Below are 113,358 nucleotides of genomic sequence, written 5' to 3' on the forward strand. Positions count from 1 at the left end.
GCAGCTCGGCGGTTTCGCGGTTGGCCAGCAAGAAGCGGCTCCAGTGGCCGAAGGCCTCGGCGTCCTCGGCCTGACAAGCGTGATACAGGCGCGCCAGCACCGGCCAGTCCAGGCAAGCCAAGGTGTCTTCGACCTGCTCGCGCTGCCAGGCAGCGAAGCCATCCACGCCCTTCACCCAGCCCGCCTCGACCGCCCACTCCAGGCCTTGCGAATACGTGAAGCCGCCCACCGGCAAGCCGGGGCTGGCCAGCTGCAACAGGCGCAGCAACGCCAGGTCGCTGTCCATCAACCGGCCAGCACCAGCGCGGCACCGGCCAGCAGGCCACCACCGAAGGCTTTCTGCAGGCCACTGTGCCGGCGCAACAGGCACCCGACGGCGAAGCCCGCCGCCAACAGCAAGCCGCTGACCGTGACAAAGCCGGCGCTGAACTGCCAGAACGCGCTTGGTGTGGCTTCCACGCCATGGGCCCAGCCGTGGAACAGGGCGAACACCGGCATGGCCATGGCCAGCAGCAACTGCCGGCTCGGCAGCAGCACCGCCCCGGCGGCCACCAGCAGCGACACGGCAATCAGGGTTTCCATGCCCAGCACGTCACCGAACAAGTGGCCACATACTGCCCCGCCAAACATCGCCGCCAGGGTTGCCAAGGGCAGCGTCAGGCTGCGCCGGGTCAGTGCAGCGAGTACGCCAGTGCCCAACAGCATCAGCAGGTGGTCAAGGCCCGTCAGCGGGTGCAGCAGGCCATCGTGCAACGGATTGCTGTCATGCCCAGGGTGAGCGAAAGCCGGCAGCGCCAGCATCAGTAGAAACAGGGCGAACGTCTTTTTCATGGGTTGCTCCAGGCAGTTCAGGAATGGGCAGGCAGGCGAACGAACGGGTGGTCGTTGCCGTGGGCATGGCTGTGGCCATGCGGCGCGCTCTGGTAGGCGCCCGCTTCAGGCTCGAACGGAGCCTGTTCGGCCTCCACCGTCAGGCCCAGACCACGCAGCATGTCGTCCAGCACATGGTCGTGCTGGAAACGCAGCAGACCAGGCTCGATCTGCAGGGGCACGTGGCGGTTCCCCAGGTGATAGGCCGCACGGGCCAGCAGGTGCGGGTCGGCACAACGCACCGTTGACACCGTTTCGGGTGCCGCCAGCACGCGAATCAGCTGGCTGCCATCGGCATCGGCAAGCAACTCTCCCCCGCGTAGCAGGTGGCCGCGTTCGAGCATCAGGCCGGCCTCGCGGCCATCGTCCAGGGTCACGCGCAGGCGGCTCTTGATACGGCTGTCCACATCCAGGGTGACAGTGCCGGTTTCGGTGAGCGTGCCGGGCTCGGTGACGCGGCGGGTCAAGACAATCATCGGTGCTCCTTCAAAACAGGAAATAACGCTGGGCCAGCGGCAACTCGCTGGCCGGCTCGCAGACCAGCAGCTCGCCATCGGCACGCACCTGGTAGGTTTGCGCATCGACCTCGATCAGCGGCTGCAAGGTGTTGTGGACCATGTCCGGCTTGCGCACCCGGCGGCAGCCGTTGACCACGCCTATCAGGCTGCGCAGGTTCAGCTCTTCTGCCAGGCCCCGGTCCATGGCCGCCTGCGGCAGGAAGGTCATGCGCGTGGCATGCCGCGCCGCGCCCAGGGCGCCGAACATGGGCCGGTAGTGCACCGGCTGCGGCGTGGGGATGGAGCCGTTGATATCGCCCATGGGTGCGGTGACGATCATTCCGCCCTTGATCACCAGCGCCGGCTTGACCGCGAAGAACGCCGGCGACCACAGCACCAGGTCGGCCAGCTTGCCCGCCTCCACCGACCCCACTTCGTGGCCGATGCCATGGGTGAGTGCCGGGTTGATGGTGTACTTGGCGATGTAGCGCTTGACCCGGAAGTTGTCGCTGTAGGCGGTGTCGGGTGCCAGAGGCCCACGGCGCAGCTTCATCTGGTGCGCGACCTGCCAGGTACGCAGTACCACTTCCCCGACCCGGCCCATGGCCTGGGAGTCGGACGACGTCATGGCAAAGGCGCCCATGTCGTGGAGAATGTCCTCGGCCGCGATGGTTTCGCGGCGGATGCGCGATTCGGCAAAGGCCACGTCCTCGGCAATGCTTGGGTCCAGGTGGTGGCAGACCATCAGCATGTCCAGGTGCTCGTCCACGGTGTTGACCGTGTACGGCAGGGTCGGGTTGGTCGAGGAAGGCAACACGTTGGCCTGCCCCGCCGCGCGGATGATGTCCGGCGCATGGCCACCGCCGGCGCCTTCGGTGTGGAAGGTATGGATGGTGCGGTCGCCGATGGCCGCCAAGGTGTCTTCGATGCAACCGGATTCGTTGAGTGTGTCGGTGTGGATCGCCACCTGGATGTCCATTTCCTCGGCCACGCCCAGGCAACAGTCGATGGCGGCCGGCGTCGAGCCCCAGTCCTCATGCAGCTTGAGGCCCACCGCACCAGCCGCGATCTGCTCACGCAGCGCCTCAGGCCGCGAGGCATTGCCCTTGCCCAGCAAACCGATGTTGATCGGCAGGCTGTCGGCGGCCTGCAGCATGCGCGCCAGGTACCAGGGGCCGGGCGTGCAGGTGGTGGCATTGGTGCCGGTGGCCGGCCCGGTGCCGCCGCCGATGAAGGTGGTGACGCCACTGTTCAGCGCCTCGTCCACCTGCTGCGGGCAGATGAAATGGATATGCGAGTCCACACCGCCGGCGGTGACGATCTTGCCCTCGGCCGCGATCACTTCGGTACCTGGCCCGACCGGTACGTTCACGCCCGGCTGTACATCGGGGTTGCCGGCCTTGCCGATCACCGCAATACGCCCGTGCTTGATGCCGATGTCGGCCTTGACGATGCCCCAGTGGTCGATGATCAGCGCATTGGTCAGCACCAGGTCCATGGCTTCGGCGGCCAGCATCTGGCCCTGCCCCATGCCATCGCGGATCACCTTGCCGCCGCCGAACTTCACTTCTTCGCCATAGATCGTGAAGTCTTTCTCTACCTCAACCCACAGCGCCGTGTCGGCCAGCCGCACGCGGTCGCCCACCGTGGGGCCGAACATGTCGGCATAGGCCTGGCGGGAAATACGGCTCATACCCTGCCCTCCAGTGCGCCCATCACCTTGCCCTGGAAGCCGTAGACCTCACGCTTGCCGGCGTAGGCCACCAATTGCACGGTGCGCGCCTGGCCTGGCTCGAAACGCACGGCAGTGCCGGCCGGAATATCCAGGCGAAAGCCCAGGGTGGGCGCTCTGTCGAACACCAACGCGTCGTTGACTTCGTAGAAATGGTAATGCGAGCCGACCTGCACCGGCCGGTCACCGTGATTGGCCACGCTGACGCTGACGGTTTCCCGGCCACTGTTCAGTTCGATGTCGCCAGCAGCGACCTGGATTTCACCTGGGATCATGCGGGGCTCCTTGGCAGGTTCAGACGATGGGGTCATGCACGGTCACCAGCTTGGTGCCATCCGGAAAGGTCGCTTCGACCTGCACGTCGTGGAGCATTTCGGCAATGCCGGGCATCACCTGCTCACGGGTCAGCACTTCGCGCCCGAGGCTCATCAACTCGGCCACAGTGCGGCCATCGCGTGCGCCTTCGAGCACGGCGGCGCTGATCAGCGCCACTGCTTCCGGGTAGTTCAGCTTCAGGCCACGGGCCAGGCGCCGTTCCGCCAGCAAGGCAGCGGTGAACAGCAGCAGTTTGTCTTTCTCTCTCGGGGTCAGCTCCATGGCGCTCTCTCAGGTGGCCCAAATACGTGGTGGGCAAGCTGGCAGGCCAAGGACGGCCGGACGCAGCACATGCCACAGGCGTTGCAGGGTGCGTTGCAGGTGTTGGTTGTCGTGGTCGAGCACACGGATGACCAGCAACGAACCCAGCAGGGTCGCGCCGGCCGGGGTGGCCAGTTCATCCAGCAGCGGGCGAACTTGCTCCAGCACCGCCTGGTCGGCCGGTGCCGCACAGAACGTGGCGAGCAGCGGGTGGCCGCCGAGCTTGTCCAGGCGCCCGCCTTCGATGCGCAGGCGTTCGTGCAGGCCGACTTCGTCGGGCAGTTCAATGTGCAAACGGCTGTCCAGCCTGCCCTGCTCGAAACGCTCGTTCATGACCGGGCGCCCGAGGCACAAGGTTTCCCAGGCCAGCAGCCGCGCCCCGGGTTCCAGGGTGAAACGGCTGTCGAGGCTGGCGCGGGCGCCGGAGAAGAAAATGCTGTCTTGCGGCAGCCATTCCAGGGTGCTGCCAGCCGCCAGCCGAAAACGCTGGGTCAGCCGTGCGGTGGGGCCGATGCTGCGGTAGAACTTGCTGGCGCCGGGCATGGTCAGCAGCGCGTGGCTGCCAGGTTCCAGGTGGATATCCAGTTCCAGGCGGTCGCCGGCGACGATGCCACCCGGCGGGTGCAACACATAGACATGGCACGGCGCACCTTCAGGATAGAAAGGCCGCTGCACCAAAAGAGGTCCGAAATGCCGCCACGCACCAAGGCGGGTCACATCGTCGCGCCTGACAAAGCGCAACTGCAGGTGGGCGCTCCAGCCTGCATCGTCTTGTTGTTGTTCGATTTGCTCCGCGAGCGACATCCTGCGGCCCCTGAAATCCGTGGCCTGCTGGCCGTTTAGAGGGTCCGGCGCGTGTGGCTGCTAGCGCGCACGGCCTGACCACTCGATCAAATTCGCAGGCTGGATATAGCAGTTTGCGGGCCAACTCCGCAGGTGAAGGCAGATGAAACTTTTCTCAAAGCCGCTCTGGCACAGGGCATACGGGGGAATGGCGCACAAAGCGGGGGCGCGCACTGGCCCTGTTTCGGTGCCAACAGAAGTGCAACCGGGGCTGCAAAGCGGCCCCAAACACATCAAGACTCAGTAGTCGAAGCGGTCCACCGCACGGCGGCGCTCGTTGTCATCGCGCCGGTCATAGATGGCCGTGGTCTGGATATTGGCATGGTGTGCCAGCTTCTGCGCAATCGACAGGTCGTGCTCTTCGATCACCCGGGTAATGAATGCCCGGCGGAAGTCGTGCGGCATGATCTTCACCCCCACCTGCGCGCCGCGCTGGCGGGCGATGTAGTAGATCGCATGTTTGGTAATGCGCGCCCGGGTAATGTGGCTGCCACGGCGGATGCGGTTGAACAGGAACGGGTCGTCCTCCGCACCGGCAGGCAGGTCCTGGCGGCGCAGGTCGAGCCAGGCCTGCAACTTCTCGAATGCCCATGGCGGGGCGTACTTGACCAATTGGTGGTTGCCCTTGCCCACCACCTGCAGGCTGCGCGCCTCGAAATCGACCTGGTTCAGGTCGATGTCGACCGACTCCGACTTGCGCATGCCGGTACCGTACAGCAAGGCAATGATCGCGGCATCGCGGACGCCCTGCGGCCGAGGGTCGGCCGCGCACACGTCCATCAGCTCGCGAATCAGGCTGCGCCGCAAGTTGCGCCCGGGTGGCAGGCGGGTGCCAGTGGCCGGCTTGACCTCGCGAATGCGCAACAGCTGCTCATGATCGATCAGGCCCTGGCGCCAGGCCTCGTTCATCACCCCGCGAATCGCGTTGACGTACAGCGACGAGCTGTTGGGGGCGTATCCGTCGGCACGCAGGGCAGCCACCAGCGCGATCACATGGCCGGGCTCGAGCCGATGCCAAGGCACATCGACGATGTTGCAGTCGACAAAGCTCAGCCGATCGGCGGCGTCCTGAAGGATGTAGCGCATGGTTTGCTGGCTGGATGGGGCCAGGCGGGCCATGTACTGCAGCAGCGGATTGTTGGAGAGATCGGACAAAACGTGAATCCTGTAGCGAAGCGGCGGCCGGTATTGAGTCGGCCAGCATCTGAAGCAAGTCGAAACGATTGATGAACAAGGGCCAATGACGTTTCAAGCGCACGCCATTCGAACCCGAAGAAGTGCCATCATCTTGATATTCAGGGATTTTATAACTGACACGGGCCAGATCTTAACCCATTTACAGCGTCGAGGGCCGCCCGTACGGCGCCAAGCCTGTCAGCCAACTAAATGGCCGTCGGCCACCACCCTGGGAACATCTGCTGCACCCGGGGCTCGGCGAAGCGCTCATCAATCAGCACCAGCACGCCACGGTCCTGGTCACCTCGGATAACCCGGCCCGCCGCCTGGATCACCTTGCGCACCCCTGGGTAGAGATAGGCGTAATCGAACCCCGCACCAAACTGCCGCCCAAGGCGCTGTTTGAACTGCTCGTTGACCGGGTTGACCTGCGGCAGGCCGAGGGTGGCGACAAACGCGCCGATCAACCGCGTGCCCGGTAAATCCACCCCCTCACCGAAAGCACCGCCCAGTACGGCGAAGCCGATGCCCTGCCCGTCGCTGACAAAACGATCGAGAAATGCCTGACGGGCCGCCTCGTCCATGCCCGGTTCCTGAGCCCATTGCGGAATCTGCGCATGCTGCTCTGCCAACAGCCCTGCCACCTGCTGCAGGTATTCGAAACTGCTGAAGAACGCCAGGTAGTTGCCCGGCATCCGCTCATACTGCCGGGCAATCAGCTCGACGATTGGCGCCAGAGAGGCGTGACGCTGCTGGTAACGGGTGGACACCTGGCTGGCAATCCGCACCTCAAGTTGCTCTGCGCGAAACGGCGCGGCCACTTCCAGCCAGGCGGTGTCGGCTGGCATGCCCAGCAGGTCGCTGTAGAAATGCCGCGGGCTCAATGTGGCGGAAAACAGCGTCACGCTACGCGCCGCCTGCATGCGCGGGGCCAGCAGGCGCGCCGGGGTGACATTGCGTAGGCACAGCGTGGCCAGCCGGCGCTTGCGTGGGCCCTGGCGCTGGCTGATGTCGAACAGGAAGTGCTCGTCGAACAGCTCGGCCACCCGGGTGAATTGCAAGGCATGGTAGAAGAACTGCAGCACCTGCGGGTCCATGTGCGCGGGCGCCTGGTTCATCTGATCCTGAATCAACCCGATGCACTGCTGCAAGGCGCGCAACAAGCCTTCGGGCAACGACTCGCTGGCGTGATACGGCGCACGCTGCTCTTTATACAGTGCGTTCCATTGCCGGTTCAGCCGGTCCAGCGCACTGCCAAGCCCGGGTGGTTTGCTCTGGCGCAACGCCAGCAACTGGCCTTGGTCGAGGCTGGCGCTGTACATGCCGCGCCCACGCTCGACCAGGTTGTGCGCCTCGTCCACCAGCACGGCAACGCGCCACTGGTTGAGCTGGGCAAGGCTGTACAGCAGCGCATGCGCATCGAAGTAGTAGTTGTAGTCGGCGACCAGCACGTCGACCCAGCGGGCCATCTCCTGGCCCAGGTAGTACGGGCATACCTGATGTGCCAAGGCCACTTCGCGCAGGTTGGCGCGGTCGAGCAGCGGCCGTGCTGCCGCCGCTTCGCGCGCCGCCGGCAAGCGGTCGTAGAAGCCCGCCGCCAATGGGCAGGACTCACCATGACAGGCCTTGTCCGGGTGCTCGCAGGCTTTGTCGCGAGCGATCAGCTCCAGTGTGCGCAACGCGGGCTGCGGCGTTGCATCGGTAATCTGGCGCATGGCATCCAGCGCCAGCGCCCGGCCCGGCGTCTTGGCCGTAAGAAAGAACAGTTTGTCCAGCTGCTGCGGGACCATGGCCTTGAGCAGCGGGAACAAGGTGCCGAGGGTCTTGCCAATGCCGGTGCTGGCCTGGGCCATCAGGCAACGGCCGGTACTCACCGCCTTGTACAAGGTTTCGGCCAGTTGCCGTTGGCCCTGGCGGAACTGTGGGTAGGGAAAGCTCAGTGCCTGAAGGCCCTGATCGCGTTCGGCTAAACGCCGTTGCTGGCATTGAGCCCAGCCCAGAAAGCGCTGACACTGGGTTTCGAAGAAGGCCCGCAGTTCAGTCGCCGTGTAATGCTCACTGAACAGCGTCTGACCATCGCTGTCGACGTCCAGGTACACCAACGCCACCTCGATGGCAGGCAGTTGACGTGCCTGACACATCAGCCAGCCATAGACCTTGGCCTGCGCCCAGTGCAACTGCCGGTGGTTGGCCGGCTGGCGCGCCAGGTCGCCACGGTGTGTCTTGATCTCTTCCAGGCGATTGCTGGCCGGGTCATAACCGTCGGCACGGCCGCGCACCTTGAGGGTTTCGAACTGGCCTTCGAGGGTAATTTCCGACTCGTAGCCGGCAGCACGCCTTGCCACTACCCGCTGGTGCCCTTCAATGCCCTCTTGAGCGGTGGGCGACGGGGTGAAGCGCAGGTCCAGGTCACCCACCTTGGCACTGAACTCGCACAAGGCGCGCACCGCCACGCTGTAGCTCAAGGTGTTTCGCTCCAGCGCACATGGCACACCGCGACCGGCAGTCCGTGCTGCCGGCAGAATTCCAGCCAGCGCAGTTGGTTATCCTGCAGGCGGTCACCGGGGCCCTTGACCTCGACCATGCGATAACGGCCCTGCTCGGGCCAGAACTGGATCAGGTCGGGCATGCCGGCACGGTTGCTGCGAATGTCCTGCAACAGGCGCAGGAAGCACTGCCTCAACTGGGCCGCCGGCAGGCAAGCCAAGGCCTGTTCCAGCAGTTCCTCGCTGAGCATGGACCAGAACACGAATGGTGATTGCAAGCCCTGCTTGGCCTTGTAGCAGTCGAGAATCGCCTGGTGATGGCTGCCATCGTCGAGCCGACCGAGGCAGTGATCGAACAGCGCACTGCGCCGTTGCTGGAAGTCGCTGTCGTGCAGGTCTTGCGGCCCGGCCTGGAACGGGTTGAAGAACGCACCGGGCACCGGCGCGAAGATGGCCTCCCAGCACAACAGGCCAAAAAGGCTGTTGAACAGCGTGTTCTCCACGTAATGTGCCTGGCCACCCTCTTGTGCCAAATGCTGGCGCACCGCCTCCTCCACGCCCAGTGCTGCGTGCTCGCGGGGCAGTTCGAGTTCGATCAGCTCCAGTGGCGCAACCCGCTGGCGCCGCTGTGGCGGGCCGCCGAGTTTTCGCGCCAGCCGCGGCAGCATGCGCTCCAGCGCCTGCACTTCCAGCGCATTGGCTGGTGCCGCAGCCAGCTGCAACGCCAATGCGTGGGCCTGGTGCCACTGTTCGCTGCGCTCCAGCACCCGCACCTGGCGGATACGCGCCTGGGCATGGTTGCACTGCGCATACACGGCCATGGCCAGGTCCCATTCAGCCAGGCGCTCGCAGTGTTGGCCCAGGGCGAACTGCAGCCGCGCATGGCGCCGGGCCAGCCAGGGGTTGTCGCTGTGCAGGCCCTGCAAGGCCGCGAGGATGGGCAGCGGGTCGCCGCCCTGCTCCAGGCGCTCGGCGCACTGGTGCAGCGCCATGGCCAGGTCGACTTCGGCACGTTGTTGCAAGGCACGTGAATCGGTGCTGAACGGCACCTGCTCGTAGCGCAGCAAGCCAAGGTCGGCAAGGACGAACTCTGACCAGTCCTGGTAGAGATTACCGAAGAACAGCAAGCGCATGCGGTCGCACAGGGGCTGCAGGCACCACTGGACAAGGCGTACCTCGCTGTCGGGGAACCATTCGCTCAGTGGCCGGGCAGCCAGTTCCAAGGGTTGCAGCTGTGCCAGCAGATCCTGCTTGGCGGCGCGGGGGCGGCTCAATTGCGGGGCGAAGCAACGGACCAGCTCGTCTTTGCGCAGCAAGGCGAACAGTTGCTCCAGTGCCAGTTGCTCGGGTTCCCGTACCCAGCCGAGCGCCTGCAACGGCTGCAGCGCCAGCGCGGTATCGCCGATTTCGACGTAGTCCAGCCGGTCGCTGCGAAACAACTCGCCCTTGCGCATGACCATGCGCACCATCAAGGCCTGAGCTGGCGCCTCCAGATGGTTGAAGGCCTGGATGAACGCCAGCTCCTGGTCATCGAGCAGGTCCTGGTAGCGCTGTTCTACCCACAGCAGCACCTGGCGGAAATTGTGCAGGTAGTAGAACGGGTCGTCGACGGAATGAGCGATCACAAGTACAGAGTCAGGCGGCTGGAACAACTACTGGTTATACATACAGACCAGCACGCCTGGCAAGTACCGTGGGTCACTCCGTCGCGGTGACCATGTCCCCCGCCTCGGCCTTCACGCTGCCAAGCGGCGCCTGCAGCAGCAGGAAGTAAGCCACCGCCGAGCACAGCGCCACCACCGCACTGATCATGAACGCCGTGGTGAACGAGCCTGAATACTGAATGCTGAAGCCGGTCACGATCGGCGCGACAGAGCCGGCGATGTAACCGCCGAAGTTCTGGATCGAACCGAACGAGGCCACGCGCTGGCTGTCGACGATGGTGTTGACGATCATCCAGGCGGTTGCGCTGGCCATGTTGATGCTGAACAGCGCCAGGCACAGCAGGATGATACAACCGGTCAGGCCGGTGACGAACGACAGCGGCAAGGTGAACAGTGCTGCCAGCACCAGGCCGGTGATGACACTGAACTTGCGGCTGCCCAGCACACTCATGCCACGCTTTACCAGCCAGTCGCAGAAGCGGCCGGCAACGATGGTACCTGCCGCGCCAAAACCGTAGGCCAGCGACACCACCCAAGCGGTCTTGTACAGGTCCAGGCCGTGCTCACGCTCGAAGTAACCCGGCAACCAGGTCAGGTGCAGCCACAGCATGTAGATCACCCCCATGAAGCCCAGTACCGCTCCCCAGGTGCTGCGGTGCTTGAACAGGTCGAGCCAGCCGGCGAAGTAAGAAGGCTTCGGCGCGTGAACCGAGGGCGCGGGTGCCTGGTGCTCACCCGGCAGCGGCTTGCCTTCGGCGGCCAGTTCGGCCAGGTATCGTGCCTTGCTTTTGTAGAAGCTCAGCCAGCACACCGCCAGTACCACGCCGATCACGCCGGTAATGATGAACATGCCGCGCCAGCCGAAGTTGACCATGAACAGCGTCAGCAACGGCGGTGCCAGACAGGGGCCAAGACAGGTCGACGACCACACCACGCCGGTTGGCGTGCCGCGTTCGTTGGCATCGAACCACTCCGACAAGGCCTTGGCTGCCGACGGGAACATCGGCGCCTCGCCAATCCCCAGCAATACCCGCAGGCCCATGAAGCCGGCAAAACTGTTGACCATGCCGAACGCAGCCTGGGCAACCGACCAGCCCAGCAACGAGGCACCGAGGGCGATCTTGCTGCCCAGGCGGTCGATGATCATGCCCATCGGCAGTTGGGCAAAGGCATAGGCGATGGAAAACGCCGACAACAGGATGCCCATCTGCGAAGGGCTGATCATCATGTCTTTCTGGATGGAGGTGTTGGCGATCGACAGCGCACTACGGTCCAGGTAGTTGACGATGCCGATCAGCAGCAGGAACACGACGGTGATGCGCTGGTACTTCTTCATAGGGTTCATGTGTCGACCTTTATTATTATTGTTGCCGCGCTGTCAGCGCCTTGGCGATCCCTCGTTGATGCTGCGCCCCTCCTTGGCGCAGCGTGTCGTTCAGGGCCTGCGTGCAGTGGCTGCAACCTCCAGCAAGCCACGCCGGCCGAGGTTGTCGATCAGCGCGCGCAGGCCGAACGCCCATTGCGGTGCCTGGTCGCTGGTGGTCACGCGGTTGCACAGGGTACCCAGTTGCGGGTTGCTGATGCTCACCACATCGCCCGGCTTGTGGGTAAAGCCGTTGCCCGGCTGGTCGCGGTCCTGCTTGGGCGCGAACAGGGTGCCAAGGAACAGCACCAGGCCGTCGGGGTATTGATGGTTTTCGTTAAGCGTCTGCTGCACCAGGTCTTGCGGGTCGCGGCTGATCTGGCGCATGGAGCTGCGACCCGACAGGACGAAACCGTCTTCACCTTCGACCCGCAGGTCCACGTCGGCAGTGCGAACGTCGTCCAGCCCGAAGCTTTCGTCAAACAGGCGCAGCAGCGGCCCCAATGCGGTGGAGGCGTTGTTGTCCTTGGCCTTGGACAGCAGCAAGGCACTACGCCCTTCAAAGTCGCGCAGGTTGACGTCGTTGCCGAGCATGGCGCCCTTGATACTGCCATCGCTCGACACCGCCAGCACCACTTCCGGCTCCGGGTTGTTCCAGCTGGACTTGGGGTGGATGCCGATGTCCGCGCCATGGCCAACCGCCGACAGCGGCTGGGCCTTGGTGAACACTTCGGCATCCGGGCCAATGCCCACTTCCAGGTATTGCGACCACAGGCCCTGCTCCACCAGCACCTTGCGCAGCGCTTCGGCCTGAGCCGAACCCGGCACGATCTGCGAAAGGTCGGCGCCAATGCGGCTGGCCAAGGTGTCACGGATCGCATCGGCCTTGGCCGGGTCGCCCTTGGCCTGCTCTTCAACCACACGTTCCAGCAGGCTGGTGGCGAAGGTCACACCAGCGGCCTTCACCGCCTGAAGGTCGATAGGTGCCAACAGCCATGGCTGGCGCGGGTCGCGCCGGGCGGGGTCGCTGTTGGCCAGCAACGCCGGTAGCGCAATGAGCGGCTCGGCCAGCGGCAAGGCACGCAGGTAAGCGGCCGGGTCATCCACTTCAAGCAGCGCCGAGACCGTCGCCACATGGGTGCTGATATCGTAGACGGCGCCAGCCTTCACCCGCACCACCGCCGGCCCCTGTTCCGGCAACCAGACGCGCCCTACCCAGCTGCCACTGTCGAACACGCTGGCATCAAAACTTAGCGGTAGCGGTTGATGGGTGTTCGATCGTTCATCAGTCATCTGTGTACCCTTACTGTGCATCATTGGGAAAATGTCGGCAGTTCCAGCAGCCCGGCCAGGCGGTCGAGGTCGGCCAGCAACTGAGGCGACAGGCTTACGCCCTGCGCCAGTGCCTGGCGACGCAGGGCAAGGCCGGCTTGCCCGGGCAGGCGTACCGGGCGTTCGGGATCGAGCGGGCGGCTTGCCAGGATCAGGCGGCCAAGGAAGCTGGTTTCGTGGGTGAACGCCTCCAGGCCGCCGAAGAAGCGCGGGTCAATGACCACGGCAGTGGCCGAGGCGCCCCACTGGGTGGGTTCGTCCTTGCGTCCATGACCGGCCAGGCCCGAGGTCAGGGCTTCGACCAGCAGCGCCAAGGCGAAGCCTTTGTGACCAAAGGCCTGCCCCCCCAAAGGCAGGATGCTGCCTGGCGGGGTCGTGAAAAAATCGCGCGGGTCGTCACTCAGTTGCCCGTCGTTGCTCACCAGCACCGGGTGCGGCAGGCGGCTGCCGGCATCGCGGCATTGGCCCACCAACCCAAGGGTGACCGTGGACATGCTGACGTCCAGCAGTATCGGCTCGCCCTGGGTCGGAATACCGGCAGCAATCGGGTTGGGGGTGTATACGGGATCGATGCCGCCATGGGCGCAGACCAGCGCCACAGACGGGTCCGACGAGTAGACCATGGCCACCAGGCCTTGGTCGGTATAGGGCTTCAGGTAGGCGGCCAGGCAACCTATGTGCGAAGCCCGGCGCACCACGGCGATACCGATGCCCTGCGCCGTCGCACCTTGGGCTGCGCAGTCCAGTGCACGGCTGACGCAGTAAGGCCCCAGTACATAGTGGCCATCGAACACGCTGGAAATACCACTGTCCGACACCTGCTCCAGCGCCTGTGCGCGGGCCTTGACCTGCCCGCTGAGCATGCCATCGATGTAACGGCTGACCAGGTTCAGGCCATGGGTACGGTGCCCGAGCAATTCGCCTTCCAGCAGCACCCGGGTGACCACTTGGGCGACTTCGCTATCGGCACCGGCTTTTACGAACAGTTGCTCGACAAAGGTGGTCAGCGCTTGCACGTTGTAACGTGTGGGTTGAGTCATTACGGTTGCCTCGAACATGGGACGGGAGCGGTCGATCAGGTCACAGCGCCGATCTGCCAGGGCACGAATTCGTTCTGCCCATAGCCGTGTTGTTCGCTTTTGCTGCGCGCCCCAGAGGCAATGCGCAGCATCTGCTCGAAGATGTACGCACCCCGCTCCTCGATGCTGGTGGAGCCATCGGCAATGCCACCGCAATTGACGTCCATGTCTTCTTGCTGGTGCTCGAACACCCGGTTGTTGGTGGCCAACTTGATCGACGGCGCCGGGGCACAGCCGTAAGCCGAGCCTCGACCGGTGGTGAACGCGATCAGGTTGGCCCCGCCGGCCACCTGGCCGGTGGCCGAGACCGGGTCGTAGCCGGGGGTGTCCATGAACACCAGGCCTTGTGCGCGCACGGCTTCGGCATACTGATACACGTCGACCAGGTTGCTGGAACCCGCCTTGGCCACCGCGCCGAGGGATTTCTCGAGGATGGTGGTCAGCCCGCCTGCCTTGTTACCGGCCGAAGGGTTGTTGTTCAGTTCGGCGTTCATGCGCTGGCAGTAGTCTTCCCACCAGCGAATGCGCGCCACCAGCTTCTCACCCACCTCACGGCTGACCGCGCGGCGCGTCAGCAAGTGCTCGGCGCCGTAGATTTCCGGGGTTTCGGAAAGGATCGCGGTACCACCGGCGGCCACCAAGCGGTCAACCGCATTCCCCAGTGCGGGGTTGGCGGTAATCCCCGAGTAGCCATCGGAGCCGCCGCATTGCAGGCCGACTACCAGATGTTGTGCGCTGACCGGTTGGCGCCTCACCTGGTTGGCCTCGGCCAGCAGGCTGCGAACCTGCTCGATGCCTGCCGCGATGGTTTTCGAGGTGCCACCGATGCCCTGGATCGTGAAGGCGCGCAACTGTGCGCTGGCTTGCAGGCCCTGGGTTTCCAGCAGGCTTTCGATCTGGTTGGTTTCGCAGCCCAGGCCGATGATCAGCACGGCAGCGAAGTTGGGATGCACGGCGTACCCGGCCAGGGTTCGGCGCAGCAGGCCAAGGGCTTCGCCGCTGGGGTCCACGGCGCAGCCGGCACCGTGGGTCAGGGCCACCACACCGTCGATGTTCGGGTAGTCGGCAAGCGCTTCGGGGTGGATGTCGCGGCGGAAATGGTCGGCCACCGCCCGGGCTACCGTTGCCGAGCAGTTCACCGACGTCAGAATGCCGATGTAGTTGCGGGTGGCGACCCGGCCATCGGCGCGCACGATGCCTTGGAAGTGCGCTGGGCTGCCCGGCTGGCTGCGGGTATCGACACCGAAGGCATAGTCGCGGGCAAAATCACCCATCTGGACGTTGTGCACATGCACATGGTCGCCAGCGTCGATGGCCTGCGATGCAAAACCGATGATCTGGCCGTACCGGCGCAGCGGCTGGCCCTGCTCCACACGCACCGTGGCGAGCTTGTGGCCCGAGGGGATAGGCTGGCGCACGGTGATCGCCTCGGCCTCCAGGCGCAGGCCTTGCGGCAGCGGCTGACGGGCGATCAGTACATTGTCCAGCGGGTTTAAGCGGATGACGGCAGGGTCACCGGATTTGGCAATCAGTTGCATGGGACCTCTCAGGGCGGTGCGGCTGACTTCTTGTTATGGCTGTGGCCACTTTAAGAAGCCTTGCGTGGCATTCCCAATGAGATGATCCGATCAAGCGATAACCTTAAGTTATCGCAAGGGGATTTCAGCACCTGATTATCAATCACCTGTAAGGCCATGAGGGCGGCGCTACACGGCCCCCGGGGCTATCTCTGCACGGCCCTGCGATGCTGCGCGCCCTCCAGCAGGATCTCGACAAACGCCCGAGCCGAAGCGCTCAGCGGTTCATCCTTGCGGGTGACCACACCATACTCCAGCGCAGGTACATGCAAGGGGCTGCGCAGCTCCTTGAATTGCCCGCTGGCCAGCTGTGCAGCAACCATCGAGCGCGGCAACATGGCAATCATCGGAGCCGATTGCAGCAGCTGCAGGAACATTGGCATGGAGATGGTCTCGACGCTGTCGGCAGGCGTGGCGATACCGGCCACCCGGAACGCTTGCTCCAGGCGGTTGCGGATCGGCGTGCCCACCGGGTACAGCACCCACGGCCAGTCGCCCAGCGCTTCAAGGGGTGTGCTGTCGAGCTGGTTGAGCGGGTGCTCGCTGTTCACTACCAGGCTGAAAGGTTCGGGCTCCAGGGGCTGGAAGTCGAACAGCTGGCTGAAGCGTTCCTCAGTAAAACGGCCGATCATGATGTCCAGCTTGTTCTGCTCGAGCATGGCCAGCAGGTGATCGCTGGAGTGCTCCACCACTTCAATCGACAGTAACGGGCTGCGCGCCTTGATGGCAGCGATGGCCTGCGGCAGAACCAATGCAGTCGCGGCAAAGATACCGCCAACACGAATGAAGCCGTGCCCGCCGTTGCGCAGGCGGTTGACCTGGTCGACGAACTGCTGCGACTCGGCCAGCGCACCCTGAGCGTAACGCACTACGTACTCGCCCAGTTCGGTGGGTGGCATGCTGCGCGGCAGGCGCTCGAACAGGGCAAAGCCGAACTGCTCCTCAAGGTCGCGCAGCATCTTGCTGAGTGCCGGCTGGCTAAGGTTCATGCGGGTGGCGGTTGCATGCATGTTGCGCGTGCGCGCCAGGGTGTCGATCAGCACCAGGTGCTTGTAGCGGATCCAGTTGCAAAAGCTAGAATGGGTCATGTCCGGCGGCATAGACGCAGGGCCTCATGCTGAGTGAAGGTCATTGCGCCCGCAAGTAGCGCAGCAGGGTATCGAGGGCAACCGAGTGGGGCCGTGAACGCAAGGTCAGTACACCGAGGTTGGCCATGGCCAGCGGCAGCTCCACCGGCAGGATGGCGACCATGCCATAGCGGGCATAATGCTCGGCCACGTCGTTGGGCACCACCGCAATCATTTCAGAGGCTTCGAGCATGGCCGTGGTTGCCAGGATCGAGGCGGTTTCGACGATGTCCAGCGACTGCACCATGCCACCGGCCTGCAGCGCGCTTTCGACGCGGCGGCGCATCGGGCTGCCGATGGGGTGCAGGATCCAGGTCAGGCTCACCAGGTCGGCCAGCTGCAGCCCGGTGGCGCGGGCCAAGGGGTGGCCTGCGCGGGCAATCACGCGCATCTGCTCACCGCCTTCGAACAGCTCGATGTTCAGTGCCTGGCTGTCGCTCTGGTCCGGCAGGCGCCCCACCACCATGTCGAAGTCACCGCGCAGCAAGGCGGGCAGCAAGGTATCGCTGGTACCCACCTCCAGGGCGATGCGTACCTTGGGGTGGTCGTGTTTGTAAGCCAGTATCGCCTTGGTCAGCACGCCGGGCACCGGCCCCATGACGCTACCCACCCGCACCAGGCCCAAGGCCCCGCGCGACAGCTCGGCGATTTGCGCCTGGGCATGCTCGAACTCATGCAACGCGTTCTGTGCGTAGCGGATCATCACCTCGCCGTACAGCGTTGCTTGCATGCCCCTTGGCAAACGCTCGAACAAACGTACGCCAAGACGCTCTTCCAGTTGCTGCAGCAACAGGCTGGCCGCCGGTTGCGTGGTGTGCATCGCTGCCGCAGCGCGGCGCAGGTTGCCAAATTCGCCCAAGGCATTGAGCAGCGTGATCTGCCGGCTGGAGATTTTCAGTGCGCCAAGGCTGGCAGGCGCCTGGGCGTTATCGGGCGGCAAGCGAGACATATCGAATCCGGTATCGCTGGTTAAGATTTGGCGATTATGCCTGTATCGCTCGACAACCTACAGTCAGCGCTCCCAGTGCTTGAACAGAACAAGAGCCGACCATGAGCATTCGTATTACCCACCTCAGCGTACGTGACATCCGTTTCCCCACTTCACTGTCGCTGGATGGCTCAGACGCCATGAACAGCGCCCCCGACTATTCTGCCGCCTATGTGGTGCTGCACACCGACGCCGAGGCCCTCGAAGGCCACGGCCTGACGTTCACCATCGGCCGCGGCAACGAGATATGCGCGGCCGCGGTGCAGTCACTGGCGCCGTTGATCGTCGGCCTCACCCTTGATGAAATCACCGCCGACATGGGCGGCTTCTGGCACCGCTTTACCGTCAGCGACAGCCAGCTGCGCTGGCTGGGCCCGGAAAAGGGCGTGATCCACCTGGCCACGGCCGCCATCATCAACGCCGTGTGGGACCTGTGGGCCAAGCACGAAGGCAAGCCCGTATGGAAACTGCTGGCCGACATGACGCCGGAGCAACTGGTGCGCTGCCTGGACTTCAGCTATGTCACCGACGTGCTCACCCCCGAAGAAGCCATTGCCCTGCTGCGACGCCAGGCGCCAGGCAAAGCCCAGCGCGAGGCACAGATGCTGCGTGAAGGCTACCCCGGCTACACCACCGCGCCAGGCTGGTTAGGCTACAGCGAAGAGAAAATGCGCAAACTGGCCCGCGAGGCCGTGGAAGATGGCTGGACCCACATCAAGCAGAAGATCGGCGCCGACCTGGAAGAAGACATTCGCCGCGCCAGTATCCTGCGCGACGAAATCGGCTGGGAGCGCACCCTGATGATGGATGCCAACCAAGTGTGGGGGGTCGAGGAGTCGATCACCAACATGCGCCGCCTGGCCGCCTTCGAACCGCTGTGGATCGAAGAGCCGACCAGCCCGGACGACATTCTCGGCCACGCCACCATTCGCCAACGCATCGCGCCAATTGGCGTGGCCACCGGTGAACATTGCCACAACCGTGTCATGTTCAAGCAAATGTTCCAGGCCGGTGCGCTGGACTTCTGCCAGTTGGACGCTGCCCGCCTGGGCGGCCTGAACGAGGTGCTGATCGTGCTGCTGATGGCGGCCAAGTACGACGTACCGGTGTGCCCGCACGGTGGTGGTGTCGGGCTGTGCGAATATGTGCAGAACATCGCCCTGTTCGACTACATCGCAGTGTCTGCCTCGCTGCACAACCGGGTGCTGGAGTACGTCGACCACCTGCACGAGCACTTCATCGACCCGGTGGTGATCCGCCGCGGGCGCTACATGCCGCCACAACGCCCGGGCTACAGCATCGAAATGCACGCTGAAACCCTGGAGCGCTACCAGTACCCCAACGGCGCCGTGTGGCTCGACATCAACCGCTCCTGACCCACAGACCTTGGCGTGTCGCGGTTACGCGGCACGTCACCAGCACATTTCACGGGGAAAAAAACAATGACAACCCTCACCCGTGCAGCGGCTTCGGCCCCTGCCGCCACCACTGAGCAGCGCCTGAACGGCCTGCTGTTGCGCAAATTGATGCCACTGCTCATCGTCGTCTATGTGATGAGCTTTCTTGACCGCACCAACATCGCCTTGGCGAAAGCCAGCATGGGCATCGACCTGGGCCTTTCGGCAGCGGCGTACGGCCTGGGTGCCGGCCTGTTCTTTCTCACCTATGCGCTGGCCGAAGTGCCCAGCAACCTGATCATGCATCGGGTGGGCGCGCGCTTCTGGATCACACGTATCATGATTACGTGGGGTTTGCTTTCGGCGGGCATGGCCTTCGTCCAGGGTGAAACTTCGTTCTACATCATGCGCCTGTTGCTGGGCGTAGCCGAAGCGGGCCTGTTCCCGGGTGTCATGTTGTACCTGACCTACTGGTTCGACCGCGAACAACGTGCCCGTGCCACGGGGTATTTCCTGCTGGGCGTGTGCCTGGCCAATATCCTCAGCGGGCCGCTGGGCGGTGCCCTGCTGGAAATGGACGGCGTACTCGGCTGGCACGGCTGGCAATGGCTGTTCGTGCTCGAGGGCCTGCCCGCCGTGGCCTTGGCCTTCGTGGTGTGGAAGAAGCTGCCGGACGGCCCCGCGTCGGCGCCCTGGCTGTCGGCCGCCGATGCCAAGGATATCGAACGCCGCCTGGCGGCGGAGCGGGCTGCCGCGCCGCAGCAAAGCAAGTTGGGGCAGATGTTCCGCGACCGGCAGATCTGGCTGGCGATCGTGGTGTACTTCGTGCACCAGATCACCATCTACACGGTGATTTTCTTCTTGCCGGGCATCATCGGCACATACGCTGCGCTATCGCCTTTCCAGGTCGGCCTGCTGACCGCCGTGCCATGGGTTGCCGCCGCCATCGGTGCCGCCACCTTCCCACGGCTGGCCACCTCACCACGCCGCTGCCGCACCTTGCTGTTCTTCGGCCTGCTGACCATGGCGACCGGGCTGCTGCTGGCCTCGCTGGCCAACTCGTTCGTTGGCCTGATCGGGTTCTCCCTGACGGCGCTGATGCTGTTCGTGGTGCAGTCGATCATCTTCGTCTTCCCCTCCAGCCGCCTGAGCGGCAATGCGCTGGCGGCCGGCCTGGCCTTCGTTACCACCTGTGGCCTGTTTGGCGGCTTCGTCGGGCCTTCGGTAATGGGGCTCATCGAGCAGGCCACCGGCAGCACCCGCAACGGTTTGTGGATCATTGCTGCGTTGCTGGTAGTGGCGGCACTGGTCAGCTCCCGCCTGCGCCAGGGGCAGGAACAACACTGAGCAATACGCACGCCTGCACCGCCTGCAAGCGCAGCCCTGTGCTGCACTTGCAGGCACTTCAATTTCAATGTGAAAGGCGAGCACGGCGCCGGCAGCCTTGCTCCAGCGCCAATGCCAAACGCTCCACCGCTTGGTGCAGGTCGTCCGGCAGCCCGCCCGGCCACACCAACGCCAGGTATTGCGGGTAACGCCCCTGCAGGCAGAACTGCTCGCCAGGCAGCGCATGCAACGCTGAACCTGCCAAGGCTGCGGCGACACGCTCCCATACCAGCGGCTGGCGAAAGCAAACCCACAGCATGTGCCCACCTTGCGGCATCTCAAACCTCACCTGTTGGCCAAATTGCAGCTCAAGCACATGCGCCAGGCCGTGAGTGCGCCTTTGCAGGTCTGTGCGCAGGTGTACCAGTTGTACGTCCATTTCCCCCTTGCCGAGCATGTGCGCAAGCGCCTGCAGACGCAGTGGCGCAAGCCGAAACGCGCGTTCGGCAAACGCCTTGGCCAGCACGGTGTCTTTGCTCAACAAATAGGCATACGGTGCTTCGGCCCCGACCGTGGACTCGAACGTGCCCATCACCAGCAGCCAGCGCGGGTCGACCCAATCGCGCAGGCGCTTTTTGGGCGGCCCGTTGTAACAGAGCTCACTGTCCAGATCGTTTTCCAACAGCCAAACAGGGTGTTGGCCCAGCAACAGACCAAGCTGTTGCTGATAGTAAGGCGAAACCAGCCGCCCTTGCGGCATGCCCAGGCACGATGGCATGACCAGCATCTTTACAGGCTCGCTCCCCAGCAGCGTGGCCAAGGTGTGCAGGTCCGGATTACCACGGGCATCCGGTGGCACCTCCAGCACACGCATGCCTGCACGCGTCAGGGCGCGCAGCACTTGCCCGCAACAGGGTGAATGCACCAGCACGGTACCGCCCTGCAAGGCCAACGCCACCAGCAGCGTCTCCAGCAACGCCGGTACATCAGGTGCCAGTTGCACGTCATCGCGACACCAGTACTGGCTGGAAGAACGGGTATAGCGTTCTGCCAACGCACTGCGCAGGCGGGTGCTGCCAAGTGCCCCCCAGGGCTCCACGCTGCGGTCACGCTGGCGGGCGAAACGCCGTTCGTGGCCAAACAGGGCACGCTCCAGCAGCGGTTGCACGGGGGGTGGCAGGCAGGGCGTGGTCAGCGCTTGCACTTTGCCGGCGTGTTGTACGTAATAACCCGATCTCGGCAAGCAGCGTACGCGGCCCTCCTCTTCCAGCAGGCTGTAGGCGCTCTGCACGGTTGCCAACGACACCCGCAGCCGTCGGGACAGTGTGCGCAGTGACGGCAAGCGGCACGGGCCACCGCTTGCCGCCTGATCGATCATGGCTTCCAGGTAGCGATATACCTGGCGATACGCGAACTCGCCGGGGGCCACTCGCCCCATCAGGACAACCCCGCAAAACCACACCTCAGCCCCAGCGCCTGCCGAGGCATCAACCTCAAGTGCACGTCGCGACGGGCCAGATTGTTCAGCAGGCGCCACGCGGTCAACGGCAATTGCCCGCTATAAATCGCCCGCAACTGCACCAGCGGCAGGCCACTGGTGTTCACCAGCCAGGCTTTCACCGCATCTGGGCAGGGTTTGCCCTGCAACGCCCTGTGTAGGTACGGCAACGCCACCAACATATCGGCATGCCGGCATTGCAGGAAACGTTCGAGGTTCTTCCCTTGCCGGGCAAAAGGGCTGAATAGCAAGCACACCAGCTGCGTCTGATTGAGGCCGTAGGTTTTGCCGAGTTGCGACTGATGTATTTCGTGTTGCTTGCTACCGCCAGACTGCCCGGCCAGGCGCAACGCGGGGCGGCTGGACTGAGGATCCAGGCTGCGTGCACGCAGTTCATGCAACTGTGCCGTGGCTTGCGGATCGACGAATGCCGACAGTGGCCAGGCACCTGGGGCGTTCTCGATACTACAATCCAGCATGCTATCAAGCGACTGTGCTTCGACCACGTACGGTAGCAGGTCATCGAGGGCAATCAGCCGCACCATCTCCCTTTCCGCTGCGTCGCCCAATGCCGGCTGGCTATTGGGGGCGCCCCCGACAACCCCATGCAACCGGCCCAGACCTTGGGCCAGCACCGCCAGGCACTGGTGCATCGCATACGGGCCGCGCTCGCCGGACAGGCGCAGGTTACGCCGGGCCCATGCCAGGTATCGGCGCCGCTGGGCACCGGGTATGGCGGTGACCAATGCATCGGCAGGTGCCTGTGCCTGCAGCGCAAAACCTATGGCCCCCGCCAGCTCCAGGTGCAGACGGCTACCCAGCAAGGCTTCAGGCCTGGCGTCGACCAGGTGGCCGAACATCAACAAAGCGTCTTTCGCCAGTGCCCACCGCTCGGGCCTGGCCGAGGGCTGGCGGCGAAACGGCACCACTGCGCCACCCTCGATCATCTGCAACTGCACCCGGGGGTCATCCTGCATGAACAGTGCGCTGAAGCTACGCTCGTGCGCGTCCAGCCTGGCGCTGTCCGCAACCGGCAAGCTGACCACCAGCACCCGCAGCTGGAAGGTTACCGGCGCACGCAGGGCAATACTCAATTGTGCGGCACGCAGCATCGCCAACAGCCTGGCACTGTGGCGATCGCTGCCCTGCAACACCTGCAAGCGGAAGGTACCGATATACTCGAGCCCTCCCGCCGCCACCAGCAGCCGTTGTATCAGCAACTGCAGAGAAGCACGCTGCGCCTGTGACATGTGGCCCAGCAAGCGTTCAAGCACTTGTTCGTAGACGTAATGCATTGCCTGGTCGTGAATAGCTGTCACGAAATCACCTCACCCACTTCATTCAGCCGACACATGCCGAGCCCACTGCATTGAGCTTGAACCTGCGCCAAACTTACCCAGAAGAAATTTCTTACAATCAAATGGAAGTAATGACGTAACCCTTCACTGTCGCCAAGCCATCGAAACAAGCCCTCCGCCACGATGACCTATCGCTAACACACATTGCCCTGGCCTAGGCATAGCCATGCTCATTTCACGCTCCTTGCGCAAACTACTACCGGGCCATTATCGAGGGATGCAGAGCGAATTGAAGATACAGATCGCGGTAAAAAAACCATTCACCAGAAGTACTAGCGCACATTGAAGCGCAAGGCGAATGCGTTCAAGCCAGATTATTTGGCGGAATATTTCCGACAACTAAAAACCACCCCACTTAGATGTAGTAGTTGTCACATTAAATTGTAGGAACGTTCCTATTTTTAATGTTTCAACCCCACCCCGCAGGCACAAAAAAACCCGGGGCTCGCCCGGGTTTTCCAGTAACGCATGCAACCGTCAGTGTTGTGCCATGTCCAGCACCACCCGCCCGCCGCACGGGCATTGGTCCATGTAGCGATGTGCCTCTACCACCTGCTCGAACGGGTACACCTTGATGATCTGCGGTGTCAGCAACTGGTCGGCGGTGAACTGGTTGATGTCGCGCAAGGCGCGCTGCAATGCCACCTGGTCCTGGCTGATGCCAAGCTCTGGCTTGCCGGTGAAGTTGCCGATGCAATGCACATAGAACTGGATGTTCTTCTGGAAAGCCGCACACGCCGGGAACGGCGTCTGATTGCCGCCTTGCAGGCCATACAGCACCAGGCTGCCACGCGGTGCCAGCACATCGCCCAGCAGCGACATCTGCGGGCCGCCCATGCCATCGAGAACCATGTCCACGCCGCGGCCATCGGTGTACTTGCCGACCTGCAGCAGCAAGTCCTGCTCTTCGGTGACAATCACTTTGTCGGCGCCCAGGCCCAGCAGGTACTCACGTTGCTCCGCTTCCTTGGTGGCCGCAAACACTTTCAGCCCCAACGCCTTGCCCAGCTGCACGAAGGCAGGGCCGGCGCAATGGCTGGCATCGGTGACCAGCGCAGTCTGCCCGGCCTTGGCCCGCGCCAGGTCGACGTAGGCAAAATAGGCGATCAGCAGCGGCGTATAATGCACGCTGGCCTCGATCGGGGTAAGTACATCCGGGTAGCGGGTAATGGCTGAACGCGGCAGCACAATGACATCACCATACACCGGGTGGTCGTTGGCACTGGTAGCCGGGAAGCTGGCAACCCGATCACCGACGGCAATGTCTTCTACCCCTTCACCGACCGCCGTCACCACCCCGGCCATTTCGTGGCCGATCCCCGCAGGCAGCCGTGCCTGGGACGGCGCCAGGTTCTGGCGCCAAAGCACGTCATACCAGCTGACGCCAACCGCCTGGACGCGGATCTGAACCTCGTCGGCAGCGGGTGACGGTTCGGCCTGCTCCTCGCAACGGAGCACATCGGCAGCGCCGAACTTGTGGAAACGGATCATGCGGGACATCGCATACCTCGCCTTTGTGAACCTCTAATTACCACTGACTCTATCCGGGCTTTACCGGTTAGACCATCAGCGGTCATTAATAGTCGACATGCTTGTCATCGATTGGGCACCTCACTTTCCCTGCAATTGGTCCCCCTAAACCCGTGCAGGGTAACAGCCTTTGGCCTTAAGATTCACCCCTGCCCCACTTTAGGCGAAGCGCACCGATGAATCGAAACGACCTGCGTCGCGTAGACCTCAACCTGCTGATCGTGTTCGAAACGCTGATGCACGAGCGCAGCGTGACCCGTGCCGCGGAAAAACTGTTCCTCGGCCAACCGGCTATCAGCGCGGCCTTGTCGCGCCTGCGCAACCTGTTCGACGACCCGCTGTTCGTGCGCACCGGGCGCAGCATGGAGCCCTCGGCGCGGGCCCACGAGATCTTCGCCCTGCTGTCGCCGGCGCTGGACTCCATTTCCACGGCGGTCAGCCGCGCGGCCGAATTCGACCCCGCCACCAGCAATGCGGTCTTCCGCATCGGCCTGTCGGACGACGCCGAGTTCGCCCTGCTGCCACAGTTGCTCAAGCGCATTCGCGCGGAAGCGCCGGGTATCGTGCTGGTGGTGCGACGGGTCAATTACCTGCTGATGCCTACGTTGCTGGCTTCGGGCGAGATTTCGGTGGGCGTCAGCTACACCAGCGAACTGCCGGCCAACGCCAAGCGCAAAGTACTGCGCCGTAGCATGCCGAAACTGCTGCGGGCCGACAGCGTGCCCGGCAGCATCACCCTGGACGACTTCTGTGCCCGACCGCATGCACTGGTGTCGTTTGCCGGGGACCTTTCCGGGTTTATCGACGAAGCGTTGGAAGAAATCGGTCGCAAGCGCCATGTGGTGCTGGCGGTGCCGCAGTTCAACGGGCTGGGGAGCTTGCTGGCGGGCACGGATATCGTGGCCACGGTGCCGGACTACACGGCCGATGCGCTGACTGCGGCGGGTGGTTTGCGTGCCGAGGACTTGCCGATACCCGTGCGCAGCTTCGAACTGCACATGGCTTGGCGTGGAGCGCAGGATAACGACCCGGCGGAGCGGTGGTTGCGGTCGAGGATCCAAATGTTCTTTGGGGATCCGGATAGTCTGTAACTATCCTGAAACTCTCTACAGCCTGCTTCTGGCACGGTTGCAAGATCACCCTGCATGCCTGTGACACCTTCATGCTGGACCATTGCCAACGAACATCTGGAAATTGCGACAGTCTTTGACTACTGCAAAACACACCCGAGGATCGCCGCTCATGTGTGAGGTATGCGGGAAATCGCCAAGCCTCCATGAACTGCTGCCATCCAACACGCTGAGTTTTCAGACAGCGATACTGGAAAATACGCGCAAGGAACAATACCCTGCCAAGAATACAACCTATACGAGTTGATCATGTCAGGGATTACAACGTATCAACCGCCCCGCTGGATGCGTGATCTCGTACGCTTCCTGCCACTGAAAAGCCAATTCGTGCTGTCTGGCAATATCCGCGACCTCCAGGCCTGCGAGGTCGCCCCAGGCACAATCACGGCCCAGAGTTTCAACAAGGCCCTGTGCGACGTGCTGCTCGACACCGGCTATAGCCACGTGCTGGCTTGGGACCCAGTGGCGGGCTTTCGCGTGCTTGGCAGGCCCGGCAGCGACCCGGCACCCGGCCTGACTCTACTTCAGGAACTCGGCCTGACCCCAGTGAACGGTGCTGCGCCTGCCGGCATCGATCTGCTCGCGGCAACCGTGCAGCGGCTGTTGGCCCGCACCGATGCGCCGGTTGCCCTAATAATCGACTTCGCCTCGCGTCTGGCGGTTCGTAACGATGCTCTGAGCGCGGCCGAACACCAACTGTTCACCCAGGCACTGGTGCATGCCCACCAGGCGCGCAGCCGGCCACAGCCACAAACGCGTAAACCCTTCTTCAATACGCTGCTGTGGCTAGTGGAAAGAGAAGGCGACTTGCCTGACTGGCTGCTGGTCGACAATCCACGTATCCGCCACATACCGGTCTCCAAGCCCGACCAGCTGGCCCGCCGCGCTCTGGCCCCCGCCTTGCTCAAGGGGCTCGCCGGTAGCCAAGAGGCGAGCCAGGACGCCATCGCCCAGGCTGCAGACGCCTTTGTGCAGAACACCGAGGGCCTGCTGCTGCTCGACCTCAGCGCCATCGCGCAACTCGCACGGGTGGAAGGTGTGGCCATGGTGCAGATCGCCGATGCCGTACGCCGATATAAAGTGGGAGTCACCGAGGACCCCTGGCTGCGCATTGACCGCCAGCGCATCCGCCAGGGCGACGAGCTGGTTCACCAGCGGGTGAAAGGCCAAGATCACGCAGTGACCCACATGCTCGACATCGTAAAGCGGGCGATGACCGGCGTCGGCGCCAGCCGCAAAGGCAACCGCCCGCGTGGCGTGGCCTTCCTCGCCGGCCCCACCGGGGTGGGCAAGACCGAACTGGCCAAAACCATCACCAGCCTGCTGTTCGGCGACGAAAGCGCGTATATCCGCTTCGACATGTCGGAGTTCAGCGCCGAGCATGCCGACCAGCGTCTGATTGGTGCACCTCCTGGTTATGTCGGCTACGACGTCGGTGGCGAATTGACCAACGCGATTCGCGAGAAACCCTTTAGCGTGGTGCTGTTCGACGAAATCGAAAAAGCCCACCCGCGTATCCTCGACAAGTTTCTGCAGATTCTCGACGATGGCGTGCTGACCTCCGGGCGCGGTGAGCGGGTGTACTTCTCCGAGGCGCTGATCGTGTTCACCTCCAACCTGGGCATCTACCGCCTGGGAGATAACGGAGAGCGCGTTGCCAACGTGCTGCCGGGTGAGCCCTATGAGCAGGTCCGGGAGAAAGTCCACAGCGAGGTCGACCGGCACTTCAAGCTGGTGCTCAATCGTCCGGAAATTCTCAACCGTATCGGCGAGAATGTCATCGTTTTCGACTTCATTCGTGAAGAGGTTGGCCAGCAGATCTTCGAACATATGGTCGAGGCCACCTTCAAGGACCTGCAACAGCAGGAACTGCACGTGGCCATCACGCCTGAGGCGCGCCAAGCGTTGCACGCCCTGTGCCTGCGTGACCTGTCCAATGGCGGCCGTGGTATTCGCAACCAACTCGAAGCGCATCTGCTCAACCCGCTGGCGCGGGCCCTGTTCGACCAGGACGCGGAACCTGGCGAGCATTTCACCATCAGCCGACTGGGAGTCGGCGGATTGACCCTGGAACGTCGCTGACCATGGAGCTGAGCCTGTCCCGTGTGCACTTCCCCGTCACCACCCTCGGCCCAGGTCGTCGCCTGGGCATCTGGTTTCAGGGCTGCAGCATCCGCTGCCCGGGGTGTATATCCGCTGACACCTGGGGGCCAAGCAAGCGCCGCGTGGGCATCGCACAACTGCTGGAGCAACTGACCCCCTGGTTGGCAGAGGCCGAAGGCATCACACTCTCGGGCGGCGAACCCTTCGACCAGTTCCCGGCCCTGCTCGTTCTGCTACAAGGGCTGCGCCAGTCAACCCCGCTGGACATTCTGGTGTACAGCGGCTACTCGCTGGAACACCTGCAACCACTGCTGCAACAAGCCGAAGGTCTGATCGATGCGTTGATCAGCGACCCCTTCGACGAGCGCAGCGAACAATCCCTGGCGCTGCGCGGCAGCGACAATCAGCGCCTGAATTTGCTGACCCCGCTCGGCCATGAGCGCCTGACCAGCTACCAGCGCCCCCTGCAACCCGCCGACCAGGCCCTCGACCTCATGTTCGACGAGAACGGCAGCGTGTGGATGGCAGGGATCCCTCGGCGTGACGACGTACTGCGTCTGCGCGACCTTTTGAACGCGCAAGGCCATCAGGTTCGCACCAGCGCGCACCGCCACTGACCGGAATTCGCCCGATGATTCGCTATTGCCCCAATTGCAACACTGCACGCCCGGTACAGGAGATGTTCTGCGAGGGCAGCGTCGACCAGCACCCGTGCAACTGGGACCTCGCTGGTGAGCCGATCCACGCTGACGGCTGGCGCCCGCAGGTCATCCATACTCTGGACAAGCTTCCGCCGACGGATACGCCCCCGGCCCATGGCATCGCCTGTGAAAACGGCCATGCCATGAACCCCGGCGACCTGATGTGCCTGCAGTGCGATGCCCTGCCCGCCCAGCCCTCAATCAACGATGTGCCCGTTGCCCCGGTCGACGAGGAGCCCGCAACCAGCGAAACATTGATCGAAGGCTGGTCGCTGATCAGCCAGATCAGCAATACCGACGGCGTCCGAGAGCGTTACCTGGCAGAACACCAGGAAACCGCTCGCCAAGCGGTGCTGACCCTTTATCGACCAGGCGCGGAACCCGACCCAGCGGTCTACGACGTGGTCCGCCGCCTGCCACGCGAGCACGTGCCCGACATCATCGCCACCGGCCGCTGGGATGGCCGTGCATTCGAAGTGGTCGAGAAGCTGACCGGCGGCAGCCTCGCAGACCTCGGCGGCGTGATCCGTGAAGCTCACAGCGTGCGCCATGTGCTGCGCGAACTGGGCCAGGCACTGCATGCGTTCAACGAGGCCGGGCTGCGCCACCGTGACCTGCGCCCGGCCAGCCTGCTGATTCGTGCCCATGAGCCACTGGACCTGGTGATCAGCGGCTTTGGCTCGGCGCGCCTGTCAGAATTCGACCTGGATATCGTCTCGCCCCTGGAGACCAGCCGCTACATGGCGCCTGAAGCCATCGCTGGCGGTGTGGCTGCCGCCTCGGATTGGTGGAGCCTGGGCATGATCCTGCTGGAGCAACTGACCGCGGGTGCCTGCTTCGAAGGCATCCATGCCAATGCTTTCCTCATCCATGTACTGGCCAACGGCGTGCCGATTCCCGACGACCTCGACCCGCAGTTGCACCTGTTGTTGCGTGGCCTTCTGGCACGCGACCGGCATCAGCGCTGGCAATGGTCCGAGGTCGAGGCTTGGCTCGACGGTCGCTCGGTACAGGCGCCGGCTTCAGCCTTCGCCGAACGCGACTACGGCGAAGGTGCCACCGTGCAGCTGGGCGAAGCCTGCTATCACAAACCGGCGGTTTTCGCGCTCGCCGCTGCGCACGCCGAGCACTGGCAGCAGGCTCTCGACCACCTGATGCGCGGCGTCATCGTCACTTGGGCCGAGCAGCTCGGCCTCCCCCCCTCATTGCTCGCCGGCCTGCGCCAGGTGGCGCAGCATGACGGGCTCGAGGACGATTTCCGTTTGATGCTCGCGCTTAAACTGCTCAACCCGGAGATCCCGCTGATACACCGCGGCGATATCGTCACCCCGGGCTGGTTGCTGGCGCATCCGCTGGAAGGCTACCGGCTGATCAGTGGCTCAGTGCCCGATCTGCTGGAGCAGCTGCAGACCGATAACTGGCTTTCTCGCCTCAAACTGCGCGCCGAACAGGTTCGCCAGCGCGCCCTGCATCAGCAGATCGAACTGGTCGAAGAGACCTTGCGGGTATACCTACTATCGACCTCGCGGGCAAAGCTCACCAGCGAATGGCAAGCGCGCCAGCGCCTGCTGCCGGATACCGAGCACCCTGGCCTGCAGGCACTTGCGGAACGACGGGTCATCGCCGAAGAAGACCTGATTGTGCTGCTCAGTGCTTCGATCGGGCAATTCCGTTCAGTGGATGCGATCATCCAGGAAGCAGCTGAGCTGGCCAGCAGCGTCGAGGTCGGCTGGTTCGACAGCGAAGCTGCCACTGCGCTACTGCAGCACCCGCGCCAGGACCTTTATCACAGCGTCGATGAGCGCATACGCGGGTTCGCCCGCAGCGGTGTCGCCGCAGTGGATGCCTGGGCCGAACAATTCCGGCTGGAACGGCGTATGCCGCTGGCCCAGGCCCTGGTGCTGCTAGCCATTCCGGCAAGCCAGTGGTTTGAGCCGCAAAAGCAGCAGTATGTGTCACAGATCCTCGAGTTCTTCGAGAAGAAGGTGGTAACGGCAGTGATGCGCGGGCCGCTGGTGCGCATGAGCATCGGCAAGACCACCGCCCGGGTCGATCTCAACGAACTGCACAGCGAGCGCCATCCGGCCGCCGCCCTGCTCGACCACCTGCTGCTGCGCAACGAACGGGCCGTGAATTTGGACCCGGAATGCCTCCAGGCCATGCCGCAGATTGCTTCACGCCTGCACGCGCTACACCGGCAGAGCGCCTTGTACAAACGTGACACCGGCATTGACGGGCTGTACCTGGGTTTCCCGTTCCTGCTCAGTCGCGACCCACGCGGTACCACGCGCACACGCATCATTCCACTGCTGTTGTGGCCGGTAAAACTGCTGCTGGAAGTGGGCAGCCGCGGCCTTGCGGCCCTGGCCTTCGACAGCGAACGCGAAGAGGTACGCCTGAACCCCGCGTTGGAAAGCGTACTCGGGGCCGAAGCCTGCAAGCGCTGGCGCAAGACGGCCGACGAGTTGCTTGGCCGCTCCTCGATCCGCGCCAGCGATGTGATGGATGCGTTCGGCATGCTTGCCACCGCACGCTCGCGGAGCATCGTCGGCCTGCCGGCCAGCAGCATGGAAGTCGTGCCTTACCAGGACGAACTGGCCTGTGCCGGCGTGTTGTTCCACGTCACCTTCATGGGCCAGGCCATCGGCGAGGACCTGCGCCAGTTGAAGTCGCTCTCGCCTGCTGGCAGCGGGCTCGAGACAGCGTTGCGGCTCAGGGCCGACGAGCAAGCCGAGGCCGTGCCCCCACCGGCTGAACTGCACCGCTATTTCACCGTCGCCAGCGACCCTTCTCAGGAAGCAGCCGTACTGCAAGCACGCCAAGGCCCGGGCCTGCTGGTCGAGGGGCCACCAGGCACCGGCAAGAGCCAGACCATCGTCAACATGGTCGGCGACGCCATCGGCCGCCAGCGCAGCCTGCTCATCGTGTGCCAGAAGCACGCGGCGCTGGAGGTCGTGTACAAGCGCCTGGTGGCCGAAGGACTGGGCCAGCGCATCGTCATGCTCAACGACGTCAACCGCGACCGTGAGCCGATCATCCGCAGCATTCGCGAACAGCTGGAAACCCTGTTCATCGGTGGCGATGAAGGCCAGGGCCTGCTCCGCCAGCGCGAACAGGCGGCGGCGCGGATCGAGGCGCTCGAAGGCGAGCTGGATCGCTTCCACCAGAGCCTGCATCGCCCGGACCCGGCCACAGGCTTGAGCTACCGACGCCTGCTGGGTGAGCTGATCGCCCTCGAAGATGGGCCGCCTCCCCTCGAGTTCCCGGCATTGCGCCAGCGCCTGGCCGTGCTCGATGTTGCCAGCCTGACCCGCCTGGAAGAAAACTGCGCCCCCCTGATACGCCTGTGGCTGCCCGCCCGCTACGAAGGCAGTGCCCTGGCGCAGTTGCAGCCGTTCGCCACGGACCGCTCAACCCTGCAGGCCTTTACCGACAACCTGCAGGCCTTCAGCCAGGCTGAGCTGCAACGCCAGGCAACCCTGCAAGCACACCCGGCCAGCTTCGAGATTGAAGACCCTGCGCCGTACCGGACATGGATAGCAGCCCATGTGTCGGCCTTGCTCGGCCTGAGCCAGGAACAGCGGCTGCGCCTGGCCCGCTGGCTGCCGCTGTTCCGCAGCAAGGACGGCGAGCAGTTGCCACGCGGCGAGTCGATGCTGAACGAGTTGCGGCAGCTGCAACAGCAGCTCGACCAACTGCCCGAAGGCGATTACCTGCCTGCACTGTCGCCCGCGCTGAGCCTGCTCGATAGCAAGCCGCTGCGCAGCCTGGAAAGCGATTGCGCCCGGGTCATGGCCGCTCGCTCCTGGCTGGCGCGCATCAATCCGCTGCACCTGCTCAGGCGCAAGCGCCTGCGCGGTTTCCTCGAAGCGCAGGGTGACAGCCGTATGGATGAAGCCCTGCCAGGGTTGCGCGCGGCCATCGATCTGGAACAGCAATGGCGCCCCCTGCGCACCGAACTTGCTGCACTTCACCAAGCATTGACCCTGGACAGTGTCGCCGACCAGGCGGGCCTGGAACTGGCCGCCTTGGTCAAGGCTGATATCCGTCAGCTCGTCGAGATCCAGGCGTTGGCGCAGGCACTGGCACAGTCGCCTCGCGCACGTCAGGCAGATGACGCCGTGCTTACCGGCGACAAACAACACCTGGAGGCGTTGCTCGGCGATCTTGACGCCTCCCTGTTGCGCCAGGGCGTGCGCCAGTCCAGCCTCGACCAGCTCAAGCTGCTCGACGACTGGCTTGGCAACGAACTGGCTCAAAAGTTGCGGCATGCCGTGGAACACAACTTGAGCAACGAACTGGCACTCAGCAGCCTGCACGACGCCTTACCCCACCTGGAGGCCTACCAGGGTTTCCGGGCCCGCGCCGGGCAACTCGCCGAGGCTGACCTGGACCTGCTGGCCCTGCTGCGCCAGCGCCAGGCGCAACTCGACGCTTTGCCCGCCGCACAACTCGACGCCGCCGTCCGCCGTCTGCTCAACCGAGAAGCGCGGCTGGGCTGGAAGCACCGCATCGAACAGGCCAACCCGCAATTGCTGTTCAGCCAGGAAGAGGCGCAAGCCAAGGTCGCCAGCCTGGCTCAGGCCGATACCCGGATGCGTGAGCTCAACCGCCAGCTATTGGCCACCGGCATCGACCCGGCGCGCCTGGGCAGCCGCAAGCAGTGGGAGGACGTGACCCGGCTGACTGGCAAGCGCTCACGCCGGCTGCGAGAGTTTCTCGAACTGGGTGCACCGCTGGGGCTGATGACATTGCGCCCGGTATGGCTGATGAACCCGGACGTGGCCAGTCGGGTGCTGCCACTGAAGAACGGCCTGTTCGACACGGTAATCTACGACGAGGCATCTCAGATGCCGGTGGAATTTGCCCTGCCAACCCTGTTCCGCGGCCGAGTCACCGTGGTCAGCGGCGACGAGAAGCAAATGCCGCCGACGGCGTTCTTCTCCAGCCGGATCGAAAGTGACGAGGCCGAACTGTTCGATGGCGACGAGCCGGACGAGGACGCCGACGAAGAACAACGCGAGGCCTTCGAAGACACCTGGAACCGCCGCGAGATCAAGGACTGCCCAGACCTGCTGCAACTGGCGCGCAACGCCCTGCCCAGCACCACCCTGCAAATCCACTACCGCTCGGCCTACCGCGAGCTGATCGGTTTTTCCAACGCCTCGTTCTACGGTAATCGCCTGAACGTGCCGGTGCGCCACCCGCAGGCGAGCATCCGACAGCTCAAGCCGCTGGAACTGATCCAGGTCGAGGGCCTGTACCAGAACCAGAGCAACGCTGCCGAAGCCGAACGTGTCGTGCAGTACCTCGAGGCGCTCTGGCAGCTCCCTTACGCGCAGCGCCCTTCAGTGGGTGTGGTGACCTTCAACCGCAAGCAGGCCGAACTGATCGAGGAACACATGGAAGCCCATGCCACCGAGAACGAAGCCTTCCGCGCCGCCTACGCCCAGGAGCGCGAACGCAGCGAGGACGGTGAAGACATGTCGGTGTTCGTCAAGAACGTCGAGAACGTTCAGGGCGACGAGCGCGACGTGATCGTGTTTTCTTCCACCTTCGGCCGCAACAGCCAGGGCACCTTCCGCCGCCACTTCGGGGTGCTCGGCCAGACCGGTGGCGAACGCCGTCTGAACGTGGCGGTGACCCGTGCACGACGCAAGGTGGTGATGATCACCTCGATGCCCATCGCCGACATTTCAGACATGCTCAACACCCAGCGCGCCCCTGCCAGCCCACGCGACTACCTGCAAGGCTACCTGGAATACGCGCGAGCCCTGTGTGCCGGGGAATTCGACTACAGCGGCAAGCTGCTGAGCCGCCTGCAAACCGACCGCAGCAAGCCGACGCATGGGCACGACCAGGGCCGCGACGGTTTCGCCAGGATCGTTGGTGCATTCATCGCGTCCCTGGGCTGGAGCGCCGCCCCGGCCAGCGAAGGCGACGCGTTTGGCCTGGACTTTGCCATCGCAAGCCCGCAGACCGGTACCTATGCCATCGGCATCGAATGCGACGCACCCAGCCACGCCCTGCTCGAACGCGCCCGGGCCCGGGAGATCTGGCGGCCATCGGTACTGCGCCGGGCGATCCCGCAGATCCACCGCGTCTCGTCCCAGGCCTGGTACCACGACGGCGACAACGAGCGTGCCCGCTTGCGTGCGGCCATCGAGGGCGCCATGCAGGCTGAGCAGCAGACGGCCCCATCCAACAACAAGGAGACCTGCCAATGAGTGGCCCGAAGGTGGTGCGCATCGTCACCCGTGAAGAAATCATCGCCATTTGCGAAGGCCAACTGCGCCTTCTTGATCAGGCCGTGGCCCGCTGGGAGGCTCAAGCCGAAGGGCTTGGCCAATTGAACGAGCAGGAGCGCGCGGCCACGCGAGCACGGCAAGCACGATTGCGCGCCTTGCTCACTGACGACCAGTTCCGAGAGCTGCAGAAAGCCGTCCCGATTGAGATCGAGCACCTGCGACGCGACCAACTGGCCCGCGAGGAGCGCGCTGTTCGGCAAGCGACCGAGCAGCGTCAGCACCAACGCCGCCTGCGGGAAAACGCGGCGCTTCTGCTCAAGGCCCTGAGCGGCCGCACCGGCACCGCCGCGCACCTGGCGCAAGCACTGAGACAGCTGGCCGATGGCGCCCAGCTGGCCAATGCCGAGCAGCTGCTGGCCGAAGGCTTCGCCCAATTGAGCAGCAGCAATGAAGTGCAAACCCTTAGCGAACAGCAGCGGTCGCTGGCTCAGCGGCTCAAGGACGACGCCCCCACGCTCGACGTCAACACATGGTTGGCCGAGCGGGCTCAAACGATCCGCGACCCCCGCCTGCAGCAGATCGACCGACATATCGCCGAACTGCACCTGTTGCAAGGCGCTGCCTGTGCGGCGCCCTTCGTGCAAGCCTTGGCCCGGGCCGAAGCGCAGGTCCAGGCACAGCAGCGCAACTTGCTGCTCGACAGCCTGGTGATCGAGCTGGCAAACAATAGTCGTGACTTCCAGCTCAGTCGCGATTCGTTGGCCAAGCTCCACGACCTGGCAAACGAAGTGCGAACCCACCTGAATGCAGGGAACGAGACATTGCTCGAGCTGGTCAGCCAGTGCACGGCCGCCACCTCGCAGGCCATGGTGGAAGAGCTGACGAGCCGCTGCGAAGCGATTCTTGCCGCCCATGTGCAAGCGCACGCCGCGCTCGCCCGTCGCGCAGCCATGCTTCAGGGCCTGGCCGAACTCGGCTACGAAGTGCGCGAAGGAATGAGCACCGCGTGGGCCGAGTCGGGCAAGGTCGTGCTGCGCAAGCCAGCCACACCAGGCTACGGCGTAGAACTGGGCGGCAAGGCAGAGAACGGCCGCTTGCAAGTGCGAGCGGTGGCATTGAGTAGTGATCGCGACACCCAACGCGACAAGGATATCGAGACGATCTGGTGCAACGAGTTCGGCCGGCTGCAAGCGATACTTGAGGGCCACAGAAGCGAACTACTGATCGAGCGAGCGATGGGGGTAGGAGAGACGCCACTTAAAGAAGTACTTACCGCTGAAGACAGAGGCCTGGCTGCCACTGCACAGCTACAAACGAAATAATTTGGCGGATCCTATGCCGGCATAGCCGCTGAGGATGCCTGAAAACAACCGGTAAAAGTCTTTACTGACCCTACCGGCAATACAGGCGGCCACTCCTCGCACAAGACCACACGGAGGCCACCTAATGATCGACCATCTGGACCACCTGGTACTTACCACCGTCGATATCGACGCCTGCCGCGACTTCTACACCCGCGTTCTGGGCATGCAGCCGGAAACCTTCGGCGCCGGCCGCCTGGCGTTCCGTTTCGGTAACCAGAAAATCAACGTGCATGTGCGCGGCTGTGAGTTCGAGCCGAAGGCGCACCTGCCGGTGCCCGGCGCGCTGGACCTGTGTTTCATCGCCAGCATCCCCCTCGAGGTCGTGATCGCTCACCTGCGCAAGGTACACTGGCCCATCGTCGAAGGGCCAGTGCAACGCACCGGTGCCACCGGCCCGATCCGCTCGGTGTACCTGCGCGACCCGGGCCTGAACCTGATCGAGATCGCCGAACAAATGCTTGACTGACCACCAGCCGAGGTTACCGAGTAGTGCTGCAGAAACTGTGAATCGCCTGACACGCAGCGCGAAGCGACTCATCATCGAGCGCATAGGCAATACGCAGGTAACCAGGCAAACCAAACGCACTACCTTGAACCACGGCCACGTTGGCTTCTTCAAGCAATGCTATCGCAACCGCCTCGTCGTCAACGAGATCACTGCCACCTGACGAGCGCTTGCCGATCAGGCCAGCACAGTCAGCGAACGCGTAGAAGGCACCGCCCGGGACTTCGCAACTGATACCCGGCGCCTGGTTGAGCAGTTCGACCATGAAATCGCGGCGCCGCTGGAAAACTTCGCAGCTGTGAACGATAAAGCCCTTCGGACCGTCCAGGGCGGCGATTGCAGCGTGCTGCGAGATGGTACAGGCGCCCGAGGTCTGCTGACCTTGCAGCTTTTCCATCGCTTCGAGCAGCCAGCGAGGACCCGTGGCGAACCCGATGCGCCAGCCGGTCATGGCGTAGGCTTTCGACACGCCGTTCATGGTCAGTGTTTGTGCAGCCAGTCGTGGCTCGACCTGGGCAAGCGTGAGGAACTCACGACCGTCAAAGATCAGGTGTTCATAGATGTCGTCCGCCAGAATCAGTACCTGCGGATGGGCCAGCAACACCTCGGCCAGCGCCAGCAGCTCGTTGCGGTCGTACACCGCGCCCGTGGGGTTGGACGGCGAGTTCAGGATCAGCCAGCGGGTTTTCGGGCCAATGGCTTCGGCCAGCGCTTGCGGGGTCAGCTTGAAGCTCGACGCGGCGCCACAGGCAACAATTCGCGACTCGCCACCGCACAGCTCGACCATTTCTGGATAGCTGACCCAGTACGGCGCAGGAATGACCACTTCGTCGCCTTCGTTCAAGGTTGCGGCCAGGGCATTGAAGATGACCTGCTTGCCACCGCTGCACACCAGCGTGTCCTGCCAGCTGACATCCAGACCATTCTCGCGCTGGTACTTGCGGGCAATGGCTTCACGCAGTGCGCGAAGACCAGCCACCTGGGTGTAGCGAGTGTGGCCATCGTTGATCGCACTGATGGCCGCGGCACGGATGTGCTCCGGCGTATCGAAGTCAGGCTCGCCTGCACAGAGCGAAATGATGTTCGCCCCTTCTGCGCGGCGCGCAGCGACGCGGTCGATGATCGTGTAGGTCGCCGAAGGCTTGGCAGCCTCCAGGCGACGGTTCAGCGTTTCCAGGCTCACGCGTGCTCCTCCGGGTGGGAAAGGCCCATCAGGTCCATGGTGGTCTGGCCTTCGCGTAGCTTGGCCATGAACACGGCCTCTTTGTCGGCGCGCTTCTGGCCTTTGCGTAGCGTGCTTTCAACGGCATCGGCCGGGATGATGATGACGCCGTCCTCGTCCGCGACTACCAAATCGCCGACACTTACTTGCGCACCGCTGAAGTCGAACGACTTGCCTACCGAAGGCGTGGTTGCTTTAACGGTACCTTTGACCGAAATACCCCGCGCAAACACCGGGAATCCGTGGGCTTCAAGCGCGGCGATATCGCGCACGCCGCCGTTGATCACCAGCCCGACAATGCCCGCGGCCTCTGCCGCGACAGTGAGCACCTCACCCCAGTAGCCGGCGACGAAGTCGGCAGTATCACAAACCAGAACGCTACCGCGCGGCGCTTTCGCCACAGCCAGGTGCAGGCCCAGATTGTCTCCTGGCGAGCATTGCAGCGGGTAAGCTGGTGCCGCGATGAACGCGCCTTTCCAGACCGCACGAATATCACGATCGACCGCGCACGGCAGCCCAGAGGCCTCGTACAGGGTGGAGCTGCCGAGGACTTTTGCGATGTTCTGATAGTCGTCTGGAAGGCTCATGGTTGTTTGCTCTGCAGGGAGTGGTAACCGAGGGCGGCGCGAGCTTCCTTGAGGCTTTTGCCAGTGGCGATCTGTTCGCGGATCTGCGCTTCGACCTGTTCGATACGACGTGCCGTTTCAGCGACTTCCCGGGCACGATCACGCGGGACGATGACGACGCCATTGACGTCAGCGACGACGATGTCGCGGGCACAAACCCGGGCTTGGCCAACCGATACCGGCTGGTTGACAGCCACGACCTCCACTCGGTCCTTGCCGGTACGCATGAAGCGGCCCTTGCTGAACAGCGGGTAGCCTTCGCCCAGTGCTTTGTTCACATCGCGGCAGACACCGTCTATGACCGTGCCGGCAATACCGCGGGCCAAGGCGTACTGGGTCATGATGTCGCCCCACACCGTGCAATCGGGGCGGCCGTCATTGGCAATGACGACAACGTCACCGGGTGCTACTTCATCAATGAAGTCACCCACAGTGCCGGGCGGCGTGCTAGCACTGACGTACTGAACAGTGAAGGCCGGCCCGACCACAACTTGGCTGTAGTTGGCCAGTGGTGCGATACCGAAGGCCTGGCCAGGGAGACCCAGCTTGTCCATCGCATCGGACACACCTGGGGTGTCCAGGCCTTCGAACAAAGCAACGAGATCTTTATCGGAAAGGCTCATATCAGTGTTCCACCTTGATGGCTTCGAATTGGGTGTCGTGCATCACCTCTTCGACCGAACGGCCGGCACGGACGGCGTCGACCATACCGGCCTGGCGGCGATCGATACGCTCGGCCAGGTCGAGCACCTTTTCGATAGCGTGGGCCGGGACAAAAACGGTGCCGCATTCATCGGCAATCACGTAGTCGCCCTCCTCAACGTCAACCCCGGCCATGCGAACTTTCACGGCCGCGTCAATCTGGATGAGCCGGTTACGTGCACTGATCATGGTCACGCCGCGGCCGAAAACCGGATAGCCGATATCGGCGCTGCCGCGGATGTCGCGACTGAAGCCATCGATGATCGAGCCACGAATGCCTTTGCGCTGGGCTGCGTTGGCCAGGATGTCGCCCCAGCTGGAGATACCGTCGACGCCACCGGCGATCACCAGCACGCGGTCATCGGTGCTGATCTGCTCCACGACCGGGGTAATCAGGTGAACGGTGGGCGCCACGTCCTGCTTTGGCCCCAACTGCACGGTGCTGGCGCGGCCAACAATCTTCGGGCAGTTCCAGAGCGGCATCAGGCCGTTGGTGGCACCAGGCAGCTGGAGGAAATCCAGCGCGTCCGACACCGTGTTGGTATCGAGCGCAGCCAGGCGATCAAGCGGGGCTTTCAAGCTCATCGGTTGCAGGCCTCTTGTAGGTGAGGCTTGAGTATCTGCGACGAGATTTGATACGTATATTACGAAGAAGCTAAGCTTGTCATACCCAAAACCTATGGAAGCGTGCTGTGATCAACTTTCGCTTGATACGCCACCTCTGGCTGTTCCTGGCAGTTGCCGAGGACCAGAACTTCAGCCGCGCAGCCAAGCGACTGGGCATGTCGCAGCCACCGTTGACCGAGCAAATCCAGGCGCTCGAACAGTCCCTTCGCGTTCAACTGTTCACCCGCTCGCGCCGTGGCGCTCAGCTCACTGCAGCCGGAGCTGCAATCCTCCCGGCAGTGCGAAAGTTTGCGGATCAGTTGGAGCGTCTGGAATTGGCGGTCCACGAGGCCGTGACCGGTCACGCCGGTGTGCTGACCATCGGGGCGATCACATCGGCAATGATCGATGTGCTGCCCCGGCTGATCGAGCGCTTCAAGCAGGACCACCCGTTGATCACGGTTTCGGTTCGAGAAATCGACAGCGCGGAGGCGATTCCGGCGCTCGAGGCTGGCGATATCGACATCGCGTTTGCGCGCCTTGAAGGCAACCTTGGCCGGCACCTGCAGTCGATGCCTCTGTCAGAGGACCGACTGGCCGTCGCGATGCCCAAGGACCACCCTCTGGCCGCCAGTGACGCCATCGACCTGAAGACGCTTGCCGATGAAACGCTGGTGATGGCCTCAAGAGACGTAAGCCCTGTGTATTTCGATTATCTGGTGGGGCTATGCAAATCCAGCGGCTTCGCACCGCGTATCGTGCATCAGGTCCGCTCGGTCTCATCGCAGGTGGCGTTCGTCAGTTGTGGCCAGGGCATCGCCTTGGTGCCGACGTCCATGGACAAACTGGCGCCAGAAAATGTGCTGGTGCGGCCTTTGCAGCCGGAAGTGAAAGTTGTCACAACCGCCATGGCATGGCATGGCGTCAACAGCAACCCGCTGGTGGATGCGATGATCGATCAGGCCAAACAGATTTTTCCATCATAGGCTGGGCATATGACTGGGTTCGCGGCTTCGTATTTTACAAAGTGCGGGGCTGGAACGACATTGAGGCCTCTGTAAAAGGAGTTCCCACCGTGGCAAACCCTGCTCGCTTCACTCACGAGAAATTGCCGTTGAACATTGACGGCGTGTTGCTGGATCTGGCGGTGATCCATCGATCCGGTCCCAAAACACCCATCCTTTTCCTGCATGGGTTCGGTTCGACCAAAGAAGACTATGCCGACATCACGCTGCAGCCCGCTTTCGAAGGTCACCCTTTCATTGCCTACGATGCGCCCGGTTGCGGTGAAACCCAATGCAGCGATCTCTCTCGCATCAACATCCCCTTGCTGGTGAAGACTGCCCAGGCCGTACTTGAACACTTCGGCGTCGACAGATTCCATCTGGTCGGTCACTCCATGGGGGGCTTGACCGGGCTGATGCTCGCTGACGCGGCGCCAGAGCGCGTGCTGAGTTTCGTCGACATCGAGGGCAACATCGCGCCGGAGGATTGCTTCCTCAGCAGACAGATCCACGCTCACAAACGCGAGGATGACGCACGTTTCTTTCGCGAATTCATCGAACGCACCCGACTTGCCGCCGATCCTGCCAGCGCGCTTTATGCGGCTAGCCTGGCGCACAAAGTGCGCACCGGGGCGGTCCGCGGCATCTTCGAGTCCATGGTAGAGCTGTCGGATAACGGCGGTCTGATGAAGAAATTCCTGGCGTTGCCTTTCCCGCGCCAGTACATGTACGGCGTCACCAACTCCCACCTTTCCTATTTGGACGACATCGCGGCCCAAGGGGTGCAATTGGCTTGCATCCCAGATTGTGGCCACTTCCCGATGTATTCCAATCCGGCGCTGATGTGGCAGCACATCAAGGCATTGCAAGACCGCGCCTGATGCAGATCACCGGCTCTGGCCACTGCTCGGCTGAGTGCGGTCACAAATGAGCGATGATGGTTTCAGGCAACGCATCGTGCAGTTGCCCGAAGCCTGCGGATTTCAGTTACGGACGGACGTATAGTCCGGGCTCGAGCGCCAGCCGGTGTTTGCTTCGACCGTACCGGAACCGTCAAGGTAGCCGTGCTTGCGCAGGTCGGGCATGAGCACCGCAGCCAGCAGGGTGATCGCGCTCATGGCGGCAACGTAGTAATAGAAAATCGACTCGACACCGGCTCCTCGCAACATCAACGCGACATACTCGGCCGTGCCGCCGCACAAGGCATTGCCAATCGCATAAGGCAAACCAACACCGAGCGCACGTACCGTCGCAGGGTACAGGTCGGCTTTCAACACGCCGGTGACTGGCGTGTAGAACGCAGCGATCAGCAACCCGCCCATGACCAGCGCAAAGGCCTCGTACGGGTTGCTGACACTCTTCAGCCCGCTCAGCAATGGCACGATGAACACACTGGAAAGTACACCAAACGTGATCATGCTGTTGCGCGAGCCGATCCGGTCAGCCAGCATCCCGTAGACCGGCTGCAGGCACATGAACACGATCAGCGCTGCGGTCATGATCCAGCTGACGGTGGTGGGGTCGAAACCTGCGGAGACCACCAGGTACTTCTGCATGTAGGTCGAGAACGTATAGAAGTGCAGCGAGCAGCCTGCCGTGATCGCCATGGTCAGCAACACCGCCTTCTTGTGACGCATCAAGGCTTTGATCGACCCGGCCTCTTTGTGCTTGCTGTCCTTGGCGTGGGCGGTTTCCAGCATCGAGCGGCGCAGGTATACCACCACCAGCGCACTCACCGCGCCGATCAGGAACGGGATTCTCCAGCCCCAGGCCTTCAGGTCGTCCAGCGCCAACACATTCTGCAGCACCACCACGGTAAGCAATGCCAGCAACTGGCCGGCGATGATGGTGAAGTACTGGAACGAACCGAAGAAGCAGCGCTTGCCGGTGCTCGACACTTCGCTGATGTAGGTCGCGCCGGTACCGTACTCGGCGCCGACTGATAGCCCCTGCATCAAGCGGGCGATAAGCAGGAGCACCGGGGCAGCCATGCCGACGCTTTCATAGGTGGGCAGTACGGCGATCATCAGCGAGCCGCCACACATCAGGAACACCGAGATGATCATGGAGAATCGCCGGCCGCGGGTGTCGGCCAGGTAGCCAAAGATCCATCCGCCCAGCGGGCGCATGAAAAAGCCGACGGCGAAGATGCCTGCCGTGGCGAGCAGTTGCGTGGTCTGGTCGCCTTGGGGGAAGAACAGCGCGGCGAAGTAGATCGAGGTATAGGCGTAGATGAAGAAGTCGTACCACTCCACCAGGTTGCCGGAGCAGGCGCCGAGAATGGCGCGGATGCGTTGGCGGTTGGTCAGGTTACGGATGTCGGGGGAGGCAGCATTATTGTTGTTGGCGTGCATGGGGGACTCCAGATTCTGGGCGAACGCAAGAAAGGAACAGCGGCGTCGGATTACTGGCTGGGAGTCGTTTTAGATAAGAGGGAGGAACACGGCAGAACGCGAGGGGATGTAACACACATCTTGGGGGTACCTTTTGGGATCTATTATTTTACAAGTCAGTCAAAGGGCACTGACTTTTATTCCCGGGCAAAGCTACGCCCTCCCCCCGACAGCGGCCAGATCGCCAGAGCTCTAGCAGTTATGCTGCGATTGAATAGCTAAGGCGAGGCAGCAGCTCAGAGCATGTGCCCAGCCCAGATCCCCTGACCCACCAGCTCCGAGGCAATCTCGACGAAGGTCTGGCCAACATAACGCGTGGCCGGGCTGACGTGCCGGTCTGCCGGGGACACCAGCACCAGCTTGCGCATGGGGGTCGGGTCGATCAGCGGCGCGGCGCACAAGGTGCCGTCCTTTAGTTGCGCGTATATCGACGCCAGCGGCAAGGCCGTGAAACCGAACCCGTTGCGGACCAGGTCGATCATGGCGCCGAAGGAGTCGGCCTCGACGCTGGTGGTGATCTTGAACCCGCGCTCCAGCGCGCACTGGTCCATGATCTTGCGCAAGCCGTGGCGCGGGCTTGGCAGCACCATCTGCTCCTCGGCCAATTCGGCGAAATGCACGGCGGTATCCCGGTCCAGGCCTGCTTCGGGTGGGCCGACCAGCACCAGGTTTTCCATCATCACCGGCTCGATGCGCAGCGTGTGCAGAGGTTGCGGGTCGTAAGAGATGGCGAGTTCCAGCTCGCCACGCTGCAACCAGTCCAGCAGGTAGCCACTGAACGCTGAAGAGAAGCGGATGGACAAGTCCGGGTGGGTATCGCGAATGCGCTTGACCAAAGGCACCGTAACGATCTCGGCGATGGTCGGCGTGGTGCCGATGGCGACCATGCCACGAAACGCAGCGCGCCCGCCGGCGACGGAAGTGCGGATGGCTTCGAGCTCATCCATGATGCGCGTAGCACGCTCCAGTACCTCAAGCCCGGCCGGGGTGATTTCCATGCCGCGGCCGTGCCGTTCGAACAGGTAAACGCCCAGTTCCTTCTCCAACTGCCGGATCTGCCGGCTCAAGGCAGGTTGCGCCACGTGCAGGCGATCTGACGCCTTGCTCAAGCTGCCAAGCTCGGCCACATGAATGAGGGTCTTGAGTTGCACTACGTCCATCGATCAACCATTGCGAACAGGAAGGCAGCGCCCTGCAACCGGCGCTTTCGGGACAGTCTAATCAGCGGCCGGGGCAGCAGCTATACAATTTGGATATATCAGGTAGTCACCTGCAGCATTCGCTGATGAGGGCATTGGCCATGTCGCTGATCAGGCATGACCAATGCCTGCATTCAATTCATCACAGGCTCGTCCGTCCTGCTGGGCGCAGCCGCTACATCCGGTTTGCCAAGGCCAGGCTCTTGCAACCTGGGCGCCTGCAACTCCCCTTCCCATTTGGCCACGACTGCGGTGGCAATGGAGTTGCCCACCGCATTGGTTGCCGAGCGGCCCATATCGAGGAAGGTATCAATGCCCAGGATCAGCAACAGCCCGGCCTCCGGGATATCGAACTGCACCAGCGTGGCGGCGATCACCACCAATGACGCACGCGGCACACCCGCGAGTCCTTTGGAGGTGAGCATCAGCGTCAGCAGCATGAGAATCTGTGTTCCGAGCGTCATTTCGATACCGTAGGCTTGTGCGATGAACAGCACGGCAAACGTGCAATACATCATCGAACCGTCCAGGTTGAACGAATACCCCATGGGCATGACGAAACTCGAGATTTTACGGTTCACACCGAAGCGATCGAGCGCCGCAAGCAATTTCGGGTAGGCCGATTCGGAACTTGCGGTGGCGAAGGCCAGCAGGAATGCCTCCTTGATCAGTGCCAGCAGTGCGAACACACGGCGGCCGAGGAACAACATGCCCGCCAGTATCAGCAGGCACCAGAGCAGCACCAGGCCCAGATAGAAGTCGCGCATGAACACGGCGAAGGTCGCGAGGATCGACAAGCCATTGACCGCCACGGTTGACGCCATGGCGGCCATGACAGCTAGAGGCGCCAGCTTCATCACATAACCCGTGATCGTCAACATGGCTTGTGCCAGCTCGTCCGTCAGCCGTACCAGGCCTTTGGCTTTTTCACCCAGCGCAGCCAGGGATACGCCGAAGAACAGCGAGAACACCACGATCTGCAGGATCTCGTTGTTGGCCAACGCCTCGGCAAAAGATCTCGGCACCAGATGGGTGACGAAGGCCTTGAGCGTGAATGCTGAGGTCTCAAGCGATGCACTCTGGTGAATGTCAGGCAATGGCAACGCCAGGTGATGCCCAGGCTGCAGGAGGTTGGCCATCATCAACCCCACCGCCAGCGACAGCAATGAGGCAGTGAGAAACCACAGCATGGCCTTGCCGAACACGCGCCCGACCGCACTGGCATCGCCCATGTGGGCAATGCCGACCACCAGCGTGGAAAACACCAACGGCCCTATGAGCATTTTGATCAGACGCAGGAACACATCAGAGATAACGGAAATGTAGCCCGCAGTCGCCACCGCCTGGGCTTTGTCCGCACTGGTGAGAAAAATGACATAGCCCAGCAGCACACCCAGCGCCATGGCCAGCAGTATCCAGCCCGCCAGCGGAAGTCTGAATTTCATGTAGCACCTGTTTTATCAAGTAAGGGGATCCGTCAGCACCGTGGCCGTTACGGAACGAGATAGGACAGTGCAAGAAGCCGGAATCGGCTGTGAGGGGACAGAGCGGCTGCAGATGACTGCTCTCGCTCGATCGAGCGCCAAACGAGATTGCCCAGTTTGCGAATGAACATGATGCGACCCTCAGTCTTCTTGTTGTTTTGAACGGCTGTGCCCGTACTGCCCAGCCGCGCATTCAAACTAACGTCTGGCCCTTCACTTAACTAACCGCTACCCGGGCCTAACAGCTATGCCGATTTTCTATAACCCTGCATGCCGCTGCGCAGCCATACCCCAACTGATGCGTCTGACGGTCGCACACCCTGGGAATACTTGCCCCTGCGCCAGAAGCTATGCTTTTGCGGCATATCTCAAAGAAAAAAACGGTAGTCGTCCTCCCGGCCTTCTCTCGCCATGATGTGGAAAAACAAGAGCAGCCCTGCCGGGAGATACCCATGTCATCGCAAGAAGCTGAACAGAACTGGCAAGAGGACGTGTTCCGCGTCCTCAAGGCCCACGACGTCAAACATGTCGTGTTCGTACCGGACGCCGGCCACTCGGCCGCCATCCGCATGTCCTATGAAGATCCCGATATCAAGGCCGTGGTCCTGACCACCGAAGAAGAAGGCATCGGCTACCTCGCGGGTGCCTGGCTTGGCGGCGAGCGTGGCGCCTTGCTGATGCAGTCCAGCGGCGTCGGTAACTGCATCAATACCCTCGCCCTGCAGAATTGCGCAGGTTTCCCTCTGCTGATGGTGGTGACCATGCGCGGTGACTGGGCTGAGTTCAACGCCTGGCAGAACCCCATGGGCCAGGCCACCGAAGCCTCGCTGAACCTGATGAAAGTCATGACCTGGCGCGCCGACAAGCCCGAGGACGTCGCCCCGCTGCTGCATGGCGCCGCCACCATGGCCTTCAACGGCGATGCCGCCACTGCCCTGCTGCTCGGTCAGCGCCTGATCGGAGAAAAGAAATGGGTCAAGTAAGCGCCAACCACGTGCTGTGCCGCCGCGAAGTGGTGCGTACGCTGCTCGCCGACCGCAGCGACCTGCTGGTCGTCACCGGCCTGGGCTCCGCCTCGTACGATGTGATGGCCGCCAGCGATCACGACAACAACTACTATCTCTGGGCCGCCATGGGCAGCGCCATCACCGTTGGCCTGGGCCTGGCCAATGCCCAGCCAGACAAGAGCGTGGTGGTGATCACCGGTGACGGCGAATTGCTGATGGGCTTTGGCGCGCTGGCGACCGTGTCTCTGCAGCAGCCGAAGAACCTGACCATCGTTGTGCTCGACAACGGCCACTTCGGTGAGACCGGTATGCAGGTCAGCCACGCCGGGTTCGGCATCAAGCTCGACCAGGTGGCCGCGACCTGCGGCTTTGCCTGGACTGACGAAATCCGCGAGATGGACGGCGTGCATGGGCTGCGTGAGCGCTTCGCCAACCGCGACGGGGTCAAGCTCGCCACCGTGAAGATCAAGGCCGAAAACCCGCCGCGGGTGCTGCCGCCGCGCGACGGCTATTACATCAAGAACCGTTTCCGCGCCGCCTTGGGCTTCCAGCCCATCTGACCGTGTTTGCGGGTGGGGCTGTTGGCAGAACCACGATGACGCCACTGGCCCTGCCCACTCTGGAGAGTGACCATGACCGAATACAACCACGAAGAACTCAACGCCATCCGCGAAGGCGTGCGTGCCCTGTGCGGCGACTTCCCTGCCGAATACTGGCGCAAGATCGATGAAGAAAAGGGCTTCCCCGAAGCCTTCGTCAAAGCCATGACCGACGCTGGCTGGCTGTCGGCGATGATCCCCGAGGAATTCGGCGGCTCAGGGCTGGGCCTGGCAGAGGCCTCGGTAATCCTGGAGGAAGTGAACCGTTGCGGTGGTAATTCCGGGACCATCCACGGGCAGATGTACAACATGTTCACCCTGCTGCGTAATGGCAGCGAGGAGCAGAAGCGCTATTACTTGCCCAAGCTGGCCAATGGCGAGCTGCGCCTGCAGTCGATGGGGGTCACCGAGCCCACCACAGGCACCGACACCACCAAGATCAAGACCACCGCCGTGCGTAAAGGCGACAAGTACGTGATCAATGGGCAAAAGGTCTGGATCTCCCGTATCCAGCACTCCGACCTCATGATCCTGCTGGCCCGCACCACGCCACTGGCCGAGGTGAAGAAGAAGGTCGACGGCATGTCGATCTTCCTGGTCGACCTGCGCGAAGCCATCGGCAACGGCCTGACCGTGCAACCGATCGCCAACCTGGTCAACCACGAAACCAACGAGCTGTTCTTCGACAACCTGGAAATCCCGGCCGACAGCCTGATTGGCGAAGAAGGCAAGGGCTTCCGCTACATCCTCGATGGCCTGAACGCCGAGCGTACGCTGATTGCCGCCGAGTGCATCGGCGATGGCCGCTGGTTCACCGAAAAGTCTGCGCAGTACGCCCGTGACCGCGTGGTATTCGGCAGACCGATCGGCCAGAACCAGGGCGTGCAGTTCCCGATCGCCGAAGCGCACATCGAGATCGAAGCGGCCGACCTGATGCGCTGGGAAGCTTGCCGCCAGTACGACAGCGGGCAGAACGCCGGCGCTGCCGCGAACATGGCCAAGTACCTGGCCGCCAAAGCCAGTTGGGAAGCCGCCAACGCCTGCCTGCAGACCCACGGTGGCTTCGGCTTTGCCAACGAATACGACGTGGAGCGCAAGTTCCGCGAAACCCGCCTTTACCAAGTGGCGCCGATCTCCACCAACCTGATCCTGTCGTACGTGGCCGAGCACCTCCTGGAACTGCCACGCTCGTTCTGATTCAGCGCCCCTTGCCCCGGCAAGGGGTCTGCCATGACAAGAGAGACCATACTCATGAGCCAGTCCAAGGCCCAGCGCCCCCTCGATGGCATCACCGTCATCAGCCTCGAACACGCCATCGCGGCGCCCTTCTGTACGCGCCAGCTGGCCGATCTGGGCGCCCGGGTCATCAAGGTCGAACGCCCCGGCAGCGGCGACTTCGCCCGGGGTTACGACCAACGCGTCAACGGCCTGGCTTCGCATTTCGTATGGACCAACCGCTCAAAGGAAAGCCTCACCCTGGACCTCAAGCAGGAGATCGCCAGCGGCATCCTCGATCAATTGCTGGAGCAGGCCGATGTGCTGGTGCAGAACCTGGCACCCGGCGCCGCCGCCCGCCTGGGTCTGAGTTTCGAGACGCTGCATGAGCGCTTCCCCAGGCTGATCGTCTGTGACATTTCCGGCTACGGCGCTGGCGGGCCCTACGAGCAGAAGAAAGCCTACGACCTCTTGATCCAGAGTGAAGGCGGTTTCCTCTCGGTAACCGGTGGCCCGGGTGATGACCAGATGGCCAAGGCGGGTAATTCCATCGCCGACATCGCCGCCGGCATGTATGCCTATACCGGCATCCTTTCGGCGGTACTGCTGCGGGAGAAGACCGGTGTCGGCAGCCAGGTCGAGATTTCGATGCTGGAGAGCCTGGTCGAGTGGATGAACTACCCGATGTACTACGCCTACGAGGGTGCTCCACCACCACCCCGCGCCGGTGCCGCCCATGCCACGATCTATCCCTATGGGCCTTTCCCGATTGGCGATGGCAGCACGGTGATGCTCGGTTTGCAGAACGAACGGGAGTGGCAGCTGTTCTGCCAGCAAGTGCTGCTCGACCCTGCGCTGGCCGAAGACGAGCGCTTTGCTGCCAACTACAAGCGCGTTGCCAATCGCGATGCCCTGCGCGGCCTGATCGTCCAAGCCTTTGCCACGCTCGACTTCGACACCGTGATCCAGCGCCTGGAAGGCGCCAGCATCGCCAACGCCAAGGTCAACGACATGCAGGGTGTCTGGCAGCACCCACAATTGAAGGCGCGTGAACGTTGGCGGCAGATCGACACGGCTACCGGCAGCGTGCCTAGCCTGCTGCCACCCGCCACCAGCAACGCCTATACACCGCGTATGGACCCTGTCCCTGCCCTTGGCGAGCACAGTGAGGCCATCCTGGGTGAGCTAGGTTTGCCAACCGAACGCATTCAACAGCTGCGCACTTCAGGGGTCATCTGACCCCTCTTTTTCAACGCTTGCTGTTCCCTGATCCAGAACGAGTATTACTGCTTATGAAAGTGCTGGTCGCTATCAAACGTGTGGTCGACTACAACGTGAAAGTCCGTGTCAAGGCGGACAACACCGGGGTCGACCTGGCCAATGTGAAAATGGCCATGAACCCCTTCTGTGAAATCGCCGTGGAAGAAGCCGTGCGCCTGAAAGAAATAGGCGTCGCCACCGAGATCGTCGTGGTTTCCGTCGGCCCAGCCACTGCCCAGGAGCAACTGCGTACCGCCCTGGCCCTGGGTGCCGACCGCGCCATCCTGGTCGAAGCCACTGACGAACTGAACTCCCTGGCCGTGGCCAAGGCGCTGAAAGCCGTTGTCGACAAGGAGCAGCCTGATCTGGTGATCCTCGGCAAGCAGGCCATCGACAGTGACAACAACCAGACCGGCCAGATGCTGGCCGCGCTGACCGGCTTCGCCCAGGGCACCTTTGCCTCCAAGGTCATCGTGGCTGGCGACAAGCTGAACGTCACCCGTGAAATCGACGGCGGTCTGCAGACCGTTTCGCTGAACCTGCCAGCCATCGTCACCACCGACCTGCGCCTGAACGAGCCACGCTACGCGTCGCTGCCGAACATCATGAAGGCCAAGAAGAAGCCGCTGGAGACCGTTACTCCAGATGCGCTGGGCGTTTCCCTCGCCTCCACCGACAAGACCGTCAAAGTTGAGGCCCCGGCTGCTCGCAGCGCAGGTATCAAGGTCAAATCGGTGGCAGAACTGGTCGAGAAACTGAAGAACGAGGCGAAGGTAATCTAATGGCCATTCTGGTACTTGCAGAACACGACAATCACTCACTTGCCCCTGCAACCCTCAACACCCTGACAGCGGCTCACCAGATCGGCGGCGAAATCGTCGTGCTGGTCGCCGGCCTCGACGCGGCGGGTGTAGCCTTTGCCGCTGCGCAAATCGCCGGCGTCAGCAAGGTACTGCTGGCCGATGACTCGGCTTACGCGCACCAGTTACCGGAAAATGTTGCCCCCATGCTTGCCAATTTGGGCCGGGACTTCAGCCACGTGCTGGCACCGGCGACCAGCAACGGCAAGAACATCCTGCCGCGGGTTGCTGCGCTGCTGGATGTCGACCAGATCTCAGAGATCATTGCCGTCGAGTCCGCCGATACCTTCAAGCGCCCGATCTACGCTGGTAACGCCATTGCCACCGTGCAATCGAGCGCTGCGATAAAGGTCATCACCGTGCGTACCACCGGCTTCGACGCCGTGGCCGCCGAAGGTGGCTCGGCTGCTGTTGAAGCTGTTGGTGCTGCGCACAACGCTGGCATTTCGGCCTTTGTTGGCGAAGAGCTGGCCAAGTCCGATCGCCCAGAGCTGACGGCTGCCAAGATCGTCGTTTCCGGCGGCCGTGGCATGGGCAACGGTGACAACTTCAAGCACCTGTACAGCCTGGCCGACAAGCTCGGCGCCGCCGTGGGCGCTTCGCGCGCCGCGGTCGACGCAGGCTTCGTGCCGAACGACATGCAGGTCGGCCAGACCGGCAAGATCGTCGCGCCACAGCTGTACATCGCTGTCGGTATCTCCGGTGCCATCCAGCACCTGGCGGGCATGAAGGACTCGAAAGTGATCGTCGCGATCAACAAGGACGAAGAGGCGCCGATCTTCCAGGTGGCCGATTATGGTCTGGTGGCTGACCTGTTCGAAGCCGTGCCTGAACTCAGCGACCAGCTCTGACCACAAGAGGACATCAGCATGACCACACAAGACTTCAGCGCCTGGATCGGTCGCAGTGAAAGCTTCGAGGAGCGCCTTACCCATAATCTGGTCAAGCGCATCGCTGCGACCTTGAGCGAACCATGCCCGGCCCCCGGCGAAGCCTTGCCACTGCTCTGGCACTGGGCGTTCTTCCAGCCGGCAGTAGACGCCGCAGGCTTGGGTAGCGACGGCCATCCGGCACGTGGCGGCTTCCTGCCTCCGGCTGAAAACCGCAACCGCATGTGGGCCGGCAGCCGCCTGCAGTTCATCAGCCCGCTGCGCGTCGAAGCCGATGTCACGCGTCGCTCGACGGTCATCAAGGCCGAAGAGAAACAGGGCCGTAGCGGTGCACTGCTGTTCGTGACGGTGCAACATGAGTACCTGCAGGACGGCAACTCGGCGCTGATCGAGGAGCACGACATCGTCTACCGCGAGCCCAGCCCGCCCAAACTCGGCGGCACAGATGCCGCGCCCGACGCGCAATGGCAGGAACCGGTCACACCGGACGCGACCCTGCTGTTCCGCTACTCGGCCGTCACTTTCAATGGCCACCGCATTCACTACGACTGGCCTTATGTCACCGAAACCGAAGGTTACCCGGGGCTAGTGGTGCACGGCCCGCTGATCGCGACCTTGAACCTGCGCGCCTTCCAGCGCGCCAACCCGCACGCACAGGTTCAGCGCTTTGCATTCCGTGGCCTGCGCCCGTTGATCTCGCCAGCGCCGTTCGACGTCGGCGGGCGTCTGCTCGAAGCGGGCAAGGCCCAAGTCTGGGCGACGGCAGCGCAAGGCATGGCCCAGACCGGCGAAATCGAATTCACCCTGGAGAACACGCAATGAGCTCGGTAATTGTCAGAACGGCGCTGTTCGTCCCCGCCACTCGGCCTGAGCGGATTGGCAAAGCGCTGGCCAGTGGTGCCGACCGCATAATCGTCGACCTCGAAGACGCCGTCGCGGAAACTGCCAAGGAGCAGGCGCGAGAAAACCTGCAGCAGTTCCTGAGCGATCATCCGCAGGCCAAGGTGCTCGTGCGGGTCAATGCCCCCGGGCACTGGGCATTCGACGCCGACCTTGCACTCTGCCATCGCCATGCCGGTGTGACCGGCATTCTCTTGCCCAAGGCCGAAACCGTTCAGCAGATCGAGCGCGCGCATGCTACCGGTAAACCGGTACTGCCGATCATCGAGAGTGCCAGGGGCCTGGTCGCCCTGCCCCAACTGGCAGCGGCAACAGGCGTCGAGCGCCTGTCATTCGGTAGTCTGGACCTAGGCCTTGACTTGAACCTGCGCACCGGCAGCGAAGCGGCTACGCAGGTTTTATTCCACGCCCGCTACGCGGTAATCCTGCACAGCCGGGCCGCTGGCCTGGCGGCACCGCTCGATGGCGTCTACCCGAGCATCCAGGACGCAGACGGGCTCTATGACCATGTGCAGTTTGCCCGGGACATGGGCTTCGGCGGCGCCCTGTGTATCCACCCCAGTCAAATCGCGGTCATTCACCGTGCTCTGCAACCTTCTGCCGCTGAGCTGGACTGGGCCCGCCGCGTGGTCGCTGGTGCTGACGGCGGAGCGGGCGTCTTCACCCTGGACGGGCAGATGGTCGACGCGCCGGTGATCCTGCGCGCCCGTGCACTGTTGCAGCTCGTCGATCCGCAGGCTTAATCCGCGTTACCGCCCCTGGTGCCGGGCCGCCCACGTTCTGACGGACCGGCCCCCCGACACCAGGGGCTCCTCGACAACCCCGAGATGTCCATCGCCATGCCTCAGCACGCACACTCTTGCCGTGACGGCTTGCTTCAGGTGGCAAGCGAATTGATGGCCGAAATTGGCTACGCCGCCATGAGCATGCGCCAACTGGCGGCACGCGCCGGCCTGCAGCCTGGCAGCCTCTATCATCATGTCGCCAGCAAACAGGACCTGCTTCTGGACGTGCTGCTGTTCGCCCTGGCGCAGCGCCTGGAGGCCTGGCGCTGCAGCACGTACCCACGCAACCTGCAGGGCTACCTGCGGTTCATGCTGGACCGTCAACGCAGCCACCCTGGCGAGCACCTGCTGTTACGTCACGAAGTGCGGCATCTCACCGGAAAGCAACGTGGCTGGGTGCAGGCCGCACAACAACGGTTATGTGATCCGCTTCAACAGTACATCGCCCTCGAACAGCACGGGGCGGATGACACTACCGGGGTATGCGAAGCGGTTCTTGCCTTGCTCGACTCAGCCGACAACCTGCGCCGCCGGGAAGCGCCCATGGCAGAAGCGGCGATCGATCGATGGGTGATGCGTATGACCCGCTTTCTGGTCGGGCCATGCCAGTCATCGGTGTTAGTGGGTGCCAGACGTCCCGGCGCTGGATGTGCAGAGTAACCACGTCAATCAACGCGCTATGCCGATTGCGACGGTGCACCTGAGCAACCCGCTGGTGCACCGCCGTCCATGGCCACCGCCCCAAGGTCAACTGCTGACTTGACCCGAAAACCGCTTGCGTGCAATGCGCTTGCGCAGGCCGATGTTTTCCTCGACCTTGCCGTCACCGTCCAGGTAGCCATGCTTGCCCATGTCTGGCATCAACCAGGCCGAGATCAAGGTAATCGCACCGATCGCCGCCACGTAAACGTAAAACACCTCTTCCCTGCCCATCGAGCGGAAGCTGAGCGCAACATACTCGGCCGTGCCGCCAAACATCGCATTACCCAGCGCATACGGCAGCCCTACCCCCAGGGCACGTACCGTTGGAGGGTACAGATCAGCTTTCAGCACACCGGTAACCGGGGTGTAGAACGCGGCGATGAGCAAACCACAGAGCACGAGCGCGAAAGCACTCAGTGGATCGTGAACATGCTTGATCGCTGTGAGTAGCGGGATCACCAGGAAGGTGGAAAGCACGCCGAAGATGATCATGTTGCGGCGCACCCCGATCCTGTCGGCGAGGAGCCCGAATACCGGCTGGCAAAACATGAAGATCACAAGCGCCGCCGCCATGATGATGCTCACAGTCGGCGCGGCGAGGCCGACGCTGACCACCAGGAACTTCTGCATGTACGCCGTGAACGTATAGAAGTACAGAGAGCAGCCAATCGTGATGGTGAAGGTCAGTAACACGGCTCGCTTGTGCTGCATCAGGGCCTTGATCGAGCCGGACTCCTTGCGCTTCATGTCCTGTTCATTCGCGGTCTCACGCATGGTCCGGCGCAAGTACACCACGACGATGGAAGCCAGCGCACCGATCAGGAACGGCACACGCCACCCCCATGCTTTCAGCTCCTGATCGCTCAGCAGCAGCTGCAATACTGCCACCGTTAACAGCGCAAGTAATTGGCCAGCGATGATCGTCATGTACTGGAAGGAACCGAAGAACGAGCGGCGCCCGGCACTGGACACTTCGCTGATGTACGTAGCGCCAGTGCCATATTCGGCCCCGACCGACAGGCCTTGCATCAGCCGCGCCAACACCAGCAGGACAGGCGCAGCCACGCCGATCGACGCATAGGTGGGCATGACGGCGATCATCAATGAGCCACCGCACATCATGAAAACCGAGATGATCATCGAAATCTTGCGACCGCGGGTGTCAGCGATGTAGCCGAAGATCCAGCCACCCAGTGGCCGCATGAAAAAGCCCACGGCAAAGATCCCGGCCGTGGCGAGCAGTTGACTGGTCTGGTCCCCGGCGGGGAAGAACAGGGACGCGAAGTAGATCGAGGTGTAGGCGTAAATGAAGAAGTCATACCACTCCACCAGGTTGCCGGAACAGACGCCGACGATTGCGGTGGTGCGTTCTTTGCGCGTCAACGGGCGCGCCGTGCTTTGCTCTGCGTTCATGGAAGTACCCTTGTTGTTCTTGTTTTACCGACTCGGGTACAGCTTTGCACAGCGCCGTTTGGGGAGAAGACCTGAAGGCGGCCTATCAGATATGCCTGCCGAGCATGGCCCGCTGTATCACAGATTGGGGAGTCGCTTCTGCTCCAAGTGAGCGATCACCTGGTCAGCCACGCTATTCAGGCAGCCCTTGAAGAAGTGATTGATGCCCGCATAGACAGAGATACTCCGATGCTCGGGCGCCGCCCATTGCAGCAGATTTGCCAAGGGTGCCATTTCATCGAGTTCACCATGGGCCAGCAGGCAATCGGTTGGCACAGGCAACGCCGGATAATGCCGCCCACCTGGCACATCGCCGACCGGCAGGCCAAGCAAGGCAACGGCTTGCAATTGCCCGGAGAGCGAGCAGGCAACCCGGGCGAATACGTACGCGCCAAAAGAGAAACCGACGATGGAAATGGGCGACTGCGGATACTGCTTGCCGAGATACTCAATGACGGCAAGGCTGTCTTCAGTCTCGCCGAGGCCGGCGTCGTGCGCGCCGTCGGTCAGCCCGACGCCACGAAAGCTCGGTCGAACCACCCGCCAACCGTTGGCGCAGAGTTGCCGAGCCAGGGTCAGCGGCACCACATGACGCGGGCTTCCACCCAACAACGGTTGTGGGTGACTGACCAGTACGATGCCTTTGGCCTGACCCTCGGGATGATCCACCAACAACTGGATGCGCCCGACCGGCCCATCGATCAGTACTTCTTCCCGCTCTATGCTCGACATATCATTGCATCCTGAAAGCAAAAAACCGTGGCCGTCACGCCCCCTGCTGCGCATCCGCGTTACGTGGCAGCGAACGAAGTACGAGCACTACCAGCACGACATTGGCCAGCGCCAGTGCGCAAAGCGCGGCGAGCACGCCCATGGCACCAAAGTGCTGGAACAGATACCCACCCACCAATGGCGTCAGTGCCTGACCGATCAGTGAGGGGCGCGACATCTTGCCCATCAGCGCAACATACTGCGCCGGCGGCATCAATGCGAGCGGCAACAAGCCCCTGACGATGGCCCGCAGACCGTTGCCACTGCCATACAGCAGCAGGCCCAATGCGGTCGCTCCGGGCGCCAGCGCCACCAATGTCACGCCCACCGCGACCAGCAGCGAAGACACCAGCGCAGTCCAGATCGGGTGGCGTTTGCTGGCGAGGATCTGCAAAACGCGCGAGGCGACCTGGCTCGGCCCCAGCAATGCGCTGAGCCCGATTGCAGTAGCCAACGAATGACCCAGCCCTTGCAGCACTGCCACAAGCTGCACGGAAATGGCGGTCATGATGATCGCGCCGAGCGCGAAGATGCTGGTCAGCAGAAGGTACAAGCGCCGATCCACGATTGTCGTGATCGAGGTGGGGGCGCTTTTTGACGCTTGTTTGTGTTGCCCGGCTGGCAGCACCCACAGGTACAACGGCGCCACCGCAACAATCAACAAGATGCCGTAACCCGTGCCCGCCGCACGCCAGCCGAACTGTTCGATGGCCAAGGCCAGCAGCGGCCAGGTTACCGTGGTAGCGAAGCCTGAGATCAGCGTGATGCCGGTGATTGCCCTGCCTGCCCGCTCGGCATAGAGCGCCCCCAGGGTAGCAAACAAGGCCTCGTACAGCCCCATCGCCATGCCCGTACCGATGATTATCCAGGCAAGCATGAACACCGGCAGGCTCTGGCAGTTTGCAACGACCAACAGGCCGATACCCACTACCACGCCGCTGCCAGCAAGCTGCATGCGCCCGCCATGGCGCGCCACCAGCCGGCTGGAAAGCGGTGCCAGCAGCGCCGAGACCATCAAGCCAAGCGACAGCGCGCCATACACCCAATGGCTGTCCCAGCCCATCTCCTGTGTGATCGGCGCGGCCATCACCGCCAGCAGAAAGAACGAACCACCCCAGACCAGGATCTGCAGCATACCCAGGCAGAAAATGCCCAGAACCCCGGGAAGACGCACAGCACTGTTCACACTACAACCTTCAGATGTTGAATAACGTCCGCCATAATAGAAGCAGCTCGATTGAGCTGGTATTCATTAAGTGGCATATCAGCTATGGCCACTCGTGAATCGAACGAAGCGCAAGTGGCCGATGGCGACGACTACCGCATGGTCCGCAGGAAGCTGCCCGCCATGGGTTTCAACGATTTTGGCCTGCTATATTGCGACTCAGCCATGGAGCTACACTGAAGTCCAATGTGCCCCACCTCGACAGCTGTCAGAAATCGCCCTTCTCGATCGCGTATCCTTCAGGGGGTATCGCGGGTATTTTTGGGGGTACATTTATCATTTTTCGAACCTGAATTACCGCTCTAGAGCCCTGTCCAAATGTTTTTTGGCGACCCCGATAGTCTCTAATCAAGTTCCACAAAGGATCTTGAAGCCCTTAGATACATTGGCTCGCGTCGCGTGAACCGCAGCTTGGCGCAATCGGAATTAGCCATGGCATTTTGTGCTAGTGCCATACTCGAACTCGCACCGTAGCATCTCCTTGCCCAAACGTATTGCACCAAGCAAGGAGACAACATGGTTACTGAAACCGCATTGATTACTGGCGCCTCGGGTGGCATCGGACTGGAACTGGCACGCCTCCATGCAGCCAAGCGTGGCGATGTCGTCCTGGTAGCGCGCTCGCGTGACAAGCTGGAGTCCATCAAGCAGGAACTTCAGACTCGATACGGCGTAAAAGTGTATGTAATCGTGGAAGACTTGGCCGATCCTGGCGCAGCAGATCGGGTATTCGCTGCCACCGAAACATTGGGATTGTCCATTGACGTTCTGATCAACAACGCCGGGTTCGGTGGCCACGGGAAATTTGTCGAACGCAATATCGCTGCCGATCTCGCCATGATGCAAGTGAACATGGGCGCGCTTACCGCTCTGACCCATCATTATCTGAAGGCAATGGTCTCGCGTCGACGCGGGCGTATTCTCAACGTCTCGTCAACCGCCTCGTTCATACCAGGCCCCCTTCAGGCGGTTTACTACGCCACCAAGGCATTCGTGACATCCTTTACCCTGGCTATCGCCGAGGAAGTCAGGGAATACGGTGTAACCGCCACTGCACTGTGCCCGGGAGCGGTCGCAACAGGTTTCGTCGCTGCTGGGGATTTGCAGGGGGTGGATGTCTGGAAAAATGCCAAGACGGCACAATCCGTGGCGCAAAGCGGTTACCAGGCCATGGAACGCGGTGAACTGGTTACGTTCAATGAATGCAAGTTGCGCGTCATGCTCGACTGGATTGTTCCGCTGTTGCCTCGCAAACTGGTGCTCAGGATGTCCCGCAAGGCAATGGAAAAGACATCCTGAGAAGGCCACAGAAGCCCTACCCGTTCCCCTTGTTGACGTGCGAGCTACGGTAATGGGCTGCGAAGAGATGCCTCGATAATGAAACAAGCCAAGAATTTCGCCGTGCATGCTGGGTGGAAAGTGATCATTGCTGATTTGGGCGTAGCGACTGGGGACCTGCTGGCCTTGGCCGAACTACCCGCTGATCTATTCAGCCGCAAGGACGCCGTGCTCTCGCCACCTGAGTATTTTCGGCTTTTCGAGAGCCTTGAGCAGTTGGTCGGAGAGTCGCATCTACCACTCCGACTCGGTGGCGCCATTTCAGTAGAAGCCTTCGATCCAGCTCTTTTTGCTTGCCTGTGCAGCCCCGACTTCAACGTAGCGCTCACCCGGCTTGCCGAATACAAGCGTCTGTGTGGTCCCTTGGCGCTGGATGTGGTCTTCCACGACGCGTACACCGAGGTATTTATCGAGTGCTATGGATACGACCGTCCGCTCCCGCGCAGCCTGCTTGCGATGGAACTGGTCTTCCTTACCCACTTGGCGCGCCTCGCCACAAGGCAAACGATCACCCCGCTGGAGGCAGAGCTGGTAGCGCTGCCCGAACATCCTGGATAAGAGGTAGACTCCGAAACAAGACACAAGCGTAAATGAGAAATAATTGCGAATAAACCAGCTGCAGCGTTGCGGTATGCTAAATCGCAGGAAGGTGAGCAATGGTCAGCCCGTTGGCAACGGCACTGGCTTCAAGCTTTGCGCGCTCCGCGCCCAGAAGGGCATAGGCGGCTTGCAGCGTGGTGATCTTCGCTTGAATGTCGACCATCTTGCTGGCTACCAACATCGCGCCTTGCGCACAATCGATCGTATTACCCCGCTTGGCCGCAAGGATGTCGCCGATCTCGGCAAGTGAAAAACCGCCGCTCTGGGCACTTTGAATAAAGGCCAGATCAACAACGGTCTGGTCGCTGTAGCTGCGGTAGTTGTTGGCTTGGCGATGGGCCACGATAAGCCCGAGTTGCTCGTAATAGCGCAATGTATGGCGGCCGACTCCACTCCGGCGCTCCAACTCTCCAACATTCACAGTAAAAACCCCTTGACTGTAGAGTACCCTCTACACCTTAGCCTGCGCCGATCATTCAAACAAGGATTCAGGTATGAGCGTGGAATGCTTCGTCACAGGCGGCAGTGGGTTTGTGGGTCAACATCTGCTGGCCCGTCTTACTGCGGCAGGGCACAAGACCTGGGTGCTCATGCGCAACCCTGAAAATATCGGACGCCTCAAAGCGCAAGTCGGGCAACTGGGAGGTAACCCTGCGTATATCCATGCAGTTGGGGGAGATATCAGCAGGGATGGGCTTGGACTCAGCGAAGCAGACAGGCAATGCGTAGCTTCAGCCGCTGTGGTCTTCCACCTCGCAGCACAGTTTACCTGGGGCCTGACAATGGAGCAGGCCCGCGCAGTCAATGTACAAGGGGCGCTGAGCGTCGCCAGGCTCGCGGCGAGCCAGCGCATGCGCTTGCTGATGGTGGGCGGTTATATGCTGCAGAACCTTACCCATCTTGCAAGTATCGGGGTTGATAACGAGCACCCTGAAAACACCAATTGGCCTGCAGTCTACGGCCGTGTGGGTGGCTACGAAGGCAGCAAGCTGGAGTCCCATTTCGCCGTCATCCGTTACATGCAGGAGGTAGGCGCAGATTACGCGATCGTTCATCCTGCTACGGTGTGTGGTCACAGCGAGAGCGGGCATATCCCTGAAGGACAACCTCTGGTAGATCTCATTCGAAATCTGGCACTGGGCCGGTTCAAGGCTATCCCTGGTTCCGCCAGGCACTGGTTGCCATTGGTCAGCGTCGATTACCTGGTAAAGATGATGACCTGCGTGGCGTTCGACCCGTCAATGGCCAACCGGCAGGTGCTGGCGCTGTATGAGCACACGCCGAACCTGCAGGGTATGCTCGAGCAATTGGCACAAACGCTGAATATAAGGGCTCCCCGCCGCCACTTACCTATAGGATTGCTGAAGTGGCTATTGGCGATTCCCGGACTGGCCACCCGATTATCGATCAGCGCCGAGTCACTGAACTTCGTCCAGACGCAGCGCTTCGACATGAGTGACAGCCAGCAACTGGAACACAAGTATCAACTGGCACATCCCGATATGGCGCGAACGTTGGAAAAGACCGTGCGTTACGTCCAGGGTTACTTGCCCACTCGTCATGTTCACACTTCTGCAAATCCTGCCGGAAGATAACACACGGGTTCTGACAGAGCGCGTAATGCTGTCGAACAGCCTCTACCTGCTGATGCCGGCACGAACTGAGGGTGTCCCTGGAATTGACCATGTAAGGATTATTCCTTACAATTTCTCCCGCACGCCCAGGAGAACACTCATGCCTGCCATCCACGAAATCGCCACCCTCACCTCCAAGGGTCAGGTCACCCTACCCAAAGCCGTCCGTCAACTGCTGGGCCTGAGTACCGGTACCAAAGTCGCGTTCGACGTCCGTGGGAACGAAGTCGTGGTCAGCCGGGTGGAGGCCGATCACCGAGACCCTGCCATCGGCGCATTCCTGAATTTGCTGGAAGCTGATATCCGCAGCGGACGCAACATCACCACACTACCGGACGACCTGGCACAAGCCATGCTCGCCAACGCACACCCCCCTGTGAACCTGGACGAAGACATTGACGGTGAGGTCGCGCTTTGACGCAGCGCCATGGCTGGACACTGTTGTTCCATGAAGGTGTGACCTTACAGCTACGTAAACTGCAGGAAGCCGCCGCCCGGGCCGAGCTGAACGACCCGCAGGGATTTGAAAGCAACGCCAACGTCAAACTGTTCCGGGCCTTGAGCCATCTGATAATGGAGGCTGTGCCAGCCGACCCGGCCCGTGACGAGTTCCGCCAAGGCAATACGCTGGGAACCGCCTACCGCCATTGGCGGCGAGCGAAAATCGGCAGACGCTTTCGCCTGTTCTTTCGCTACGACTCCAGATCCAGGGTCATCGTCTATGCATGGGTCAACGACGAAAATACCTTGCGCTCCGCAGGCAGCAAATCCGACCCCTACGCCGTGTTCGAGAAGATGCTGGGCCGGGGCAACCCTCCTGATGATTGGGATGCGCTGATTGCAGCGACGCGTAGCGACTGGGGCGAGTCCAAGGTATAAGCTGCGCCCTTTATTCAACTTCACCCCACCCGCTGTTCACTCGGAAGCAAACGACGGTCGTTCCGCAAACCATGCCACCGCCAGCTCCTTGAACGCCTCGGCCGAAGGCGTCAGCGGATAGCGCTGATCATGCGCCAGTACAATGCTATGCGTTGGCAGTTTCTCCAAGGTCGGCCTGCAGACCAGCGCTTGACCATCATAACTACGGTCACCAAACGGCCGGGTATAAATCAGCGCCACGCCAAACCCATTGGCGACGAGGCTACGCTGCAACTCGAACGTGCGCACACGGTGCACAACGGCGGGTGAAAGATCGTAAAAGCTGAACAGGTCCAACACATGCTGCCAACTGTGGACCTGATCGGTAACGACCAGCGTGTGTTCGGATAGCGCCTTGAGACTGACACGCGACTCCTTGGCCAACGGGTGATCGGCCGACAGCAGTACCTGAGCAGTCAGTTCACACAACTGGGTGCATTGCGTATTCGGCGGCAAACCCAGATCGTAGGTGATTGCCAACTCTATCGCCCCTTCACCCAGCCGCTTGCCAACATAGTCGAAGCTGCCTTCGCGCATATCGACAGTGACCCTTGGGCAAGACTCCTGCATCCGCCGCACAATTTGTGGCAGGCAATAGGGCGCCAGGTCTTCAAAACATCCGACCACCAGTTCGCCGACGCACTCCCCTGCATTGGCATTGATCTCGGCAAAGGTCCGGGCCTCTGCCAGAACGCGACGGGCCTGGACCATGACGGTACGACCGAATGGGGTCAGCGATATGCCCAGGCCACGTTGGCGTACGAAAATGGATTGGCCCAACACCTCTTCCAGTTCGCTGATGGCCGCCGAGATGGAGGGCTGTGAAACATGAAGCTCCATGGCGGCGGTCGTCAGGTTACCGTGCTTGGCCGCTGCTAGCGCATAGCGAAGCTGACGCAGTGTGAACTTCATAGCTTTTTCCGTTGTGATACATCAGCACATATTATTTTATCCTTTTTTGAGGTTGTGAAATATTTCTCCTGCGCAGTGGCCACCGATCAGAAGTGCCACGCCGACGCCGATTACAAGGCTTATCAGCCCGTTTGGCGACCCTCTTGGGGCCGGATGCCCTCAACTGCCGCACTCCATTCTTGTTTGGGAGCGTCACAATGAAAATTACAAAGGCTCTGTTGACCACGACACTATCGTTCGGGCTGCTGGCGGCGGCTGACGCCAGCCAGGCGGCCGGCTGGTGCGAGTCTGGCAAACCGGTGAAATTCGCCGGTTTGAACTGGGAAAGCGGGATGCTGCTCACTGACGTGATGCAGTTCGTGCTGAAGCATGGTTATGGCTGCGATACCGATAGCCTGCCGGGTAACTCCATTTCCATGGAAAACGCACTGAGCAGCAACGATATTCAGGTATTTGCCGAAGAGTGGGTGGGGCGCAGCGAGGTGTGGAACAAGGCTGCGGCTGCCGGCAAGGTGGTTGGCGTCGGCGCGCCGGTCGTTGGTGCGGTCGAAGGCTGGTATGTGCCGCGTTATGTGATTGAGGGCGATGCCCAGCGCAAACTCGAAGCCAAGGCACCGAACCTCAAGACCATCGCCGACCTGGGGCAATACGCCCAGGTATTCAAGGACCCGGAAGAACCGGACAAGGGGCGCTTCTACAATTGCCCGGCCGGCTGGACCTGCGAGCTGGATAACAGCGCGATGCTCAAGCGCTATGGCCTGGAAAGCACCTATACCAATTTCCGCCCTGGCACCGGCCCGGCACTGGATGCTGCCGTACTGTCGAGCTACAAGCGTGGCGAGCCCATCCTGTTCTACTACTGGTCGCCGACGCCGCTGATGGGCCAGCTAGATCTGGTCAAGCTGGACGAAAAGCCGGGCGTGGATAAATCCCTGACCATCAAGGTGGGTGTATCGAAGGCCTTCCACGAGCAGGCACCGGAACTGGTGGCGGTGCTGGAAAAGGTCAACCTGCCGGTCGATCTGCTCAACCAGAACCTGGGGCGCATGACCAAGGAACGTATCGAGTCGCCGGAACTGGCCAGGTTGTTCCTCAAGGAGCACCCCGAAGTCTGGCACAGCTGGGTCAGCGAAGACGCAGCCAAAAAGGTAGACGCGGCACTCTGAGCGTGTGGCCTCCTCCGGCGCCTGCCGGATAAGACACGACAGTCCGCTTCATACACTTGCTCGAGAGAATTCCATGTTTCCCAAAAACTTCACGTTTTCCATTGCCGACTGGGTCAATGGCTGGGTCGACGCGCTTGTAACCAACTACGGTGAGGTGTTCCGGCACATCTCCGACATCCTGCTGTGGGCCATCGTCAACCTCGAAGGCCTGCTGCGCGCAACCCCCTGGTGGCTGATGCTGGCCATCGTCGCGGGTGTTGCCTGGCACGCCACCCGCAAGGTCGTGCCCACTGCCGTGATCGTCGGCTTGCTCTTTCTGGTCGGTGCGGTCGGGCTCTGGGACAAGCTGATGCAGACCCTGGCGCTGATGCTGGTGGCAACGCTGATATCGGTCCTGGTCGGCATTCCGCTGGGTATCCTGTCGGCGCGCAACGATCGCCTGCGGGCGGTGTTGATGCCGCTGCTCGACATCATGCAAACCATGCCCAGCTTTGTGTACCTGATTCCGGTGCTGATGCTGTTCGGCCTGGGCAAGGTGCCGGCGATCTTTGCCACCGTCATCTACGCCGCCCCGCCGCTGATTCGCCTTACCGACCTGGGCATTCGCCAGGTGGATGGTGAGGTCATGGAGGCGATCAACGCATTCGGTGCCAATCGCATGCAACAACTGTTCGGCGTGCAGCTGCCACTGGCGTTGCCGAGCATCATGGCCGGTATCAACCAGACCACCATGATGGCCCTGTCGATGGTGGTCATCGCATCGATGATCGGTGCCCGTGGGTTGGGTGAAGACGTCCTGGTCGGCATCCAGACCCTGAACGTGGGCCGCGGCCTTGAAGCGGGCCTGGCCATTGTGATTCTGGCGGTTGTGATCGACCGCATTACCCAGGCCTATGGCCGACCACGGCATGGGGTGGGCAAATGAGCGCCAAGCAAGCGATGAACAAGATCGAAGTCAAAAACGTCTTCAAGATATTCGGTGCCCGCGCCGAAGATGCCCTGAAACTGATCCGCCAGAAAAAAACCAAAGAACAGGTCCTGGCCGAAACCGGCTGCGTGGTCGGGGTCAACGATCTGTCGTTGTCCATCGGCAGCGGTGAAATCTTCGTGATCATGGGGCTGTCGGGCTCGGGCAAGTCGACCCTGGTGCGTCACTTCAACCGCCTGATCGACCCGACCAGCGGTGAGATCCTGGTCGATGGCGAAGACATTCTGCAATACGACCTGCAAGCCCTGCGCGACTTCCGCCGGCACAAGATCAGCATGGTGTTCCAGAGCTTCGGCCTGTTGCCGCACCGCACTGTGCTGGACAACGTCGCTTACGGGCTGAAAGTCCGTGGCGAGAGCAAGTCGTTATGCACCGAGCGTGCCCTGCACTGGATCAACACCGTGGGCCTGAAGGGTTACGAAAAATCGTACCCACACCAGTTATCAGGCGGCATGCGTCAGCGCGTCGGCCTGGCCCGTGCGTTGGCCGCCGACACCGACATCATCCTGATGGACGAAGCCTTCAGTGCCCTCGACCCGCTCATTCGCGCCGAGATGCAAGACCAGTTGCTGGAACTGCAAAAGACCCTGCACAAGACCATCGTCTTCATCACGCACGACCTGGACGAAGCGGTGCGTATCGGCAACCGGATTGCCATTCTCAAGGACGGTCGCCTGATCCAGGTCGGCACGCCGAAAGAAATCCTCTACCAGCCTGCGGACGAATACGTAGACCGTTTCGTGCAGCGCCGTGTAGCTTCGCTCTAAGGAACCGCGTGTATGTCACATGCCGAAAAAATCATCATCGCCGACGCGCCAGTTCGGTGGCAGGACGTGGTGGCAGTGGCCCGACACGGGGCGAAGCTTGAACTGGCCCCATCGGCCTGGGCGCGGATCGAGAACGCCCAGGCAATTGTCCGGCGCATCGTGTCCAGCGGTGAACGCGCCTATGGCGTCAACACCGGGCTTGGCGCCTTGTGCAATGTCTCGTTGCAGGACGAACAACTCAGCCAGCTGTCGCACAACACTTTGCTCAGCCATGCCTGTGGCGTGGGCACAGCGCTGTCAGACGAACAAACCCGCGCGATCATGTGCGCGGCGATCATCAATTTCAGCCAGGGCCGTTCCGGCCTTCAGCGCAAGGTGGTCGAGGCGCTGCTGACCTTGCTTAACCAGCACATCACCCCGCAGGTTCCGAAACAGGGGTCTGTGGGGTATCTGACCCACATGGCACACATCAGCATCAGCTTGCTGGGCGTCGGCCAGGTCAGTTATCGCGGCCAGATCGTGCCGGCCCGGCAAGCCTTGGCCGAGGTCGGCCTGGCGCCGATCAAACTGGGCGCCAAGGATGGCCTGTGCCTGGTCAACGGTACCCCTTGCATGACGGGCCTGAGCTGCCTGTCTCTGGACGACGCCACGCGCCTGAGCCAATGGGCGGACGTTATCGGCGCCATGAGCTTCGAGGCCCTGCGGGGCCAACTCGATGCCTTCGACCCCGAAATCATCGCGATGAAACCGCACCCCGGCATGCAGCGCGTAGGCACTAACTTGCGTCGCCTGCTCGACGGCAGCGAAATAATTGCCAATAGCCATGGCATTCGCACCCAGGACGCCTTGAGCATTCGCTCGATTCCGCAGGTTCATGGCGCCGCGCGCGATCAGCTGGATCACGCTGCGCGGCAGATCGAAACCGAACTCAACTCAACGACCGACAACCCGATGTTGCTCGGTACACCCGAGTCGTATCGGGTGGTGTCCCAGGCGAATCCCCACGGTCAGTCGGTGGCCATGGCGGCCGACTTGCTGGCCATCGCGGTGGCCGAAATCGGGGCGATTGCCGAGCGCCGACTCGATCGCCTGATCAACCCGTTGGTCAGCGGCTTGCCGGCTTTCCTGGTCAGCCAGCCGGGTGTGAACTCGGGCATGATGATTGTTCAGTACGTGGCGGCTTCACTGTGTGCAGAAAACCGTCAGCTCGCACTACCGGCAGTCGTCGACAACTACGTCACCTCTGGCCTGCAGGAGGATCACCTGAGCATGGGCACCAACGCCGGGTTGAAGCTGCACCGCGCCCTGGAGAACTGTACGCAGATCCTTGCCATCGAATACCTGTTGGCGGCCCAGGCATTCGAGTTCCTCAAGGAGCAGCGCTTTGGCGCAGGTACCCAGGTAGCCTGGCGGTTGTTGCGCGAACGGGTGCCGGCCTATGCCCAGGACCGTTGGCTGGCGCCGGACATCGCCAGCAGTGCATCGATCCTGAAGGATCCCGGCCTGCCAGGCGCTGCCTTCCCTTGGCTGCTATGACGCGTGCTGAACGGCGCCGTGCCGATGGATTGTGCGCTTGGCGAACAGCGCCAGGGTGTTCACACTACAGCGCTTGATGCTGCCCCAAGGGATTACTCATGCTCTACATCGTCATGCTCGGCGGTCGCCACCCTCGAGCCCGTATCGAAGTCCACGATGTTGTCTTCGCCCAGGCCGACACCCTGGAACAGCTCCATCCCCAGTTGCGCGAAGCCTGGTTCGGCAGCGCACAAGGCCTGCACATCGACTCCTGGCTGGAAGTCAGCGGGGTCGATGGCTACCGTGTCGAACTGAGCCAAGTAGCCCCCGGCCCCGGCGCCATGCGCTTGTTTTTCCTGAACCTGGGCGGTTATGAACGGCAGGTATTTGGCGAAGCGCACCGGTACCTGCTGGTGGCGGCTACCGACAAGGCCGAGGCCAAGTGCCTGGGCAAGCAACGCATGGCGCAAGATTGGCTCAAGCCACACACCGACGCCGTGCTGGATGTCGACGATTGCCTGCCGGTCGACCTGGTGGCAGGACGCTATGTGCATCTGGTCAAGGGCGAGCATGCAGATATCCGCCAGTTCAGCGATTACATTCTGCTCTGAAGCCCATGAGCCGAGGTCCGTCCCAGCCCCGGCTTTTTTGACGGCCCGCGCTATACCGTGAAATCAATACGCTAACTTGCGCTACGTTGACAGCTGTCCGAAAGGCAGTGCTTCAGCTCAGGCGCAAGCGGCGAATTGAACAGCGGGCTATTGCAGATGCTTGCGCAGGAAAGGCACGGCCTGCGCCATGGCCAGTGCGACAGGTTCGGGCTTGTCGTACAGGTCGTAGTGCGACCAACCTTCGGCCACGCAGATCTGCTTGTCCGTGGAGGCCGCCCGGCCGTAGATTTCCCAGCCATCGCGGTACGCGCCGAAAGCGCCCGGTTTGTCACCGATGACCACCAGCAGCGGCTGGGTCAACAGCGACTCGGCATTGAGGAAGGCATCCCAACCGAACGCCGCGCTGTTGAACGAGAACAGCCCGCTGGTCGCGCCGTTAGGCTGTTGACCGCGCGAGGTCTTGTAGTAGTCGGTCGCTTCGAGCACGTCGATATCGGTGATACCCGCCTTACGCCCCTCCTCGACCGAGGCAGGCAGGTAGTTGATCACATTGCGCGCGCCACCCTGGGCTTCGGCGGTGCGCTGGGCGGCCATGGCCTGCAGTGCCGCGACCGGCTGGAAGTTGCTGAAGCCTTCGCGTATCAGGCGGCCGAAGTTGACCCCGGTGATCGACACCAGCGCTTTGATACGGTGGTCGGTGATGGCTGCATGAACCGTGTAGGCACCGCCGCCGCAAATGCCGATGGCGCCGATGCGCGCCGGGTCGACGTAGGGCAGCGTCACCAGGTAGTCGATGGCGTAGCGGATATCGGACACACGGATCGACGGGTCCTCCATGAAGCGTGGCTCACCGCCGCTGGCGCCCTGGAAGCTGGCATCGAAGGCGATCACCACGAAGCCCTCCCTGGCCAGGCCCGCGCCGTAGACATTGCCCGAGGTCTGTTCTTTGCAACTACCGATTGGGTGGGTGCTGACGATGGCCGGATACTGTTTGGCCGAGTCGAAGCCTGGTGGCAGGTACAGGTCTGCTGCGGTCTCCCAACCCAGGTTCTGGTAACGGACGTGCTTGATGCTGAAATCGCTCATGTGATACTCCAGAGTGGCCGAATTGACTGGCGCGAGTTGCTTACGCTCAGAGGTTTGCCTGGAAGAACGGCGCCAGATGCCGCAGGGCCTTATGCACGCCCGGGCCATCGTACAGGTCCATGTGCGCGAGGCCGTCCAGTACCACCAGTTCTTTTTTACCCCGTGCCTTGTCGTGCAATTCCTGGCTGTGCCACAGCGAACCGGCTTCGCTGCCGGCGATAACCAGCGTGGGTTGAGTCAGCAACTGCTCGACCAGGTCGAAGGCATCGAAAGCGACCCAGGCGCCCAGACCGTTCATCAGCATCTTATTTTGCGCATCGGGATGCTGGGCGCGAGGCGTCAGGTAGTAGTCGGCGGCTTCCTGCAGGTCACGGGGCGCGCTGGTGTCACCCAGTTGCGGTACATAAGGGGCGTAGACAGGCTCGGCACCGGCCGCTTCGGCCGTTCGCTGCCCGGCCAGAGCATCGAGCACTGGCAGCAAGTCGTTGATCGAACCCTTGCCTTCCCAGCCTTTACGGGTGGCGGTGCCCACATTGACCGCGCTGGCAGTGGCCAGCGCCTTGATGCGGCGGTCGACCGAGGCCGCCTTGGCCGCAAAACCACCACCGGCGCAGATTCCCAGCACGCCGATGCGCTGGGCGTCGACAAAGCCAAGGGTGGTCAGGTAATCAACCGCGCTGTACACATCGGCCACACGGTTCATCGGCTCATCGAGGAAGTGCGGCTCACCGCCGCTGGCGCCCTGGTAGGACGCATCGAAGGCCAGGGTGACGAAACCCTGCTCGGCCAGCAACCGGGCGTAGGTGCCCGCAGTCTGCTCCTTCACGCCGCCACCTGGGTGAACGGTGACGATCGCAGGGTACTGCCTGCTTTCATCGAACCCAGTCGGCAGGTAAAGGTGGCCGGCCATCACGATGTTGCGGTTGCTGAACTGGACGTCTTGCATGATGTTGTCTCCGGGTGGGCAGCGCGCCGGGCAAGGGGCGCGGGTGCTGGATTGCGCAGGGCGGGATCGTGCGCGGGTTGGCTGATGCAAGCGCCCTTCGTTGGAGGCAAGTATAGAAAGCAGAGGGGCCTGCGTTATTGCCTGATTCGATGCCTTGTTTGCACATTTCAAGGAAAGTGCGCAGTCATCGGGCAGTCTAAAGGCCAGCCAGGCCTCAGGTTTTATCTAGCCTTGAGCGCAAGGATGCCGAGTACATGCCCCGAGTGCGGCCATGACCAGATTGCCTATTACGAAGTGCCCAGGCCTGCATGGCGCATGCGCCGCACATCGCGCTGCGGCGGTGCGCCAAAGGCCCTGCTGTACTCGCGGCTGAACTGCGAGGCGCTTTCGTAGCCCACCCTTCCAGCCGCCTGGCCTGCGTCCAGGTGCTGGCTGAACATCAATTGCCTGGCCTCCTGCAAGCGCAGTTGCTTGTGAAACTGCAACGGGCTCACCCCGGTCAGCTCGCGGAAATGCTGGCGGAAGGTCGATGGGCTCATGTGGACCCGCTCGGCCAGGTCGTCGATCCGCATCGGCTCGGCCAGGTGCTGCTTCAGCCAGGCGACCACCTTGGCGATCTGCTGCATGGGCGAACCTGCGGCGACCAGGTGGCGCAGGGCGACACCGTGCTGGCCGACCAGCAGCCTGACGATGATTTCCTGTTGTACCAGCGGGGCGAGATGATCGAGCAAGGCAGGCTCGTCCAACAGCCCGAGCAAGCGCTCCAGCGCACGCACCACGCTGCTGTCGAGGTCGGCGATGATGATGGCCTGGTGAGTGCCTGCCTTCGGTGGCGGTGGCAATTGAAGATCTTCGACCGTGCGCATGACCTGGCTGGGGTCGAGGGTCAGCATCAGCCCCAGAAATGGCTTGGCGGGTGACGCCAGCGCGACATGGGAAATCACAGGCTGGTCGATGCTGGTCAACATGCCCTGCCCCGCCTGGTAATGCAGCACGGCGTGCTGCTGCATGACCTGCTTGCTGCCCTGCGCCACTACACCCAGGCCCAGGCCGTAGATGCAGGGCATCGGCTCGGTGGGTGAGGCCCGCCGATGCAGGCTCAGGGAAGGCAGCCGGGTAATCAGGTCCCCTGTGCTGGGGACGTGTCGGGCGATCAAGGCGCTCAGGCATGACTCGACGGGGTCGTGGGTGGGCTCGAGGTGGGTCATAGGTTTCTCCATCGGCACTGCCGTACGCTCTGGGCAATGATGAATGTTTTTCCACGGATCAACCACTTTGTCGACTGTGCCAACCCACGACTACTCACCTTAGTAACAAGTCTTTTCCAGTACTTTCACGCCAGAACAAGAGAGGTACAACTCACGGAAGAATTGTGGCTTAGGTCGCACAATAAGTATTGTGTTAACTAGTCCTACGTATTCCAGCGAATTTTCCTACAGCTCATCAGGAGCCACTAACCACTTCAACTAACTTTTACAAACAACCAGATCACAGGATCTAACGCACTCCGAATTCATACACCAAAGCCTAGAGCCTGCGCCCCGCGCAACCATGATTAGATAATCGATCAACAATCACCCCCGAGACTAATACTCAAAACCTCACCGCACCCTCTTAAAATAAAGGCTTGACATAAAAGTTAGAGCTTGGCCATATTCAGCATCACTGACCAACAGACCACTCAATTCTTTTGATTGTGATCTTCACTTGAACAGCAGGTCAGTTTCTTCGCGATGAATCCCTATAGATGCCTGGCAGTGCTCGGCACACACGTAAGAAATAAACGCATGAGTCGATAAGTTGATTACCACTCGCAGCCGGTAACATTGAGGAACGCCTATGCGAAAGCAGTATGATCCAGCCTGGGTTGAAAGCACGGCTCAGGCCAAATGGCTTCGCGATGAAGTCTTCAAGGCTGTCGAAGACGAAAGTCGGCCGAAATTCTATGCCTGTTCCATGCTGCCCTACCCGTCCGGGAAACTGCATATGGGCCATGTGCGCAACTATACGATCAATGACATGTTGGCCCGCCACTTGCGAATGAAGGGCTACAACGTCCTGATGCCAATGGGGTGGGATGCATTCGGCCTGCCGGCGGAAAATGCCGCCATGCAGTCGGGCGTGCCTCCGGCCGAATGGACACGGATTAACATCGCCGACATGAAATCGCAAATGCAACCGCTCGGCCTGGCGTTCGACTGGTCACGGGAAATCGCCACCTGCGACCCTCAATACTACAAGTGGAACCAGTGGTTCTTCCTGAAACTGCTGGAAAAGGGTGTGGCTTACAAGAAAACCCAGATCGTCAACTGGGACCCCATCGACCACACCGTACTAGCCAACGAACAAGTGGTGGATGGACGGGGCTGGCGATCGGGGGCGCTCGTTGAGAAGCGCGAGATTCCCGGCTACTACCTGCGCATTACCCAGTATGGCGAAGAACTGCTGTCGGCCATCGATACGCTCGAAGGCTGGCCGGACATGGTTCGTAGCATGCAGCGCAACTGGATTGGCAAGGCCAGTGGCGTGCGCCTGGCCTTCCCCCACGCAATCGAAGACACCAACGGGCAGTTGATCGAAGCGGGCAAGCTGTGGGTTTTCACCACACGCGTCGATACGCTAATGGGTGCGACGTTCTGCGCAGTTCCCCCAGATCACGCCTTGGCCAAACGCGCTATCGAGCTCAATCCTATGCTCGAACTGCAGGTGCAAGCGTGCCGGCAGTCGGCACAGGTCACCCCTGCAGCCGGCGAGCAGGCGAAACTCGGTATACCAAGCGGCTTGCACGTCGAGCACCCATTGACCGGTGAACCGGTTGCCGTCTGGATCACTAATTATGTACTCGGTGAGTATGGCGAAGGCGCCTTAATGGGTGTACCAGCTCACGATGAGCGCGATTTCGAATTTGCCCGCCAGTATGGCTTGCCCGTGCGCCCCGTCATTGCTCTCGAAGAGGCCACCCATGATCCTGCCGCATGGTCGGATCGCTACGCCAGTCGGGAAGGTCGACTGATTAACTCGGGCGCCTACGATGGCCTCACGGTGGACCAGGCTTCCCTGGCGATCGTCGATGCCCTGGCAGAGCGCGGATGCGGCGAGCAAGCCACCACTTGGCGCTTGCGTGACTGGGGCATCTCCCGGCAGCGCTACTGGGGAACACCGATTCCAATCATTCATTGCGAACACTGTGGCGATGTTCCGGTGCCTTACGCGGACCTGCCGGTGGTATTGCCGACTGACTGCATTCCCGACGGCAGTGGCAATCCGCTGCAGCAGCATGATGCTTTCCGCCGCGTCGCCTGCCCGCGTTGCGCCGCACCCGCGCTTCGGGAAACGGACACCATGGATACCTTCGTCGACTCGAGTTGGTACTTCATGCGCTACTGTGACCCAGACTGCCACACCTCAATGGTCGGGCCAGGCAATCGATACTGGATGCCCATCGACCAGTACATCGGCGGCATCGAGCATGCGGTGCTGCACCTGCTCTATGCCAGGTTCTGGACCAAGGCGATGCGCGACGAAGGATTGGTGGACTTCAGTGAACCTTTCAAAAACCTGTTCACCCAGGGCATGCTGCTAAGGGAGAGTTACTACCGCAAGGCCGAAGACGGCAGCCGGCGCTGGTTCTACCCCTCCGAGGTATCGGTTCACTACGATGAAAAAGGTCGCCCGGTCAGCGCCACGGCGATTGAGGACGGCTTGCCCGTGAGCCTGGGCGGCGTAGAGAAGATGTCAAAGTCAAAGAACAACGTAGTCGAGCCCAAGGACATCATAAAACGCTTTGGTGCGGACACCGCACGCCTGTTCACCATCTTCGCAGGGCCTCCAGACCAGAGCACGATCTGGAGCGACAGCGGTGTCGAAGGGGCTTATCGCTTCCTGCGCCGTCTCTGGAACTTTGCCGTTGACGAGCAAGCTCGCTGGAGCGAGGGTGACGACCTGGTGCCGGATGCTTTACAGGCCCGCCGTGTGCGCTTTGAGACCCATGGCTTGCTACGACAGATCAATAACGATTATGAGCGCCTGCAGTACAACACCGTCGTCTCAGGCGCGATGAAGATGTTCAAAGTGCTCGAAGGAGCTCGCGGCGCTGGCCGCCAGGTCTGCCGGGAAACGATGTCCATTCTTCTGCAGGTGCTACATCCGATAACGCCGCATATTTCCCAAGTACTCTGGGAAGCACTGGCACTCCCGGGCGCGATTTATGAGAGTGCCTGGCCGATCCCGGACAGCGGAGCCTTGAAACAGGATGAGGTGAAGATGATGGTTCAGGTCAATGGCAAACTGCGTGGAGAGATTCTCGTTCAGCCCGACGCCGACCATGACACGATACGTGGCCAAGTGCTCAGCGATGCGATATTGAGCAAGTATCTGGAAGGCGCTGGAAGAATGATCGTGGTACCTAACCGATTGGTGAACTTCATCGTCTGACCTTGCGGGCAGCTCCTGAAAGCCATGAAACCGGCATATTTCGATAATGCCGGCTTTTTCGTTCAGTTTCAGCGCACGCTTGGAATTCGCATCTTTACCTGTGCAAAAACTTGTACAACAAATTATATTTGTACAGTATTTTGTTTTCCGGTGTCACACGCATGGCAAGCAGAAGCGCGGCGCTCAGCCTGTACACCTTGGCCATTCTGACCGCAATGGCGCTGCCCGCAAGCGCAGACTGGCGGCAATCGCTGTCATCGGCACACATGGCCGGTAGCGGCGAGTTCAGCTGGTTTGGCCTGCGTCTGTATACCGCCCGGCTTTGGCACAGTGGTTCCGCGTGGAACTGGAACGAGCCGTTCGCCCTCGAGTTGATTTATCACCGGTCGCTGTCCAGAGACACATTGGTACAGGCCAGCATGGATGAAATGCAACGCCTGGCTGATCGCCCACTGCCGGCAGAGACCCTGAATCGTTGGTCCCAGGCTATGCGCCAAGCCTTTGTGGATGTACGCCCGGGCATGCGCATCAGTGGCCTTTACCTGCCTGGAAAAGGCTGCCGCTTCTACGTCGATGGCCAACTTGTCCAGGAAGTGAACGACCCCGCCTTTGCCCGTGCCTTCTTTGCCATCTGGCTCGACCCGCGGGCCCGCGATCCACAGCTGCGCCAGCAACTGCTTGGGCTGACCGAAACGGGTCGAGGAGATTGAGCCCCGCAGGAGCTACATATCCACCAAGGTAGGCCCAAGACATGAAGAAGCCGCTTCTACCCAGCAAAGTCTGCGCCGAGTGTGGCTTGCCTTTCACCTGGCGCAAGCGGTGGGCCAGCTGCTGGGAACAAGTGCGTTACTGTTCCGAACGCTGCCGCCGCTCACGCCACAAGTCACACTAACGCGCTACCCGCTCTGCCCCACCAGAGCGGCTGGCCCGGGTGACGACCGCCTGCCCGGTCAGGACCAGGGCGAATACCCCCGCAAACGCCACGACGATTGTCGCTGCCGGGGCACTGTCGAGGTAGAACGAGCAGTAAATGCCTAACCATGAGCAGCCGATGGCGACCACCAGCGACACCCACAACATGTGGCGGAACTGACGCGTCACCAGCGCAGCAATTGCCCCAGGGGCAATCAGCAGCGCAATGGCCAGGATCAGGCCAGAAGCCTTCAACGCCCCCACTACCGCCAGGGAGATCAGACACAGCAGGCCGTAATGCAACCAGCCCGTGCGCAAGCCGACCGCACGCGCCTGCACGGCATCGAAGGTGTGCAGCATCAAGTCCTTCCACTTGGTTGCGATGACCAGCGCCGTCAACCCGGCGATACCCGCACACAGCCAAAGGTCTTCGCTGCCAACGCCGAGGATGTCGCCGAACAGGATATGGTCGAGGTGGACATCCGATTCGACCTTCAGGTACAGCACCAACCCCAGGCCGAACATGCCCGAATAGACGATGCCCATCACGGTGTCCTGCTTGATGCGGCTGTTGTGCTTCAGGAAACCTGTGGCCACGGCGCAGAACATGCCGGCCAGGAACGCGCCGATGGCATAGGGGATGTGCACGATGTAGGCGATCACCACGCCGGGGAATACGGCATGGGCGATGGCATCGCCCAGCAATGCCCACCCCTTGAGCACCAAGAAACACGACAACAGGGCCGTGGGTATGGCAATCAGCACGGCGATCACCATGGCACTGACCATGAAGTCGAACTGAAAGGGTTGCAACAATGTCTCCAGCCAGTTCATGGCAGCACCTCCAACGCATCCCGCCGCCGACGCCGGGCGGCAAGCAGGCCATGCTTGCGCGCGAATACGAAGACGGCCAGGAAGATGACCGTTTGCAGCACGACGATGACACCACCGGTCGCACCATCGAGAAAATAGCTCAGGTAGGTGCCTGTCAGGCTGGTCGAGGCGCCAATGGCCACGGCAATCACCAATAGCCGCGCGAAGCGGTCGGTCAGCAGGTAGGCGGTAGCCCCGGGCGTGATGACCATGCAGATGACCAGAAACGCACCGACGGTCTGCATGGCGGCCACCGTCGAGGCGGACAGCAACGCAAAGAACAACAGCTTGAGCCGGGTCGGGCGGATACCCACCGCACGTGCCTGGTTCTCGTCGAAGAACGTCAGCATCAAATCGCGCCACTTGGCCAGCAACACGGCCAGTGACACCAGCCCGATGCACGCCAGTTGCAGCGTATCCCCAGGGGTGATGGCCAGAATGTTGCCCAGCACGATGGTCTGGATGTTCACCGAAGTAGGCGACAAGGAGACCATGAACAGGCCTACCCCGAAGAATGAGGTGAAGATCATCCCGATCACCACATCCTCCTTCAGACGTGTGCGTCGCTGCAGGAACAGCAACGCCGCCGAGGCCAGGCCACCGGCAAAGAACGCCCCCAACGAAAACGGCAGGCCGAGCATGTAGGCACCCGCCACACCCGGCACGATCGAATGCGACAGCGCATCACCGATCAACGACCAGCCCTTGAGCATCAGGAAACAGGACAGGAACGCACACACGCCGCCCACCAGCATCGACACCCACATCGCATTGCGCATGTAGCCATAGGCGAACGGCTCGATCAGCACTTCGATCATGCTTCGCCCTCGCCATCCGGTTCGCGCCGCGCCGGCAAGCCATTGCGCAGGATCAGCGGGCGCTCGTCGTCACTGAACACACTGACGGGCGGCTGCAGTGGGCCATCGCCCGGCACCAGCGAGAAGTGGCGCAACACGCCACCGAATGCCCGCTCGAGGTTGTCGCGGGTGTACACTTCATCGGTCGGACCATGGGCCAGCACGGTGCGTTTGATCAGCACCACGCGGTCACAGAACTCGGGCACCGAACCCAGATTGTGCGTGGACACCAGCATGATCCGGCCCTCGTCGCGCAGTTCTCGCAGCAACTGGATGATCTGGTCCTCGGTCTTCACATCGACGCCGGTAAACGGCTCATCGAGCAGGATGACCTGGCTGTCCTGGGCCAGCGAGCGGGCCAGGAACACCCGCTTGCGCTGCCCGCCAGACAACTCGCCGATCTGCCGTTTGCGCAGCGCGCTCATCCCCACCCGCTCCAGCGCGGCGTCTACGGCCTGATAGTCAGCCTGCCGGGCAATGCGCAGCATGCCCATGTGGCCGTAGCGGCCCATCATCACGACGTCCTCGACCAGCACAGGGAAGTCCCAATCGACTTCTTCCGACTGCGGCACATAAGCTGTCAGGTTCTTGCGCAGAGCGGCTGCGGCGGGCATGCCCAGAACGCTGATCTGCCCTGCTGCCAAGCGCTCCAGGCCCATGATGGCCTTGAACAGGGTGGACTTACCCGCGCCATTGATCCCCACCAGCGCGGTGATGGTACCCGTGGGCAGCTCGAAGCTGGCTTCATGCAGTGCGGTATGGCCATTGCGATAGGTCACGGTGGCGCCCTGCACCACGATGCCATTGTGCAGGGTAGTGTTGCCAGGTGGGCGGTGGTATCCGTTCATTGCCCCGAGACCTCGCTCAGCCCTTCGACGATGGTTTGCGTGGTAACGCGTAACAGGTCGAGGTACGTCGGCACCGGACCCTCTTCCCCGCTGAGCGAGTCGACATACAGCACACCGCCATAGTGCGCGCCGGTTTCACGGGCGACCTGGCGCGCCGGTTTGTCGGACACGGTGCTCTCACTGAAAATGGCCGGAATGGCATTGGCCTTCATCGCGTCGATGACTGTGCGCACCTGGGCCGGGGTGCCCTGCTGGTCGGCGTTGATCGGCCACAGGTACAGCTCCTTCAGGCCGAAGTCTCGGGCCAGATACGAGAATGCCCCCTCGCTGCTGACCAGCCAGCGCCTGGCCGGCGGGACCTGCTCGATGCGTGCGCGAATGGGGGCGATGGTCGCTTCGATCTGTGCCTTGTAGACGTCGGCGTTGCGCTGATAGACCTGGGCGTTCGAGGGGTCGTACCGCATCAGCGCATCACGGATGTTGTCTACGTAGATCAAGGCATTGCGCGGTGACATCCAGGCGTGCGGGTTCGGCTTGCCACTGTACGGCCCGGCCGCGATCCCCATGGGTTCGATGCCGTCGGAAACGACCGCGCCGGGCACATGTTCGAGGCGCTTGAAGAATTTTTCGAACCATAATTCCAGGTTCAGGCCGTTCCAGAGCACCAACTGCGCGCCCTGGGCACGGCGCAGGTCCCCGGGGGTTGGGGAATAGTTGTGGATTTCGGCACCAGGCTTGGTGATCGACTCAACCACCGCAGCATCACCCGCCACGTTCCTGGCCATGTCGGCGATGATGGTGAACGTTGTCACCACCTTGAACTTTTCTGCGGCTTGCGCCGGCATCACGCACAGCAGCGCGCCAAGCAGTGCCCCGGCAAGGCGCCAGGGTCTGGAAAGGTGCTTGTATTGTTCGAACATCCGTCACTTCCACGTCTTGTCAGAGGAAACGGCTAGGTTCACGGTCGGGGCGCCGCTGTTTGAACCCGCACGACACGCACGGGTACTGCTGGCTTTAGTGCAACGAGTATGAATAGCTGCCCTGCCGATGGCAAACAGGACTACTGCCATTTCTCAATTCCCCCAAAACCGCGTCAGGATGGTAGACTTCGCCCCGGGTGCTAGCTGCATAACGCAGCAACGCAGGTTAAAGAACAGCGCAGGTCGGGCCGCCTTGCGGTGCTCTTGTGCCTATGCAAAAAATTCAAATTCCCCTTGCCCAACAACTTGCCCGTCGTGCGTTCGCCACGCTTGAGCGCTTCCTGCATGTCGAGGCCGTGAGTGGTTTCGTGCTGCTCATCGCCGCCCTGGCTGCACTCGCCTGGGCAAACTCTTCACTCGCTGATAGCTATGATGCCCTCTGGCACACACCGCTCACGTTCGGTGTGGGTTCGATGGTCTTCTCGCAATCCCTGCACTTCTGGATCAATGATGGCCTGATGACCATCTTCTTCCTGGTGGTCGGCATGGAAATCCGCCGAGAAATCCACGAAGGCGCGCTGGCGAGCCTGCGCCAAGCCACCTTACCCATGGCGGCAGCCATTGGTGGCGTGGTTGTACCTGCCCTGATCTACCTGGCGTTCGCTCATGCACCACAAGAACAGAACGGCTGGGCAGTCCCCACGGCTACCGACATCGCCTTCGCGGTTGGCGTGCTCGCCTTGCTTGGCAAATCGATCCCGTCCAACGTACGTATCTTCTTGCTGGCACTTGCGATCATCGACGACATCATCGCGGTGCTGATCATTGCCATCTTCTATTCGGGCGGCCTGGACTACGCAGGCTTTGGCGTTGCCATCATCGGCATCCTGCTGGTTGTCGGGCTGCAGAAGATCGGCGTTGGCTCGGCCTACGCTTACGTGATTCCAGGCGCAATTACCTGGCTCGGTGTGCTGATGACCGGCGCCCACCCCACACTGGCGGGTGTGGTGCTTGGGCTCATGACACCCGTTCGCTCAGCGCCCATGGGTGAGCGCCCTGTGGATGCCGTCAAACGGTTTTCCAACGACCTGCTCGGCAGCGCAAAAGCGCCAGAGCAGGACAGCAGCAACCTGATTGACCCACTGAAACGCCTGCGGTTTGCCCAGCGTGAAATGGTACCGCCTGTGGTGCGGGTCCAGAGTGCACTGCACCCCTGGGTCGCCTTCGTGATAATGCCCCTGTTCGCGCTGGCCAATGCCGGGGTCGGGCTGTCTGGGGTAGACCTGTCCTCCGAAGGGCCATACCACGTCATGCTCGCTGTCACCCTGGCACTTGTCCTGGGCAAACCCTTGGGCATCGTCGGCATCAGTTGGCTAATGGTGCGCCTGGGTTGGTGTGAGCTGCCCAAGGGTGTCACCTGGAGTGGCATTGCCTTGATCGGCTTGCTGGCAGGTATCGGTTTCACCATGTCGATCTTTATTGCCAACCTTGCCTTTGCCGACCCAGGCGCACTGGGTGCAGCCAAGCTCGGCATCCTTACCGGCTCGCTCATTGCTGCCACCGTCGGGCTGCTGTGGGGGGCCATAAGCATTAGAAAGGCCGCCAACGCCAAGCCTTTGAACGCCAGTTAGCCTGCCAGACACCTCCTGCGGGTGCGCCGAGTCCTGGCGGCCCGCAAGTGAGGCACGCACCAATTTTCATCTTGCGGCATCAGGGTGTTGGCACCCGCCACCATAGCGCCCACTATCAAATGGACACCAACCTCCTGGCATCCCTGCGCACAGCCTGTGGAGGCACACCAAACCCACGAATGAACACCTCACGCAGGTGCCGGCGGTCCCTGAACCCGGTCTCCCTGGCTACGACATCCAGGCTGTGCCGGCTCTGCTCGATCATCAAACGGGCTGCCTCCAGCCGCAGGCGCTCAACGGCCTTGGCGGGTGACTCACCGGTCTCAGCGGTGAATACACGGGTGAATTGCCTCGGGCTCAGGTGCACCACATCGGCAAGTTCCTCCACACTCAACGGGCGGCTGAGGTGTTTGCGGGCGTAATCCAGCGCGCTCTGGATACGGTCCGACTTGGGCGAAAGCGATAACAGTTCGGAATGCTGGGATTGCCCACCCGAGCGGCGTTGGTGCATGACCATCTTGTGCGCCACCGACCTTGCCAGCTCGGTGCCCAGGTCTTTTTCGACCATGCCCAGCGCCATGTCCAGGGCGGCGGTCATGCCGGCGGACGTCCATACCGGCCCATCGACAATGAAAATCCGGTCTTCCTCGACGTCGATCTTCGGGTGCAACTCACGCAGCTTGTTTGCATAAGCCCAGTGGGTGGTGGCGCGCCGGCCATCCAGCACACCGGCCTGCGCCAGCACGAAGCAGCCGGTACAAAGGCCTGCGGTGCGACGCGCACCGTCGACGAATCCACGCACGCTGGCGAGTACCTCTTCACTGGGGCGCGTGAGCGGGGTCAGCGTACCGGCGACCATCCAGGTGTCGGCCAGGCCCGGGGCGCTCAATGGCAACGTGTCGATATGCATCCCCAGGGAAGAACGCACCGTGCCACCCCCGATGGAAAAACTCTCAATCCTGTAAACCGCTTCGCCCGCCACGATATTGGCGAATTCGAATACGGTTTGTGTTGCCAGGGACATGACCTGGAAGCCTTCGGGTATCAGGTAGCCGACCCGGTGCATGATTGAAGCCCTCTTTGCAATGTCCTGAAAACGTATCATATACGTCATTTAAGTCACAAAACACATTCTGCATGATGACTCCACACCCAAACACCGGAGCATCACCATGACGCAGCAATTCAAAGGCACCGCGCTCATCACGGGCGCCTCCACCGGCATCGGTTCGATCTACGCAGACCATCTGGCCCGACGTGGCTATGACCTGGTGCTGGTAGCACGCAACCGCGAACGTCTTAACGCATTGGCCGCCCGGCTCACCAGCGAAACCCGGCAGAATGTGGAAGTGTTCCCGGCCGACCTGGCCAACGCAGCCGACCTCGCCAAGGTCGAACGCAAACTGCGCGAAGACGCCAGCATCAGCCTGCTGGTGAACAACGCGGGTATCGGTACCCATACCGGCCTGCTGGAAAGTGACGTCGAGCGCATGGCCGAAATGATCAGCCTCAACGTGACCGCCCTCACCCGCCTCACCTACGCGGCTGTGCCGGGCTTCGTGGCGCGCAAACAGGGCGCGGTCATCAACATTTCGTCCATCGTCAGCCTGGCACCGGAACTGCTTAACGGCGTCTACGGCGGCAGCAAGGCCTATGTCACCGCGTTCACCCAGGCGCTTGAGAAGGAGCTGGCCGGCAAAGGCGTTCAGGTCCAGGCAGTACTGCCTGGGGCCACCGCTACCGACCTTTGGCAGACAGGCGGCTTGCCGCTCGAAAACCTCGACCCTGCCATCGTGATGTCGGCCGAGGACCTGGTGGACGGCGCCCTGCAGGACTTCGACAAGGGTGTGCTGATCTCTCTGCCTTCGGTGCACGACCTGCAAGCGTTCGAGCACTACGAAGCCAGCCGCCAGGCCTTGTTCGGCCAACTGTCCAGCAACCAGCTCGCGCCCCGCTACAGGGCCGAGTGATCAACAGGAGGCCAAGCCTCACCGTTCATTTTCATTGAAGACGAGAAAGTCTTACTGCATTCAGGCTATTTTTCGAGCAAATCGAAACGCTTAGCCTGAATGCACTTTTCGACCACCCTGGAGGTAGCGCCAATGAAGGCCGTCGTTTACACCCAACCCGGTTTGCCGATCCACGCTCCACAATCGCTGTACGACGCGGAACTGCCCGCCCCCAAACCCGGTGCTCGGGACCTGCTTGTCGAAGTCAGGGCCATTGCCGTCAACCCGGTTGATACGAAAATCCGTGCAAGCCGCGGCGGTGACCAGCCACAGGTGCTGGGCTGGGACGCTGTCGGCGTTGTCCGCGAGGTCGGGCCTGAGGTCACATTGTTCCAACCGGGCGATGAAGTTTTCTACGCCGGCGCCATTGACCGCCCGGGTAGCTACAGCGAGCTGCATGTGGTGGATGAACGCATCGTCGGGCACAAGCCTCGCAGCCTGGACAATGCCGGTGCCGCCGCCCTGCCCCTTACTTCCATTACCGCCTGGGAGCTGCTGTTCGACCGCCTGGGCGTTGAAGAAAACGGTGGCGAAGGCCAGCGCCTTCTGGTGATCGGTGCCGGTGGCGGGGTTGGCTCCATCCTGGTCCAGCTTGCCAGCAAACTCACTCGGCTGACCGTCATCGGCACAGCATCAAGGCCCGAAACCCAGGCGTGGGTAAAGGCGCTGGGCGCCCATCATGTGGTCGATCACGCCGAGTCGATTCCGCTTCAGCTGGAGGCGCTCAAGCTGGGCCCGGTTGATTACGTGATCAGCCTCACCCATACCGACACCTACCTGCCGCAGCTGGTGGAGGTACTTCGCCCACAAGGCAAGCTTGCGTTGATCGACGACCCGGCGCAGCTGGATGTCATGCCGCTCAAGCGCAAGTCGCTTTCCCTGCATTGGGAGCTCATGTTCACCCGTTCGCTGTACAAGACCGAGGACATGATCAAGCAGCACCAACTGCTTGATCGCGTTTCGCAACTGGTCGACAGTGGTGTACTCAAGACCACCCTCGGCGAACACTACGGTACGATCAACGCCGAGCATCTCAAGCGCGCACACGCCATGCTCGAAAGTGGAAAAGCGCGCGGCAAGATTGTGCTGGAAGGCTTCTGATTGCGCGCCAGGCGCGCCACCCCGTGCGAGTCTGGCCGGCAACACTGCTACCAGTTGTAACTCAGTGAACCGACCACGCTGCGTTCATCGCCATAGCGGCATGAGTTGGCGCAATACAGGTAACGCTCATTGGCCAGGTTCTGGGCGCGAGCACTCACCTGCCATTGGTCATTCACCCGGTAGGTGATGCGGGCATCGAACAGGGTATAGGCCGGAATCTTTCGGTCGCTCACGCTCGGCACGGTGTGCGTCGTGCCGTTGTAGCGGGCGCCCGCGCCCACGCTGACGTCGGGCAACCCTAGCCAGCTCAACCGGTAGTCCAGCCACAAGGCGGCACTGTGGTACGGCGTGCCTTCGATGCGCGAGCCTTCGAGTGCCTTGTCGTTGTCGGAAATGATGTGCGCGTCGGTATAGGCGTAGGTGGCGTTCATTGCCAGGTCGGGTGTCAGTTGCGCCTTGGCTTCCAGTTCGAAGCCCGTACTGCGTTCCTTGCCGGTTTGCTCGTCGAAGTCGGACCCGGCGATCGAGGTCAACACATTGCGCTGGGTCAGTTGATACACCGCAGCGCTGATCAGCAACTCGCGGTCGGCGGGCTGATAGCGCACACCGACTTCGTACTGCTCGCCCTCGGTAGGCTCGAAGGTGTCACCCTTGCTGTCGGTGCCTGCGGAGGGCAAGAACGACTGGCTGTAGCTGACATAAGGCGCCCAGCCATTGTCCGTGAGGTACACCAAGCCGACACGGCCGGTGGTCTTGCGATCGGTGACGGTGCTACGCGAGCCGTCGCGGTAGTTGCGTGTGTCGTTTTCGGCCCAGTCCTGGCGCAGCCCCAGCATGACCACCCAGCGCTCATCGAACTTGGCCTGCTCTTGCAGGTAGACACCCATTTGCGTGCTGTGCAAATCCGAACCGCTGTCGACGGCGGTGTTCACCGTCGGCAGGTTGCCATAAACCGGATTGGCCAGGTCCAGGGTCGGCGCGCTGCCGCTGTGCCGGTGGCTGTCGTAGGTCTTGCGGTAGTAATCGATGCCGCCGAGCAGCGTGTGCTGCCAGTTACCGTGGGCAAGCTGGAGGGTCAGGTTGCTGTCGCTGGTCCAGCCGGTGGAAATGTCCTCACGGACGTTGTAGCTGCGGGTCAGGTTGTTCAGGTTCGCCCCGGTAACCCGGCTGTTGTTCAGGGTGATGTAGTCATAGTCGCTGCGCGATTCGAAATAACGGGTGGCATGGTGCAATTGCAGGCTATCGCTCAGCCGGCTTTCCAGCAGATAGCCGAACGTTTGCAGGGTGCCATCGTAGTCGTCGAAGCCCGGCTCACCGGGGAACAGGCCATAGGGCACTTTGTAGCCAGGCGTGTTGCTGAAGGTGGTCAGGTCGTAGCGGATGGGCGGGGTCAGCGTGGTTTGCGTGCGCTGGTGACTGGCCAGCAGCGTCAGGCGGGTGTCGTCGTCCATTTGCCAGGCCAGCGCGGGCGCGATGTACTGCTTGTCGTCATCGATCTCGTCAAACTGCGTACCACTGTCGCGCACCAGTGCGGTCAACCGGTAACTGAAGCGCCCTTGCTCATCCAGCGCGCCGCTGTGGTCGGTGGACACCTGCCGGCGCTGGTGGTTTCCATATTCCAGGTTGAGCTCGTGCAGCGGGGTGAGGGTCGGCCGCTTGCTGATGGTATTGATCAGGCCACCGGGCGCCAGTTGGCCATACAGCACAGACGAGGCGCCTTTAAGCACCTCGACGCGTTCCAGGCCATAGGGCTCCTGGCCGCCTTCGAACTGCGTGCTTTGCATCTTCATGCCATCGCGCAACACGCTTCCGGTGCGCGGGCCAATGTCAAAACCGCGCAGCCGGTAGTCATCAGCCACGCGGCTGTAGCCATTGGGCTGGGTCACCACGCCGGCGGTATAGCCGAGTACATCCGCCAGGCTGTCGTGCTGGCGCGACACCATCTCCTCGCGCGTGATCACCGACACCGATTGGGGTATCTCCAGCAGCGGCGTATCGGTCTTGCTCATGGTCGCGCTGCGTCGGGCAACCTTGCTGTAGGCCGGCCCCCAGGCATCCTGCTCGTACACCTGGCCAGACACATTGATGGCACCAAGGTGCACAGCATCGCTTGCACGCGGCTCGATGCTCAGTGCGCCGCCGGGCGTAACGTTCAACTGCAATGCAGTGCCTTGCAGGGCCTGATGCAAGGCGTGCTCGGTACTGAAGCGGCCACGCAATGCAGGTGCGGCCAAGCCGCGAGTGAGCGAGGCGTCATAGGAAATGCTGCGCCCGCTCTGCCGGGCGATGGCGGTCAGTGTGGCATCCAGCGCGCCGGCCGGCAGGTCGAAGGCAAGCACGTGCTGTTGGCCGCCAGGCTCGCTCGCAGCGCCAGCGGGAGCGTGCAGTGTGCCCAAAGCCAGGGCAAAGGCCAGCGGTGTCAGGCTGAAACGGTGTGTTCGGTACATGGGCAACGGTCCCGGAAGGTGGTCGATGCCAGCTATGTGACGCGAGTGGCTCTGTTATTAAGGGGGTGATGAAAAAAAATCAGTGAAGGCTCACCTCGGTCCACCAACCGAAGCGTCGCTCGACGCGCACAGGCAAGGTTTCTTGCAGTGTGCGCAAGACCTGCCCGCTTTCATCCAGCGGGAACACCCCCGATACCCGCAATGCCGCAGCGTCAGGGCTGATACGCAACAGGCCACGGTGATACGGACGCAGGGCATCGATGACGGCGCTCAGCGGCTGGTCGTGAACTTCCAGATAGCCGTCTTCCCAAGTCCCCTCGCCAGCCCGGGCAGGATCCAGCGCACGAATCCCCGCACTGGACAACACGGCGCCCTGACCACTGCCCAGTTCCAGACGGGCACCGTTCGGCGCCTGCAGTTGCACCCGCGACTCCTGCACCCAGACGTCGGCAGCCTGGTCACGCAGGTTGACGGTAAAGCGTGTGCCCAAGGCGCGCACCTCGCCAAAGGCGGTGATAACAATCAGCGGCCGCTGCGGGTCGGCGGCAACCTGAATGCTCAACGCCCCCTCACGCAGGAACAGCGTGCGCGAGCGGGCCGTAAAGGCGATGTCCGCGCGGCTCTGGGCATTGAGCACCACAAGGCTGCCGTCCTCCAGGGTGAACGGCCTGCGCTCGGCCAGGCCGGTCTGCAAGTCACTCCCCAGAACGGGCAACAAGCCAAGACGCTGCAACCACCAGCCACCAGCCCCCACCCCGGTGACCGCCAAGGCACCACGCAATAGCCGCCGCCGGCTGGCGGACTCGGTGCTGAGCACCTGACGAGCCAGTGGAGGCATATCGGCGAACGCCATGCCCAGGCGCTGTTCAAGGCGTTGCCAGGCCACTGCATGGTCCGGGTCAAGGCTCAGCCATTGCTGGAAGCGCTGGCGATCTGCAGCGCTCATGGCCCCTGAACGGTGGAGCGCCAGCCAGTCGATGGCCTCGGCCACCGCCGGTGGCAGTCGAGTTTGGGGCATGTTTATTCCAAGGCCAGGTAGCACAAGGTCAAACCCTTGGCCACGTACTGATGCACGCGAGGCGCCGAGATACCCAGCCGTGCACCGATTTCGGCATAGGTGAGGCTCTCCAGCTGGCTGTACAGAAACGCACTGCGCCCTAACGGTGACAGGCCCGCGAGCATGCTGTCGAGGGCGCTCAGGGTTTCCAGTGCCTGTACCTGCTCTTCGGCTGAGGGCTCATAACCCGGCGCCTGCTGGCTGAGCGCTTCAAGGTAGGCACGCTCCAGGTCGCGCCGCCGCCAACTGGCGAACACCAGTCGCTTGGCAATCGTGGTGAGCAAGGCACGCGGTTCGTGAATGCCCTGCGGGTCAGGCATTTTTACCACCTGCGCAAACGTCTCCGACGCCATGTCGGCCGCGTCATGGCGGCAGCCCAGGCGTGCGCGCAGGCGCTGCAACAGCCAGTCATGGTGGTCGCCGAACATCTGCTGCAGGATGCGGTTGCGTAGCGCGAGGGGCTGATTATCGAGAGGCGCGTAAGGCATGGCTAACTTGCTAATGGGAACTATTAGCAAATGATGCCGTTAGATTGGCATTACCGCAACCGATCACCAGGCGCGCCGGCGGGCTACCTGTGCTGCTGACGCGCCCACTCGCGCACCGCTTCAGCAAACAGCCGCAGGGCTATCGGTGGGTGCCGATTGGCCGGGTAGTAAAGACACGCGCCGCCGTAGCAAGGCCCCCACTCAGGGAGCAGGTGAACCAAAGTCCCGGCCTGCAGGTGCTCCTCAACCTGGTTATCAGGCACCCAGGCAATACCAACGCCAGCCAGTGCGGCCTCGATCATCAAGTTGATGTTGTCCATCGTCATCGGCCCGTCGACATCAACGCTGGCAGACCTGCCCGAATGATCGAGGTCCCAGCGAAACAGCGCGCCGCTAGCAAAACGAAACCGGATGCAACGATGGGACTTGAGGTCGTGAGGCGCCTTGGGCGCGGGATGACGCGTCAGGTACTCAGGCGAAGCGACGGCTGCAAACCGGATATCGGGGCCGAACCGCACGGCAATCATGTCTCGGGGCACATCGTCATGCAGCCGAATACCTGCATCGAAGCCGTCTGCGACGATGTCGACCAGCCGGCTATCGGCCACGCACTCGATATGTATCTGAGGGTTGTCGCGCAAGAATTGCGGTATGACATGGCGAATCAACGGTTTAAAGGACGACTCCGACGCACTTAACCGAATGGAGCCGGACGGCGTGCTGCGCTCGGAAGTGACGTCACTCACCGCGCATTCGAGGTCCTTCAACAGCGGCTGAACACGCAGATAAAGCGCCTCCCCCGCCTCGGTCAACGCCACAGATCGCGTGGTTCGATTGAACAACCGCAACTCAAGGCGTGCTTCCAGGCCCCTCATCGAATGGCTCAACGCAGAAGGCGAAAGCCCGAGTACTTTCGCCGCGCCGGTAAAGCTTTTTTGCTCGGCGATCGCAACAAACGCGGTCAGCTCTGGCACGCCAGCCCGAATCATTGATGAATTCTCCTCAACTACCCATGAAGGCATCTGCCAATTGTTGAGTATTACACACGAGTTTACAGTTTGTGGGTCATCTACATCCTTGTGAAGGAGACCAGACATGCAGAAACGTCAGCTCGGCAAAAGCGGGTTGGAAGTATCCGCCCTCGGGCTAGGATGCATGGGCATCAGCTTTGCATACGGCCCAGCCTTGGAAAAGCAAGCGGCGATTGCGTTGATCCGCGATGCCTTCGATAAAGGTGTGAACTTTTTCGATACCGCAGAGGCGTATGGGCCGTTCACCAATGAAACGTTGCTCGGCGAGGCCCTCGCCCCGTTTCGCGATCAGGTGGTGATCGCCACCAAGTTCGGCTTCAAGAATGGCGTGCCTGCCGATGGGCTGGATAGCCGTCCCGAGACTATCCGCAAGGTCGTAGAGCAGTCCCTCCAGCGCCTGAAAACTGACCGCATCGAGTTGCTGTACCAACACCGCGTCGACCCGCAAGTTCCCGTGGAGGACGTCGCGGGCACGGTCAAAGCGTTGGTCGAGGAAGGTAAGGTGCTGCATTTCGGCATGTCGGAAGCCGGGGTAGACGCCATTCGCCGCGCGCATGCCGTGCTGCCGGTTGCAGCGCTGCAAAGTGAATATTCCCTGTGGTGGCGCGAACCGGAGCAGGCCATTCTTCCCGTCCTGGAGGAGCTGGGGATTGGCTTCGTGCCCTTCAGCCCGCTTGGCAAGGGTTTTCTCACAGGCGCTATCGACGCCAATACCCAATTCGCAGCCGACGACTTCCGCAACGTGGTACCGCGCTTCACTGAAGAAAGCCGCGCAGCGAACGCCAAACTGGTCGAAGTACTCGGCGCCATCGCCGACAACCAAGGCGCGACTCGCGCTCAAATAGCGCTAGCTTGGCTGCTGGCCCAAAAGCCGTGGATCGTCCCGATTCCAGGCACCACCAAACGGCATCGCCTGGAAGAGAATATCGCGGCAGCCAAGGTCAGCCTGAGCGAAACCGACCTGGCCGCCATTGCGACCGCGCTGGAGCACATCCAGATTGTTGGCGACCGCTACCCGGCTCACCTGCAGAAAAACGTCAACCGCTAAGGCTGCTCGCCTGCCAGGAAGGCTTTGCTGATTTCACGGAACTGATCGTGGCTTGCACTGCGCAGCAGTTCGAACACGACCATTTCACGGGTGACGACCTGTACGCCAGCCGCCGCCATGCGCTGGAGCGCCGCGAGGTGGTTTTCCGCTGTGCGGCTCGACGTGGCGTCGGCGACCACGAACACCTGCTTGCCAATGGCCAGCAGGTCGAGTGCGGTCTGTAGCACGCACACATGGCATTCGATGCCACAGAGAATGACCTGCTCACGCTGCATCATCGCCTGCGGCAGGCATTCGGCGGGTACGCAAGAAAAATGCAGTTTTTCCACCACTGGCGCCGTGGCGCAGGCTTCCTTCAGCCGTGCCAGGGTCGGGCCGAGGCCTTTGGGGTACTGCTCGGAAAACACCACGGGCAAGGCCAGCCGCGCGCAGGCTGCCACCAGCCACTCGACCCGTGCGGTGAGGCGCTCGGCCTCATGCATGGCGCCTATCAGCTTTTCCTGTACATCGACAACCAGCAACGTCGCCTGGCTTGCATCAATCAAAGCACCGCTCATAAAGCACCTTTCCATTTGTTGTTGTCAGTATCGGTCACCCGAGCGGCCTCAACGGAGCCGAGCCACATTCTGGTCGATGCAGCCCTGGATCATGCGCAAGGTCCCTGGGGTAATCACCTGCGGATGCAGCTGTTCGGCGAGTGTTGCAAAACGGCTGGCCACATTGCACATGCTGTCAATCATCCTGCGGGCAGCGTCCTGGCCTACCTCGGCTTCCTCCGCAAGCCTGAGCATTTGCGTGCGGGAAATCGCCAAGGCCTCTCCCATCACATCCATCTGGTGATAGCCACCCGGCCCCTCGCAGAATGTCACATCGTAGGCCGGCGCCAGTCTCCACTGGCCTTCTCGCGACATGATACAGGCGAAGTTCTTGGGGTGATCGTCCCGGTTGTTGAACACCACATTGAACACGGCACGCTCAAACGCCAGCGCCATCTCACGCACATCGTTGGTACACATCTGCGTTGCCCGCAAGAAGCTGACGTAGTCCAGCACACCAGGGGTGCGGTAATTGGCCCCCGTAAAGGCCGCCAGGCTTTGCATGGGTACGCGCCAATCACCCTCACGGTCAAAGCGCTTGCTGGCAAATGCCGCCAACCCGCCAGGCAAGCTGAAGTAACGGGTGTCAGGGGTTTCGATGCCACACAGGCGCAGGCATTCGGCGTACACCATTTCGATAGCGCATACCTCGGCATGCTCATCCCTTGCTGGGAACTTGACCAGCCAAGCTTCAAGACCCGGTGTAGCGGCAGTGGTGAACACGTCCGTGTCGGGATCGCGATAGACCAAAGCTTTGGGCCTGGCGCCTTGGGGCGACCCGCCCACTTGCAGCAGTGTTTGCAGGAACTCGGCGCCGTCTCCGCTGGTTACCGCCTGCACTTCGGTTGCAAGCTGCTCCAGCGGGATGTGAATGTTCAGCGCCTGTCCTTCGGGTGCCACGGGTTCGAACGTCATGGCGCCCATTGCATTCTTCCCGACGTAAGCGAGCCTTTCCAATGGGCCTATGCGCGCAGTGGAGAGCCCACGGCGCCTGAACATACGGTCCATCAGCAGCATGCCCCAGCCGTCCGGCAGCGCGTCATAGACAGGCCCTGGCAAGTGCAGTTGGTGATCCGGGAAATCCCGACGCAACGGGTGCCCCTGCAACGGCAGCGTGTAGGCGCACAATTCCAGCCCCCGTTGCCGGGCTTCATTGCTGTACTCGAATACGATCTGTGGTCGTCCGGTAAGGGCAGTGGTAGAAACCAGCGTGCCCCATTGCCACCGCTCGCCCCACCCCTCGTAGAAGACGTTCACCTGCTCAAGCATTGCCGGGCTTCCTTTTGATTCGAAGCCGACTGGCGCTGCTTTCATAACGCCGGATGTCCTCGATGCTGTCCAGTTTTGGCAGGAACAGGCCTTCGAGTTCCTTGGTACGACCAAGGGCCATCGCCACCCTGACCACGTTCTCGAAGCCGACATTGCGCCCGGCTTCAAGATTGGACACCGTGTTGGTGCCGATGCCGGCACGGCCGGCCAATTCGGCTTGTGTCATGCCCAACGCCAGGCGCTCAATGCGCAAGCGATCGCAGAGTCGCTTGACGACCTCTCCTGGCTTGCTGAAGCTTAAATCCAACATAGTGTGCAAAGCCTGCTCGGACAGTGTTAGCCCCTCGAATTATAGGATTAGCACCCTCGCACATCAACGCCACGTAATTCCCATATTTTGTGTCATAAGCTTAAATTACTTACTTAAGCCTCTGTTTAACGTATTTACCAAGGTAAAAAATCGTCACCACCGCAGCAATCGCGGCCCCAATACCGCACCCAGCATGGTCGGCACCAGCATCCCCAGCACATACCATACCCCCCAGAACGGCACGCCCATTTCAGGGCAGTGCAGGCAGTAGGCCAACGTCGCCGTGGCGCCTGCGAGCAAGCCCCCCGCCGCGCCGGCCTGACGCAGGCGGGTTGGTGCCAGGCCGCGCAAGGCAACGAACACCGCGATAAAGGCAGGCACAGAGAGCAAGGTGATGTTCAACGGGCAGGTGCGCCAGGTGCGGCCCAGGATCAGCTCGGCGCGGGCTTCCAGCGGAGCGCCAGACAGGCTCACTGCCGCGCCCAGCCAGACCAGCAGCAACGGCAGCCCCAACAAGGCCCAGCACGCACCGCCCTGCACACCCGGCCTGGCCAACCGCTGGGTCAGCCACAGCGACAGTATTGCCAAACTGCCGGGCAAGGCCAGCTTGGCCCAGAACAACGGTGTGGACGCAACCAACGCCAGGTCGTTACGGACACCGAACAGGGTCACGGTCAGCAATACCGCGCCCAGCATACCGCCCAGCAACGCCATACCCAGACGCCGCGCCAGCACATGGCGGTCCACCGGCCCTTCCCCAGCGGCCAACAGGGCAATCAGTTCATCGGTCTTCATCGTCGCCCTTGCCTCCTATCAACTTGGCCAATGCCTTCAAGCCCCGGTGGATGCCAACCTTGACTGCCGAGGCAGAAAGCCCGGTCATGCGTGCAGTCTCCTCCACCGACAACCCCTCCAGCTTGACGTGAACGATGGGTTCGCCTGGTGCGAAGCCTTCAGTGCCCTTCGCGAGCCCTGCCTTGACCTGGCCGACCTTGCCGGCATGACCCCCACGGACCTGGCGTGCAGTTACCTGGCCCCGCGCAGCAGCGTGCGCTGGTACTGGTTCGCGCAAACGCCGGCGTTCAGCCTGTGGCGCCACAGCCGTGAAGGCCTGGCCTGGCCGCAAGACCAGCCCTGGCGTGCAGAAGGCGCTTTGTTGAGCGGCACTGACGAAGGTGTCGTACAACAAGCGCTGGAAATGGGGGGCTGTGCGTTTCTCGATGCCTGCACCCAAGGCCTGACGCTGGAGCGGGCCTCACAGGTTGCGCAGCAGGCTCAGCCCGACCTGGACTTCGCCGCCCTGCTCGGCCGACTGCTGGCCGCCCAGGTGTTTCGTCCACTTTCCTTCGCTTGAGGAACCACCATGGACATCACCCATACTTCGCGCACTGGCCACGGCCTGCGCCAACGCTGGAACCACCTCGCCGAACGGCTGCACCTGCTGCTGAGCGACACACTGTTATGCCTGGTGGCACGCCTTGCCATTGCCTCGATCTTCTTTCTGTCCGGCCGTACCAAGGTCGAGGGGCTGCTGACCATAACGCCCAGCACCTATGACCTGTTCCAGAGTGAATACGCACTGCCGCTGGTATCCCCCTGGCTGGCGGCCCACCTGGCCGCGTATGCAGAGCACCTGTTCCCGCTGTTGCTGGTACTGGGCCTGTGTACCCGCCTTTCGGCCTTCGCCTTGCTGGGCATGACCACGGTGATCGAAGTGTTTGTCTACCCCGATGCCTGGCCAACGCACTTGTCCTGGGCCGGCTTGCTGCTGTTGTTGATCGGGCGGGGAGCCGGTGCGTTGTCGCTTGATCGGCTGCTGGGCGTGAGATGACCCGCCGATGTAAAATCAGGCTCGCGCCTCGGTTTTGCGATGGCTTGGCAGACAAAGGCAGTTCGGGAGGGGCTGGTGGCAGACCATGTTGACTACAAGCGCAATAGCGAAATCCCCGGTCTGGTGCTGAGCGAGGGACGGTTTTCCAGTTTTCGCTTTGATCGCCATTATCACCTCGACTACCACGTAGGCCTGATTACCGAGGGTGTGCAGCGCCAAGGGCTGAACGGCGAATCCGTGCTGCTTACCCCCGGCACCATTCAATTGATGCCGCCGTGCGAAATCCATGACGGTGTCAGTGCCGATACCGCGTCCTACACCCTCAAGACCTTCCGCGTTTCGGCCGCCCTGCTCAAGGATGTCACCGAGGAGCTGACCGGGCACGACCGGTTTTCTGCGCTTGGCGGCGCGCTGTTGCAAGACCCCGGGCTGTCCATGGAGCTGGCGCACTTGCACAGCACGCTGGCACAGGGCATACCCGCGTCGCCCTTGTTCGTCGAGTCGCAATGGCTGACATTGCTGGGCCGCTTGTTCAGCGAAACCCGCATGGTCAAGCAGCAGTTCGTCAAAGGCACCCTCTCACCGCTGCAATGGCGCAGGGTGACAGAGCACTGCAACGCCCACCTGGCAGACAAGATCACCTTGCTGGAACTGGCCGCGTTGTGCGGCCTTGAGCGCTTCCAGTTCCTGAAAATGTTCAAACAGACCGTGGGCATGACGCCCCATGCGTGGCTGGTTCGCCTGCGCCTGGAGCGCGCCTGCGAACTGCTCAGCCACACACAGTGGGAGCTGACCAAGGTTGCTCAGGAAGTCGGCTTTTACGATCAAAGCCATTTCAACCGGGCCTTCAAGCAGGCGTTTGGCGTGGCACCCTCGCTGTACTGACGCACGCCCCCTTCCAGATCACTCAATTTTATACAAGCGCGTCTCGCACAGGCTTCTTAACCTTGGGCACCGGGCCGGACACCGCATTGTCCCCGCCCCGTACTGATAGAAACGGTCAAGGAGCCATTGATGACACTGCGCGCGTATTACACAAGCGATGAACTCACCCTGCGCACAGACGTGCTGAGCTGCACGCCAACGGATGATGGCAAGTTCCAGGTGGTACTGGCAGAAACGCTGTTCCATCCGCAAGGCGGTGGGCAACTGGCCGATCAGGGTGATATCGCTGGCATACCGGTCAAGGGCGTAAGCCAGAATGATAACCAGGTCATCCATGTCCTTGAGCAGCCGATTCCGCCTGGCCCCGTCGAAATCGCTGTCTCACCTGACATTCGCAGCTTGCACGCCCGCCTGCACTCCGCAGGCCACCTGATCTCTGGCGTAGGTCAGCTCTTGGGCTGGCAGCCGGTCAAGGGGCACCACTGGCCGGGTGAGTGCCGGGTGGTGTTCGAGCGCCAGCCGCAATCCGAGGCGCTGACGGCCGAGCAGCTGGAGCACGCCGTCAATCAACTGATCAACGATGACGCACCTCGCCACCTGCTTGACCAGAACGGCCTGAGAACGGTGTGTTTCGGTACGCTGCCCATGCACGGTTGCGGGGGTACGCATGTTGTATCCGCTGGCGAGATCGGTCCGGTCAAAGTGCTCAAGTTCAAAGAAAAGAAGGGCCAGCTGTCTGTCCATTACGACATAGGCAACTGATCGGCCGCACTGCCCGGTTACCAGGCCGCAAGCTGTGTACATGCAATCGACTTTACAGGAGGCCACGACGTGGACTACATACCTCAACTCTTGACCATTGCTGCGGTCATGCTGCTGGGCTGCATAAGCCCGGGGCCGGACTTCATCGCCGTCACCTCCAACGCGCTGATCAGCCGCAAGCGCGGCCTGGGGGTTGCCCTGGGCACAGCCCTGGGCATCTGCGTCTGGGCCGTGATGGCGGTCATTGGCCTGGGCGTGCTGCTCACCAAACTGGCCTGGCTGTACGACGCCATCCGCGTGGTCGGGGTGTGCTACCTGCTCTACCTGGGCGCCAGGATGCTGCTCGGTGCCCGCCGCCCCTATCAGGAGCTGGCGATCACCACCTCCAGCAATACCACTACCCCAGCGCCTCGGGTCGGCTTTCTGGTATCGATGACCAACCCCAAGGCCGCCGTGTTCTTCGGCAGCTTTTTCATTACCGTACTGCCTCAGCATGCCCCCGTCTGGGTACTTGGCAGCGCCGTCGTGGTGGTGACGCTGGTGTCGTTTCTGTGGTTTTCAACGCTGGCCCTGATGTTTTCGACCCAACGGGTTCGCCTGATCTACGCGGGCATGCGGCGGCCGATCGATGCGGCGATGGGGGCGGCGCTGGTCGGGCTTGGGGCGCACCTGGCGCTTACCCGATAACGGTCACCGGCGCCCCCCTGCTGTAAAGCTACTGCCGGTCAGGCTTTGCCGATGGGTCTCGTGCAGGCGCCGCGAACCATTTCTCGCGCGGTACCCATTTGTCCTGCGCCGGATCACCCAGGTAATGCGGCGACATGATCTGCACCCCATACTCGTTGAACACATCCTGGATATTGGCGTGCAACAGGCTCAGCAACTCCGCACGCGGCCTTGGCGCGCTGGGTACTGCCTGGGTCACCAGGCGGTACTCGGGGTAGAAGTCTGAAAGACCGGTCTGGAATACCTGCGGCGTGGGGTGTTCCAGAATGCCATCGGTGCGGTGAGCGGCTTCTACCAGCATGGCTTCAACCTGGCGCCACGGCGTGTCGTAGCCGATGGTGACAACCGTGTCGACGATGTAACCCGGCCCCTGCACCACCCGCGAATAGTTGCGCGTCACCGAACCGGTAATCATCGAGTTGGGCAAAGTCAGCACCTCGCCCAGGCCGGTGCGGATGGTGGTATTGAACATCCCGACCTCGGTCACCGTGCCTTCGTTGTCACCCACGCGCACGTATTCACCCGCCTTCAGTGTGCGTGAATACGTCAGGATCAACCCCGCCGCTGCCTGCCCGACCACGCTGGAAGCCCCCAGCGAAATCATCAAACCGAGCAGTACCGACAGGCCCTTGAAGGCATCGGTGCCAGAGCCTGGCAGGTACGGGTATGCCATCACCAGGGCAAACAGCCAGATCGCCAGTGACGTCAGCCGCGTGGTGGGCTGCAGGGTTTCCTCGGTCAGCCATTTCAGCGTACCGGGGCGGGCCATGCGCTCCAGCATGCGCCGGCTGAAGCCACTGATGCCCCGGGCGATGAAGAAAATCATGACGGCCACGGCGATGCCAGGGATGGCGTGCAGAATGCCATCGAGCAGATAGCGCAACAGGTCGAGCAGGTGCACATTGAGGCTTTCGCCCCACGGCCGGGTATATGGAAACTGCGATAGCACAAAGCTCAGCCACTGGTAGCTGAGCAGCAGCACGATTGCCCAGTACATCAGGCGCAGCAAGCGGTCGATCAGAAAGTACACGTACTGCATGTCGAACAGCGGCAGCTGGCCCACCTTGATCTGCCGGGCACGTTCACGCATCAGTTGCGGCAGGCGCCCGCGCAGTTTGCGCCGGCCCAGGTTGGCACCCTTGATCAGCACCACGAACACCAGTGTGGCGACGGCAGAAAACCCCAGCGCCTTGAGCAGGAAGCGCAGGCTGCGTGCTTCGCCGGTCTCATCCACTACCTGGCGCAACGTAGCGGCTGCCTGCTCGGCCGCTTCACGGGTATCGCCGCCCTCTACGCCCAGGTCCTGGGGCGCGACAATGAACGCCCTGCGCCCGCCCAGCAGCACCAGGTGGCTGTTGACGATCGGGTCGACACTGACCCTCAGCTCGTCGGTACCACGCAAGGCCTCGTCGATAACCGATGAGGCCCGCTGCGCGCGTGCAGCAGGGGTTTCGCCCAGCAGCGTGGCGTGAAAGGTGAAAATGCTGCGGTTGGCGATACGCAGCTCTGCGGGTTCACCCGGCACACCATCAGTAGCGCTGCCTGCCAAGTCCTTGCCCTGCCCGGCCAGCGGCAGCAACGCGCACAGCACCAACAACACGGTCAGAAGACGGTTCATTGCGCACTCCCTGGCCAATAGTCCTGTAGTGATAGCACAGGCTTCGCAGGGCAGCGCCGGGCTCAAGTGAATGGCAGCAACAAGGTAGCGGCCAGCCCCCCTCCAGCTCGGTTTTCAAGACGCACCTGCCCACCCAGACGGTCGACAATGGTGGCGACAATGGAGAGACCAAGACCTGCTCCATTCGGGTTGTTACGGCTGTAAAAACGTTCGAACACTCGCGACAGCCTCGCTTCATCGATACCTGGTCCCTCATCTTCGACCACCAGCTCGAAGCGACTGTCCAGGCGCCTGAGTGACACTGTTATCCGCCCGGCGGGTGGCGAGTGTTCTACCGCGTTGGAAACCAGGTTCTGTAGCGCAATACCAAGCGCACCGGCATCAATCGCCAGGTGGTGGTCACCTTCGCCAATGTCCAGTGAAGGCTCCAGGCCGCGGTCCAGTATCCAAGGGGCCAGCTCAGCCAAAGTGTCCGTGACAACTTCGGCCAGGTCGACCCGGCTACTGGCTCGCTGCCCGAGTCTTGGCTCCACGCGCGCCAGTGTCAGTAGCTGGTTGACCACGCGGGTGAGCCGATCGACCCCGCCCATCAGAAATCCCAGTGCCTTTTGCCGGTCGGTATCGTCACTGGCGGTCAGCGCATTCTGTGCATGCAGGCGCAACACCGCCAAGGGTGTACGCATTTCGTGAGCAGCATCGGCGATAAACCGATGTTCACGCCGCAGCAGGTCCCTGATCTGCGCCAACAAGCGATTGATTGCGGCTTGCATAGGCTCAAGCTCGGATGGGAGCGGCACCATATGCAGCGGTTCGAGAGAGTTGGCGTGACGACCTCGGATAACATTGGCCATGTTCTGTAACGGCCGCAGCCCCCACCCAATCGCGGCCCAGACCAACAGGGCCAACGCCAGGCTGCCAAGCAGGAACGGGAACAGGGTATGGCGAACGATGCGGTCGATCAGGTCGTAACGCACATCGTCACGTTCACCCACCCAGATTACCCAGTGCTTTTCGGGCACGGGCAAGACGAACCCGCGCCATTGCACACCGCCCGCCGAAAAGTCGTAGAAGCCTGGCGCAGTCGGCAGCGGTTCGAGAGTCGGCGCACTGGGGGTATGTACCAGAAGGCGTGCTCCTTCCCCCCAAACCTGGAACGCCAGCTTGCTTTCATACGGGTGCCCTACCCGATCACGCCCGGCCTTCCCCAATGCCTCGTTGAAGGCGCGATAAAGTGCCTCACGCGAGCCTTCCGGCACCGGCATGCTCATGACACCCTGTAGCAGACGGGCATTCTGAGCAAGGTGCGCGTCATACACCTCGTTAATTTCGTGGCGGCTGTCATGGTAGTTGTAAAGCGCTAGCAAGCCGGTGCCAAGCAGCAGTAACAGCATCACCCGCCATAGCGTACGCTGGCGCAGCGAACTCATGCCTTGGCCTCGACCCGATAGCCAATACCACGCACCGTACGAATCAGGCCGTTGAACAGTTTTTTGCGCAAGTGGTAGATATTCACTTCCAGCGTATTGCTCTCAGGCTCCTCATCCCAGCCATAAAGCAGCCGGGACAGGCGCTCACGGGTGAAGACTTTGCCGGGCTGCGCCAACAATTCATGCAACAGCACATACTCCTTCGGCGTCAACACGACCTCAGCGCCGTTGTAGAGCACCTGCTGCGTGGCCGGATCAAGGCTGATCCCGGCATGTTCGATCAGCACCTTGGCGCGCCCGGCGCTACGCCGCAGCAAGGCGCGCAAACGCGCCTTGAGTTCGTTAAGGTCGAAAGGCTTGACCAGATAGTCGTCCGAACCGGCATCGAGCCCGGTGATACGGTCATCCAGGGCATCGCGCGCGGTGAGGATCAGCACCGGCACGCTGTTGCCACCCGCCCGCACGCGCCGCAGCAACTCAATGCCATCCAGGCGGGGCAAGCCCAGATCCAGGATCACCAGATCGAACATTTCATGCTGCAATGCATGCAAAGCACTCATGCCATCCCGCAGCCAGTCGATCGTATAACCCTCCTGACGCAAACCGTCGCAGATGCCCTCACCCAACGCGGTGTCGTCTTCAATCAGCAGCAGCCGCATGTTCAGTCCTGTTTGTCCTGGATCGCTTTCAGTAAAGCAGCGATATCGGCACGTCGGCCCTGGTCAGCCAGCTCGCGCCCAGGCCGGGGTGGCGCCTGCAGTGCCTTGTGCAAGGCTTCACTGGCTTCAGCGTAACGCTTTTGCCGGTACAGATGATCGGCCCAGAAGTAATTGCTGTCGATACCATCGGGGTTGATCTGCAGGGCTTTACGCAGCATGGCGTCGGCCTTGTCGGCATCACCAAAGCCGATTGGCCAGCCGGGCACCTGATCGTACAGCGTACCCAGGCTGGTATAGGCCGACCCCTGTAATGCTTTGGGGTCCAGTTTCACGGCCTGTTCGAGGCTGGCCTTCGCGGCCTTGACCTTGCCCAGCGCCCCCAGCCCACCCGTGGCCCCGGCCCAACTGCTGTTGATAATGCCCTCCCAGATCAACGGCTCGGGGGCGCCGGGATACCGGTGTACAAATGCAGCCGCATCGCCCGCCAGCTTTTCGAATGCCTCAGCACGCTGATCCTTGGGCAATTGGTACTGGATCCGGGCCCAACGTTGCTGCAGGTCGCCCAGTTGCTGTGTGCCTGCCGGGTCTAACGCCCACGCCAAGGGAGCGAACGCCAACAGACTGGCAATGAAAACACGCTTCATTTGATCGACTCCTTGGAATGGTTACCGATGTAGCGGCGAATGACCGGCAGTTGCTTGCGCAATGCGCGGTCCACTATACCCGGCAATATGCCGTTGATACGTACGAACAGTTTCTCTGGCCAGCCCAGGTAAAGCTCACCACGCTCGGACTGCACTGCCTCCAGCACCGCGCGCGCAACATCGGCGGGGTCGTCCATACCGACTTTCAGCGCCTGGTTGAGCGCTGTCACCGCGCTGCTGTTCATGCCCGTACGCGTTGCCCGGGGCGCGGCGTACAGTACATTCACCGTGGTATCGGCCAACTCGCGCCGCAGCGCCTCCGAAAAACCCCTCAATGCGAATTTGCTGGCGCAATAGGTGGCGTAGCCTGGGTAGCCGATCGAGCCGTAGATGGACCCGACATTGACCACCAACGCCTTGGGTTGTGCCCGCAGCAGTGGCAGGCAGGCGCGGGTCAGCTGCAACGGTGCCGTGAGGTTGATATCCAGCAGCTCGTCGAGCGCATGCTCGTCCAGTTGGTCGAGCAAGGCGAACCGGTTCACACCGGCAGCATTGATCAGCACATTGACCCCTCCCATTTCATGGGCTCGCCTGACAACCTGCTCACGGCCTTGCCGGGTGCGCAGGTCAGCGGCCTGCCAGCACAGTTGATCCGGATAACGCTTGATCAGGCCTGCCAACTCGCCAACATGCCGACTGACCCCCAGTACCTGGGCACCAGCCGTGCATAACTGCCCGGCCAATTCCAGGCCGATGCCGCCGCTCGCCCCTGTAAGAATCACCACGGACTCAGGCAAGCGCATGGCGCACCTCGTGCTGCCCGGCGCGCGGCAGGCCTTCGAACATCTCGGTGTACAAGCGATACACGACCTTGGCCGCGTGCAGAACGGCTTGCTGATCATCGGCATCATCGAGACGGTCCATCAATTGCCTGTACGTCACCATGTGATCCTGATCGAGCGCGCCATGGGAACTGAGGTAGCTGAACGCCTTGTCGGGCAGCGCAAGCGTGCGTTGGAGGGTGCCCGCTGCCTGGGTGGCCAAGGCGATGCTGGTGCCTTCGAGCACGTTGACCATGCCAAACAGCCCTACCGGGTTGCCACGGGCTATCAGGTCGTAGAGGTAGGCGACCATCAATTCGATCGGCTGCGCCGGTCGGCCATCGCGAACGCCCTGCCAGTCACCGCCGCAGGCCCTGATATCGTCAAGGATCCACTGTTCATGACCGTATTCCTCCTCGATGTATTCACACACCGCAGCGCGCAACCATTCCAGCCGCGACGGCAATCGCGCGCCACAGGCCATCATCAACGGAACCGTGTGACGGACATGGTGATAGGCCTGGGTCAGAAACGCGACGTAGCTATCCAGGCTGACTTGGCCAGCAAGGGCCTGGCGGATCACCGGTACATTGAACAACGCATTTCGCTCTTGGGCAGTCTGCATTTGCAACGTGTCGAAAAAGGACATGCTAAGCCTCACAAAGGGATATCGGAAATCAGGGTGTGGTAGCGCCGCAAGATCGCCTCGCGTCGAGGCCGACCATTGGCAGTCAGCGTTTCGTCTATGTGGTTCATAGGGACAGGTAAGCGGCGCCAGGCATGTACCCGAGCGTAATCGGGCAGATGCGCATTGCATTGCTGTACAGCTTGCTCGATGGCCTCATTGCTGGCCGAAGGGTCCAGTGGCCACAGCAGCGCCAGATTGCGTGGCAAGCCTTCGCCATGGACGAACGCCTGGGCGATCACGCCGCTCTGAGTCAGTTCGGCTTCTACCCACTCCGGGTTGACGTTGCGGCCGAAGCTGGTGATGAACTGGTGCTTCTTGCGCCCATTGAGGTACAAGTAGCCTTGGGCATCCAAGTAACCAAGATCGCCCGTTGCCCACCAATGCCGGGTTACCGGCTCGTCGCCCAGATAGCCAAGCAACAGGGAGCCGGCCACCAGAACCTCGCCATCCTCGGCGATGCGTACCTGCACATGGGGTAACGGCTTGCCTACACTGCCAGGGCGCACTGCACCTGGCCGGTTGAGCGCGACCACCGAGGCGCATTCGGACAAGCCATAACCTTCGAATACTGGCAACCCGACCGCATTGGCGCGTGCCAAAAGCGTTGGTGACACGCGCGCGCCCCCTACCGCCACAAAGCGCAGCGGCCCAACCTGCATCAGTCCACGCTCAATTGCCGTAACCAACCCCAGCAACAGTTGCGGCACCAGGATCAGGCTCTGTGCACCACCAAGGGCAATGGTGGCCAGCAAGCGTTTGAAATCAACCTGGCTTGCGCCGCCCATGCCCAACTGCTGCTGCGGGTAGATCTGTACGCAGGCCCCTGCCAGGAACGCGGCGTACACACCCAGGTTCTCCAGCAACACACCCAATGGCAGTACTGCCAGGTATTGCAGTGGCGCAGTCGGCCGGCTAGCCACCTCCAGCTCATGTGCCACCCTCAACATGGCATCAGCACTCAGGCACACGCCTTTGGGCGCCCCGGTGCTGCCTGAGGTGTAGGTGATCTTGGCTGTGCCTTTGGGCAGTACCGGGGCGGCGACAGCCGATCGTACCCAGAAGCTGCCAGGCGCCTCCTGCACGAAACCTTGCCCGCCAAGGACCGTGGCCCACTGCGCGTCGCTCAGCACGGTCCTGGCCCCACTCTGGGCCAGGCAGTGCTCTAGCTGAGCCTGGCTGAAAAACGAAGGTACGGTGATACAAGGCCGTTCGGCGAACAGCGCCGCCAGGTCCCAGAACAACGCGTCGGGGCCGTTGTCCAGCAGCAAAACCAACGCGCCAGGCGGCTGACAGCGCAGGCGGGCCACACGGGACTCAATTTCCTCGAGCAATTGCCGGTAAGTGAAACGCTGCAAGGGCCCCTGCACCGCCACGGCATCAGGCTTATCCCGGGCATGCTGGAGCAACAAGGCCTGAAAGACGCTCAACTCATGCGGCATGGCCGGCCTCCTGGACAACGCTGGGGAACCCAAGGCGCTGGAATACGCCTGCGCGAGTCAGCGCATCGAAGCCGCCACCTATATTGCCGGTGAATACCTGAGGCCGCTGCTGGTAATAGGTGCCCCATTGGTCTACCTGCCCCTGCAGGCGGCCAGGGTCGGCCGAGGCCAGGGCAGTCGGCTCCAGCCCCAACCGTTGAAAACTGTTGATCAGCGTCGCCGCCCCTGTGAACGCGACCCACTCAAGACCACGGGCAGCCAGCAACCACGTCACGGCAATGATCATCACGCGCGCGCTACCGGCGCTGAGCGACGCCAGGTTGCCCACCTCGACCATGCAACTGCGGTCCAGTGTCGCGCCAGCGATCCGCGAAACCGACGCCTCCAAAGGTTCGTCCAGGTATCGCTCAAGGAAAAGAGGCCCCTCGCTGGCTGGTCGCATGCCTGCGGCAGCGATCAGCCGCCCATGGCTGTCATGCAACGCCAAGAGCTCAGGCAGGTAGTGCTGCACACGCGCATGGTGCACAGCGGCAAAGCACTGGTGGATGAAATGCTCCAACTCACCACGCGCCGGGTCGCCCACCCGGTGAAGCGACAAGTGCGCTCGATGGTCGGCATGGCTGCCGATGGGCAACGGGAGCAGGCTGCTCCATTGAAACTCGGTCATGAAACTCCCCCAATCGGGTTAGACGCAGCGCATTATCCGAGCCGAATCTGAATGGAATCTGAAGTGGCGGCCGCCGCCACACTTCGCGCGCAGCGACTACTCAGTCAGAGCCACTTGCCATTTACATATGGAAATACGTATATTTGATTTTCCATATATTCAGGTGTAGCCATGATTACCCCGCCCGATGTTTTCAAGAGCCTGTCTGACGAAACCCGCGCTCGTGCAGTCTTGCTCATTGCCAGCCTGGGCGAACTCTGCGTCTGCGAACTGATGTGTGCGTTGGGCGACAGCCAGCCAAAAATCAGTCGCCATCTGGCGCAACTGCGCAGCAATGGCATGTTGCTGGATCGACGCCAGGGTCAGTGGGTGTACTACCGCCTCAACCCCGCACTGCCCGGCTGGGTACACGAGATGCTGCAGCTGACCTTGCAGGCCAATGCACAGTGGCTGGCAGACAACGCCCTTCGGCTGAAGCACATGGACGGGCGCCCCGTTCGTGATGCCGCCTGCTGCTGATCATCACCAAGCGAGAGAACCATGCTGGTCGCCATTTCCGTCTTTGTTTTCACCCTTACCTTGGTCATCTGGCAGCCCAAAGGGCTTGGCGTCGGCTGGAGTGCTGCGCTGGGTGCGCTCATCGCCTTGGCGGTTGGAGCCGTTTCCCTGCACGACATTCCAACCGTGTGGGCCATTGTCTGGAACGCCACCGCCACCTTCATCGCCGTCATCATCATCAGCCTGTTGCTGGACGAGGCGGGCTTCTTTGAATGGGCTGCGCTGCATGTCGCGCGCTGGGCGAACGGCAGCGGCTACCGCCTGTTCGCCTTCTGCGTGCTGCTCGGCGCCGCTGTCTCGGCGCTGTTCGCCAACGATGGTGCAGCGCTCATCCTCACCCCGATTGTCATGTCGATGCTGCTTGCGCTGCGCTTCTCAGCCGCTGCGACGCTGGCCTTCGTCATGGCCGCCGGCTTCATCGCCGACACGGCAAGCCTGCCATTGGTGGTCTCCAACCTGGTCAACATCGTCTCGGCCGACTACTTCAAGCTGGGCTTCGCCGAGTACGCCTCGGTGATGGTGCCAGTGAATCTCGCCAGCGTGGCGGCAACCCTGTTGGTGCTGTTCCTGTTTTTCCGTCGCGATATCCCAAGGCAATACGCGCTTGAGGCCTTGAAGGAACCGAGCGAGGCGATTCACGACCACGCCACCTTCAAAGTGGGCGGGTGGGTGCTGCTGGTGTTGCTGGCAGGCCTGTTCGCCCTGGAACCACTGGGTATCCCGGTCAGTGCGGTGGCCGCCGTCTGTGCAGCAATCCTGTTCGCCGTCGCCGCCCGCGGTCACCGCATTTCAACCCGCCGCGTGCTGCGCGAAGCACCGTGGCAGGTGGTGATCTTTTCTCTCGGTATGTACCTGGTGGTGTACGGCCTGAAAAACGCCGGGCTGACAGACATGCTCACCCACCTGCTCGACCGGCTTGCCGAGCAAGGGCTGTGGAGCGCCGCCATCGGCACCGGCTTGATTTCTGCGCTGCTGTCTTCGGTGATGAACAACATGCCCAGCGTGCTGATCGGTGCCTTGTCGATCCAGGCCAGCGGCGCGGAGGGCCTGGTGCGTGAGGCGATGATCTACGCCAACGTCATCGGCTGCGACCTGGGCCCGAAAATCACACCGATTGGCAGCCTCGCCACGCTGCTGTGGCTGCATGTGCTGGCGCGCAAAGGCATGCGCATCACCTGGGGTTACTACTTCAAGGTGGGCATCCTGCTGACGCTGCCGGTGTTGCTGATCACCCTTTCGGCCCTGGCATTGCGCCTGAGCCTCTGATGCCCGCCACAAGGCGGAGGAGCCCTCCATGCGAGTCCTGTTCATGTGCACGGCCAACAGCTGCCGCAGCATTCTTTCCGAAGCACTGTTCAACCATCTGGCACCGGCCGGCTTCGAGGCCGTCAGTTCCGGCAGCTTTCCCAGGGGGCAGGTACTGCCCCGCAGCCTGAGCACGTTGCAGCAAGCCGGTATTTCGACCGAGGGCCTGAGCAGCAAGGGTAACGACGCCTTTGAAGGCAACCCGCCGGACATCGTCATCACCGTCTGCGACAACGCTGCCGGCGAAGCCTGCCCGGTATATTTCGGCCCCGCGCTGAAAGCGCATTGGGGGCTTGCAGACCCGTCCGAAGTGCGGGGTGACGATGCGGCGGTAGACGCGGCGTTCCAAGCCACTTTGGCGCACATCGCGTCACGCTGCAAAGCCTTCTTCGCACTGCCTTTCGACAACCTCGACCGTGAACAACTCCAGCACGCGCTGGATCGCATCGGCACGCGTTGAGCAGGCGTAAAAAAACCTGCTCTCCGACTCCCCTCCCGCACAGTCATTGACTCAAATCAGTTGAGTGGCAAGGCGCATTCGCCTGCTCTGGAAAAGTTCCATTTCTTTCCTATTATCAACGGGTCAAGCGGCAACGCTTCAGCTGACAACGGACTGTGCCCCTCAACATGGGAGTTGAATGAATGCCTGCCAACCTTCCTGGCTCCTCGCTGCTACACCCTAAACGTCAAACGCTTGCACTGGAGCCACGGATTCTGTTCGATGGGGCCGCTGCCGTCGCTGCTTCCGATGCCCATCAGTCCGACCCTGCCAAACCGGCGGACAGCCACATCGACAACGCACCGCATGCTGTCGTCGCACTACGGCGGGCCGGTGCCAACGACTGCGCAAGCGCAATCTCTGGTGCCGAGTAACGCGTTGTTTCAGGTTCTCGTGGGGTTGGACGCGCCTCTGGCTGATAGGCGTGAAGTGCGTGGAAAACTGAAGATCGAAGGCGAGAACCGCAGTATGTTGGGTGAGTTCGGCCGCTGGGTGCTGGGAATTGGCCTGCGGGAGAGCGGGTTCTAGCGCAATTCAGGCACAGAAAATCCCGTGTGCCTGTTCAACTGATGCCACGGGATTGAAGGCAGGTGTGGCACTATCCGCAGCCACGCAAACAGAGGGCCCACATTGCATCCCTCTACCTTGCACCGCCCCTGATCAAAGGAACGACATTGGCCATTCTCGAAGATTTGATGAACCAGGTACCAACCGATATCGATGTGCTCATCAGCCTTGATGCCCAAGGCGACAATTTCAATACGCAGCGGGACGTCGATTTCGTTTTTCTATGCGAAGGAGCTGCACCAGGGCGAAGCTGCGGTAGGGTTCATAAACGACTTCAGGTTTGGCACTGCCAAGCTTGAGACCGTATCTGAAGAGCAGCATAGGATATTGGTGACAATCCACAGCCAGATCACACAAGAGGTGATTCTGTGCCTGTCGGGTTACATGGCTTGCCTGGCACGCCTGTTCGATCTTGATTACGACGGGTGGGGATGCATTGCACAGCGCCCGACCTGAGTGCTTCGCAACTGCCTGCGCTATCTGAAGGGCATGGCTGCCGTGTATCGCAAACTGTCCACTTGGGGTCGATGGCGGTCAGTCGCGACCGGCTGATTTCGACCCATAGCGGTCAGTCACTTCAAGCCCGCCTTCCTGCCCTGTTCCAAGCTAGAAATGCTTGCCACCGATGGCGGTTGCATTGCGGCTGAAGTATGCGCCGCGTACACGTTCTTTCGGAATTCAGTCCTAGATCGACTGACAACAATGTGGCCGCAGCAACCAGTCGCACCAGTAGAAAAAAACACTGAAGCCTGTACTCGATCAAAGCATTGCTCTTTACCAAGCAATGAATGAGAATCAAGAGCATTAACTTCTTGGTCCGCCATGTTGATGACCGATTCAAGCCTACACCACAGCCAACATTTCCATCGCCTCTACAGTGAAAACCATCGCTGGCTGCAAGGCTGGCTGTGGCACCGATTGGGATGCCATGCCAATGCGGCGGACTTGGCGCAAGATACTTTCGTACGAACGCTAAAGTCTTCTCAGTTGGCGAGCATTGAAGAACCTCGGGCATTTCTGTGCCTGATCGCCAAGCGAGTATTGTGTTCGTTCTGGCGCCGTACCGAACTTCACCGTGCCTACCTCGACGCCTTGGCCAACTTGCCCGAAGCGGTAGCGCCGAGCGAAGAAGACCTTGCTCTACTGCGCGAAGCACTCGAAGCGGTAGATGCCTTATTGGACGGGCTTCCAGAGAAAGTGCGCCACGCATTTTTGCTCAATCGCCTCGAAGGGCTCACCCACCAGCAGATTGCCGAGCAATTAGGCGTATCCCTTGCCACCATCGAGCGATGGATCAAGCGTGCGGTCACCCAGTGTTACTTGGCCAGTCTAGGCATAGGGTGCTAATGCCGTGCGCCACTCTGCTCTAACACCAGCCGTGCAGGAGGCCATTGATTGGCTAGTGCGGCTCGATTCCGGGGAGGCCGGGGCCACTGAGCGGCAAGCATTTGACCGCTGGCTGGCCAGCAATACAGAACATCGGCAGGCCTGGGAAAGTCTCAACCGTGCAATATCACCTGCCTTTGAACCGTTACTGAGCGCCGTTCAGTCACCCGGCACGGCGCGTGCGGCAACCCAGGTACTACGCTCTGGCGCGATATCGCCCGAACGTCGTCGGCTTTTGCGCGGAGGTAGTGCGCTGTTGCTCCTGGCCGGACTCAGCGGATTACTCACTTTACAGCGACGTATGCCGCTCGAAGGCTTGTTCACCGATTCATTCAGCGGCACTGGCGAACGCAAACGCATGGCGCTGGCTGATGGCAGTGTACTCACATTCAATGCACGCACCACAGTGGATGTTGAATACAGCGTAGACTTGCGTCGGGTCCACTTGCGCCAAGGCGAACTGTGCATTGACGTGAAATACGATGCCCAGCGCCCATTCGAGGTGCGTACCGCTCAAGGCTTTATCAGTTGCTTGGGCGGCCGCTTTATCGTGGCCCAGCAGGCGCATCGTACACTGGTCAGCGTTGAACAACAGAGCGTACAGGTGCTCACCCGGCATGGGTCCAGCGTAAGGCTTGACTCAGGCCACGCACTGAGCTTCGACAGCCAGACGCTTTACCCGCTCGACGGCCAGCAGCGGAGGCTGAATGCGTGGCTGGAAGGATTGCTGGACGTAAACAATGTGGCTCTGGGCGAGGTCATCGATGCGCTGCGGCCATACCGCTACGGGGTACTGCGCATTAGTGAGGCAGCAGCCAAGCTACGGGTGTTCGGCGTGTTCCCATTGGACGACAGCGAACGCAGCCTGCAATCGCTCGCCCAGGTTCTGCCAATCACGCTCAGCCGCTATGGCCCGATTACCTTGATTGACATCGTGTAGGCCTAGCCAAAAAAAATTTTCGCCGCTGTGAGGGGTTTCGCCTGCTCGTGCGACAGAGCAGCTGACACCACTCACATAGCGAGGAAAATTCTCCCATGCGCGCCCTTAGATCGCCCACCGCGAACCTGGCTCTAGCCGTCTCCCTGGCCATCACCGGCAGTATCACGGCCTTATCCAGCGCATCGGCTTCAGCTGCGCAGAATGAGATGCGGTATGAGCTATCCGCCCAACCGCTAGACCAGACGCTAAGCCAAATCGCCCGGCAAAGTGGCCAAGTGATCATAGCCGACCCGGACCTTCTACGTGGCCTGCAAAGCCATCCTGTCAACGGCTTGTTTAGCCCCCATGCTGCCGTTGAACAAGCGCTCATCGGCAGTGGCCTACAACTGCGCACCACAGAAAACGGTACACTGACCCTCGAAAAAGCCGAGATGCAAGCTGGCACCGTGCAATTGGGCGCTACCAGTATCCAGGCCAACCGTTTGGGCGAAACCACCGAGAATACAGGTTCCTACACCACTGGCAGCACCAGCACTGCAACCAAGATGAAGCTGTCACTGCGACACACGCCGCAGTCAGTCAGTGTTATCACCCGTCAGCAGATAGAGGACCAAGGCCTACTGAGTGTTGCCGACGTGCTCAACCAGACGCCGGGGGTGACGGTCAGCCAAAGCAATACCGAGGTGAACGCCTTCTATGCCCGCGGCTTCGAGATTAGCAATTTTCAGTTCGATGGCCTGCCTAGCCTGAGCACCAACGCACCATTGCGTGACAACTATGGCCTGATCGGCACTGCCATCTACGATCGGATCGAGGTACTGCGTGGCTCAGCCGGTCTACTCAACGGCACCGGTTTCCCCTCTGGCGTTGTCAACTTCGTGCGCAAGCGGCCCACGGCTGAGTTCCAGGGGCATGTCAGCGCAGGTGCCGGAACCTGGGACCAGAATCGGACCGAAGTAGATCTTTCTGGCTCACTCAGCGACAGCAACCACCTAAAGGGCCGCATGGTGGCTGCCACCCAGGAAGAAGGCAGCTATATCGACTATCTCAAGCGTGAGGATCACGTTTTTTATGGCATCCTTGAAGCAGACCTCAGCGACAGCACTACCATCGCTATCGGCTTGGACTACCAGAAAGGTCATGCCAACGGTTCAACCAACTCAAACCTGCCAGCATTCTTTACCAACGGCGCTACTGTCAAACCTTCGCGTTCGACCAACTCCGGGGCCAAGTGGTCCTATAGCGACACAGAAACCCAGCGTTTCTTCACAAGCGTCGAGCATCGTCTGGCAAACGACTGGCTGCTAAAGATGGAAGCCAACTTCCGACGTTACGACGTTGACAACCTGACCTCCACCGCCAATGGCCAGATCAACGCGCTAGATCATTCGGTCACTGCGTACACCAGCAAGTACTACTCCACTTCCAAAGAGCTAGATTTTGCAGCCTACACCAACGGACCGTTCGAACTGTTCGGCCGTACGCACGAGATGGTCATGGGTGTGAACTGGGCACGCAACGAGAATGAATCAGCAACCATCTCGTTTGGTAGCTATCGAATCAACGATTTCTTCAACTGGGACAATGATCCGGCCAAGCCTACCAATGCACTTTACACCGTGCCGTACGATACCGTGGCGAGGGAGCGCGCGGCGTATGTCGCTGCGATATTCAAACCCACCGATGCGCTGAACGTAATCCTCGGTACGCGGGTAACTGACTACTACTGGGATCAGGAGGGGGTGATCCCACCATTGGCCAACCCGAATGTTCATTACAATACCCGCGACAGCGGAGTGGTAACGCCGTATGCCGGCATTACATACGACCTGGACGACCACCACACGGTCTACGCCAGCTACGCCGATATCTTCAAGCCGCAACCTTTCAACCCGGATCGCAACGGCACACCGATCGACCCACTGACCGGTGCTAGCTACGAACTGGGAATCAAAGGCGAGTACTTCGACGGTCGCCTCAATGCCAGCCTGGCTGTGTTCACCTCTGAGCAAGACAACGTAGCCGAGGCTGATGGCCTGCGCGTTGATGTGCCCAACTCCACCGCCTACCGCGCTGCGTCTGGCGTCACTACTCGGGGTTTTGAGGTCGAAATCTCCGGTGAGCTGATGCCTGACTGGAATGTCCATGGTGGCTATACCTACCGGCATTCGGAAGACAAAGACGACAATAAAGTCAGCACCACTCAGCCCGAACAAATTGCCCGCATGGTTACCACATATCGGTTGCCTGGCCTGTTCAACCGCCTGACCGTCGGTGGCAATGTCTCCTGGCAGAGCAAGACTTACTACGACACTACCCTGGGCTTCGGCGCCAACGCCATCAATGCCCATTTCGAGCAGAAGGCCTACACACTCGCAGGACTGATGGCTGCGTACGATTTCACCGACAACTTGCGCGGTACGTTGAACCTCAACAACGTTACGGATCGGAAATACTTCAGCGGCATGGGCAGCTATACCTCTACCTTCTATGGCGAACCACGCAACTTGCTAGCCACCGTGAAATATAGTTTCTGAAACCACGGAGCTGTTGTTTGGGGCATTTACGATACATTGCCTTGGAGGGGCCGCAACGCGGCCCCAGCTTCAGGTGTCCGCTTTGGCTCGAAAGCTGCCGGTCGCGACTGACCACTAACGACCCATTGCTGCCTTTCGTGGAGTACAGCTAGCAGCCAGAATCGGTCAACCGCAGAGTCTACGGTGGTGTGAGCGGCTCAGTCTTCACCAGTGAGAGCGTGCAAAGCCGTTTCCATTGTGACCGCCCCATCATCGGCCAGCGAGGTCAGCATCGCCAGCATTGTCTCGCAGCGCTGATGGAAGAAGTCGCTAGCAACATCGTCCCAATCGTCGTCTTTGGCTAAGTGGTAAACGCCCATTAGGCTAAGCCTTGAGCTAACTTCTATCACCGGGCCGTAAGCGTCACGCTCATGAATAGTCAGATGCCAGTCCGGGGAGCCGAGGTGATCACCTAGCGACCTAACGAATTTCTCAAGTAAAGCCCGCTGTTCAGGCTCTAGGCCGCATTCATATTTCCAAATGCCCAGTCCTACTATGAGATCCGGAAGGCCCGGGTTAGCTGGTAGTAGTTCGTACGCCTGTCTAGCGATGACACCGCACAAGAAGACCAAGCTACTTTCGGTAGTTGAACGTGCAGCGGGTGTCAGAGTGCCCCCAAAAAAAGCAGGCGGTGAAAGCGGCCCCGTAGGTTTCCGAAACTGAAGCTTCGCGAGAGCAACGTCTCCACCGGACCTCAATGATTCACTGAGTGCTTTCGAGGCTATGGCACCTAGTCTCCTCATTCCTTCCTGTAAGCGATCAAATGCTGGGAGTACGACAATATCCGCAAGATCGATACGGGTACCACTCATGTTCTGGTCCTTGATGAAAGTGAGCAGGCTACTAGCCATGAACGCTAGGGCGCTGCCGCTGCTGCGTTTGTGAGTTTGAGACAGATAGCGGGCTACGTCCCTCCAGAAGCAAATAGATCCCTTCCAGTGTTCTGGCGGAAGCGTGGCGTGGGTCAGCAGCGTAATGCCCTTGATCTTCTCGCGGCGCTTATCCAAGTAACGTTGGTAAAGGGTCAACTGGTCTGTATAGGCGACACCATCATCGTCTAGGTGCGCAGTGAAGGGTGCCCAAGTTTTGTTCTCGATGATGATGAAGATGCCTGGGCCCCGACCTACCAGGTCGGGGCGCTTGTTAGTCGCGCTATCGTGGCCATGGCCGATGACGTGTTGAGTTTCCCACTTCACCGCGCGTAGGTCTTTAGCAGGAGCCCGTGCAACCGAATCGAGAAGGAACACGTCACGGATGATTGCTGGTAGCTCCCCGGCCAGCGTGGCCTGCCGCAACCACTCGGCTAGTGCCTCTGTAAGGTAATCTTCAAGTGGGCTGCGTTGCTCCCGTTGGCGGTAATGATACAGTTGGGAAAGAAAACTCATAGGCGATTCATCCATGTTTTTGCCGACGCCCCTCGCGGCCCTTCGCGGGGGACAGCATTCGGCCAAGAGGAGCCATTCGTGAGAATCCACTCTTGATTCTAAGCAGGTAAATCGCTGGAACGGATGTTCCAATCAATTCGCTGAATTTCCGCCTCGGTCATTACGCGCCAATCACTTGGCAAAATACCGTACTCAAACTCGGCGCTTTCCAGTGCCTCATCCAATCCAGGG

At 61.6% G+C, this 113,358-nt stretch carries 107 protein-coding genes and 1 pseudogene (2 of these 108 running past the window's edge); 50 read left to right on the forward strand and 58 right to left on the reverse strand.

The window, feature by feature from the left end; all coding sequences use genetic code 11:
* The 16 genes from QQ992_RS14420 to QQ992_RS14495 form a co-directional block, all read right to left on the reverse strand.
* A protein-coding gene (locus QQ992_RS14420) for an urease accessory protein UreF (RefSeq protein WP_119370182.1) crosses the window boundary here: on the reverse strand, positions 1–286 show its 5' end (the start). Its footprint begins 389 nt before the window's first position; only the first 286 of its 675 coding nucleotides appear in the window; it begins with the start codon at positions 284–286; its stop codon lies beyond the left edge, outside the window.
* Positions 286–831, reverse strand: a complete 546-nt coding sequence (locus QQ992_RS14425) for a HupE/UreJ family protein (protein ID WP_274082537.1) — start codon at positions 829–831, stop codon at positions 286–288. The genes QQ992_RS14420 and QQ992_RS14425 overlap by 1 nt, the downstream gene beginning before the upstream one ends.
* A 17-nt stretch (positions 832–848) precedes the next feature.
* The gene (ureE, locus tag QQ992_RS14430) at positions 849–1,346 is read right to left on the reverse strand and encodes an urease accessory protein UreE (RefSeq protein ID WP_286110013.1); all 498 of its coding nucleotides are present in this window, start codon (positions 1,344–1,346) and stop codon (positions 849–851) included.
* A 10-nt stretch (positions 1,347–1,356) separates the two neighbouring features.
* Complete coding sequence (gene ureC / locus QQ992_RS14435; protein ID WP_060498966.1) at positions 1,357–3,060, reverse strand: urease subunit alpha; 1,704 nt, start codon at positions 3,058–3,060, stop codon at positions 1,357–1,359.
* Positions 3,057–3,374 (reverse strand): urease subunit beta, encoded by a 318-nt coding sequence (locus QQ992_RS14440; RefSeq protein WP_014591286.1) that lies wholly within the window; start codon positions 3,372–3,374, stop codon positions 3,057–3,059. Before QQ992_RS14440 ends, ureC begins: the two co-directional genes overlap by 4 nt.
* A gap of 19 nt (positions 3,375–3,393) precedes the next feature.
* A complete protein-coding gene (locus QQ992_RS14445; protein ID WP_003253929.1) occupies positions 3,394–3,696 on the reverse strand; it encodes an urease subunit gamma in 303 nt (100 codons plus the stop codon).
* Between the two features lie 9 nt (positions 3,697–3,705).
* Positions 3,706–4,539 carry an urease accessory protein UreD gene (locus QQ992_RS14450; protein ID WP_060498964.1) on the reverse strand — a complete coding sequence of 278 codons (834 nt, stop codon included), beginning with the start codon at positions 4,537–4,539 and terminating at the stop codon, positions 3,706–3,708.
* 279 nt (positions 4,540–4,818) lie between these two features.
* Positions 4,819–5,733 (reverse strand): site-specific integrase, encoded by a 915-nt coding sequence (locus tag QQ992_RS14455; RefSeq protein ID WP_286110014.1) that lies wholly within the window; start codon positions 5,731–5,733, stop codon positions 4,819–4,821.
* A 227-nt stretch (positions 5,734–5,960) separates the two neighbouring features.
* Positions 5,961–8,219, reverse strand: a complete 2,259-nt coding sequence (locus tag QQ992_RS14460) for an ATP-dependent DNA helicase (RefSeq protein ID WP_286110015.1) — start codon at positions 8,217–8,219, stop codon at positions 5,961–5,963.
* On the reverse strand, positions 8,216–9,865 hold the full coding sequence (locus QQ992_RS14465; protein WP_286110016.1) for a VRR-NUC domain-containing protein: 1,650 nt from the start codon (positions 9,863–9,865) through the stop codon (positions 8,216–8,218). The genes QQ992_RS14460 and QQ992_RS14465 overlap by 4 nt, the downstream gene beginning before the upstream one ends.
* A 73-nt stretch (positions 9,866–9,938) precedes the next feature.
* Positions 9,939–11,240: an MFS transporter gene (locus QQ992_RS14470; protein WP_233444377.1), complete on the reverse strand. Its 1,302-nt coding sequence runs from the start codon at positions 11,238–11,240 to the stop codon at positions 9,939–9,941.
* Between the two features lie 99 nt (positions 11,241–11,339).
* Positions 11,340–12,560 carry a fumarylacetoacetate hydrolase family protein gene (locus QQ992_RS14475; protein ID WP_286110017.1) on the reverse strand — a complete coding sequence of 407 codons (1,221 nt, stop codon included), beginning with the start codon at positions 12,558–12,560 and terminating at the stop codon, positions 11,340–11,342.
* Positions 12,561–12,580: 20 nt separating this feature from the next.
* A complete protein-coding gene (locus tag QQ992_RS14480) occupies positions 12,581–13,639 on the reverse strand; it encodes an Ldh family oxidoreductase (protein ID WP_286110018.1) in 1,059 nt (352 codons plus the stop codon).
* A 35-nt stretch (positions 13,640–13,674) separates the two neighbouring features.
* Positions 13,675–15,216, reverse strand: a complete 1,542-nt coding sequence (locus tag QQ992_RS14485; protein ID WP_286110019.1) for a UxaA family hydrolase — start codon at positions 15,214–15,216, stop codon at positions 13,675–13,677.
* 185 nt (positions 15,217–15,401) lie between these two features.
* Entirely contained in the window at positions 15,402–16,355 is a 954-nt protein-coding gene (locus QQ992_RS14490) for a LysR family transcriptional regulator (protein WP_119370188.1), read from the reverse strand.
* Positions 16,356–16,383: 28 nt separating this feature from the next.
* Positions 16,384–17,331, reverse strand: coding sequence for a LysR family transcriptional regulator (locus tag QQ992_RS14495; protein ID WP_286110020.1), 948 nt, complete (start codon positions 17,329–17,331; stop codon positions 16,384–16,386).
* 101 nt (positions 17,332–17,432) lie between these two features.
* On the opposite strand from QQ992_RS14495, the gene QQ992_RS14500 reads away from it, so the two are divergent.
* The gene (locus QQ992_RS14500; RefSeq protein ID WP_105947724.1) at positions 17,433–18,746 is read left to right on the forward strand and encodes an L-fuconate dehydratase; all 1,314 of its coding nucleotides are present in this window, start codon (positions 17,433–17,435) and stop codon (positions 18,744–18,746) included.
* Positions 18,747–18,812: 66 nt separating this feature from the next.
* The gene (locus tag QQ992_RS14505) at positions 18,813–20,114 is read left to right on the forward strand and encodes an MFS transporter (protein ID WP_286110021.1); all 1,302 of its coding nucleotides are present in this window, start codon (positions 18,813–18,815) and stop codon (positions 20,112–20,114) included.
* A gap of 64 nt (positions 20,115–20,178) precedes the next feature.
* Here the strand turns inward: QQ992_RS14505 and QQ992_RS14510 are convergent, their stop codons facing one another.
* The 3 genes from QQ992_RS14510 to QQ992_RS14520 form a co-directional block, all read right to left on the reverse strand.
* Positions 20,179–21,531, reverse strand: a complete 1,353-nt coding sequence (locus tag QQ992_RS14510; RefSeq protein ID WP_286110022.1) for a GntR family transcriptional regulator — start codon at positions 21,529–21,531, stop codon at positions 20,179–20,181.
* Positions 21,531–22,910: a hypothetical protein gene (locus tag QQ992_RS14515; protein ID WP_286110023.1), complete on the reverse strand. Its 1,380-nt coding sequence runs from the start codon at positions 22,908–22,910 to the stop codon at positions 21,531–21,533. Before QQ992_RS14515 ends, QQ992_RS14510 begins: the two co-directional genes overlap by 1 nt.
* Before the next feature lie 516 nt (positions 22,911–23,426).
* Entirely contained in the window at positions 23,427–24,449 is a 1,023-nt protein-coding gene (locus tag QQ992_RS14520) for a zinc-dependent alcohol dehydrogenase family protein (RefSeq protein ID WP_105947728.1), read from the reverse strand.
* A gap of 206 nt (positions 24,450–24,655) precedes the next feature.
* On the opposite strand from QQ992_RS14520, the gene QQ992_RS14525 reads away from it, so the two are divergent.
* The 6 genes from QQ992_RS14525 to QQ992_RS14550 all read left to right on the forward strand — a co-directional run bounded on the left by QQ992_RS14525 (position 24,656) and on the right by QQ992_RS14550 (position 36,491).
* Positions 24,656–25,570: a LysR family transcriptional regulator gene (locus QQ992_RS14525; protein ID WP_003253946.1), complete on the forward strand. Its 915-nt coding sequence runs from the start codon at positions 24,656–24,658 to the stop codon at positions 25,568–25,570.
* A 288-nt stretch (positions 25,571–25,858) separates the two neighbouring features.
* Positions 25,859–27,691: an AAA family ATPase gene (locus QQ992_RS14530; protein WP_286110024.1), complete on the forward strand. Its 1,833-nt coding sequence runs from the start codon at positions 25,859–25,861 to the stop codon at positions 27,689–27,691.
* A gap of 2 nt (positions 27,692–27,693) precedes the next feature.
* Positions 27,694–28,329, forward strand: a complete 636-nt coding sequence (locus QQ992_RS14535; protein WP_286110025.1) for a 4Fe-4S single cluster domain-containing protein — start codon at positions 27,694–27,696, stop codon at positions 28,327–28,329.
* Between the two features lie 14 nt (positions 28,330–28,343).
* The gene (locus QQ992_RS14540) at positions 28,344–34,640 is read left to right on the forward strand and encodes an AAA domain-containing protein (protein WP_286110026.1); all 6,297 of its coding nucleotides are present in this window, start codon (positions 28,344–28,346) and stop codon (positions 34,638–34,640) included.
* Complete coding sequence (locus QQ992_RS14545; RefSeq protein ID WP_286110027.1) at positions 34,637–35,983, forward strand: coiled-coil domain-containing protein; 1,347 nt, start codon at positions 34,637–34,639, stop codon at positions 35,981–35,983. The genes QQ992_RS14540 and QQ992_RS14545 overlap by 4 nt, the downstream gene beginning before the upstream one ends.
* A 124-nt stretch (positions 35,984–36,107) precedes the next feature.
* The gene (locus tag QQ992_RS14550; protein WP_286110028.1) at positions 36,108–36,491 is read left to right on the forward strand and encodes a VOC family protein; all 384 of its coding nucleotides are present in this window, start codon (positions 36,108–36,110) and stop codon (positions 36,489–36,491) included.
* Between the two features lie 13 nt (positions 36,492–36,504).
* On the opposite strand, the gene QQ992_RS14555 is transcribed toward QQ992_RS14550, so the two are convergent.
* From QQ992_RS14555 to QQ992_RS14570, 4 genes are read right to left on the reverse strand one after another with little or no spacing between them, the layout of a single operon-like run.
* The gene (locus QQ992_RS14555) at positions 36,505–37,713 is read right to left on the reverse strand and encodes a pyridoxal phosphate-dependent aminotransferase (protein WP_286110029.1); all 1,209 of its coding nucleotides are present in this window, start codon (positions 37,711–37,713) and stop codon (positions 36,505–36,507) included.
* Positions 37,710–38,339, reverse strand: coding sequence for an RraA family protein (locus tag QQ992_RS14560; RefSeq protein ID WP_286110030.1), 630 nt, complete (start codon positions 38,337–38,339; stop codon positions 37,710–37,712). The genes QQ992_RS14555 and QQ992_RS14560 overlap by 4 nt, the downstream gene beginning before the upstream one ends.
* On the reverse strand, positions 38,336–39,001 hold the full coding sequence (locus QQ992_RS14565) for an RraA family protein (protein ID WP_286110031.1): 666 nt from the start codon (positions 38,999–39,001) through the stop codon (positions 38,336–38,338). The genes QQ992_RS14560 and QQ992_RS14565 overlap by 4 nt, the downstream gene beginning before the upstream one ends.
* A 1-nt stretch (position 39,002) precedes the next feature.
* Positions 39,003–39,665: an RraA family protein gene (locus QQ992_RS14570; RefSeq protein ID WP_286110032.1), complete on the reverse strand. Its 663-nt coding sequence runs from the start codon at positions 39,663–39,665 to the stop codon at positions 39,003–39,005.
* 107 nt (positions 39,666–39,772) lie between these two features.
* On the opposite strand from QQ992_RS14570, the gene QQ992_RS14575 reads away from it, so the two are divergent.
* Both QQ992_RS14575 and QQ992_RS14580 read left to right on the forward strand, forming a co-directional pair.
* A complete protein-coding gene (locus tag QQ992_RS14575; protein ID WP_286110033.1) occupies positions 39,773–40,672 on the forward strand; it encodes a LysR family transcriptional regulator in 900 nt (299 codons plus the stop codon).
* Between the two features lie 89 nt (positions 40,673–40,761).
* Complete coding sequence (locus QQ992_RS14580) at positions 40,762–41,571, forward strand: alpha/beta fold hydrolase (protein ID WP_286110034.1); 810 nt, start codon at positions 40,762–40,764, stop codon at positions 41,569–41,571.
* A 102-nt stretch (positions 41,572–41,673) separates the two neighbouring features.
* Here the strand turns inward: QQ992_RS14580 and QQ992_RS14585 are convergent, their stop codons facing one another.
* The 3 genes from QQ992_RS14585 to QQ992_RS14595 form a co-directional block, all read right to left on the reverse strand.
* Positions 41,674–43,044 carry an MFS family transporter gene (locus QQ992_RS14585; RefSeq protein ID WP_286110035.1) on the reverse strand — a complete coding sequence of 457 codons (1,371 nt, stop codon included), beginning with the start codon at positions 43,042–43,044 and terminating at the stop codon, positions 41,674–41,676.
* Between the two features lie 275 nt (positions 43,045–43,319).
* Entirely contained in the window at positions 43,320–44,243 is a 924-nt protein-coding gene (locus QQ992_RS14590; RefSeq protein WP_286110036.1) for a LysR family transcriptional regulator, read from the reverse strand.
* A gap of 173 nt (positions 44,244–44,416) precedes the next feature.
* Positions 44,417–45,727, reverse strand: a complete 1,311-nt coding sequence (locus QQ992_RS14595; protein WP_286110037.1) for a dicarboxylate/amino acid:cation symporter — start codon at positions 45,725–45,727, stop codon at positions 44,417–44,419.
* Positions 45,728–46,218: 491 nt separating this feature from the next.
* Between QQ992_RS14595 and QQ992_RS14600 the strand changes: the two genes are divergently transcribed.
* From QQ992_RS14600 to QQ992_RS14640, 9 genes are all read left to right on the forward strand, one after another.
* On the forward strand, positions 46,219–46,749 hold the full coding sequence (locus tag QQ992_RS14600) for a thiamine pyrophosphate-binding protein (protein WP_217843246.1): 531 nt from the start codon (positions 46,219–46,221) through the stop codon (positions 46,747–46,749).
* Positions 46,737–47,333 (forward strand): thiamine pyrophosphate-dependent enzyme, encoded by a 597-nt coding sequence (locus tag QQ992_RS14605; protein WP_286110038.1) that lies wholly within the window; start codon positions 46,737–46,739, stop codon positions 47,331–47,333. The genes QQ992_RS14600 and QQ992_RS14605 overlap by 13 nt, the downstream gene beginning before the upstream one ends.
* Positions 47,334–47,405: 72 nt before the next feature.
* The gene (locus tag QQ992_RS14610) at positions 47,406–48,569 is read left to right on the forward strand and encodes an acyl-CoA dehydrogenase family protein (protein ID WP_286110039.1); all 1,164 of its coding nucleotides are present in this window, start codon (positions 47,406–47,408) and stop codon (positions 48,567–48,569) included.
* A 54-nt stretch (positions 48,570–48,623) separates the two neighbouring features.
* Positions 48,624–49,826: a CaiB/BaiF CoA transferase family protein gene (locus QQ992_RS14615; RefSeq protein WP_286110040.1), complete on the forward strand. Its 1,203-nt coding sequence runs from the start codon at positions 48,624–48,626 to the stop codon at positions 49,824–49,826.
* A 53-nt stretch (positions 49,827–49,879) separates the two neighbouring features.
* Positions 49,880–50,629, forward strand: coding sequence for an electron transfer flavoprotein subunit beta/FixA family protein (locus QQ992_RS14620; RefSeq protein WP_286110041.1), 750 nt, complete (start codon positions 49,880–49,882; stop codon positions 50,627–50,629).
* Positions 50,629–51,558, forward strand: coding sequence for an electron transfer flavoprotein subunit alpha/FixB family protein (locus QQ992_RS14625; RefSeq protein WP_286110042.1), 930 nt, complete (start codon positions 50,629–50,631; stop codon positions 51,556–51,558). Before QQ992_RS14620 ends, QQ992_RS14625 begins: the two co-directional genes overlap by 1 nt.
* Before the next feature lie 18 nt (positions 51,559–51,576).
* Positions 51,577–52,419 (forward strand): HTD2 family dehydratase, encoded by an 843-nt coding sequence (locus QQ992_RS14630; protein ID WP_286110043.1) that lies wholly within the window; start codon positions 51,577–51,579, stop codon positions 52,417–52,419.
* Entirely contained in the window at positions 52,416–53,240 is an 825-nt protein-coding gene (locus QQ992_RS14635) for an HpcH/HpaI aldolase/citrate lyase family protein (RefSeq protein ID WP_286110044.1), read from the forward strand. Before QQ992_RS14630 ends, QQ992_RS14635 begins: the two co-directional genes overlap by 4 nt.
* 138 nt (positions 53,241–53,378) lie before the next feature.
* Complete coding sequence (locus tag QQ992_RS14640; protein WP_286110045.1) at positions 53,379–53,942, forward strand: TetR/AcrR family transcriptional regulator; 564 nt, start codon at positions 53,379–53,381, stop codon at positions 53,940–53,942.
* 87 nt (positions 53,943–54,029) lie between these two features.
* Here QQ992_RS14640 and QQ992_RS14645 read toward each other — a convergent pair whose 3' ends face one another.
* From QQ992_RS14645 to QQ992_RS14655, 3 genes are all read right to left on the reverse strand, one after another.
* Positions 54,030–55,397, reverse strand: coding sequence for an MFS family transporter (locus QQ992_RS14645; protein ID WP_286110046.1), 1,368 nt, complete (start codon positions 55,395–55,397; stop codon positions 54,030–54,032).
* A gap of 117 nt (positions 55,398–55,514) precedes the next feature.
* The gene (locus QQ992_RS14650; protein ID WP_286110047.1) at positions 55,515–56,168 is read right to left on the reverse strand and encodes an alpha/beta hydrolase; all 654 of its coding nucleotides are present in this window, start codon (positions 56,166–56,168) and stop codon (positions 55,515–55,517) included.
* A 34-nt stretch (positions 56,169–56,202) separates the two neighbouring features.
* The gene (locus QQ992_RS14655; protein ID WP_286113948.1) at positions 56,203–57,342 is read right to left on the reverse strand and encodes an MFS transporter; all 1,140 of its coding nucleotides are present in this window, start codon (positions 57,340–57,342) and stop codon (positions 56,203–56,205) included.
* 135 nt (positions 57,343–57,477) lie between these two features.
* Here QQ992_RS14655 and QQ992_RS14660 point away from each other — a divergent pair, with 135 nt between their 5' ends.
* The 3 genes from QQ992_RS14660 (at position 57,478) to QQ992_RS14670 (ending at position 59,328) form a co-directional block, all read left to right on the forward strand.
* The gene (locus QQ992_RS14660; protein ID WP_286110048.1) at positions 57,478–57,612 is read left to right on the forward strand and encodes a hypothetical protein; all 135 of its coding nucleotides are present in this window, start codon (positions 57,478–57,480) and stop codon (positions 57,610–57,612) included.
* A gap of 336 nt (positions 57,613–57,948) precedes the next feature.
* A complete protein-coding gene (locus tag QQ992_RS14665) occupies positions 57,949–58,731 on the forward strand; it encodes an SDR family NAD(P)-dependent oxidoreductase (protein WP_286110049.1) in 783 nt (260 codons plus the stop codon).
* A 78-nt stretch (positions 58,732–58,809) separates the two neighbouring features.
* Positions 58,810–59,328, forward strand: coding sequence for an AraC family transcriptional regulator ligand-binding domain-containing protein (locus tag QQ992_RS14670; protein ID WP_286110050.1), 519 nt, complete (start codon positions 58,810–58,812; stop codon positions 59,326–59,328).
* Positions 59,329–59,404: 76 nt separating this feature from the next.
* Here QQ992_RS14670 and QQ992_RS14675 read toward each other — a convergent pair whose 3' ends face one another.
* A complete protein-coding gene (locus QQ992_RS14675) occupies positions 59,405–59,791 on the reverse strand; it encodes a MerR family transcriptional regulator (protein ID WP_286110051.1) in 387 nt (128 codons plus the stop codon).
* Positions 59,792–59,864: 73 nt separating this feature from the next.
* Here QQ992_RS14675 and QQ992_RS14680 point away from each other — a divergent pair, with 73 nt between their 5' ends.
* The 3 genes from QQ992_RS14680 (at position 59,865) to QQ992_RS14690 (ending at position 61,883) form a co-directional block, all read left to right on the forward strand.
* Positions 59,865–60,965 carry an SDR family oxidoreductase gene (locus tag QQ992_RS14680; RefSeq protein ID WP_286110052.1) on the forward strand — a complete coding sequence of 367 codons (1,101 nt, stop codon included), beginning with the start codon at positions 59,865–59,867 and terminating at the stop codon, positions 60,963–60,965.
* Between the two features lie 139 nt (positions 60,966–61,104).
* A complete protein-coding gene (locus QQ992_RS14685; RefSeq protein ID WP_286110053.1) occupies positions 61,105–61,422 on the forward strand; it encodes a type II toxin-antitoxin system PrlF family antitoxin in 318 nt (105 codons plus the stop codon).
* The gene (locus QQ992_RS14690) at positions 61,419–61,883 is read left to right on the forward strand and encodes a type II toxin-antitoxin system YhaV family toxin (RefSeq protein WP_286110054.1); all 465 of its coding nucleotides are present in this window, start codon (positions 61,419–61,421) and stop codon (positions 61,881–61,883) included. The genes QQ992_RS14685 and QQ992_RS14690 overlap by 4 nt, the downstream gene beginning before the upstream one ends.
* 36 nt (positions 61,884–61,919) lie before the next feature.
* Here QQ992_RS14690 and QQ992_RS14695 read toward each other — a convergent pair whose 3' ends face one another.
* Positions 61,920–62,834 (reverse strand): LysR family transcriptional regulator, encoded by a 915-nt coding sequence (locus QQ992_RS14695; RefSeq protein WP_286110055.1) that lies wholly within the window; start codon positions 62,832–62,834, stop codon positions 61,920–61,922.
* 197 nt (positions 62,835–63,031) lie between these two features.
* Between QQ992_RS14695 and QQ992_RS14700 the strand changes: the two genes are divergently transcribed.
* From QQ992_RS14700 to QQ992_RS14720, 5 genes are all read left to right on the forward strand, one after another.
* The gene (locus tag QQ992_RS14700) at positions 63,032–64,000 is read left to right on the forward strand and encodes an ABC transporter substrate-binding protein (protein ID WP_286110056.1); all 969 of its coding nucleotides are present in this window, start codon (positions 63,032–63,034) and stop codon (positions 63,998–64,000) included.
* Positions 64,001–64,073: 73 nt separating this feature from the next.
* Entirely contained in the window at positions 64,074–64,925 is an 852-nt protein-coding gene (locus QQ992_RS14705) for an ABC transporter permease (protein ID WP_286110057.1), read from the forward strand.
* Complete coding sequence (locus QQ992_RS14710; RefSeq protein ID WP_286110058.1) at positions 64,922–65,755, forward strand: quaternary amine ABC transporter ATP-binding protein; 834 nt, start codon at positions 64,922–64,924, stop codon at positions 65,753–65,755. The genes QQ992_RS14705 and QQ992_RS14710 overlap by 4 nt, the downstream gene beginning before the upstream one ends.
* 12 nt (positions 65,756–65,767) lie before the next feature.
* Entirely contained in the window at positions 65,768–67,291 is a 1,524-nt protein-coding gene (gene hutH / locus QQ992_RS14715; RefSeq protein ID WP_286110059.1) for a histidine ammonia-lyase, read from the forward strand.
* 98 nt (positions 67,292–67,389) lie between these two features.
* Positions 67,390–67,881: a DUF1543 domain-containing protein gene (locus QQ992_RS14720; RefSeq protein ID WP_286110060.1), complete on the forward strand. Its 492-nt coding sequence runs from the start codon at positions 67,390–67,392 to the stop codon at positions 67,879–67,881.
* 147 nt (positions 67,882–68,028) lie between these two features.
* Here QQ992_RS14720 and QQ992_RS14725 read toward each other — a convergent pair whose 3' ends face one another.
* From QQ992_RS14725 to QQ992_RS14735, 3 genes are all read right to left on the reverse strand, one after another.
* Complete coding sequence (locus QQ992_RS14725; protein ID WP_286110061.1) at positions 68,029–68,967, reverse strand: alpha/beta hydrolase; 939 nt, start codon at positions 68,965–68,967, stop codon at positions 68,029–68,031.
* A 46-nt stretch (positions 68,968–69,013) separates the two neighbouring features.
* Positions 69,014–69,913 carry an alpha/beta hydrolase gene (locus QQ992_RS14730; RefSeq protein ID WP_286110062.1) on the reverse strand — a complete coding sequence of 300 codons (900 nt, stop codon included), beginning with the start codon at positions 69,911–69,913 and terminating at the stop codon, positions 69,014–69,016.
* Between the two features lie 287 nt (positions 69,914–70,200).
* Positions 70,201–71,121, reverse strand: coding sequence for an AraC family transcriptional regulator (locus QQ992_RS14735; RefSeq protein ID WP_286110063.1), 921 nt, complete (start codon positions 71,119–71,121; stop codon positions 70,201–70,203).
* Positions 71,122–71,752: 631 nt separating this feature from the next.
* Here QQ992_RS14735 and leuS point away from each other — a divergent pair.
* The 3 genes from leuS to QQ992_RS14750 all read left to right on the forward strand — a co-directional run bounded on the left by leuS (position 71,753) and on the right by QQ992_RS14750 (position 75,239).
* A complete protein-coding gene (gene leuS / locus QQ992_RS14740) occupies positions 71,753–74,347 on the forward strand; it encodes a leucine--tRNA ligase (protein ID WP_286110064.1) in 2,595 nt (864 codons plus the stop codon).
* A 161-nt stretch (positions 74,348–74,508) separates the two neighbouring features.
* Positions 74,509–75,057, forward strand: coding sequence for a chalcone isomerase family protein (locus QQ992_RS14745; RefSeq protein WP_286110065.1), 549 nt, complete (start codon positions 74,509–74,511; stop codon positions 75,055–75,057).
* A gap of 41 nt (positions 75,058–75,098) precedes the next feature.
* Positions 75,099–75,239 carry a DUF2256 domain-containing protein gene (locus QQ992_RS14750; protein ID WP_286110066.1) on the forward strand — a complete coding sequence of 47 codons (141 nt, stop codon included), beginning with the start codon at positions 75,099–75,101 and terminating at the stop codon, positions 75,237–75,239.
* Here QQ992_RS14750 and QQ992_RS14755 read toward each other — a convergent pair.
* The 4 genes from QQ992_RS14755 to QQ992_RS14770 are packed head-to-tail and all read right to left on the reverse strand — an operon-like array spanning position 75,236 to position 78,757.
* Positions 75,236–76,093, reverse strand: coding sequence for a metal ABC transporter permease (locus QQ992_RS14755; RefSeq protein ID WP_286110067.1), 858 nt, complete (start codon positions 76,091–76,093; stop codon positions 75,236–75,238). The two genes, QQ992_RS14750 and QQ992_RS14755, sit on opposite strands and share 4 nt — an antisense overlap.
* Positions 76,090–76,950 carry a metal ABC transporter permease gene (locus QQ992_RS14760; protein ID WP_286110068.1) on the reverse strand — a complete coding sequence of 287 codons (861 nt, stop codon included), beginning with the start codon at positions 76,948–76,950 and terminating at the stop codon, positions 76,090–76,092. The genes QQ992_RS14755 and QQ992_RS14760 overlap by 4 nt, the downstream gene beginning before the upstream one ends.
* Entirely contained in the window at positions 76,947–77,837 is an 891-nt protein-coding gene (locus tag QQ992_RS14765) for a manganese/iron ABC transporter ATP-binding protein (protein WP_286110069.1), read from the reverse strand. The genes QQ992_RS14760 and QQ992_RS14765 overlap by 4 nt, the downstream gene beginning before the upstream one ends.
* Positions 77,834–78,757: a metal ABC transporter substrate-binding protein gene (locus tag QQ992_RS14770; protein ID WP_286110070.1), complete on the reverse strand. Its 924-nt coding sequence runs from the start codon at positions 78,755–78,757 to the stop codon at positions 77,834–77,836. Before QQ992_RS14770 ends, QQ992_RS14765 begins: the two co-directional genes overlap by 4 nt.
* 272 nt (positions 78,758–79,029) lie before the next feature.
* Here QQ992_RS14770 and nhaA point away from each other — a divergent pair, with 272 nt between their 5' ends.
* A complete protein-coding gene (nhaA, locus tag QQ992_RS14775) occupies positions 79,030–80,388 on the forward strand; it encodes a Na+/H+ antiporter NhaA (RefSeq protein WP_286110071.1) in 1,359 nt (452 codons plus the stop codon).
* A gap of 115 nt (positions 80,389–80,503) precedes the next feature.
* Here nhaA and QQ992_RS14780 read toward each other — a convergent pair whose 3' ends face one another.
* A complete protein-coding gene (locus QQ992_RS14780) occupies positions 80,504–81,454 on the reverse strand; it encodes a GlxA family transcriptional regulator (protein ID WP_286110072.1) in 951 nt (316 codons plus the stop codon).
* Positions 81,455–81,560: 106 nt separating this feature from the next.
* On the opposite strand from QQ992_RS14780, the gene QQ992_RS14785 reads away from it, so the two are divergent.
* Both QQ992_RS14785 and QQ992_RS14790 read left to right on the forward strand, forming a co-directional pair.
* Positions 81,561–82,358, forward strand: coding sequence for an SDR family NAD(P)-dependent oxidoreductase (locus QQ992_RS14785; RefSeq protein WP_286110073.1), 798 nt, complete (start codon positions 81,561–81,563; stop codon positions 82,356–82,358).
* A gap of 132 nt (positions 82,359–82,490) precedes the next feature.
* Positions 82,491–83,498, forward strand: a complete 1,008-nt coding sequence (locus QQ992_RS14790; RefSeq protein ID WP_286110074.1) for a zinc-binding alcohol dehydrogenase family protein — start codon at positions 82,491–82,493, stop codon at positions 83,496–83,498.
* Between the two features lie 47 nt (positions 83,499–83,545).
* Here the strand turns inward: QQ992_RS14790 and QQ992_RS14795 are convergent, their stop codons facing one another.
* The 4 genes from QQ992_RS14795 to QQ992_RS14810 all read right to left on the reverse strand — a co-directional run bounded on the left by QQ992_RS14795 (position 83,546) and on the right by QQ992_RS14810 (position 88,479).
* A complete protein-coding gene (locus tag QQ992_RS14795) occupies positions 83,546–85,945 on the reverse strand; it encodes a TonB-dependent siderophore receptor (RefSeq protein ID WP_286110075.1) in 2,400 nt (799 codons plus the stop codon).
* Between the two features lie 79 nt (positions 85,946–86,024).
* Complete coding sequence (locus QQ992_RS14800) at positions 86,025–86,963, reverse strand: FecR domain-containing protein (protein ID WP_286110076.1); 939 nt, start codon at positions 86,961–86,963, stop codon at positions 86,025–86,027.
* A gap of 2 nt (positions 86,964–86,965) precedes the next feature.
* Entirely contained in the window at positions 86,966–87,490 is a 525-nt protein-coding gene (locus QQ992_RS14805; protein WP_119370237.1) for a sigma-70 family RNA polymerase sigma factor, read from the reverse strand.
* 83 nt (positions 87,491–87,573) lie between these two features.
* Positions 87,574–88,479, reverse strand: coding sequence for a LysR family transcriptional regulator (locus QQ992_RS14810; protein ID WP_286110077.1), 906 nt, complete (start codon positions 88,477–88,479; stop codon positions 87,574–87,576).
* A gap of 106 nt (positions 88,480–88,585) precedes the next feature.
* Between QQ992_RS14810 and QQ992_RS14815 the strand changes: the two genes are divergently transcribed.
* Entirely contained in the window at positions 88,586–89,569 is a 984-nt protein-coding gene (locus tag QQ992_RS14815) for an aldo/keto reductase (protein ID WP_286110078.1), read from the forward strand.
* Here the strand turns inward: QQ992_RS14815 and QQ992_RS14820 are convergent.
* From QQ992_RS14820 to QQ992_RS14840, 5 genes and pseudogenes are all read right to left on the reverse strand, one after another.
* Positions 89,566–90,126, reverse strand: coding sequence for a hydrolase (locus QQ992_RS14820; RefSeq protein WP_119370240.1), 561 nt, complete (start codon positions 90,124–90,126; stop codon positions 89,566–89,568). The two genes, QQ992_RS14815 and QQ992_RS14820, sit on opposite strands and share 4 nt — an antisense overlap.
* Before the next feature lie 48 nt (positions 90,127–90,174).
* Entirely contained in the window at positions 90,175–91,434 is a 1,260-nt protein-coding gene (locus QQ992_RS14825) for a type II toxin-antitoxin system HipA family toxin (RefSeq protein ID WP_286110079.1), read from the reverse strand.
* A complete protein-coding gene (locus tag QQ992_RS14830; RefSeq protein WP_182774220.1) occupies positions 91,427–91,744 on the reverse strand; it encodes a helix-turn-helix domain-containing protein in 318 nt (105 codons plus the stop codon). The genes QQ992_RS14825 and QQ992_RS14830 overlap by 8 nt, the downstream gene beginning before the upstream one ends.
* 153 nt (positions 91,745–91,897) lie before the next feature.
* Positions 91,898–92,539 carry a DUF1109 domain-containing protein gene (locus QQ992_RS14835; protein ID WP_286110080.1) on the reverse strand — a complete coding sequence of 214 codons (642 nt, stop codon included), beginning with the start codon at positions 92,537–92,539 and terminating at the stop codon, positions 91,898–91,900.
* Positions 92,526–92,678 (reverse strand): annotated as a pseudogene (locus QQ992_RS14840) (sigma factor-like helix-turn-helix DNA-binding protein); the annotation flags it as partial. The gene QQ992_RS14835 and the pseudogene QQ992_RS14840, both read right to left, overlap by 14 nt.
* On the opposite strand from QQ992_RS14840, the gene QQ992_RS14845 reads away from it, so the two are divergent.
* The 5 genes from QQ992_RS14845 to QQ992_RS14865 all read left to right on the forward strand — a co-directional run bounded on the left by QQ992_RS14845 (position 92,667) and on the right by QQ992_RS14865 (position 95,909).
* Positions 92,667–93,098 (forward strand): hypothetical protein, encoded by a 432-nt coding sequence (locus QQ992_RS14845; RefSeq protein ID WP_286114014.1) that lies wholly within the window; start codon positions 92,667–92,669, stop codon positions 93,096–93,098. The pseudogene QQ992_RS14840 and the gene QQ992_RS14845 sit on opposite strands and share 12 nt — an antisense overlap.
* Before the next feature lie 9 nt (positions 93,099–93,107).
* On the forward strand, positions 93,108–93,575 hold the full coding sequence (locus QQ992_RS14850) for a DoxX family protein (protein ID WP_286110081.1): 468 nt from the start codon (positions 93,108–93,110) through the stop codon (positions 93,573–93,575).
* A 75-nt stretch (positions 93,576–93,650) separates the two neighbouring features.
* Positions 93,651–94,460, forward strand: coding sequence for an AraC family transcriptional regulator (locus QQ992_RS14855; protein WP_105947822.1), 810 nt, complete (start codon positions 93,651–93,653; stop codon positions 94,458–94,460).
* Between the two features lie 129 nt (positions 94,461–94,589).
* The gene (locus QQ992_RS14860; RefSeq protein WP_286110082.1) at positions 94,590–95,222 is read left to right on the forward strand and encodes an alanyl-tRNA editing protein; all 633 of its coding nucleotides are present in this window, start codon (positions 94,590–94,592) and stop codon (positions 95,220–95,222) included.
* A 69-nt stretch (positions 95,223–95,291) separates the two neighbouring features.
* The gene (locus QQ992_RS14865) at positions 95,292–95,909 is read left to right on the forward strand and encodes a LysE family translocator (protein WP_286110083.1); all 618 of its coding nucleotides are present in this window, start codon (positions 95,292–95,294) and stop codon (positions 95,907–95,909) included.
* Between the two features lie 28 nt (positions 95,910–95,937).
* On the opposite strand, the gene QQ992_RS14870 is transcribed toward QQ992_RS14865, so the two are convergent.
* From QQ992_RS14870 to QQ992_RS14905, 8 genes are all read right to left on the reverse strand, one after another.
* Positions 95,938–97,566 (reverse strand): mechanosensitive ion channel family protein, encoded by a 1,629-nt coding sequence (locus tag QQ992_RS14870; RefSeq protein WP_286110084.1) that lies wholly within the window; start codon positions 97,564–97,566, stop codon positions 95,938–95,940.
* Positions 97,567–97,628: 62 nt separating this feature from the next.
* Positions 97,629–98,993: a sensor histidine kinase gene (locus QQ992_RS14875; protein WP_286110085.1), complete on the reverse strand. Its 1,365-nt coding sequence runs from the start codon at positions 98,991–98,993 to the stop codon at positions 97,629–97,631.
* Positions 98,990–99,652, reverse strand: coding sequence for a response regulator (locus QQ992_RS14880; RefSeq protein WP_286110086.1), 663 nt, complete (start codon positions 99,650–99,652; stop codon positions 98,990–98,992). The genes QQ992_RS14875 and QQ992_RS14880 overlap by 4 nt, the downstream gene beginning before the upstream one ends.
* 2 nt (positions 99,653–99,654) lie before the next feature.
* On the reverse strand, positions 99,655–100,296 hold the full coding sequence (locus tag QQ992_RS14885; protein WP_286110087.1) for a TRAP transporter TatT component family protein: 642 nt from the start codon (positions 100,294–100,296) through the stop codon (positions 99,655–99,657).
* Positions 100,293–101,099: an SDR family oxidoreductase gene (locus QQ992_RS14890; RefSeq protein ID WP_286110088.1), complete on the reverse strand. Its 807-nt coding sequence runs from the start codon at positions 101,097–101,099 to the stop codon at positions 100,293–100,295. The genes QQ992_RS14885 and QQ992_RS14890 overlap by 4 nt, the downstream gene beginning before the upstream one ends.
* The gene (locus QQ992_RS14895; RefSeq protein WP_286110089.1) at positions 101,086–101,766 is read right to left on the reverse strand and encodes an iron-containing redox enzyme family protein; all 681 of its coding nucleotides are present in this window, start codon (positions 101,764–101,766) and stop codon (positions 101,086–101,088) included. The genes QQ992_RS14890 and QQ992_RS14895 overlap by 14 nt, the downstream gene beginning before the upstream one ends.
* Before the next feature lie 8 nt (positions 101,767–101,774).
* Entirely contained in the window at positions 101,775–103,244 is a 1,470-nt protein-coding gene (locus tag QQ992_RS14900) for an AMP-binding protein (protein ID WP_286110090.1), read from the reverse strand.
* Complete coding sequence (locus tag QQ992_RS14905; RefSeq protein ID WP_286110091.1) at positions 103,234–103,911, reverse strand: thermostable hemolysin; 678 nt, start codon at positions 103,909–103,911, stop codon at positions 103,234–103,236. The genes QQ992_RS14900 and QQ992_RS14905 overlap by 11 nt, the downstream gene beginning before the upstream one ends.
* Positions 103,912–104,082: 171 nt before the next feature.
* On the opposite strand from QQ992_RS14905, the gene QQ992_RS14910 reads away from it, so the two are divergent.
* The 8 genes from QQ992_RS14910 (at position 104,083) to QQ992_RS14940 (ending at position 111,703) form a co-directional block, all read left to right on the forward strand.
* Positions 104,083–104,430 carry a metalloregulator ArsR/SmtB family transcription factor gene (locus tag QQ992_RS14910; protein WP_286110092.1) on the forward strand — a complete coding sequence of 116 codons (348 nt, stop codon included), beginning with the start codon at positions 104,083–104,085 and terminating at the stop codon, positions 104,428–104,430.
* A 21-nt stretch (positions 104,431–104,451) separates the two neighbouring features.
* A complete protein-coding gene (locus tag QQ992_RS14915) occupies positions 104,452–105,735 on the forward strand; it encodes an arsenic transporter (protein WP_286110093.1) in 1,284 nt (427 codons plus the stop codon).
* 28 nt (positions 105,736–105,763) lie between these two features.
* Entirely contained in the window at positions 105,764–106,234 is a 471-nt protein-coding gene (locus QQ992_RS14920; protein ID WP_286110094.1) for an arsenate reductase ArsC, read from the forward strand.
* 182 nt (positions 106,235–106,416) lie between these two features.
* Complete coding sequence (locus tag QQ992_RS27975; RefSeq protein WP_350155992.1) at positions 106,417–106,647, forward strand: LEPR-XLL domain-containing protein; 231 nt, start codon at positions 106,417–106,419, stop codon at positions 106,645–106,647.
* Between the two features lie 300 nt (positions 106,648–106,947).
* Positions 106,948–107,139 carry a hypothetical protein gene (locus tag QQ992_RS14925; protein ID WP_286110095.1) on the forward strand — a complete coding sequence of 64 codons (192 nt, stop codon included), beginning with the start codon at positions 106,948–106,950 and terminating at the stop codon, positions 107,137–107,139.
* 529 nt (positions 107,140–107,668) lie between these two features.
* Positions 107,669–108,187 (forward strand): sigma-70 family RNA polymerase sigma factor, encoded by a 519-nt coding sequence (locus QQ992_RS14930; RefSeq protein ID WP_286113949.1) that lies wholly within the window; start codon positions 107,669–107,671, stop codon positions 108,185–108,187.
* A gap of 4 nt (positions 108,188–108,191) precedes the next feature.
* Positions 108,192–109,166 carry a FecR domain-containing protein gene (locus QQ992_RS14935; protein ID WP_286110096.1) on the forward strand — a complete coding sequence of 325 codons (975 nt, stop codon included), beginning with the start codon at positions 108,192–108,194 and terminating at the stop codon, positions 109,164–109,166.
* Positions 109,167–109,261: 95 nt separating this feature from the next.
* Complete coding sequence (locus tag QQ992_RS14940; protein ID WP_286110097.1) at positions 109,262–111,703, forward strand: TonB-dependent siderophore receptor; 2,442 nt, start codon at positions 109,262–109,264, stop codon at positions 111,701–111,703.
* A 197-nt stretch (positions 111,704–111,900) separates the two neighbouring features.
* Here the strand turns inward: QQ992_RS14940 and QQ992_RS14945 are convergent, their stop codons facing one another.
* Together QQ992_RS14945 and QQ992_RS14950 are read right to left on the reverse strand one after the other, a co-directional pair.
* Positions 111,901–113,127, reverse strand: a complete 1,227-nt coding sequence (locus tag QQ992_RS14945; protein ID WP_286110098.1) for a hypothetical protein — start codon at positions 113,125–113,127, stop codon at positions 111,901–111,903.
* Between the two features lie 98 nt (positions 113,128–113,225).
* A protein-coding gene (locus tag QQ992_RS14950; RefSeq protein ID WP_286110099.1) for a hypothetical protein crosses the window boundary here: on the reverse strand, positions 113,226–113,358 show its 3' portion. The gene runs 173 nt beyond the window's last position; only the last 133 of its 306 coding nucleotides appear in the window; its start codon lies beyond the right edge, outside the window — the gene reads right to left on this strand; the stop codon is at positions 113,226–113,228.

It is taken from the genome of Pseudomonas kurunegalensis (genome assembly GCF_030291635.1).
In the GTDB taxonomy this organism is placed as follows: domain Bacteria; phylum Pseudomonadota; class Gammaproteobacteria; order Pseudomonadales; family Pseudomonadaceae; genus Aquipseudomonas; species Aquipseudomonas monteilii.

Excerpts from the sequence above, each read along its gene's own strand:
- QQ992_RS14780 (WP_286110072.1), bottom strand. The coding sequence starts at position 81,454 with ATGCACCGGGTCGGCTACCTGATACCCGAAGGCTTCCAGGTCATGTCC.
- QQ992_RS14900 (WP_286110090.1), bottom strand. The coding sequence starts at position 103,244 with ATGCCGCATGAGTTGAGCGTCTTTCAGGCCTTGTTGCTCCAGCATGCC.
- leuS (WP_286110064.1), top strand. The coding sequence starts at position 71,753 with ATGCGAAAGCAGTATGATCCAGCCTGGGTTGAAAGCACGGCTCAGGCC.
- QQ992_RS14870 (WP_286110084.1), bottom strand. The coding sequence starts at position 97,566 with ATGAACCGTCTTCTGACCGTGTTGTTGGTGCTGTGCGCGTTGCTGCCG.
- QQ992_RS14620 (WP_286110041.1), top strand. The coding sequence starts at position 49,880 with ATGAAAGTGCTGGTCGCTATCAAACGTGTGGTCGACTACAACGTGAAA.
- ureC (WP_060498966.1), bottom strand. The coding sequence starts at position 3,060 with ATGAGCCGTATTTCCCGCCAGGCCTATGCCGACATGTTCGGCCCCACG.
- QQ992_RS14530 (WP_286110024.1), top strand. The coding sequence starts at position 25,859 with ATGTCAGGGATTACAACGTATCAACCGCCCCGCTGGATGCGTGATCTC.
- QQ992_RS14445 (WP_003253929.1), bottom strand. The coding sequence starts at position 3,696 with ATGGAGCTGACCCCGAGAGAGAAAGACAAACTGCTGCTGTTCACCGCT.
- QQ992_RS14570 (WP_286110032.1), bottom strand. The coding sequence starts at position 39,665 with ATGAGCTTGAAAGCCCCGCTTGATCGCCTGGCTGCGCTCGATACCAAC.
- QQ992_RS14505 (WP_286110021.1), top strand. The coding sequence starts at position 18,813 with ATGACAACCCTCACCCGTGCAGCGGCTTCGGCCCCTGCCGCCACCACT.
- QQ992_RS14795 (WP_286110075.1), bottom strand. The coding sequence starts at position 85,945 with ATGTACCGAACACACCGTTTCAGCCTGACACCGCTGGCCTTTGCCCTG.
- QQ992_RS14545 (WP_286110027.1), top strand. The coding sequence starts at position 34,637 with ATGAGTGGCCCGAAGGTGGTGCGCATCGTCACCCGTGAAGAAATCATC.
- QQ992_RS14720 (WP_286110060.1), top strand. The coding sequence starts at position 67,390 with ATGCTCTACATCGTCATGCTCGGCGGTCGCCACCCTCGAGCCCGTATC.
- QQ992_RS14670 (WP_286110050.1), top strand. The coding sequence starts at position 58,810 with ATGAAACAAGCCAAGAATTTCGCCGTGCATGCTGGGTGGAAAGTGATC.
- QQ992_RS14635 (WP_286110044.1), top strand. The coding sequence starts at position 52,416 with ATGAGCTCGGTAATTGTCAGAACGGCGCTGTTCGTCCCCGCCACTCGG.
- QQ992_RS14730 (WP_286110062.1), bottom strand. The coding sequence starts at position 69,913 with ATGCAAGACGTCCAGTTCAGCAACCGCAACATCGTGATGGCCGGCCAC.
- QQ992_RS14605 (WP_286110038.1), top strand. The coding sequence starts at position 46,737 with ATGGGTCAAGTAAGCGCCAACCACGTGCTGTGCCGCCGCGAAGTGGTG.
- QQ992_RS14560 (WP_286110030.1), bottom strand. The coding sequence starts at position 38,339 with ATGAGCCTTCCAGACGACTATCAGAACATCGCAAAAGTCCTCGGCAGC.
- QQ992_RS14425 (WP_274082537.1), bottom strand. The coding sequence starts at position 831 with ATGAAAAAGACGTTCGCCCTGTTTCTACTGATGCTGGCGCTGCCGGCT.
- QQ992_RS14510 (WP_286110022.1), bottom strand. The coding sequence starts at position 21,531 with ATGGGGCGAGTGGCCCCCGGCGAGTTCGCGTATCGCCAGGTATATCGC.
- QQ992_RS14695 (WP_286110055.1), bottom strand. The coding sequence starts at position 62,834 with ATGAAGTTCACACTGCGTCAGCTTCGCTATGCGCTAGCAGCGGCCAAG.
- QQ992_RS14450 (WP_060498964.1), bottom strand. The coding sequence starts at position 4,539 with ATGTCGCTCGCGGAGCAAATCGAACAACAACAAGACGATGCAGGCTGG.
- QQ992_RS14755 (WP_286110067.1), bottom strand. The coding sequence starts at position 76,093 with ATGAACTGGCTGGAGACATTGTTGCAACCCTTTCAGTTCGACTTCATG.
- QQ992_RS14665 (WP_286110049.1), top strand. The coding sequence starts at position 57,949 with ATGGTTACTGAAACCGCATTGATTACTGGCGCCTCGGGTGGCATCGGA.
- QQ992_RS14660 (WP_286110048.1), top strand. The coding sequence starts at position 57,478 with ATGGCCACTCGTGAATCGAACGAAGCGCAAGTGGCCGATGGCGACGAC.
- QQ992_RS14745 (WP_286110065.1), top strand. The coding sequence starts at position 74,509 with ATGGCAAGCAGAAGCGCGGCGCTCAGCCTGTACACCTTGGCCATTCTG.
- QQ992_RS14930 (WP_286113949.1), top strand. The coding sequence starts at position 107,669 with ATGACCGATTCAAGCCTACACCACAGCCAACATTTCCATCGCCTCTAC.
- QQ992_RS14940 (WP_286110097.1), top strand. The coding sequence starts at position 109,262 with ATGCGCGCCCTTAGATCGCCCACCGCGAACCTGGCTCTAGCCGTCTCC.
- QQ992_RS14790 (WP_286110074.1), top strand. The coding sequence starts at position 82,491 with ATGAAGGCCGTCGTTTACACCCAACCCGGTTTGCCGATCCACGCTCCA.
- QQ992_RS14685 (WP_286110053.1), top strand. The coding sequence starts at position 61,105 with ATGCCTGCCATCCACGAAATCGCCACCCTCACCTCCAAGGGTCAGGTC.
- QQ992_RS14710 (WP_286110058.1), top strand. The coding sequence starts at position 64,922 with ATGAGCGCCAAGCAAGCGATGAACAAGATCGAAGTCAAAAACGTCTTC.
- QQ992_RS14835 (WP_286110080.1), bottom strand. The coding sequence starts at position 92,539 with ATGAAGACCGATGAACTGATTGCCCTGTTGGCCGCTGGGGAAGGGCCG.
- QQ992_RS14550 (WP_286110028.1), top strand. The coding sequence starts at position 36,108 with ATGATCGACCATCTGGACCACCTGGTACTTACCACCGTCGATATCGAC.
- QQ992_RS14490 (WP_119370188.1), bottom strand. The coding sequence starts at position 16,355 with ATGCCGCCGGACATGACCCATTCTAGCTTTTGCAACTGGATCCGCTAC.
- QQ992_RS14885 (WP_286110087.1), bottom strand. The coding sequence starts at position 100,296 with ATGAAGCGTGTTTTCATTGCCAGTCTGTTGGCGTTCGCTCCCTTGGCG.
- QQ992_RS14805 (WP_119370237.1), bottom strand. The coding sequence starts at position 87,490 with ATGCCTTACGCGCCTCTCGATAATCAGCCCCTCGCGCTACGCAACCGC.
- QQ992_RS14725 (WP_286110061.1), bottom strand. The coding sequence starts at position 68,967 with ATGAGCGATTTCAGCATCAAGCACGTCCGTTACCAGAACCTGGGTTGG.
- QQ992_RS14825 (WP_286110079.1), bottom strand. The coding sequence starts at position 91,434 with ATGCTTGAGCAGGTGAACGTCTTCTACGAGGGGTGGGGCGAGCGGTGG.
- QQ992_RS14760 (WP_286110068.1), bottom strand. The coding sequence starts at position 76,950 with ATGATCGAAGTGCTGATCGAGCCGTTCGCCTATGGCTACATGCGCAAT.
- QQ992_RS27975 (WP_350155992.1), top strand. The coding sequence starts at position 106,417 with ATGCCTGCCAACCTTCCTGGCTCCTCGCTGCTACACCCTAAACGTCAA.
- QQ992_RS14750 (WP_286110066.1), top strand. The coding sequence starts at position 75,099 with ATGAAGAAGCCGCTTCTACCCAGCAAAGTCTGCGCCGAGTGTGGCTTG.
- QQ992_RS14910 (WP_286110092.1), top strand. The coding sequence starts at position 104,083 with ATGATTACCCCGCCCGATGTTTTCAAGAGCCTGTCTGACGAAACCCGC.
- QQ992_RS14630 (WP_286110043.1), top strand. The coding sequence starts at position 51,577 with ATGACCACACAAGACTTCAGCGCCTGGATCGGTCGCAGTGAAAGCTTC.
- QQ992_RS14815 (WP_286110078.1), top strand. The coding sequence starts at position 88,586 with ATGCAGAAACGTCAGCTCGGCAAAAGCGGGTTGGAAGTATCCGCCCTC.
- QQ992_RS14905 (WP_286110091.1), bottom strand. The coding sequence starts at position 103,911 with ATGACCGAGTTTCAATGGAGCAGCCTGCTCCCGTTGCCCATCGGCAGC.
- QQ992_RS14830 (WP_182774220.1), bottom strand. The coding sequence starts at position 91,744 with ATGTTGGATTTAAGCTTCAGCAAGCCAGGAGAGGTCGTCAAGCGACTC.
- QQ992_RS14470 (WP_233444377.1), bottom strand. The coding sequence starts at position 11,240 with ATGAAGAAGTACCAGCGCATCACCGTCGTGTTCCTGCTGCTGATCGGC.
- hutH (WP_286110059.1), top strand. The coding sequence starts at position 65,768 with ATGTCACATGCCGAAAAAATCATCATCGCCGACGCGCCAGTTCGGTGG.
- QQ992_RS14820 (WP_119370240.1), bottom strand. The coding sequence starts at position 90,126 with ATGAGCGGTGCTTTGATTGATGCAAGCCAGGCGACGTTGCTGGTTGTC.
- QQ992_RS14480 (WP_286110018.1), bottom strand. The coding sequence starts at position 13,639 with ATGACTCAACCCACACGTTACAACGTGCAAGCGCTGACCACCTTTGTC.
- QQ992_RS14615 (WP_286110040.1), top strand. The coding sequence starts at position 48,624 with ATGAGCCAGTCCAAGGCCCAGCGCCCCCTCGATGGCATCACCGTCATC.
- QQ992_RS14860 (WP_286110082.1), top strand. The coding sequence starts at position 94,590 with ATGACACTGCGCGCGTATTACACAAGCGATGAACTCACCCTGCGCACA.
- QQ992_RS14770 (WP_286110070.1), bottom strand. The coding sequence starts at position 78,757 with ATGTTCGAACAATACAAGCACCTTTCCAGACCCTGGCGCCTTGCCGGG.
- QQ992_RS14440 (WP_014591286.1), bottom strand. The coding sequence starts at position 3,374 with ATGATCCCAGGTGAAATCCAGGTCGCTGCTGGCGACATCGAACTGAAC.
- QQ992_RS14705 (WP_286110057.1), top strand. The coding sequence starts at position 64,074 with ATGTTTCCCAAAAACTTCACGTTTTCCATTGCCGACTGGGTCAATGGC.
- ureE (WP_286110013.1), bottom strand. The coding sequence starts at position 1,346 with ATGATTGTCTTGACCCGCCGCGTCACCGAGCCCGGCACGCTCACCGAA.
- QQ992_RS14895 (WP_286110089.1), bottom strand. The coding sequence starts at position 101,766 with ATGTCCTTTTTCGACACGTTGCAAATGCAGACTGCCCAAGAGCGAAAT.
- QQ992_RS14920 (WP_286110094.1), top strand. The coding sequence starts at position 105,764 with ATGCGAGTCCTGTTCATGTGCACGGCCAACAGCTGCCGCAGCATTCTT.
- QQ992_RS14600 (WP_217843246.1), top strand. The coding sequence starts at position 46,219 with ATGTCATCGCAAGAAGCTGAACAGAACTGGCAAGAGGACGTGTTCCGC.
- QQ992_RS14495 (WP_286110020.1), bottom strand. The coding sequence starts at position 17,331 with ATGTCTCGCTTGCCGCCCGATAACGCCCAGGCGCCTGCCAGCCTTGGC.
- QQ992_RS14945 (WP_286110098.1), bottom strand. The coding sequence starts at position 113,127 with ATGAGTTTTCTTTCCCAACTGTATCATTACCGCCAACGGGAGCAACGC.
- QQ992_RS14655 (WP_286113948.1), bottom strand. The coding sequence starts at position 57,342 with ATGCTGCAGATCCTGGTCTGGGGTGGTTCGTTCTTTCTGCTGGCGGTG.
- QQ992_RS14645 (WP_286110046.1), bottom strand. The coding sequence starts at position 55,397 with ATGAACGCAGAGCAAAGCACGGCGCGCCCGTTGACGCGCAAAGAACGC.
- QQ992_RS14890 (WP_286110088.1), bottom strand. The coding sequence starts at position 101,099 with ATGCGCTTGCCTGAGTCCGTGGTGATTCTTACAGGGGCGAGCGGCGGC.
- QQ992_RS14850 (WP_286110081.1), top strand. The coding sequence starts at position 93,108 with ATGGACATCACCCATACTTCGCGCACTGGCCACGGCCTGCGCCAACGC.
- QQ992_RS14650 (WP_286110047.1), bottom strand. The coding sequence starts at position 56,168 with ATGTCGAGCATAGAGCGGGAAGAAGTACTGATCGATGGGCCGGTCGGG.
- QQ992_RS14565 (WP_286110031.1), bottom strand. The coding sequence starts at position 39,001 with ATGAGCCTTTCCGATAAAGATCTCGTTGCTTTGTTCGAAGGCCTGGAC.
- QQ992_RS14500 (WP_105947724.1), top strand. The coding sequence starts at position 17,433 with ATGAGCATTCGTATTACCCACCTCAGCGTACGTGACATCCGTTTCCCC.
- QQ992_RS14610 (WP_286110039.1), top strand. The coding sequence starts at position 47,406 with ATGACCGAATACAACCACGAAGAACTCAACGCCATCCGCGAAGGCGTG.
- QQ992_RS14485 (WP_286110019.1), bottom strand. The coding sequence starts at position 15,216 with ATGCAACTGATTGCCAAATCCGGTGACCCTGCCGTCATCCGCTTAAAC.
- QQ992_RS14525 (WP_003253946.1), top strand. The coding sequence starts at position 24,656 with ATGAATCGAAACGACCTGCGTCGCGTAGACCTCAACCTGCTGATCGTG.
- QQ992_RS14785 (WP_286110073.1), top strand. The coding sequence starts at position 81,561 with ATGACGCAGCAATTCAAAGGCACCGCGCTCATCACGGGCGCCTCCACC.
- QQ992_RS14765 (WP_286110069.1), bottom strand. The coding sequence starts at position 77,837 with ATGAACGGATACCACCGCCCACCTGGCAACACTACCCTGCACAATGGC.
- QQ992_RS14915 (WP_286110093.1), top strand. The coding sequence starts at position 104,452 with ATGCTGGTCGCCATTTCCGTCTTTGTTTTCACCCTTACCTTGGTCATC.
- QQ992_RS14520 (WP_105947728.1), bottom strand. The coding sequence starts at position 24,449 with ATGTCCCGCATGATCCGTTTCCACAAGTTCGGCGCTGCCGATGTGCTC.
- QQ992_RS14680 (WP_286110052.1), top strand. The coding sequence starts at position 59,865 with ATGAGCGTGGAATGCTTCGTCACAGGCGGCAGTGGGTTTGTGGGTCAA.
- QQ992_RS14875 (WP_286110085.1), bottom strand. The coding sequence starts at position 98,993 with ATGAGTTCGCTGCGCCAGCGTACGCTATGGCGGGTGATGCTGTTACTG.
- QQ992_RS14590 (WP_286110036.1), bottom strand. The coding sequence starts at position 44,243 with ATGGACGTAGTGCAACTCAAGACCCTCATTCATGTGGCCGAGCTTGGC.
- QQ992_RS14585 (WP_286110035.1), bottom strand. The coding sequence starts at position 43,044 with ATGCACGCCAACAACAATAATGCTGCCTCCCCCGACATCCGTAACCTG.
- QQ992_RS14475 (WP_286110017.1), bottom strand. The coding sequence starts at position 12,560 with ATGACTGATGAACGATCGAACACCCATCAACCGCTACCGCTAAGTTTT.
- QQ992_RS14595 (WP_286110037.1), bottom strand. The coding sequence starts at position 45,727 with ATGAAATTCAGACTTCCGCTGGCGGGCTGGATACTGCTGGCCATGGCG.
- nhaA (WP_286110071.1), top strand. The coding sequence starts at position 79,030 with ATGCAAAAAATTCAAATTCCCCTTGCCCAACAACTTGCCCGTCGTGCG.
- QQ992_RS14700 (WP_286110056.1), top strand. The coding sequence starts at position 63,032 with ATGAAAATTACAAAGGCTCTGTTGACCACGACACTATCGTTCGGGCTG.
- QQ992_RS14625 (WP_286110042.1), top strand. The coding sequence starts at position 50,629 with ATGGCCATTCTGGTACTTGCAGAACACGACAATCACTCACTTGCCCCT.
- QQ992_RS14535 (WP_286110025.1), top strand. The coding sequence starts at position 27,694 with ATGGAGCTGAGCCTGTCCCGTGTGCACTTCCCCGTCACCACCCTCGGC.
- QQ992_RS14540 (WP_286110026.1), top strand. The coding sequence starts at position 28,344 with ATGATTCGCTATTGCCCCAATTGCAACACTGCACGCCCGGTACAGGAG.
- QQ992_RS14810 (WP_286110077.1), bottom strand. The coding sequence starts at position 88,479 with ATGATTCGGGCTGGCGTGCCAGAGCTGACCGCGTTTGTTGCGATCGCC.
- QQ992_RS14800 (WP_286110076.1), bottom strand. The coding sequence starts at position 86,963 with ATGCCCCAAACTCGACTGCCACCGGCGGTGGCCGAGGCCATCGACTGG.
- QQ992_RS14735 (WP_286110063.1), bottom strand. The coding sequence starts at position 71,121 with ATGACCCACCTCGAGCCCACCCACGACCCCGTCGAGTCATGCCTGAGC.
- QQ992_RS14880 (WP_286110086.1), bottom strand. The coding sequence starts at position 99,652 with ATGCGGCTGCTGCTGATTGAAGACGACACCGCGTTGGGTGAGGGCATC.